Raw genomic sequence first — 115343 nt, 5'->3', positions numbered from 1 at the left:
CTGTTACGCGATTGGTTCCGGCCAAACCGGCCCTCGTGCACAGCCGAGCCTGAAGACGGGCAGCTTGGAAGGGTCCACTCGACAATAGGTCTCGCAGCGCTGTTGGTCATACGTCTGCCGCAACAAGGAGAGTCGGCATACCGTCCGCCCTTTCCGAGGATGCCGTCGGCGAGGTGAACCTGATCCTTCTGCGCGGCGACATTCGAATTCATCCGTCCTCCGAGTTGTTCTTGTCCTCGTCCTCTAAGGAGAGGAGGATTGCTCACGCGACTAACCGACTGCGTTCAACGCAAAATCGTTGAATGGGCCCCTACAAGAAGGGGAGAGTTCGGCGAGCAGCCCGGGCACTTGCCGCAATGCGCAGAGCGGACAGGGCGAACTCCACACCAGGGTGTGAAATCTCGGAGGGGCAGCAAGGTAATAGACGCGTTGATCATATTGCGGCGAACCCTGTGGCAGTTCTTGCTTGGCGAGGTTGACGAGAATACGAAGTGGGTCAGGGGCAGTTGAGATAGCGGCCTTCCGCGCGGGCGAGTTCGTCGTATCTCAACAAATCAAAAAGCTCGTCGAGCGACGCGATGTTGGGTTCAATCCCAGAAATGCATTCTTCGGCAATAATGCGACTGCAAACATCCCGCATTGCCGCGATTGCAGCTCGCACGGAGTGGTTGGCCCAGATTACTGTGGAGATGCGGGCGTCACGGTACGCAGACACAGGTGTTCGATAGTATGTTGTTGGAACAATTACCAAAGGCAGGGAGTGCTGCCAGGCACTCGCGAAGGAAAGGATCTCATCCGCGGTGCTCTTGCGTGAGTGAATGAGGATCGCGTCGGCTCCCGCCGCCGCGTAAGCGCTCGCGCGTAGCAGGGCTTCATCCATTCCACGGCCGGCGATGAGCGCTTCGATCCTGGCTACGAGAACCAACTCGTCCGCAACAGTATCTTTCACGGCCCGCAGCCGGCCCGAGAATTCATCGATATCGGCCAAAGGATGCCGATCGCCAACAAAGGAGTTGATCTTCGGAAAACAGCTATCCTCCAGCGCAATCCCGGCAGCGCCACGCTGATGGAGCTTGCGTGCCAGCAGGCGCGCATTATTGAAATTCCCGAAGCCGCTATCGCCGTCAACGAGCACAGGCAATTCGGTCGAATCGACTATGCGCTCGACCACATCGACGAGCTGGCTCCAGGAAGCTTCGTTGGCATCGCGGTAGCCGAGAGAGCTGGCGATGGACAGGCCCGATGCCCAAAGTCCCTTGAAGCCTGCGCGCTTGGCAATTGCGCCGGACAGCGCATCATGAGCTTCCATCAGGAAGGAGAGATCACTCTTGGAACAGATTTCAGCACGAAGCTCTTGCGAGAGTGAATGGCCTGCGCTTCGCTCAGGGCGATTGGCGACAGCCGATTGTGGTTGATATTGCATGCCGACTCCTTGCAGGTGCGTTCACTTGTCGGGCGTACATTACGTCCTTAGTCCAGCTCTCGATGGCTAAGTCGTTTCAGGTCAATCGACAGGTGACATGCGCCTGTTAGCTTGATCAATAACCAGCGTTGGTAGTTGACCAGCGCGCATTGGACTATTTCCCTATACAATGAAGCGGGAATCCCAGCTCACCCAGCAATCGCAGGATGTTGATCGTTGGTTGGCGGAAAGTCTAAGAGCGCACACGTTTGATGATCAACGAATCTCACCAGCGCCGACTTGGTGTCGGCTCCCAGATCGGAAAATGGCGCAAACGCTTCATCGCCGATCGGATCAAGGGCTTTATGGTGAGATGCGCACCGGCGGGCCCCGCACGGTCGAGGACGTGGCGGCGGGTCGAGTTGATCACCAAGACACTCGCTTGCAAGCCCAACGCCGCAACCCATTGGAGCGTGCGTGACATCGCCAACAACTCCGACGCTACGCCACGCGTAAAGGGCTCGAGAGGCTGCGCACGCTGGAAGGGGTGCCTCTGCCGCGGATCACTGGTTGCAAGCTCCAGCTCATCTCAGATCGATTGCAAGGAGGAACCTATTCCCTAAGCTGCCATCTGCACTGGGAGAGCGGAATATCCGTGCACGAAGTTCGATGCGACTCGTTCCGGCTCGCCGACCACCTTGATGTCCAGGCGCCTGTCCAGCATCTCCTCCCAAAGGATCTTCAGCTGCAGTTCCGCAAGATGTCTTCCGACGCAGCGATGGATGCCAAATCCGAACGACAGATGTTGCCGTGGGTTCTTCCGATCGATGATGAAGCTGTCAGCCTGGTCGATGGCCTCATCGTCCCGGTTCCCGGAAATGTACCACATGACGACCTTGTCGCCGCGTCTGATGTGCTTGTTACTTATCACGATATCGACCGCAGCGGTGCGGCGCATGTGTGCAATTGGCGTCTGGTAGCGTATAATCTCGGAGACGGCGCTCGACACCAGCATAGGATTCTCGCGCAGCTTCCGTAGCTCGGACGGATTCTGGTTCATGAACAATACGCTTCCACTCATCGAATTGCGCGTGGTGTCATTCCCGCCCACGATCAGCAGGATGAGGTTGCCCAGGAACTCGCGTGGCTCCATATTCCGGGTCGCCGGCGAGTGCGCCATCATCGAAATCAAGTCGGCGCGGGGCTCGGCATTTTTGCGCTCGTTCCAAAGTCTTGTGAAATAGTCCAGGCACCCGGACAGGACTGCCCGTCGCTTCTCCCAGGTGTCGATCTCGTGGCCAGTTCGCGGAGTCGTGGCGGCGACGTCAGACCAATAGGTCAGCAGCCGCCGATCCTCAAAAGGAAAATCAAACAGCGTCGCCAACATTTGCGTCGTCAACTCGATCGAGACCTTATCGACCCAATCGAAGGTTTCATTGCGCGGCAAGCCATCCAGAATGGCCTTGACCCGCCGGCGGATCAAGCCCTCGAGCTTGGCCAGATTCTCCGGTGCCACGATCGGGCTGATCGTGTTGCGCTGCTCGCCATGTTTCGGAGGGCTCATCTTGATGAAACTCGGAGTCCAATACTCCTCCGGCAAATCGACGATCGTGACGCCTTGCTCTGACGAGAACACTCCGTGAGTCATGTCTACTGCAACGATGTCGTGGTATTTTGTTATGGACCAATAGGGACCGTACGGGCTATCCCTACAGTAGTGGATGGGATCTTCCTTTCGTAACCGCTCGAAGTAGGGCCAAATGCTGTCATCTTGAAAGCGCTTGACGTCGCTGACATCCAGATCGCTCGGAAGAACATCATATGCCCCCTCGCGCGCGTGACTTGACAATATTGTATTCATGAACGCCCTCCGGCCTTAACCTCTCATCTTGCTTTCGTTCGCCTGGGCGAACGCCAACGGTGGCTCTGAGAGCTTCCCACGATTTTTGAATGGACCGATCCGTCATTTCCCCGCCCGCTGCCGCGCTTTAGGTCGCGAGCGAGTCATCAGTTGAATGGTCGAACAATATCGCAAGCCGGAGCGCAGCTCCCCTATCATGATTGGGAGGCGCGTGAGCTTGCGTTCACTGCTATAATCATTCCTCGCACAACCGCTCAGCTGGTTGCAACGTCATCGCGAGCTATCGCTGAATTCTGGTGACGGCTTGGCCGGTCAGGAGGCGACGGCAGTGGGTTGACTGACCTCGATCCCGTCGCTGAATGTCAGACCGAGAACAAGCTTTGGCAAGTGATTGTGGCCATCGAGACGACGTAAGCTTTTCTGCGCGACCGCTCGATCTGCTGGCGTTCTTAGCCGGGCTCGCTCGGTGCCTGATCGGTATCGAGGCGTGCGCGACTGCGCACCATTTGGCGCGCAAATTGATCGCGCTCGGCCACCAGGTCCGGCTGTTGCCGCTACGTCAAGGCCCCACCTTAGGCGCGGGAAGAACGACGCGGCCGATGCAGAAGCAATCTGCCAGGCGGTGACGCGACCGAGCATGCTCTTCGTGCCGGTGAAGAGCGAAGAGCAGCACCTACTCCCTCTTCGCAGTGGACTTCCACTACCTACTTCTTGCCGGTTTCCCGGCGCACCAACTGTAGTGCTCAAGCTGAGTGTGGCACAGCGGCTTCCGTGTCACAAACGCGTCCTAGAAATGAAATTACCGGGACTGCTTATGCACCCTTGCCGAGGAGCGAAATGATCTCATCGAGCGTCGTTATGACAGCGACCGAGTCTTCTTTTGACAACGAGGCGTCACGGCAAAACCAGACTGCGCGGCATCCCGCGCCGCGTGCGCCCAGAACATCCGAGCGAAAGCTATCACCTACCATGATGACCCCGTCTGGCGCCTCACGCAAAAGGTCTAAACAGGCTTCAAAAGCGGCTTGGCTGGGCTTGCGATAACCGCAATCGCCGCAGAACATGACAAGATCGCAGTTACGGCTGACATGAGTGTGCCGACCTACCTCGGCTCGCCACAACCTGTGGCTCGTTCCCCAAGGCGTATTAGACAAGATCGCCGTCCGGTAGCCCATTCGGCGAACTGTAGCAATGACTGTCTCCGCTTCTGGCATGAGCTGGCCACTAGCAAAGATTCGTTTGCAGAGGCGCAGCTCGAGTAGCGCTGCATCCGCGTCATCCATGTCGGGTGCCAGCACGCATCTCAAGCGGTCGGCGAAAGAAACCACACGACAATCCTCGCGCTCCCTGTTCAGCGCCTGCAACGTTGCGCTAGCGATGGATCTCGGCGCTGTGACAGTGGCCAAATCTGTAAAGCTGGACGGATCGGTGAGGAAATCATGCAAGAACTCAACCTGTTCGGCCTCGGTCCGCAATGGATAGTCGCAAAGGGTGTTACCCCAGTTAAAGATGACGGCGTTAGGATTGTTCATCTTCATGGAAGCGCTTTCAGCCGATCTAGAAACGCTCGCCACTGGCGGAGAATAGTTTCTGGATCTTTGCCCTTACGCCAAAGGTCCTTGTCTAAATCATTTGACGCGTGCTTGGCTCGCATGCAGTCTGGTGAAACCTCGCCAAATATCGCATCGCCTTCGGCGGTGATAAAAAAGCAAATATCGAGGAGTTCAATTTCGCACGATGCCAAGACTCTCGCCAGCGCCTTGAAGGCTCGCAAAGCCAAATGCCTGGCAGCATCCGTATCGATGAAGCGGTCCGCGAGCCAATTCGGCATGCATTCGTCCCGATGTGGTAGTGGGTTGCGCCAATCGAAGCGCACATAGGGTTCGTGTCGCTGATCGGGTCGGAGGTATCCGCCATGACGCGTTGGGAAAGTCTCCAACCCGAGGTAAATATGTTTTGGTGTCCCGACATAGGCGGCCTTCACGATGACCTCGATAGGCGGAGCCGCAACTCGCCGACTGATGTAATAGTCTTCACCAACGTGAACGATCGCGGAAGGCACGCCCTCAGTCTCTAGCATCCGCCAAAGCCGCTCGCTGATGCGCAGGCGTAACCAGTCGGTGCCCTCAACTGTGGCAGTGCGATTCGCGGAGTACGAAAACAACGTGGGCTTTAAACGCACGATGACGCTTTGATCGTCGATAACGCGGATCACCTTCGATTCGCCCTCTGTCAGCAAAGGCAAATCTTCGAACTTGGAGCGCCAGCGGTCCGGATATGGAAACGCGGCTCGTTCAATAGGCTGCATTGGATTTCCACCTGTTCACTATGTTTCTGCGTACAGGGACACTGTCCTGTCGTACGCAAGGGTCTTCGTGTTCGTACACCCGAGGGCATCACGACGAAGGCTGTGAGCGACCGCACCGCAACCGTCCAGACGTCCCGTTGCACACCACCTCGTTCCGATTACAAGCGGGGTGGCCCAACGTCGGGTATTGTCAGGCGCTGGATCCGCCCCGCATCACCGATTGCTCAGTGATGTCCCTCCAACACGCAAATGGCGTGCCGAACTGAAACTGGCGCTTCTGCAAGCCCTTGATACAAGCATCTTCAAGAGCCTTGAAGCGTGCGTCGCGTCACATTGCTCGAACTGTCTCAAAACCGACAATCGACACTGAATGATATCCGACAATGTCAGTTGGATTGTACTGTACCCCGATCGCGGGCCCACGTACTTGGTTGGAGGGCTGCTCCGTTTGATAGGCGGAGCCCATGATGACGACGAAGACCAGACGCAAGATCGACGCGGAGCTTAAGGCAAAGATCGCGCTGGAAGCCGTGCGGGGGCAGGCGACGTTATGTGTGTGGCGCATAGTTAGGTCGCGTGCAAGGTGCCCAATCGCGCCAAGCCCTGCTCAATTAGCGATGTGGAGAGATAGCTAAAACACAGGCGTACATGATCGCCACTTCGTGGGCCATAATTGCGACCATTTATGAGGTGAACGGCGTGCTCGCGACGCGCAGCCTCAATGAAAGTCTCTACCTCGACGCCAGCGGCGAACCGGACCCAAAACGAAAAACCACCGCTTGGTACGACATACTCTGGCTCGCAAAAGCGGCTAGACTGCAAGAGCGTATGCAGGATATTCCGCTTGGCACGATAATGCTGGCGCAGGCGCGCAATGTGCGTATCAATGGCGCCCGATTGCAACAACGCTAGAACGATATTACTGACGATGGGGCTTACGCCGCCGTCGCATTTTAGCCGTGCAAGCCTGTTGATGATGTCCGACTCTGCAAGCACCCAGCCTACCCGTAACCCTGGTCCGGCCACCTTGGAGACGCTATGGATGTTGATCACGTTGCCGCCTGGTGCCAGCCAATCAACCGTGCCGTTATAGGGCAGCTCCGCATACACAAGATCCTGCACCAACGCCACGCCATAGTGGTCGAGCAGCGCTGCGACCCGGGCCATGTGGGTGCGCGAGATCTGGCGCCCTGTCGGGTTATGAAATGCTGGCGTCGTATAGAAAAGCTTCACGCGGGTATGACTATGCAACTTTGCTTCAAGTTCATTCAGATCGACACCTTCTGCGCACATACCGAGCTGGAGGACGTTCGCACCCACGATCGAAAACGTTCGCAATGCGCCCAAATAGCACGGGTCCTCGGTCAGGACGATATCGCCTGGGTCGATCCAAGCGTCGGCAATCAATTGCAAAGCCTGTGAAGCGCCACCCGTCAGGATAACTTGGTCATGGCGCACACCGTAGCGCCCTGCGAGCCCTGTACGGAGCTCGGGTAAACCCAGCGCATCCGTATACTGCGGCAGATCGGCGGGTGCGACCCCGGTATCCCGGTTAAATGCATCCGGCCAGGCCAGCTCTGTAAACATCACCGGATCGGGCAGGCCGTAACCGAAATTGATGGCGTGCTTCGCACCTGAGTAAGAGAACGGGGCAAAGCCCTGAGCGAGAGCGCTACGGTTGGAGGCCCGCGAAGTCATGGTTTTGTCTCTCAAACAGATTGCCTCACCTGTTCTGTGCGAAAACGCGTGTTGCACGCTGCAATGAAGCTCGCAGATACCGCCGCACTGAAATACGGGAAGTCCACGCTCGCGCCCGGTAGGGCTGCTGCTGCAGGTGTCTCGAGAGACGGCTGCCAGGCTGCGCCGAATAAATGCTGACCGTAGCGTATCGCTAGCTCAGGTACCACGGGATAAAGCAGACTCAGGAACAATGAGATCTTCGCGGCATTCCACATACCATTATCCTCGCGCGCAAAGTCGGCCACCTCCAGGTACATATCAATGATATCAAGCGCATCCCAGAAACGCAGCGACTCGATCGCATCGGCATAACCCTGAACTAGGCTGCTGAGAGCAGGGCAGAGGTGCTTGCTGTCCACTGTGTGTGCGTTGTTGGCTGAGTGGCGTAACGCATCCTCCCAAACCCGAAGGCGTGACGCTGCCATGATCAGGCTGTCAACATCAAAGTCATTCTTATTGCTGTCGAATGGCTTGGCCACTCGCGCCAGTGCGTAGCGGAGTACACTGGCGTCCACCTCTCGCGTCACTTCATCGGCCCAAAGGGCATGGTCACGACTGGTCGAGAACTTTTCGCCCTCGAGCTTGTAGAAATCCTGGACGGAATGATTCTTGGGAATTGGGTAGCCGCGCGCGAGCAGGGTGCCTGTCACACCTACCGTGTAGTAAAAACGGTTATCTTGGCCCATAAAAAACAAAAGCTGGGTGTTCGGATCGTGCAATGCCGAGTGGGCGTCCAGATTGTCACGGTCGCATAGCTCACGAATTCCAGTTTCGAAACTCCACAGGCCCTCAAACCATGTGAGTAGGGTTTGGCCAATCACATGTTCAGGCTGTGTCAGCTTGACACCATGACTGAAGTGGCGCGACATCGGCAAGCCATGTACCGCGCCGGCTAACCAAGTGCGCGCCTTGTCGCGGATAACCCCGGACCAGGCGCTTTGTCCAATGGCTTTGTCCAGCACCGGAGCCAGCCGGGGCATATCAAACACGGCCTGCTTGATCGGCCTTAGCCCAAGTGTGCTGCCGCAAATGGTGTGCCGCGCGTCGCGGAGGGTGTCGTGCTGGACAGCTAGGCCACAGTTTTCGCACAAATTACTGTCGGTCGTCGCATCGCATGCCGGACAGGTGCCAATTGCAAGCGAGTCGGCCACGAATTCGTCGCAGTGTTCGCAATAGAGCTGGAGACCGTCGCGCACACCGACATAGCCGACCTTCTGCAACTCGCGGAAAATCGCCAGCGCATTCTCTTTGTGGGTTTCGCTAGATGTACGCACAAACGCATCAGGCGTGATTTGCACCGCGCGCAAGCACTGCAGGATCTCGTGAATGTGCTTCTGTGCGACGTCGCTAACCGGTTGGCCGAGTTTTCGTGCTTTCACCAGCGTGTACGTGCCGTGCTCATCCGCACCCGTAATATAGTATGCGCGATGGCCAGCCATACGCTGAAAGCGCGTGAACATATCGGCGAGTAAGTATACGCCGCCGACGTGACCGAGATGCAGCTTGCCGTTGGGGCAAGGGGGAGCGGGACAGACAAAATAGGTGCGCATGTCAATCCCACCAAATAGATAGAAATTTGAGAGAACTGTCCTGACTGACGTTGCGGATAGTGTGCTGCTGGTGTGGTCGCATGTAGCACAACGTCGTCTCGCTCACCGGCGTCATCTGGCCGTCAGCTTCGAACTCTCCATGCCCGGACATCACGACCCACAGTTCGTGCTCGTGGTGCCCGTGCGGATCGACCGCACCGCCGGGTGCGACCTCCACCACCGAGGCGCCGAACCCGGGGCCGAGACTATCCGGCAGATGCTCCAATAGACGGCAGACCAGCACGCCATATTCCGTTCGCATCAATGAATGATCGATCTGCTTGGTGTGCACGACAGTCCTTCCTTCTGAATTGGCACTCAATCGCGATAGAATATGCCGTTAGGGGCGTTCAGGTTTTCCGGATCCGATAGCTTGCCTTCTGGTGGGTTGTAGGCGCGCTTCATGCGCATATACTCGGCACGCGTTGGACCTCCAGTAGATGCGCGCTGGAACACCAGATAGAGCGCGCGGCGGGGACGATTGCTCTTATTTGGCAGTGAATAGTGAGGGGCGTAGTCGTCGAACATAAACACATCCCCGGCTTTCCATGACACCGGTTCCCATGTGAAGGTCTCGGCGACGTCTGGATTGATCACGCCGCCGGCATCCATTGGAAACACTCCCTCCTTATGGCGACCTGGCGTGAAGAAAAGACCGCCGTTGTCAGGCTCCGAATCGTCGATGGCAATGGCTGCCACTGCATGCACCATGCGTTCCGGTATCTTGTGTGGGATATGATAAATGTCCTGGTGCGGGCGGTAGCCGCCGCTATCAGGATACTTGAAGATCAGCAGCTCCTTTAGCATCCGCGTGTCCTCATCGAGTAGCGTCTCGACAGTCGTACGAATGCGGCCGTCGGCCAACAGCGCCTCGCGCAGAGCGCCATGGTAATCCAAGAAGTTCTCCACCTTTGAGATAATCTTGCGATTGCCGGCTGTCTTCTCGAACCACATCATCCATTTGTCGGCGCTTACATCCCAGCGCGCGACCTCGTCCACGAAACTGGAAATCCCGTCGCGAGCGGCTGGATCGAAGAAGCCTTCGAGCCGGAGATATCCGTCCTGTTGCCATTTCACTTTTTGCGACTCGGTCAGCATAGGCGAGCTCCTTTCCAAAAATTACAGGTCACCAGTTGTAGCCTTCACTTGAAGCGCAGCTACCAGCAGCGCATTCAAGGCCGTCGCGCCCAATAGCGTCAGCAACATCACGTCGGGACCAAATCCGCGGATCAACTGCCCGCCGGCCAACGGAAAGCCGAACAATCCGAGGAAATATGCCAGCGTGAAGATTTGTGAGGTGACTGGCACGGACACCCCGTGGTCGCCAGCAAGATTGACGGCCATTCCGTTGAGGGTGGAGTAGGTGAGCCCATAGCCTGTTGCGAAAAGTGCCGTGGCCACGATATAGAGTGGGTTGCTGCCGGGATTGATAATAAATAGGACCAGTGATGCACCCGTAGCTGCGATGAGCATGAGCGCAAGTCGATGTACGGGCAGGCGGCCCATCACGTGGGCGAGAGAGAAGCGTAGCGCTACGCTGGTCGCAGTAAATATCAAAAAGAACAAATCGGAATTCAGGTGACGGGATGCGGCATAGGCGCTCTGATACGTCGACAGTCCCGAGAAAGTGCAGGCGGCAATCGCAATCATAGCGATGGGGGCAGCTGTGGATTTTCGAATGAGCGCTACGGTCGCAGTTACCGTGATTTCGATATGCGGCATCGGCACTGCGGGCAGGCCCAACATGGCACGTCGCGCGACCTCTACGCAGATGGTCGCGATGACGCATGCTATCGCGAACAGTACATAGACATTGGCCAGAGAGCCGGTGACGTTTGCCAAGAAGTGACCGAGTGGAGGGGCTAGACCGAGCCCGGCCATTTGTGAGCCGGACAAAATGGTCAAATATTGGATACGTGCGGCGGGCCGTAGATGGCGAATGATCTGCAAGGGCGACAAGATGAAGGACACCGACCATCCCGCGCCCATCAGCATACTGCCAGCATAAGCTGCTCGCTCATCGAGGACTGCGCCGGCAAGGAGCAGCATGGCTAGCGCCATGGTGATCGAGGCGGCGGCCACCGTCGGCATAATACCGATGCGCTGCGCGACCCAGCCTGCCGAGCAGCAGCACACGATCGTCACAACCATGGCGCTGGAGATCAGAAAGCCTGCGGTTTCACTGCTCTTACCAAGCGCCTGCATGTAGTCCGGCAATAGGAAGCTGGTGCCGTAAGCCGCTGCAATAACAATCGACGCGACCAGAAATGGTGCAAAGGCGCGGTGGTGTAGCCTGACAGATAGCTCGTCCGCAGCTATTGCGGACGCATCAACACGACGGCCGTGTACGGGGGAGAGCGACGCTTGGCTCATGTGATTGCGGCCATGTGTTGCGTGGATGGCCTCGCATCCCGGCCGCCTGGTTCTGGCATGTCTGATGTGTCATAACCGTCCAGGATCTGCCGATCTGGCGTATCCAGATAGAACGGTTGTCCGAGCAGGCTATTGATGATGAGGCTGCTCCTGTATGCGACCAGCGATAAATTGACGCTCTGCAGCCCATGCTGCAGGCGGCTTTGGTTCTGCAAATATACCGGTCCTGGCATGTGCTGGTCGAACCGGACCGCATAGTCCGGGCCGACGACAGGCAGGCTATCCTCCATACGCGCGCCCCGGAGGAGCGTTTGCAAGAAGGGCGGGGTGCGCGGCTGGAAGCCTGTGGCGAGCACAATGCGATCAACCAGGATGCTGTGATTTTGCTGCGCTGCGATTCCATTCAGATCGACTTGCCAACGTTTGTTGTGGGACGTGATGTCCTTTAGGACCACGCTGGACAGCAAACGAAAACTGTCATCCAGCGTGCCCGCCACGCCGCGTTCGTACAACATGTCATAGAGGCGATTGCACAACTCGACGGAAATGCCATCGCTTGTCAGCTTCTCATGCTCCACGATGGCACGACGTTGCTGGAGCGGGAGAGCGTGAAAACGCCGGCTGTACCCCGGCATGTAAGCCTCGTTTACGAAACTGTTGTCGTCCATTGCGAACAGGTTTGTCCGCGACGTCACCCACGTAATCCGGGCCGCTACGGGACGACCAAGCATGTGCTCAACAATCTCAGCGCCGCTCTGACCACCTCCTACCACGAGCACATGCTCGCCGACGTAAGGTGGATCCCGCTCGAGATAGTCGGCCGCATGATAGACGGCGTTGCCGATCAAGGGCCTAGCACACACGGGAATCTTCGGCTCTACGCCAACTCCTATCACCACAGCGCGCGCGAGGTATGTGGTTGTGCTCGTATTGACGCGGTAGCCATCCCTGAAGGGCGCAACGTCGACTACCTCTTCGCCAAAGCGGAGCGTCTTGAGCCGTCGTGCGACCCACTGGTAATAGTCGGTAAATTCCCGCCGCGAGGTTGAGGCGGCGCGTCTGTTGACGAAGCTGTAGAGCCGCCCGTGTAGTGCCAGGTAGTTGAGGAAAGAATAGGGGCTGGTAGGGTCTACCAGGGTCACGCAATCCTTAAGTGGCGACACTTGTAGCCGGCTGTTCGGCAGCGCCAGTCCCGGATGCCAACAAAATCCCTCGCGTTTCTCTAAAAAGAGCGCGCGTAGCGGGGTAGGTTCGATCAGTGCCGCCAGGCTGAGGTTGAACGGGCCGATCCCGATGCCAATGACATCAAGCAAATCCACAGAGGCCTCTTTTCACGCTCGCGTAAAATCTATCCGGAGGGCGAAGGACATCGCCTACTCGAATTGGCAGCCTACAACCTGACGTCACGTGCGATACAAGCGCCTTCAGATGATTCAGCTGGATAGGGACTTCAGCTGTATCGGCGCCGTGAAAGGCCAACCGAATTCGAGCGTGCAGGAGATTTTACGATGCATGGCGCGGTGCTGTGGCTGCTGATCTCCTTGGTCCGAAGAAGCGCAATTTCGAGACTCGCCTGACGGCGCGGCTTTCGTGCCTCACTCCACCAGCAGACGCACAGACAACGATCAGCTTTCTTAACCTGTCCGCGGCAGAGGCGTTTCGCCAATTTCATCGGGGTGCGGCGCCTTTGCCTGCCGTCTCACGTGCTCGCAACCGATCCATATCGGCAGGGCAACGGAGGCCGAAGATAGAATGCTTAACCCAACTTCAGTTCACCTAGGGCGCGTGATCCCGCTTGAATTGCTTTCAGGATAAAATGCTCGACCTTACCCAGCGCCGTTCGAGGCATGACCCTTATGATGATGGACATCTGGAGCAGGGCTGCTCGCCCCGTGCGCGGCCTTCGCTGTCACCGTCACATTCGAAGTACGCCGTAATGCGGCGAGGTGATTGGGCTGTTGAGCGAGGCACTCAGAACGATTGCTAGCGCGTTTCTGGTATCGATCGGATCAAGAATGCCGTCATCCCACAACTCGGATGTCGCATAATACGCGCTCGACCGCTCGCGATATTCTTCCAGAATCGGCTGGCGAATGGCTGCCAATTCCTCCGTGGAGAGGTGCCCATCGTGACGGGCCAGCTGTCTTGCCTTGACATGCGTGAGCACGCCCGCTGCCTGCTCGGCGCCCATCGCCGAAATCTGAGACTGCGGCCAGGTGAACACAAAACGCGGATCGAAAGCCCGCCCGGCCATAGCGTAGGTTCCAGCTCCGTGGGAGGCGTTACAGACGATTGTGAATTTTGGCACCGACGCCCCGGAGACGGCCATGATCAGCTTGGCGCCGTCCTTGGTTATGCCACGCCGTTCGTAGTCGCGGCCGACCATAAAGCCGGTCGTATTCTGCAAAAAGAGCAGAGGCGTTCGAGACTTGTCGCATAATTGGATGAAGTGAGCGCCTTTCAGTGCGCTTTCGCTCAACAGCACACCGTTGTTGGCAAGAATACCAACCTGATAACCATGCAGACGCGCGAAGCCACACACAAGAGTCTCGCCATAACGTGCCTTATATTCGTGGAACCGGCTGCCATCAACCAGACGGGCGATGATCTCCCGCATGTCGAATTGGGTCCGAGGATCCCTCGGAAGAATACCGTACAGCTCGGATGCACTATAGGCGGGCGGCTCCGGAGCGACCCGGTTGATCGGGGCTTTTACAGGATCACTGAAGCGAGCGACGATGTCTCGGGCAATTGCAATCGCATGCAGCTCCGAATTTGCAAGATAGTCGCTCGTCCCCGATACGCTGGTATGCACGTGAGCGCCGCCGAGTTCTTCGGCGGAGATCTCTGCACCGGTGGCAGCTTTGACGACCGGAGGACCGCCCAGAAAGATCGCTCCCGTGCCCTCAACAATGATGTTGTAGTCGCTAAGCGCCGGGACGTATGCGCCGCCGGCGCTGCAATGGCCCATGGCTATACCGACCTGCGGTACTCCCATCTTCGAAAGGATGGACTGATTGCGCAAGATTCGACCCGCGTGATAGCGATCAGCAAAGAACTCCGCCTGTAAGGGCAAGAACCCGCCGGCACAGTCGCACAAATGAACGACCGGCAGGCAATTCTCGATCGCGATGTCCAAGGCCCGCACAATCTTCTTGACCGATAGCGGATACCACGCCCCGCCCTTGACGCTAGCGTCATCTGCGTGGATGACGACCTCTCGACCCGCGACAATGCCGATCCCAACGACCTGAGCGGCGCCGGGCACCTCACCATCATAGGCTTTGTTAGCCGCCAGCGTCGAAAGCTCGAGGAACGGGGTTTCTGGGTCAAGCAGCGCCTCGATCCGATCACGCACAAACAGCTTGTTTTGCCGCTTGAGACGCTCAAGATCCCGCACCGGACGCGCGAAGCGGGCGGCATGCTGGCGCTCCTCCAATTCTTTTGCAAGTCGCCTGTTATGAACTTCGTTGAGCCGATAGTCTTCCGAATTGACATCCACCAGAGACGAGAGCTGCTGCATTTCAGGGCCGCTCCTCTAGGAGCGTAACCAGTACAGCATCCTGCTCAAAGCTCTCGCCCTCCTTGAAGTGAATACGCCCGACAATGCCATCTTGTGGAGAACGTATGACGGTCTCCAACTTCATGCTCTCGATCGTCATCAGGGCCGTCCCGGCAAAAACGGCCTGACCAGGCGAAACCCGGGCGCCGATGACGACGCCCGGCATTGGCGCGCGAGCGACGGCTTGGCTTACCTCCTGCTTCGACGTAGCAAGCGTTCGCAATGGGTCGCGGTAATGCAAACTGCGCGTTTCGCCACTCATGTGCACGTGAATGGTTTCGCCATCAATGGCGAACCTGACGGGCTGGCTTTCACCCGCAATAATGACAACACCGCAGCCGTCACCGCGATGGGAGAACGCGACCGGGGCAATCACCCTGTCATGCAAGCAGAGACGGTAGTCCTCTCGGCATCGTGACAGCCATAGCTGATATTCGACGCCATCGACCTCAAAAGAGTGATTCACGTTAGTTTCTCCAGCTGCCCAGCGCCGCGTGAAGGTCGGACACGGCATCTGCCGATTCGCGGACCGGTCCGGTCAGGAGGGCGCCTGCTACCAGGAAGGCCGACAAGTCGGCCTGGGGGTCGCTTGCGACGATATGCGGATGTTCCTCAAGATAACCCGTGTGAATGTGTCCATGCAAAAATCCGTCGTCCGCAAGGATTCGGGCAAGGAGGCTTGCGTTGGTTGCGCAACCGAGAAGCACCAAGTCCCGCATCGCCCGATGCGCCTTTTGCGCAGTCTCGATACGGGAGGGGGAATGCACGATGATCTTGGCGAGCAACGGGTCGAATGCTGTCGTGACCTTCTGACCTCGCGAAAGGCCGCTGTCGATGCGTATACCGTCGCCGTCGGGGTAGTCGAGCACAAGCACCTTACCTGTTGTTGGCGCATATCCGCGCTCCGGCGCTTCGGCACACAACCTGGCTTCGATCGCATGTCCGCTCGGCACAATGTCGGACTGTGCCAATCTGATTGGGCGGCCCGCGGCGATGTGGATCTGTTCGGCAACAAGATCGATGCCGGTGATCATCTCGGTCACGGGATGCTCAACTTGCAAACGTGTGTTCATTTCCAGAAAATGGAACTCTCCTCCGCCAAGGATGAATTCGACTGTGCCTGCACTGTGATAGTTGGCTGCACGCGCGATGCCGACGGCGGTATCGCAGATCCGTTGACGCAACTCCGACGACAGCCCCGGCGCGGGCGCCTCTTCGATGACCTTCTGGAACCGACGCTGGATCGAACACTCCCGCTCGAACAGATGAGTAACGTTTCCGAAGGTGTCGCCCAGCACCTGGACTTCGATATGACGCGGGCTTTCGATATATCGTTCGACGTAAAGCCGCCCATCTGCGAAGTAGCGCTGCGCCTCGCTGCGCGCCTGCGCAATTGCGTCCTCCAGGACGCCGATGTCGCGCACAATCTGCATGCCCTTGCCGCCGCCGGCCGCGGAAGGCTTTACGACCAAAGGAGGGCCCATGGCTCGGGCTCTGCGCACAAAGGTCGTTGGATCATCTTCCTCGATGGCGCAAGGAGCGACTGGAAACCCGTGCCGCTCTACGAAGTTCCGAGCCCGGATTTTGTCGCCCATCAGTTCGATGCTTTCGGGGGCAGGTCCGATGAACGTGATGCCCGCGCTTGTAACGGCCCTGGCGAACTCCGCGTTCTCTGATAGAAATCCATAGCCTGGGTGCAGTGCACCAGCGTTCGCTTTTCGGGCGGCGGCGATAATCTGCGGGATGTCGAGATAGGCAGAAATCGGCGTGCGTCCGTCGATCGCGATGGCTGCATCGGCCATGGAGACCGCAAGCGTGCCGGCATCAATGTCGTGGTAGACGATCGCAGAACGAAGCCCCAGCTTGCGAAGGGTCTTGATGATACGAACGGCGATCTCCCCCCTATTGGCGATCAGAACCGTGTCAAAAGGCAGTTCGTGCATGTCCGTACCTCCCGCTGCATGGTGCCGACGACAGACGTTGGGCTTGGGCGCGACGATCGTCCCGTCAGCCCCGCGTCACATGTCACAACCGTTGATCGGAACGGTCTAAGGCGGCCCCACGCACACGTGTCGTCGCGGCACGAATACAATCAGGCGAAACCAGCTGTCCCGCATACCTCATCTCGGGCCGCCATTTCCTGTGGCAGCATCCCGAACTGAGATGATTTGGCGACATGGTACGCTCAAGCGGTGGATATTGGCTTTGAGACAGGCCGCGACGGCGTCCTCATCAGGTATGTGGGCGCCGCAGAGGCGAAAAGCATCCGGTGTGCACGCCTGTCGCGCCTCCGCTGGGACCGGCCGATCTCGCGCACCTGCACTTCCGCAGCACAGAGCTGTCGTCATCGCAACGCCAAAAAGAGCGATTGTATAGTGACGCGCTGTGGGGCGCGACGACCCGTTGGTTCGCTGCTTGTGGTTCACTTCTATCCTCTCGGTGTGGTCTACGATATTGTTCATGCTGTTGGAAACGACACCAGCGCGTAAGAGACGCCGACGTCGCTCTCAGCTGCACGAGCGGTTGGCGTGCTTCAGATGTTGCGTCCTCGCATCGGAAATCGTCCGATGGGCGAGCTTGCGTTCAAGCCCCGCCGCGATGCGCGAATGCCGCGCTCCGATTTCAGGTGCCCGGTTCACCCGAGCGGCCGTCGGACCTGCGGTCCGCGCGTGGTGACCCCTTGGCCGTGTGGGAAGTGCACGGGCATCAGAACAGGGTGTCGCGATGCAGGTTCGAGAGTCTGTGAGGTTCACTATTCTCATCATGCGCCAGGAAGTGACCGACGATCGGACGTGGTCCGACGCCTTACCCGTATGATGATACAAACTCACGTTACGTGCGATTCAAGCCCCTTGAGAGCCGCTCGCGAGAATAGGTCGAGACCGTCACGCTGCCAGAAGGGGCTGTGCCGAACAAAGTACCTGCCCAATGCTCGAGGCGGTCCGCATTTGCCGTTGCCGCGAGCTCATGGGATATGCAGAGCGAGAGCGCCCTTGCAGGCGCCGGGCGAATGAAGGCGTCTTGGGGCGCGCCATACGCCTCAATGGCAAAATGCTGCCTGGGAATCACAGCGAGGCCTGGACAGGGTGCAGGCCAATCTCCTCGCGCTGCTCGATGCGCGCCTATCGCCTTGACCCGGTACCGCCGTGCATGGCGGAAACGCTTGCCGCGCAGTCAAGCCTCATCATGCTCCACCTCGAAAGGACGGGAGCATGATCCACTTCGGTGTGCCGTTCCGGGGCGCACGCGCGGCTATCTTCGAAAACGCGAACCTCTCACGGCTCGAGTGCGATCTGCAAGCCCTCGTCGCCTCCAACGTGAACGTAACGCGGCCCGATTGGCCGGCCTCGACCGCTGGCGACGGTGACAATGTCTTCCAGGGGAGCGGCGCGTGCATCCGCCTCAGGGCGGGACAAGATCAGATCGGCGTGGAACAGACCTTCCGATTCCAGTCCGGTCGCATCGATGCCAAGAGCCGCCAACGTGGCCAAAGTCCTTTCAAACTCTTCAGCATCGCGAAATCGACGTTGAATAAATGTCGCGCCAGCAAGACGTTCCGTCACAAGACCACGCTTCGCGAACGTCGTAGCCAAGGAATCGAAAGGAAACATCCGCAGCACGAAAGAGATGATCCATGGACGTTTCTCTGTCGCATCGAGAATTTTGCTGAATGTCTTCTCGGTGACGTAGCCGATGCAGCCCGTTGACATGATGACATCGATGGAGCGGAGAATACGCGCGCTCTCGGTCGAAAGCGGTTCCTTTTCAAGGTCGGCGACAATACCTTGCTCAAGGAGACCAACGCCCGTTGCATAACTGACGGCCGGTGCTGATACATCGAGACCGATAAACCGCGCAAGTCCAACGTCAGGCCAAGCCGAATAGAAATTGCGATCGAGACGCACCAGTGTCTCGGAACTGATCGCCCTCATCTCGCGCCGGGCATAGCGGTGACGCAAGCCGCCGAAGGTCAGTGGAAACCGATGCACCGCCGCGTTGATGCCATATGAACAGCCGACATCAAGCACGATCGGCTTAACGCTGGTTGTCGAGGCTTTCGCTGCCAGAATCTGACGCACGACCGGCTCAGCCACATCCGGGATCATGTAATCCAGGTCTCCCAGGACGGAGAAATACGCTCTTGGATCATCCGAAGCATAGATGTCATCGAAGACAGCTTTATCCTGATTGATACGCGAAAAATCTGTTCGCAACCCCACGTCTCCACATTTCAATTTGCACGTAAGCCCGAGGCTCTTGCCTCGACCGGTACTCTCTTATTGCAGATGTTGGCCGATCTATGAACCTCACGGTGCTTTGCGTTCTGCCTAACCCCAATTCCTTGAAAGATGAGCCAGTCATTCTCCCTCCGTGAGGCCTGCAGCTCGTCGCATTGATGCTGACCCTGCACATTGAGGCGGGGTGAAGACGTAGAGCGACGGCCAATCCGTAGCGACAAGCTGCGCAGAAGGACGCTGTCCAAGATGCTGGGGCGGGGTCGAGGCGGGCTGCGAGCATCTTCTCGACATAACGCCCACTGCAATAGTCGTTCCACTAGGCGTCGCCCTCCGCTTAGGTCTCTCTATATGCCGAGGAGCCGGATGCGCTAACAGCTCAAGCTCATGACGGTGTCATGGACCAATCGGACCGTAGACACGATCTCTACAATAGTCGCCGCGATCTTCCCTTCGCAACCGCTCGAAGTAAGGTCATTGCTGCCATTTTGTAGTGGCTTGACCTCGCTCGCATCCAGACCGCTCAGCAGGACATCAGATGCCCCCGCGCGCACGTGACCTGCCAGCAGTGTATTCATGATCGCCCTCCGGTCTTTACCTCTCATCTTGCTTCCGCTCGCCTGGGCGAAGTCCCACGGCGGCTCCGAGAGCGTCTCGCCATTCTTCGAACCGACCCGTCATTCTCCACCCGCTGCGGCGGTTTCGGTTATGAGAAGTTTTATCGGTCCAAATGGAAGAATATGGGAAGCCGGATCGCAGCTCCCTACCATAATTGGGAGGAGCGTGAGCTCGGTTCACTTCTATAATCCCTCCTCGCGCAAGCACTCAGCTTGTTGCAGCTTCATCGCGAGAGATCGGACAAATCTCGCGTCCGCGCTGCACAGAACAGCGTGCTCATGATGACGCTCTACCTTCGACAGGTTCAAAATGAAGTCTGGGCGATGTCAGGCCCAGACTGGAGGCGACTTCGAGACAAGCATGTCCGAGATCACGCGTCGTAATGTGTTAGCCCTTGGAGTTTCAGCGTGGCTTCCGGTGATGTCCGGAGGCCCGGCGCGATTCGCCGGGCCGGACCGAATCCCGGTTCTTGACCGAAAGTGGAATATCTATTTGAGCGAAGGAGAGACGGACCCTCGAAGCCTCCCAGCTATTGGGGCGCTGAGAGCGATGATGGTGTTTGTAGACTTCGCTGATGCACCCGGCGATGTCAGCGGCACGGAACGGATAGGAGATCATCTCACCGGACACGGTAAGGCCGAGAAATGGTTTAGGGACCAATCGTACGGGCGCCTCACCTTCGAGATTGCCAGAATTCCTGGCTGGCGGCGCATGCCGAAGCCCTCGACCAGCTACACCGGCACCCACAAACGTTTCACATTCCAGCAGCAGAAGGACTATATCTCAGACGCCGCAGCACTTTTCCCAGAACTCGATGTCCGAACCCACCCCCTGTTGCTTGTCGTTAGCGCGAAGACCGACGGGATTGCTATTTCACCAACATTTATCGCCATGCCGATCGATGCAGCTATGACTCCAACGGGGCCGGTTCGTTGGGGCGTGACCTTCGGCAAGGACAGCTATACCAACAACCACATGAACCTGTGTCATGAGGTGTGCCACACCCTCGGGTTGCCTGATCTCTATAACTTCGAGCCACCGCGATTTACGACCGGCTCCTGGGACATCATGGGCGATATCTTTCGGGGGACTTCGCTGATCGGCTGGCATCGCCACAAACTTGGCTGGCTTGCAGACGAGCGCAAGGCGTACCTGGCGCACGGTGAGTGTGAGACCGTCCTCACACCATTGCCAGGCAGCACAGGAACCTCGATGATTGTGGTACCAGCCGACGGTGCGTTGAATCCATCGAAAGTGTACGCGATCGAACTTGCACAGCCGATCCGAGGCCACGATGGCACAACCACCGGCGACGGTGTCCTTGTCTATAGCGTTGATGCCGTCATCCCGACTGGACAGAGCCCGGTCGGAATCGTGCCGGCCAAAACGACGGCGAACTTCAACTACGGGGAATTGTTCGAAGCGCCGTTCTCCGCAGGATCAATCCTCGATGACCCGACGTTGCCGTTCAGTCTTTCGATCAAAGCCAAACGCGAGGACCGCTACGTTGTCGGCGTGAAGGTGCGCTAGCCGGAGTTTTCGCAATGCTATTTCTAAGCGACGACGAGCTGCGCCCGCATGACTGTTGCCCATGAAATGTTGGCGCCTCGGGAGAGCTTTTGGCGACAGCGCCTTGAGCGGTTCAAGTCATTGCAGCTTCCCTTTGTGTCGTTTTCGCCAGAAGTGTCGCCCCGATGGCAGTCGAGCGCTTGGCTGTCTCCTGATGCTTTGGTCGAATTGCTGCCGATCGATCGCACGGAGTGCGTACTAGCTGCTTTCCTGATCTATCTTGCCCGCATCACAGGTGAATCTGAGCTTCAACTCGGCTGGGAGCCCGCACCCAAGCGGCCGCAAGTGGGCCTGAAGGCGGGTGAGGCGCTGGTCGCCTCCGTCGTACCAATGGAGGTGGCCATTGATCTTGCTCATGACTTTGCGCAGGTGCACAGGGTCGTAGCGGCCGAATGCGCCGTTCTGAGAGCGCACGATAGTTTTGCCTTGGACCTGATCGCGCGCTGCCCGGCCTTGCGGGAGATTGGGACGCTACGGTCCTGCCGACCCTGGCCGATTGGCATCACCATCAGGGACATCGGCTCTTCCGCTGCTGATGATCTGGCTTTGCGCGCCAGTTCGGACGCGGCTCCATGTGGTGATTTGCTGACGTTGGAAATCCGTGTGCTCGATGGAAGCTTTCGATGGCACTTTGATGCAAGTCGGCTGCCATCCACGCAAATCGAGCGGATGACGACGCATTTGAACAATCTCTTGCACGCCGTGATGGCCGATACAGGGCAGCCGCTGGGACGGCTTGCGCTGTTGTCAGGTGAAGAGCGCACCTACCTCTTGGAGGAACTGAACCGAACAGCTGAGCCATATCCGTCGCATAAGTGCATCCATGAGCTGTTCCAGACCGAGGTCCGGAAAGTGCCGCATGCGGTAGCGGTGGTCGATGCGGAGACAGACTTAAGTTATGGCGAGCTCAACAGCCGGGCGAACCGGCTGGCGCATCATCTCATTGGGCTTGGACTCAAGCCAGGGGATCGCGTCGCGACCGTGTTGGATCGCTCCATCGCCCTTGTCGTGGCGCAGCTGGCCATTCTGAAGGCAGGCGCGGTCTATGTACCGATCGATCGGGGGCTTCCATCCGCGCGACAGAGCTGGATGATGATTGACTGTGCTGTGCGCCTGGTGCTCACGGCAACCGACAGTGACGGCGAGGTCGAGGCTGCCATTCCCGTTCAGGCCATTGAACCAATCATCGCTGGAGAGGGATGTGATGCCGATCCAGGCTTGACATTGGCCGCCGAGGCCACCGCCTACGTGATGTACACGTCGGGGTCGACTGGCGTTCCCAAGGCGGTTGCTGTTCCTCATCGTGCCGTCAACCGGCTTGTGGTCAACAATGGATATGCGGAGTTTAGCTGGAGCGATCGGGTAGCGTGGGTGGGCAATCCCGCCTTTAGTATCAGTACGCTGGAAGTCTGGGCGCCACTGCTCCACGGTGGGCGCCTGATTGTTGTTCCACACACTGCCGTTCTGCAGCCGGATATCCTGTGCGGGCTGGTTCAGCAGAACAGCGTCACCGTGCTGCATTTGACAGCCGGACTGTTCAACCGGAGCGCCGATCATTTGGCGCCGGTGCTGGCGAGTTTGCGATTGCTATTGGTTGGCGGCGGTGCAGTCGATGTGGCGGTGGTCGCACGGGTGTTGCGCCAGTGTAGGCCGCAACGTCTGTTGCACTGCTATGGCGCAACCGAGACATCGACCTTTGCGACGGTCTGCGAGATCACCGCGATCGACGAGACAGCCGGTCGGCTGCCGATCGGCCGGCCGATCGCCAACACGCGGATCTACCTGCTGGACGCTGATGGCGCGCCCGTTCCGTTCGGGGCGGTGGGGGAGATCCATATCGGCGGCGCCGGCGTTCCCCGCGGCTATCTGAACCGGCCCGAGTTGACCGCGGAGCGGTTCGTGGCCGATCCGTTCAGCGGCGAGGCCGGCGACCGGTTGTACAAGACCGGCGATCTCGCCCGCTATTTGCCGGACGGCAATCTGGAGTTCCTGGGCCGCAACGACGATCAGGTCAAGATCCGCGGCTTCCGGATCGAGCCGGGCGAGATCGCGGCGCGGCTTGCCGAGCACCCGCTGGCGCGCGAGGCGGTGGTGCTGGCGCAACAGGATGGTCGTGGCGAGCCGCGACTGGTTGGCTATGTCGTTGCGCCAGAGCATGCGGCCGAAGACGATCTGGCCGCCACGTTGCGCAGGCACCTCACCGCGCGGCTGCCGGACTACATGGTGCCGTCTGCGCTCGTGCGGGTCGCGGCGCTGCCGCTGACGCCGAACGGCAATCTGGACCGCAACGCGCTGCCGGCTTCGGACGATGATGCCTTTGCGCGGGCCAGCTACGCCGCCCCGTAGGGCGAGATCGAGATCGCGCTCGCGCAGATTTGGGCCGAGCTGCTCGGCGTCGAGCGGGTCGGACGCCACGACCAGTTCTTCGAGCTCGGCGGCCACTCGCTGCTGGCGGTGCAGCTGATGGCGCGTCTGCGGCAGCTGCTGATCGCGCTGGCGCAGGACGAGTCTGCAGGATCGACTGGCGCGGCTTGAGGCCTATCGAACAAGGCTGGTCGCCTGAACCGACCGGTTCGGAGTAGCCTGTGTCTGACTTTCGCGCATCTGAAATGCGTGATCGTCCTTGAAAACTGGCTCGATTTGACGACTTTCGCGCATCTGAAGTGCGGGGAAAGTCTGTGACGATCCTCCTGGTCGGTGAGGCCATTGACAGGCGACGCGCCCATGCCCAGGCGTCGGCAGGCGAGCTAATTCAGCTCGTCCGCGGGGTCTTATGCCCAAGCCAATGCCGATGTCGACACGGCGGTCTTGGCCCACGCCGTGCGCATCTCACATTATCTCTACCCGGCCGCTTATCTCTCGTCCGCCTCGGCCGCACTCCTGCAGCCAACCTCTGACGGTCGGCTTTTCCTCAGCGGACGTCGCAATCAGCGCACCCGGATTCGCACTCTCGAAATCGTCCAGAACCAGGCGCCGGCACATCCGTCGACAGCGCCTGCGATCGTAGGCGACGATCAGGACGAGATCAGGATCGAGGTGTCGTCGCCGCGCCAGCGGTTCCTGGAGGCTTTCCGCCTCCGAAGCGAGCACGCCAGCGCAATTACCGACGAGCTTCGCGCGGACATGCGGCTGGTCGAGGAGTTTGGATCACCACAAGCGGCGGCGGACGCTCTCTGGGCTTTGGCTCGCGAGAACGGACGGTATCGCGAGGGCGAGGGCGCCGAGCGCTACCTGACGACACGCCCGGCGCTCGGCAAGGCCGCTGCGAACAAGGCGGCGCTTGAGCGGATCGTGGCCTGGCATGGCGAGCCCCTCGGCCGCCTGACGCATGACGGCTTCGAATGGCGCTGGAAGGCTGCGGCAAATACGGCGCCGCCGCTCGTCCGCCAGACGGCGCCCGGCAGGCTGCCAGCCTTTGTGGAGTCCCTCTTGCCGGAAGGCTGGCTCGCCCAGGTTCTTCACGAGCGCGATAATCGCGACGCCATTCGGCGCGGCAAGCGGTTCACATCGAACATCGCGGTCGTTGCCACCAAGAAGGAGCTCGCCGCTCCGCCGCTCGACGTCCTGCAGGCGCCGCTCGCGAAGTTTGCCAAGCGCGGGCAATTCATAGGACGCTATGTCGGCCTGTCGAAGGGTGAGCTGGAGCAGAGCTTCGAGGAGATTCTCGCGCAACTGTTTGAGCGCGCGAAAACTCCTCGTCTGTCCGGCGTGCAGATCAAGGCGCCGATGTGCCTTACGTCCGACGGCGCGCTGATCGCGGCGATAGACGCGCCCTTCACTCACATCCTCAAGCCCGCCGGGACGGCCGGCTTCGAGGCGCTGCCAATCGTCGAATGGATATGCCTGGAGCTCGGTCGCGCAGCGGGGTTCGTCGTTCCCGACGCGGCGCTCGTCGGCATGCCCGACCGCATGGCGCCCGCACTCGTCGTCGAGCGGTTCGACATCAGGCGAGATAAGACTGACAAGCGCCGCCTTGCGCTCGAGGACTTTTGCTCGGTGCTCGACTTGCCCGCGTCGGCCAAGTACGACGGCACCATCGAGGGCGTGGCGCGCGGGCTTCGACCGCTGTCCACCGATCCCGCCGACGATCTCGATATTCTATTCCGGCGCGCACTGTTCGCGTGGTTGGTAGCCGACGGGGACATGCACCTCAAAAACCTGGCGCTGCTGAGGGTCGCCGCGCCCGGCGCGCGGCAATTTGAAAGTGTCCGGTTCGCGCCGCTCTATGATGCCGTCACCACGCGGGTCTTTCCCGGCCTCGCCAGCGATCGCATCGCGCTAAAGCTGAGCGGGAAGCACGAACGGCTCACGCCGCGTGATTTTCTGACGCTCGCCCGCACGATCGAGCTTTCCATCGCGCGTGCGGAAGAGGCTATGGCGAGCGTCACGGCGGCGACGCGCAAAGCCACGGGCGCCATCTCGCTGCCAGTAATGGCGCGGGACGGCGAAGGCGCCAAGTCCATAGAGGAGCGCGTCAAGGCGATCATCGCCGAGCGATGCGGCGCGTTCGCATGAGCTCGGGCGTAGTCTGCAGAACCGGCGGCACCGCACAATATCGCACACGGAACACGCCGCGTCAGATGCTTGGCAAGGAGCACCGCCTCAGCCATGCCAGCGCCATCAGACCGTTCCCGTTGGCGGTCACCTGAACATACTCAACCGATGCGACACGCAAGCTTAACGTCGTGGCGCAACACCTGGCCTGCACGAGAAGGCGCGCACTCGTTGTTGGAGGCAAATGAACAGCTGAAAAAAAGAGCCCCGGCCTGGGGCCGGGGCTCTCGATCCGCCGCTCTAACGCGATGGAGTCAGTATTTGAGAACGACCGGGCCCCAGAACTTGTAGTTCAGCCGCGCGGTCAGCAGGTCGAAATCCTGCCCGATGCGCTCGCTACCGACCGCACCCGCGGAGTTGCTGAAGTTCACGTTAGCGTCGTGCCGGAAGATATGGTCGTACTCGAGGCCGACCGACCAATTCGGCGCGAAGCCGAGTTCGATGCCCGCCCCGACCACGCCGCCCCAGCGGGTATTGTCGGCGCTCGCCAGCGGCGCGCCGGCGAGAGTGTTGATCTGATAGCTATTGCCGGTCACCGCGGCACCGCCCTTGGCGTAAAGCAACACGTTGTTGATGGCGTAGCCGACCTGGCCTGTAAGCAGGCCGAACGACCCGGTCTTCGTCTGATTGATGTCGGCCGGGAAGGCGGCGCTGACATTGGAGCCGCTGAAATCGGCCCAGTTGCCTTGGCCTTCGACACCGAAAACCACCTGGCCCGTCTGCCAGCGATAGCCGAACTGGCCTCCAACGGTTCCGCCGCTCGCGTCGTGAGAGCCCTCGGGCGTGACGCCTCCAAAATCCCAGGAGCTATGGGTCGAACCCCAGCCGCCATTGGCACCAAGATAGAAACCGCTCCAGTCATAGATTGCGGCCGCGACCGGTGCTGGCGGCGGTGCCTTGGTGTAGATGGGCTGCTGAGCGAGATCGGCGGCGAATGCGGGCGCTGCCCCGATAAACGCGACGATGCTCGCAGTCACAAGCAACAACTTCTTCATTTCGAATACGCTCCTTCACATGTCCCCTGCGCCACGCGCGTCTTAACAGTGCTGTCGCGAATTGCTGTAGCTGTCGCGCAACATTCTCGCTTCCAGAAGCGCCTGAATCTAACGCCGCGTCAGGTTGCGCGCTCATCAATCATGATCAAACCGACAAACACGCAGTAGGTCCATCGTGTATCGAACCCAAGGATGTACGCGTCAACTCCGGCATGAAGTCGTGGCGTCGTTGCACTCGAACCAGAGCGATCACGACAGGCGCGCACACTGAAGCAGCGACGATCGTAGAGAATCGAGCGAGCGCAATCATGTCGTTCCATTTCTCTGATCGTCACCCGGAAACCGGACGCAGCCACTATCTGGTCCCTCATGACGGATCACGTCACGGTCCGTGAGTGGGCTGAACGTTTAAACGATCAAGACTGCACTGGCATCAAACGCGGCACGCGCGCTGCTCGTCGACATCGTTCACAACATCATCGGGAAAAAGCCAGTTCGAACATAGTCGCCCGATGGTGGCGGGTTCTCAACACGATGTGTTTCGTTCGCGACAAAGCGCGCGACGTCCACGTCGCCGCGCAGTCACGATGAGCCGTTGCGATCGAGGGCCCAGCAGGTTTGGCCCGCCTCTTGCTTCGATGGCGCTTAAAGGACTTGGCTCGACTTAGTAGGAGCGGTGAATGCCGTCCGGTTGGCGGATCTTACGAGGGAGCGTGCTTTGATACTGCGCCGTCCTGATGTGCAACCAATCTTGATGAGGCGCACGCAACGCAGGTGGTTCTGGTGCGAAGGAGCGAGCCGATTTCATTTAGAGCGAGGAGGCGACCTACGAAAACGACTCGCATCGATTAGGCCCATCCGAATCGCCCCTGGTGCGCTTCCCCCCGGCCAGGCCGAACACAATCTCAAAAGAAAGAAGCAATGAAGTACCTGGAGGACAGCAAGGACCTGGACGTCGAGACCCGGCTTTCTCGTCTCGGCCGTGCGCCCGCCGAACATTCCGGGATGGTCAACATGCCCGTCTACCGGGGCTCCACAATTGTTTCGGAAACCCTGGAGGACTACGAATCGCGCAGGCAAAGCGATCCGACGGCGAACTACGGCCGCTTTGGCTCACCTTTGTCCCGCGCACTCGAGCTTGCCGTTTGCGAACTGGAGGGCGGCTATCGCTCGCTCCTGTTTCCGTCGGGGCTCTCTGCCTGCACGCATTCGCTTCTTGGCGTTCTGCGCGCAGGCGACCACGTTCTGATCAGCGACGGCGTCTATACACCTCTCAGGACATTTGCAGACGAGGTTCTCTCAAGACTTCAGATCACGGTGCAATACTTCTCTCCAACGCAGCCTGCAGAGCTTGCGGCGAAAATCACCCAGAAGACCCGGGCCATCTATCTGGAATCACCTTCGTCCCTCACGTTCGAGGAGCAAAATGTCCCTGCGCTTACTGCCATCGCCCGTCGCTCCGATGCGCTAGTGGTCATGGATAACACATGGGCAACGCCCCTGTATTTCAAGCCGTTTGCGCACGGCGTCGACATCTCGATCCAAGCGGCGACCAAATATATCGTCGGCCATTCAGACGCGCTGCTTGGTGTCGCGACCGCCAACGAATCGGCATGGTCGGCGTTGCGATCAAGTGCCCATGATTTCGGGGAGATCGCTGGGCCGGACGACATCTATTTGGCCCTGAGGGGACTGCGTACCCTGGCCGTCCGCATGAAGCGTCATTGGGACAATGGCCTCAAGCTGGCCCAAAGCCTTCAGTCGCATCCAGCCGTCGACAACATCTTGCACCCGGCGTGTCCAGGCGATCCTGGCCATGCGCTTTGGAAACGAGACTTTTCGGGGGCGAGCGGCCTCTTTGGCGTTGCGCTGAAACCGATGTCGCAGCTGGAGCTTTCGACTTTCTTCAATAGGTTGCGGCTTTTTGGTATCGGCTGGTCCTGGGGCGGATATGAAAGCCTGGTGATGCATGTCGACCCATTGAAGCGCGTGGAACCATCGCTTGCACTCGCTGGACCGCTGATTCGGGTTCACGCGGGCTTGGAGGACGCAAGCGACCTGATCGCGGATATGTATCAAGCGCTCGACGCGGCTTGGGAGATAACGAGCAGTCGCCTTGATCCGGACAATGATGATGCGCCTGTCGCTGAGCTCTCCAAACGAGCTTAAGCGCAGTCAACTCGAAGCCGAACCTTGGCTTGGCCAAGAGAAGTCGGCAGTGAACGCGTAGTAAAGGGAACGCCATCGGCGCTTGTCGATGAAGAGCGAGAGACCCGCTCGTCATCGAGATGCTCTGGCCTACGATTCCTGGTCAGAAGTTCGCTCGCGGGATGGTGTCGGAACAGCTCCGATACCCCGTCAAGCGGGATCGCCGCCAAACCTGGGAGGAGCGTTATGACAACCATTGCAGCTGCGCCAACCGCGCGGGCGTCTCGGTCATGGTATAAGGTCCTCTACGTCCAGGTGTTGTTGGCAATCCTACTCGGCATCATCGTCGGCTGGGGCTGGCCGTCGCTTGCCACCTCTGACTGGATGAGGGCGCTCGGCGATGGCTTCATCAAGCTCATCAAGATGGTGATCGCGCCGATCATCTTCTGCACCGTGGTCTCCGGCATCGCCCATATCCAGGATGCGAAGAAGGTCGGCAGGGTAGGAATCAAGGCGCTGGTCTATTTCGAGATCGTCTCCACCCTCGCACTCGTGATTGGTCTCGTCATGGGCAATCTGTTCCAGATTGGCCGCGGCCTTGCCGCCAAGCCCGATGCGGCCGCAGTCGCCAATTATGTCGAGCAGGCAAAGGCGACCAAGTTCGTTGGCTTTGTGCTTAGCATCATTCCAGACAGCGTAGTCGGCGCGCTCGCGCGCGGTGACATCCTGCAGGTGCTGCTGTTTGCGATTCTGCTCGGCTTTTCACTGATGGCGCTCGGAGAGCGCGGCGAGAGGCTGCGCAGCACGATCGACGACGCCGCGCAGGCCGTGTTCGGCGTGATCGCCATCATTATGAAGGCCGCGCCGATCGGAGCGTTCGCCGCCATGGCATTTACAATCGGCAAGTTCGGACCCTCGGCGCTGGCCAATCTGATCGGATTGATCGCGCTGTTCTACGCGACCGCCGCGCTATTCGTGATCGTGGTTCTCGGGCTGATCGCGCGGTTCGTTGGCTTCTCCATCTTCAAGTTCATCGCCTATCTCAAAGACGAACTCTTGATTGTGCTCGGCACATCGTCCTCGGAGAGTGCGCTGCCACAGTTGATGGAGAAGCTCGAGCGGCTGGGCTGCTCGAAGCCCGTAGTCGGCCTGGTGGTGCCGACCGGCTATTCCTTCAATCTCGACGGCACCAACATCTATATGACGCTCGCGACGTTGTTCATCGCGCGCGCCCTCGGGCTCGACCTCGCTTTCGACCAGCAACTCACGATTCTGATCGTGGCGATGCTGACCTCAAAAGGGGCGAGCGGCGTCACCGGAGCTGGCTTCATCACGCTGGCAGCGACCCTGTCCGCGGTCAACCCGGCTCTGGTGCCAGGAATGGCGATCGTGTTCTCGATCGACAAGTTCATGAGCGAGGTGCGCGCACTCACCAATATCATAGGCAATGGCGTTGCCGTTGTGTTCGTGTCCTGGTGGGAAGGCGAGCTCGACCGGATCACGCTGCATGCACGCCTTGGCCGCCAGATCGATCTGCCCGATGTGGCAACGGCGATCGTGACGGCTGACGCTGTTCCTGCCTCGGAGGACACGCGCAATTTAGAGATTGCGCGCGCAAGAGGAGGAAAGTGGACTGAACGCGCGAGTTGCAAACGCGGACGAACGCATTCGTCGTGATGCTGTTTCAGCGCGACCAACGCCTGGTGGAGTAGGCGAAGATCGAGGTCGTGGGTGGTTCCGCGCTTTGACGAAATGCGAACGAGCATAGAAGGCGAGCTGTTGAAACGGCGGAATGATGACTCAGGATTGGTCGAGCAACTCGGATTGGATCGTCCTCGCGGTGTAGAGGGAAGCATCTAGCGGCAAATTACCAAATGCGAGCTGACAAAGCAGGTAATTTGCGCCTGCTTCCTCCAGCTGATGGAGCAGAACGTTTCGAACCGAGCTCGGCGTTCCGACGACGCACAATTCGCTCTCGATTGCCGCATCGAATGTCAGCGGAAGGGGTTGTGGCGTCGGGATGTCATTGCGCTCGTAAAGGAATTTGAAGCTCCGCAGCCATTGCTCGTAAGCGGATCTGGCGAGCGAATAAGCGTCCGCCTCAGATCGCCCAATCACGATCATGCGCAGCAATCCAACAAATGGCCCACGATCAGAGGCGCTGGGGCTGCGCTCTCGATGGGTGTGGTAGGCATCGGTAATTTGGCGGACGCCGGCGGCGGGCCCAACGCAGGCGAGGTTTGCGCCATTGCCCGCGGCCCAGACGGCCGTCTCGGGCCGATTGGTAGTCACCCATATCGGGGGAGATGGACGCTGGTGAGTCGTTAACGTCAGAGGAACCTCACTCAACTGGAAATGTCGGCCTTGGTAGGACAGAACTCCACCCTGCATGGCCTTCTGGAGAATGTTGTTGGCTTCCTCATATCGGCTTGGCGCCGCATCCTCGCAAATTCCAAAGTAGCCTAACTCGACCGGCAGAGCGCCCCGTCCGAGACCCAGCTCGAGCCTACCGCCGCTCAATTGATCGAGCATGCAGATCTCTTCAAAAGCGCGGAGCGGATGATAGAGGTTAAGTAGCATCACCAATGGGCCGAGACGGAGGTGCCGCGTACGTTGCGCGAGACTCGACAGGAAAAGACTCGGCGAAGGGCCTCTTCCATGGGGCGTGCAATGGTGCTCTGCCACGTGATACGCATAGAATCCGAGGCGGTCGTATGCCTCCGCCAACATGAGCCGATCTTCGTATTGATGGCCAATATCGCGGCCGTCGTCGTCCAGGTGATCGAAAATGCCGCAGGTGAGTTTTGACGAAGGCTGTTGTGTCATTAGAATAAATCCTTGCTGAGGGGGAAGGCCTGCTCGTTTTCAGGGCGGGACTTAAGGGCCGTATTTGTTTTGGCCGCATCTCGCGAGCGTCTGGTCTGAGCTTTGATAGGTGCCGTGGGGTCGGGCGACGAGATGGTTGTTCCGTTCCGCCTCCGTGACGCTGGGGTAAGCGCTCGATGCGCGGCCACTTGGTCGTCAGCTCTAATGGGTCAATGCATGGCTTGAGCGGCTATCATCGTTTTCTCGTTCCATCAGTGGGATAACGAAATGCGTGGGCATCGACGCGCGGTTGGCTATCCACCTCGCTTCAGGCATTCTGAGATCGCGGCAACTGCAGCTCTAATGCCAATGCTGATGCGGATGCAGTGGTCAAGGCCGTCATCCGGAAAAACGGCAACGAGTAACGGTGGCTTGGTGTACCAAATGACGACTTAGGGATGGCCCAGCACCTCGGATTGGATGGTTCTTGCGGCGTATAGGGATGCATCTAGTGGTAAATTCCCAAATGCGAGCTGGCAAAGCAGGTAATTTGCGCCTGCCTCCTCCAGCTGATTGAGCAGAAGGCGTCGGACGGGCGTTGGTGTTCCGACGACGCACAATTCGCTCTCGATTGCCGCATCGAATGTCAGCGGAAAGGCCTGCGGCGTCGGGATATCATTGAGCTCGTAAAGGAATTTGAAGCTCCGCAGCCATTGCTCGTAGGCGGATCTAGCCAGCGAATAAGCGTCCGTCTCGGATCGCCCAATCACGACCATACGCAGTAATCCAACAAGTGGCCCACGATCAGGGGCGCTGGGGCTGCGCTCTCGATGTGTGCGGTAAGCATCGGAAATTTTGCGAACACCGGCGGAGGGACCCACGCAGGCGAGGTTCGCGCCATTGCCGGCGGCCCAAATCGCCGTGTCGAGCCGATTGGTGGTCACCCATATCGGGGGAGACGGACGCTGGTGAGTCGTTAATGTCAGAGGAACCTCGTTCAACTGGAAATGTCGGCCTTGGTACGACAAGGCTGCGCCCGTCATGGCCTTTAGGAAAATGTCATTGGCTTCCTCGTACCGGCTTGGCGCCGCGTCCTCGCAGATCCCGAAACAGCTTAACTCGACTGGAAAGCCACCCCGTCCGAGACCCAACTCGAGCCTGCCGCCGCTTAATTGATCAAGCATGCAGATCTCCTCAAAAGCGCGGAGCGGATGATAGAAGTTGAGCAGCATGACAAATGCGCCGAGACGAAGGTGCCGCGTACGCTGGGCGACACTCGACAGGAAAAGACCCGGCGAAGGACCTCTTCCATGCGGCGTGCAATGCTCTGCCACGTGATACGCATAGAAGCCGAGGCGATCGCATGCCTCCGCCAAGATAAGGCGATCTTCGTATTGACGACCAATATCGCGGCCGTCGTCGTCTAGGTGATCGAAAATGCCGCAGGTGAGTTTTGACGAAGGCTGTTGTGTCATTTGCATAGATCCTTGTCGGGGCGGAATGCCTGCTCGTTCCCCAGGAAGGCTTAAGGGCGCCGCATTTATTATGGCCACATCTCACGACCGTCGGGTCTGAACTTCGATGGGTGCCCGTGCGTCGAGCGCACGAGATCGTTGTCTCGCTTCAGCCCTGCAACACGCGCAGGGGCAAGCACTCAACGCGCGGTCACTTAGCCGTCACCTGCATGGGTCCTCGCCTGGCTCGAGCCGCTATCATCGGCTTCCTGTTTCATCAGCAGTATAACGAAGAGAGTGGACATCGACGCGCGGTTGGCTATCCACCTCGCTTCAGGCGTTCTGAGATCGCGGCAACGGCAGCTAAAAACGAGTCCATTTGTTCTTTTGTGCCAATGCTGATGCGGATGCAGTGGTCGAGGCCGTCATCTGGAAAAACGGCAACGAGTACTCCTTCCCTCTCCAGTGCGGCGTGCCACCACCTGCCGTCCTGTCCGTTCGGGACACGCGCCAGCAAGAAATTGGTATGAGAGGGCGCGACGCGGAACCCGAACTGACGCAGTGCGGCCGCAACTCGTTCTCTCTCGTGCCTGATATGTCTATGGTTCTTTTCGTAGGCCGCGCGATGCGAAAGGATGCTGACGCCGACCGCATGCGCTATGACATTCATGTTGAACACATTCTGGATGTTCCGCAGTCGTCCAATAAGCTCTGGATGGCCAAGGCCAAAGCCGACGCGAATGCCGGCGGCCGCATAGCTCTTTGAAAGCGTTCTGAGGAGCAGGAGATTGGGGTGGCGGCGGACGAGCCGTAGACCGTTATCAGGTGCGAAGTCGACATAGGCTTCGTCCAACACGACCAGGCGGTCAGATTGTGCCACGAGGCGTTCGATGTCGGCGATGGGGGCGAACGTTCCAGTCGGATTGTTGGGATTGGCTAACAAGATGAACTTGGCGTCCTTTGCCGGACCGAAGAGCAGCTGATCAATCGGGATCGAATGCGAGTCGCTCCACAAAACTTCGAGAAATTTGGCGCTCTGCAACACAGCTAGCTTACGATTGAACGAAAACCCGGGAGACATCATTGCGACGCTGTCGCCCGGCCCAAGAAAGGCCCTGTAGATCAGGCCGAGAAGCTCCGACGATCCGTTGCCGGCGATCACATGGTCCTTTGAGAGACCGTAGGCATTGGCGGCAGCCTCCCTCAAGCCGATGTTATCGTCTTCCGGATACAGATACTGACGCTCGAGTGCCGAGATCGCACTTCGCCATACCATTGTTGGTAGTGGAAATGGGTTCTCATTGGTGTTTAGTTTCACGTAACGCGCATCTGGCGCCCGCTGGCCGGGCGACGGGGCTTCTAGGTCCTTAGCCGGCTGCGCCAGAGAAGAGAGCACACTTTGCAGTTTTGCATCGACCATATTCTTGTCCCTCTTGATGGCAGACGGCAGTCGCCATTAGGAGTGTGCTTGACGGTCTAGCGAGAATTCCGTTTCGCACACCTGACGTGGCCTCGCCTGGCTCGTTGGCGGTGCACGAGCCAAAAAGCGGCGGTTAAAATGCAGCGCATTGCAAGAACGATCTGGTTGTTGGTTCGCGACGTTGCGATCGCTGTCAATCTCAGCCGCGACTGCGTGCAGCGCGAGCCTGGTCGCTAAGCCAGCCCGTGCAGGCCCAGCACGATCGAGCCGCAAGCCTCGGTTTGAAAGTCGGTACATTGGCAGCGTCATGCGATGCTCCCGGGCGAGGCACTGACCTACGCCGGTTTTTCTGAAGGCCGTGGCGACCTGTTTGCCGAACCTACAATTTGACGCTACGTGCGATTCAAGTCCTGTCGACGTGCTCGTCGCACGAAGTCGCGCAAACTTGTGGCTGAACGCTCGTCGGGCCTAGCTCGGGCTTTGAGAGCGCGTGCAGCGAATCAAGGGCGGCCCGGGAGGTATCACGGGGCAAGATCGGCCGCCGGGGCGAGCGCTGGACGGCTCTCGGGCAATCGCCTGTTGGAATTCTGCCCTTTGTCAGAAAGCAAACACAGACGATGTCCTGAGCCCGCGCCGCTTCACGAGACGACATTTGGCTGCGAAGTCTTACGTTGTTGATCGCAGTGGCCCAGATCCTGCAACGCGCCCAAAGATCGCGTTATGAGAATAAGGTGTGTGTTTGTGCCTCGATCTTGGCGAAGAACGTGGGAAATTCGGTCGGCCGGAGCCGACGACTGGCGCCCATCGGCCTCACGCTCTTCGAAGGTAACATCCTGAGCGAGGACGCAAGACGCTGGTTCCGGCTGCGGCCTCGCGCAATCCCGAGCTCCTCGCTGGAGCGCCGTCTCGGGCAGCCGGCTGGCCGATGGCTCGCTGCACTCATCCGCCGCTTCAACGTGAGCGATTCAGGTGCGACCCTGCAACCAGTGTCAAGATCGAGGTCAATCGCAGCAGATATCGGCAGCCATTATTCGGCGCCCTAGACGTCGATGAACGGCTCGCGAGCGCAATCGCATGCATCGATCGACAGTGGCGGCATTCCTGCGACGGCGCCGGACGTCACCAAGCTCGCCGTTGACGAGTTCAGTCAAGACTGCGCTCGGCCTATTCCACTTGAATCGGGGACCCGATGTGAACCGCGTGGTTGTGTTCGTCAGCTAAGAGCCACGCCGACATCGATACTGTGATCGCCGGCGTTTGCGCGTTCGCCTGCCTTTGCAAGCAGCGATTAGCCCCTCGCAAAGCGAGGCTCCCGATTCTTACGAGCGAAATCGCACGCACCAACACACCGCGTCAGATTCCGGGCAATTGCGATTGCATGCGAGAGCAGCGTTTTGTCGCACGTGAGGAATGAGCATCCCTGCAAAACATCGGCGACTCCTCGCGTGGGACTGCACCAGAAGAGACCGCTAGCATCGCATTCCAATGTTTGGCCGGGAAAAAATCCCATTCTGACCGGGAAAAAGATGACGCATGCGCCAAGTTGTTATTCAAAGGTTGCCGACGGCTCGCGGTCGGCTACAGATGGAGTCGGAAAATCGTTGATGCAGGTCCATGGAACTCGTGCCGTGCACTGTGAACACAGGACGACCTCATAACAAGGACGTTAGGACCACGATGCGTTTATAGCAGTGCCATGAAAGAGCGCTATGTCTAGCTGGCGACCTGAATTGCGCACGAGCATCAGGCGCAGCATCAAACTCGCAAAATCCAAACAAGATGGTAGGGAGGATGCTGAAAATAACGGAGACGTCGTCATGTTGAACATCGCTTCCGCACACGAAAGGCCTGACTCAGTGTCGGAGACGAGCCAAACTGTTCCCATTGTGACGCTGCACGAAAGCGCCGTTGTCGGGATCTTCGAAATCTCGAAGATACTCGCCGCCCCCTGCCGGCTCGAGCTCACGTTGGCCAACGTCGTGGATATTCTGCATTCGTTTGTTCAGATGCGGCACGGCATCGTCTCGCTTTTCGACCATGATGGCCAGCCAGACATTACGGTCGGCGTCGGCTGGACCGAAGGCAGCGACGAGCGGTACCGGACGCGGCTCCCACCGAAAGCGATTGATCAGATCGTGGCGACGGACATGCCGCTCGTGGCCGAGGACATCGCAGTCCATTCGGCGTTCACGACGGCCGACCTCGAGGTGCTCGGTGCCACCGATAACGCACGGGTGTCGTTCATCGGCGTTCCCATTCGGATCGACGCGAAAGCAGTTGGCGCGCTGACCATCGACCGTGTTCTGGACGACAGCTCAAGCATACGGCTCGAATACGACGTCAGACTTCTCACCATGATCGCCAATCTGGTCGGGCAGACCGTGAAGCTGCATCGGCTCTTTGCGACAGACCGCGAGCGACTGATGGCGGAAAAGGATCGATTGCAAAAGCAATTGGCCGAAATCCAGCAACCCGCTCGCGAGCGCAAGAAGGTCAATGTGGAAGGCATCATTGGCGATAGTCCGGCGCTGCGCGCGCTGCTCGACAAGATCGCGGTGGTTGCCAAATCGAATAGCACGGTTCTGCTGCGCGGCGAATCCGGTACCGGGAAGGAGCTGGTGGCCAAGGCTATTCACGCCCTCTCGGCGCGTTCCAAGCGGCCGTTCATCAAGCTCAACTGTGCGGCGCTCCCCGAGACCGTTCTGGAGTCCGAATTGTTCGGCCATGAGAAAGGTGCTTTTACCGGCGCCTTCAGTTCGCGCAAGGGGCGCTTTGAGCTGGCCGACAAGGGTACGCTGTTTCTGGACGAGATCGGAGAGATCTCGCCCTCGTTTCAGGCAAAGCTGCTGCGCGTCCTGCAGGAGCAGGAATTCGAGCGTGTCGGCAGCAATCAGACCATGAAAGTCGACGTTCGCGTCATTGCAGCTACGAACAGAAACCTGGAGGAAGCGGTCGCAAATAACGGGTTCCGCGCTGACCTCTATTACCGTGTGAGCGTGGTTCCCTTGCTGCTGCCGCCCCTGCGCGAAAGGCGCAGCGACATTCCGCTGCTCGCCGCCGAGTTTCTCAGGAATTTCAACAGCGAAAACGGCCGCACGTTGACATTCGATCAAGGTGCGACGGACATTTTGATGAATTGCGGGTTTCCGGGTAACGTCCGTGAACTCGAAAATTGCGTGCAGCGGACAGCGACCCTCGCCCCAGGACCTTCGATCTGCAGAGACGACTTCGCCTGCTGCCACGGCCAGTGCCTTTCGGCGATGCTGTGGAAGGGGGGATCTGAAGACGTGGCGCCGCATGCGCGCCCGACTTGCGCAGGGGCCCCGAAGCCGAACAGCGCCGGCGTTGAAGCTGGTCGATCGGCCGCCGGCGCTGTCCCGCCTGTCCGGGACGCGCAGGCTGGGCTGGGGCCGGCCGGCGCCGCACTCGTAAGTACCGGACAGATGACCGATCCCGAGCGCGTCATCGCGGCCATGGAGCGATCGGGTTGGGTTCAGGCAAAGGCGGCGCGCCTGCTTGGCGTTACTCCCCGCCAGATTGGCTACGCGCTGAGGAAATACGGCATCGAGATCAAGCGTTTCTGAGCGGTGTGGGGTCGGTGCGACCATAGCGCTGTCGCGATGACGACGTATGTCCGAAATGCGTCTGCACGTGTTGGAGCACGTCAGGCTCTCAGAACTTGTTGTTTACATCGACTCATGCCTTAAACCGCAAATGGTACGACATTTGCTGTGCTTTCTCCGGATTTCGAAAGTCTCTGGAGAAGCACATGCACAATGTCGTCTGCATCAAGCAGGTCCCTGATTCCGCACAGATCCGCGTGCACCCTGTGACCAACACGATCATGCGTCAGGGTGTGCCCACCATCATCAATCCTTACGATTTGTTCGCGCTCGAAGCTGCGCTCGATCTGCGCGACAAGTTTGGTGGTGAGATCACCGTCCTTACAATGGGCCCACCCTCGGCCGAGGACACTCTTCGGAAAGCCCTCACCTTTGGCGCCGATCGCGCGGTGCTGCTGACCGACCGTTGCTTCGCGGGTGCGGACACCCTGGCAACCACCTACGCACTCGCGACCGCCATCCGCAAGATCGGCAAGGATTATGGCCAGCCTGACCTCATATTCACGGGCAAGCAGACGATCGATGGCGACACCGCGCAGGTCGGGCCTGGTATCGCAAGGCGGCTTGCTGTGCAACAGCTAACCTATGTTGCCAAGATCATGACCATCGATCTCACCGCGCGCACAATCGAAGCGGAGCGGCGCTGCGAGGGCGGCACCCAGGTGCTGCGCGCAAGCCTGCCGTCGCTCATCACCATGATGGAGGCCACCAACCAGATTCGCCGTGGCGCAATGGCAGATGCATTGCGCGCCGCTCGAGCGCCGATTGTAAAATGGAACGCCCAGGAGGCTGGCGTCGAGGATGTTTCAAAATGCGGTCTCAGGGGCTCGCCAACCGTTGTTAAACGCGTCTTCGCGCCCTCGGCGCGCGCAGAGAAGGCAGCCATCGTGGATGCTGCCGAGCAGCCGGCGCAAGCCTTGATCGACACCATTTTCAAGCAGAAGCCCAAGCTTGAAGCTGAGCTTGCCGCTCTGGCCCGAGGCTCATGACCCGGGGAGAGGTTCGGGCGATCGGCAAGGACGAGCAGCGGCCGTCGACGAGCTTACGCCGGGGCAGAGTGGGTGGGTGGACACAGCGTTAAGCCGAAAGTTGCAGGCTACGAGTGGCGATGATCCTGCGATTCCACTGCGCCGTCGAGCATTTGGACGTGTGGAGTGCAAGCGGACATGGCTTCTCCTTCGTGATCTCTTATGCGAGCCGCGCAGGCCACGGCTTTCACGGACGTCCCGGCTATGTGGCGTCATGGCGCCCGCTTCATCGAAGTCGTAGCGCAATCAAGATCGCTGGCTCGCCCTTCACAACGTTCGCCGATGCCGAGCAAGCCTGCAACTCGATGCTGAAGCATCTAACAGCGTGAAGCTCAGAGCCGATGCGCTGCACCGGACGGGAGCGGCAACGGCATATGGTGATTGGTCCCCACCAGGTCGGTGAGAAGACGTTTCGCACATTTGCGGCCGAGACGTTCCTTTTCTGGCGTTGCCTCTCGGTTTCCAGATCGAGGCGCTTGGCCGCGGACTCCAGCCCCACTAGGGCGGCGTCATTTCTCTGGCAGCCGATTGGGTCGCAGAATGAGTGGCCGTATTGTCGTATCAGTCCGTCGGGTCGAAGACGTCCATGTCTGGGGGCGAACGTGACGACGTATCCCTTCCGCACGAGCGGCGCAAAGCCCATGATCTCTCTCGGGCAACCTCGCGCAGCGTCGTATCCGGCATGCTGATTGCTTGAGATTAGAAGACCCATTTCAACAATTGCGGTCCTCGCAGCGACCAGCCCAGGAGTTCATCTCAAATGTATCGATTTGTGCAAATTGAAAAGCGTGCGCCTGCGCCGCTGCCTAGCGGGTCTTTGAAGTGCGCTCAATCGCAGGTTATGCCCCAAATGCCTTTTCTCCAGGCGGCCATGCCTCAGTTGTTTCGGCCGACGGATCAGATGGGGTGGGCGGATCACGCGATCGGACTGCAGATCAGTCCTCGACGGAAACAGGGCAAAGTGTCAGGCAGGGAGTTTTGATGAGTTCAACGCAGGCAATTCGTAAACGCCTTCTCGAGGCTGGCGTGTCGTTTGCGCCAAACGCCAACATCGCAGGACACCTGCTGCCTGGTGACATTGAGGTGATACAGGCGGAGGTCGAGCGGCACATGCAGGGCGTATTGGATGCCCTGGTCATCGATAGCAGCCGCGACCACAATACGCAGGGGACCGCGAAGCGAATTGCCAAAATGTACGTGCGCGAGGTGTTTTCCGGCCGCTTTGAGGCCGCGCCCGAGGTCACGGAGTTTCAGAACGACAGCGGTCTGAATGAGGTCTACTCGCTTGGCCCTATCGCAGTGCGTTCGGCGTGCGCCCACCACCTTGTCCCCGTCACCGGCCGCATGTGGGTCGGTGTTCTGCCTGGTGACAAGCTGATCGGTATCAGCAAGTTTGTACGCCTCGCCAACTGGATCTTGTCGCGACCCCACCTGCAAGAGGAAGCGACCGTAATGCTGGCGGACGAGCTCGAGGGCCGTCTCAAGCCGAAGGGATTGGCCGTCGTCCTCAAGGCACAGCATCAGTGCATGGTCTGGCGCGGTGTTCGCGAAACCGGAACCATCATGACGACCAGCATCATGCGCGGAGCCTTCCGCGACAGCAAGTCAATGCGTAGCGAATTTGTGGCGCAGATCAAGGACTAGGCGTGACATACCTATCAACGAAGACATACGGCCATGAGGTCGGCCTATCTGCCACATTCCGCCAGTGGCGCGCAAAGTCGCATTGTCGCCTGCTGCACGGTTACTCGCTGTCGTTTCGTTTCGAGTTCGAAGCCAACACCCTGGACGACAAGAATTGGGTCGTCGATTTTGGCGGCCTCAAAGAGCTGAGGGCGATCCTCGAAGGTACGTTCGACCACAAGACGGTCGTGGCCGCGGACGACCCCGAGCTTGAATGGTTCCGCGAAGCCGCACGGCGCGGCTTAGCGGTCATCGTTGTGCTGCCGGCAGTTGGCTGTGAAAAATTTGCCGAACAGGTCTACCGCGTCGGCAGCAACTGGTTGCTGGAAAAGGACTTTCTCCGCGTTGCCGGCTGGTGTCAGTCGAGGTGAAGGAGCACGGCGCGAACAGCGCCATCTATCGGGAGGCAGGCCGTGCTGCCGATTAACGAAATATTTGAAACCATCCAGGGGGAAGCCTGCATGGCAGGCACGCCGTCCGTGTTTGTACGGTTGCAGGCATGCCCGGTCAGGTGTCCGTGGTGCGACACCAAGCACACTTGGTTCGTCGATTCAGAGCGGCGGGTGTCGATAGCCGACATGATGATCAAGACCGAGGACACCAACACCTGGGCCATGATGTCGCCGGAGGACGTCCTGCTCGCTGTGCAGGCGTTCAGCACCCGGCATGTCGTGATTACGGGTGGCGAGCCCGCGCTGTACGACCTGCGGCCACTGACCACGCTGCTCGTCGGTTCCGGATTCTCGGTGCAATTGGAGACATCGGGTACCCAAGCCATTCAGGCGCATCCCTACACATGGGTGACCGTTAGTCCGAAAGTTGGCATGCCGGGTCGGCGATCCGTTCTGGGTGAGGCTTTGCTGCGTGCCAATGAGATCAAACACCCGGTGGGCAAGCCTGCCGACATCCAAAACCTGCTGAGCCTGCCTATCGAGTACGCGCTCAAGCCAGAGATATGGCTACAACCATTGAGCCAAAGCCGAAAAGCGACGGAGCTGTGCATCCGAGAGGCGACTGTACGCAACTGGCGCGTCAGCATCCAAATGCAGAAGTATATCGGCGTGCGGTGAAGCCCGCTAAGGCAACTGTCACAAAGTCCACGTTTGCTACCGCGGAAATGGTTGTGAATTCGGACAACTTCACCGAAAACCGGGGTCCTCGGGCAAACCGAGCAGAAGCCGGGCAACGCAAGCCGCTTATTGGCTCCTCACAGGAGCCTTGAAGAATCCTTCCTTTGCCAGGCGAAGATGTCTGTCCAGTGTCGTGTGCAGCGACGCGCGAAGCTCAAGCGGGATCGAGTCGTCTGTATCGATCAGTTCCCGAATCTTCAGAAACATGCGGTCGATTGAGGTGAGCGTTGTCGTCGTTCGCCCCGGTATCATCGGTTCTTCCTTAGCAACAGCCGCCGACATCAAGCGAATAGCCAGATATTCTGGCGGCTCAATAATCTCGGCGGTGGCAAGCCAAGCCAGCTTTCGCCGCAACCGCAAGCCTACAATCTTACGCAGCGTAAGGTTCAAGCCCTTTCGATGGCCGAGTGGAGCTTTTTTCACTCTCAAAACAACGAAATGTGCCTCGTCGCAATAACCGCCATTGAGGAAACAAGCAGCTCCATCGTCATGGCTAACGGTCGAGACCACGTCTGCGGGCACTTTCACACGCCCCGTCAAGGTCCGATGGGCCGGGCTTCAGTTTTGCGACCGATCATCGAGGCTTGACAGACATCAACCCGTCGCGGACGCCGTTGTGCCCGATATCGGACATCCTCAATGTTCCAACCGTTTAGAACCTTGGATGAGACGCCGATCGTGTCTGATTCCGCGGGCACGGAATGAGGTAGGGTCGAGGGAAATCGCGTCAGGAGCGGCTGATTGTCAGGCCGGCATTCTCTAGCGCCTGGAGAATCTTGCTCGCAAGGGCCCGCGCGTCAGCCTGCCCCTCACCGACCAAGTCAGCCGCCAGCGTCCGGGCAATCACATCGTGCGCATCCTCTCGTTTGAGCGCCTCGAGCTCGGCATATTCGCCGCAGATCATACAGGCGATCACCGGCCGACCGCTCCAGGGATCGTGCGTTGCAACTTCATACCATTTGTCGGCCTCACATTTCGGGCAGCGCATAGGTGAACTCTCCTGATACGGTTCAGCGTGCTCGATCCGCTTGATCTGCCCTTTCGCTCCAAACCACGCATCTCGTCTGCTGCTGCCAACAGCCCATCGCGGCTGAGAAGCCGATCTTCTCGAAATGAGTCGGGAATACGATGCGGGGGCACAGCAATGGCGAATCCGTTCCGTCGGTCTGGCGAAGGACAATCCCCACGGCACCTGCAAATAGCGGTCCGTGAGAGCGTCCGATCGGCTCTGATGTTCATTCATCGTGATCATCCATATTGTCTCGGAGCGGCCAAAAGAGGCGTGATGTCCGCCGGCTCTGCTTACGAAGCTCCGCAGATCCAAGACGCGCGACCACGCTAGGCAAATATCCAAGGACAAGGAGAATGGATCAATCAAAACGGGCCTTGAGAGAGCGATCTCACCAGCGCGCAATGCGGTCTGATTGCAGGCGATATCGCCATAGCTGACGGCCGCCGACCAGAGCACGGACCACAGATCAGTTGCGGCGCCGGTCGGAGACCGACCGGTGGCGCGCTGAACGAAGTCACCCCGGGGTTCGATCATCTGCAGTGCGCCCGTGGCGCTAGCCGGGACATTTCCGATCTCCTCCGTGAGGCGCTTACTCGCCGCGCTGCGCGATAGTACGCCAATATCGCGGTTCGCCTGGCGACTGAACTCGAACCCAGCGATAGGGAGCACGCGACCACGATCGGATCTGCGGGGTCAGATTGTCCAGCACGAGGTCGCCGCTCTTAGTCCGTACCACCAGAACCAGATGATGTTTGCCCGAGGCGGTCACGACCTCGGCGAGCAACAGCGCTCGCGGCGGCCATCCACGCTGTAGAAGCTGGTGGCGCTTGCTGACGGCGTAATCGTTGCAGTCGCCGCGCTCCGGATCAATGATCCAGGCTTCCACCGGGGGACCGGGTTCACTGGCTTCCGGGATAATGGCGCTGTTCACCGTCCGGTTGGCTTCTTTCAAATCTGCCCACCGCGCCTCGGTCAGGTGGACCGGACCGCCTCGAAACAGGAGGCGGACGCGGCATTCATCCTGATAGCGCAGGCAGAACATGGTATATGCCATAGGAGGGAGCGCCGGACGGTCAAGCTTGAGGTGCGGAGACGCCGACACCGCGATCGCCGGCATACCCGACGATCTCTGATCGGCCGACCGAGCGGTCGTCATCGTTTGAGAGACCATTGTGGCGGCTGCGACTGCAGCCGGGATTAACGTCTTGCGCATGCTGTCGCTGACGGACGACCGATCGGACCCGAGGTCACGAGCACGAAACGACCGATCAACGGGGGCGGAGCTACGAGGCGCAGTGACCCGAGGAACGCCATCATCCAAAGGGTCTGTCGTCCGCAGCACGTCTGCGACGCCGCGGTCCGCCAGTCATGCGCAGGTCCACTCCGTACCGGCAGCCCGTGCGCCGTCCTCCCGAAACTGCAAGACATGTACAACCCCCTGTGACTGCGCGGGAAGAGATCGAGGGCGAGCAAAGGCCCGCCCGCCTGATCCGAAAACCTTACAATCTGACGCCACGTGCGATTCAAGCCCCCATGAACGTCGTGCGAGCGTGTTCGGGCTCACGCCGTTCCGCGGACAATTCGCTGCGCAGAAGTCGTCACCAGATCCTGGTCCGCAGGGCGGCCCACCCGCCGACGACTCTTCACTTGTCAGCGCGGAGAGTCCGTTCAGACAACCGGGACCCGCGCGTTTCGTCTCAAGCATTTCCGCCAACGATCTTCGTCAATAACGTCCGCGCTGACCGAAAATGGCGCCGCTTCCCATATTGAAGATATTGTGACCTACGCCCGAGAAGTTCCTACGTATCAGCACGGATGTTGGACGCCGCTTCACCTGGTCTAGCGGTTGCATATCCACTTCCATGAAGCGCAAAGGCCCATCGAGCGGTCCAACACACTGGCGGCAGCGAGCTCAAGCGACGCTCGCCAAGGCGGAATCGTTCGATTGTCCAAAGTCAAAGGCCAAGCTGCTTAAAATCGCCGAGGAATATCAAAAGCTGGAACGGTGGGCCGACGAGCGGGAAAGACTAAGAAGAGCTGCCGATGAGGAGCAATGACTATCTTCAATTCGGGTGGCCTTCCCGCAGCATTTGAAGTGACCTCGACCCATGCGCCCGCACCCCTAACACCCCGCGCCCATGCTCCGCACGTCGCCTTCGATCTCCGGAATTTGAAGGATGTCTCACCGACTCGAATTCGATGGATCTTTTAAGTGGATCTAGCAATGCGACGACAACGCGTGCTGTCGCCCAGCGGCATCGAACTAGACGTTCGGATAGGCTCGCATACCTGGAAGTGAGCCCGCGCGTCGCCCCCGCCCATTCATAGACGCGACGGATTATCGCGGCAGCCTTCAGGGTGGCACGTGTTTTGCTGAAGCCTTCTGAGGGGAAAGGCTCTCCAGTGCCTATGCCTCGCCGGCCCGACGCGCCTTCTTACCCGGCAAGGCGCGTCGGGCTTTTTCGTGCTGCTCAGCCGAGAGACGCACAATGAGCTGTATCAACCAGCATGCGACATCCCTGGCCGTGTGGAACATCGACGCACGTCGTATCGGGTTCGTAGAACTTCGGACGTTGTCGGGCAGGCGAGACATAGACCTTCATGCAGGAGTACCGACGACACCTCGCGGCACACATTCAATGACCGTCGCGAAGCCTCTCGGCCAATTTCCGCGGCACATCATTTGCAACAATCATCGTGGGCATGGACGTGGGCTCCCTCAGCGGCGCGTCGATGCCCCCAACCTCGCCAGGTTGGGCCCGACGCACCTCCAGCCTGCTCCGAGGGCGTCGGGCTTTTTTATGTTGAGACACTGCGATCGTTTTCGTCCTTGCTATCGACCGCCGGCATCGCTCTTGGGACCAGGGCGCGGCACGAGCCGAGCAGTGCTGCGGCTCAGGATCCATCTTCCAGTAGCGGGGCTGAATGTCCCAAGACGGTAATCGTGGTCGCCGAGCGACGATGAACGCCGACAAGCCCGAGGCGGGTGAGGGGGCCCATCCCGACGCCACAAAAGAGGCTCGTGCGCAACTGTCGTCGGAAGATTTGCGTCATTCTCCTGGTACTTGGCTAGTCCAAGAGTCGGCACAGGCTTACCGCTGCGGCAAGACTCGCCGCGATGAACGCCTCAGGACTGTCAGCGCAGTAAGCGATAAGCATGGCCCACAAGCTTACCGAAAACGCGATGGCCCACTTCACTTGTATCTGTCTTTGGCGCGGGCGAGGCTCGTCGAGCCGGGTCGTCGGCGCATTAAGCGCAGCACGCACCTGTGGCGGGTTGCAGTCGCCCATCGAAAAACCCCGGCAAGCCCGTAGATGCTCATCCAGACAAGCGCGGCGAAAATTGCCGCAAGCGACCAAAGTTGTGGCGTGCCCGACTTCAGGGGGAGATCACAACGCGCCGCTCGCAGCGCGTCCTGCGCGTTGATCAGGCGTCGTCTTGGTTCACGCCAGTGCATCATCAGCACTCATCTATCCCTAGTGAATCGAGGCGAGCGTCGCATCCGCGCGAAATCGGATGTCCCCATGGCCAGGCGAAACGGCCCGATGCTCCCAAATTGAAGATCGGAACGGTCAACGCACAGCCGACCTCATCGACAGCCGATTGGGACGTTAAGCCAAGCCAAGCCCTGGCCAATCTCCGGATTGGTCGAGGCAGGTATCGGTTCGATCGTGATTGCGACGACCGTCAAGTGCATCTCGGACAATTGCCAAGCCGCGATTCGTCCGCGTGTTGATCTGCGTGGGTTGACCAAGTGTCATCGAGAGATCCCGCGTTGGTGGGCTATGCGCAAGCGTTCGCTGCCGCATATTCCGCTCAGCAATTGGCGTGCCGCAGGAAGCGGTGCTGTAGGCGTTCGTTGACGCAAGAAAGCCTAGGGTTTGGCGTCGCCGCGGCAAATGGTGCCGCGCTTAGGGTCCGGTTTCCGACATCTTCGTCACGAACCGGACCTGAATGCTAAGCGGTGCGCAGGCGGTCTTTTCCGTTTGCGTCAACCAAACTCGTGTGAGGCAATATCGAAGTTGCTCGAATCCCGCGGTTTGGAGTCCGCGACATCTTGGATTGACGCGCTCGCAGCCCATGATTCGGTTCTTGCTCCACGCGTCCCAGCGGGCATATTCGAATCTGAAGCTGCCCAAGGTCTTTCGGAATGCGTCGCTGACCGCCACTTTCCCACAGACTGATCATTCGAGAGAGAGTGATGCAGCGACGAATGCGAGCGCGAGCTTGATTGACCTGACGAACTCAACGGCCACATAGATGACGTATTGGGATTGTTTCAGGCTGACTTATGTGCGGTAGCATTGGGTGAAGTCGATGAAGCACCGGCGAAAACTTCGTGTGCGCCGACTTCAGATGAGTTGAAAAGCCAAGGAGGACGCGTGAGAGCGCAGATCATAGATAGATTGGAGGCCGGCCGCGTACAGCATGGGCAGTTCGCCAGCGCGCCAGGGTCAGGTCCTTGTGGTCTCTTTTTTGTTCAAGGACCTTGCGGCTGTAAACTGCAGATCGCAGCATTGGTCCGTCCGGGATGGGAGCACGTCTCCGTCTCGACGCTGCGGCGTTGTCCGAACTGGGAAGAGATGTGCTTCGTCAAGGACCTGTTGTGGGATGAAGAGGAATGCGTCATGCAGCTGCACCCGCCATACTCGCAATATGTGAACAACAGCAGGTACTGCCTGCACCTCTGGAAGCCCATTCGTGAGAATATTCCAAGGCCACCGGCATCCTTCATAGGCGTCGTCGGCCTCGGACCGTCCGAGGCCGCGTCGCTGGTGGCACAAATGAGAGAACGATCGTGATCGGATGTGTGCGGTTGGCACCTGGCCCAATGCACCCGGACGCTGGACCTCGTCGGTCCACGTCTCCTATTTCAAGATGGAAAGGGCCCGTCGACTGCACGGGTCAGCGACTCATTGCTTGGCCTCAAAATGAGCGCGCCGGCATGAGGCTCAATTCGAGGTCTCGGAACAGGGTGTAATTCCGCCGAATCCATTGATGCAGCTCCGTGGTCGAATCCTTCTCGTGGCGCAAATACCCCGTAAAGGAAAACGTCAGGCGATCGATATAGGTCTTCAAAAATTGCGGCAGTGCGAAGATGCGCAGCACTGGAGCGCGGTCCATTGCTTCGGGTAACTCGCCGCGCAGCACGAACTGATTATGGACGGTGATCAGCGCTGGTGCCCGGATCTGGTGCCGCAACACCTCATAGCTCCGTGAGGAGACGCGATCGGCGCTCCCGACAAATAGGATGATTGGTGCAACCTGGTTGCGTACCGCCTCCCTCATGAACCCAATCTCGATGCACATTTTGAAGAACTCGTCGAATGCGTGGAAACCGAGATCAATCACCTTCGCGACCCCGTCGTCCAGGATGAGCCGGTCCATCAACTGCATTTTGCCCCAAGTGTCTGTCACATCTGCCGTCTCGGTAATTCTGGGCAGGTAATCGACCAGCGACGGCTCCCTCAAACTGATGTCGAAGGAGAGCACGGATCCGTTCTTGAGCAACAAGAACTCGCTCAAGAGCCGCGCGATCAGAGTCTTGCCGACCTGCAGGCCGGGAGAGCAGATGATGTAGACCGGCGTGGGCGGCATCTCCAGCGACGTCACACGACTTCGTATATTCCCCAAGGTGCATACCAAAAGGGCTACGTTTCACTGCTGCGGGGCCTTGATGTGGCGCCAGTCACATCGGTCAAATTGATGCGGTCATACTCGGACCAGACGTTGGCCAGCCAGTGCCGGACATAGCCCCGCAGCACAAAGGAGTAGTTCGCGATCTCATCGAGCGGTCCCTTGTTTGCGACGAAATTCACGAACGAAACGGAAGCGACCTCGACCTGCTCATAGGCCATCTCGTTGAGTTTCGGAATCGTCAGTTCGGTGGCGCCCTTGATGCGGCGAAAATACGAGTCGTAAGTCGACTGATCCCATTGAAAGAACTGGGTATCATTTATGAAATTTTTGACGAGGAAGTATTTCGCGCCGTTCATAAAATTGGAAGTTTCGGCGATCTCGTCCAGAGAGGCGATCGAAGGGCCAAGGATATGAAAGACGGCAAAGGTGATCTGACCAGACTTTACTGAATCCAGGAACCCGATGTCCCGCAACGAGTTCAGAGCGACCGATAGCAAACCTGCGCGGACGTCGATCACGGTGACCGATAGCCCGGCGTTCAGGGTGTCGAAGATCCTCATCTGGTCTGCCGTCGTCGTCATATCGACGATCTCAGTGATGTCGGAATGAAAGCGCTTCAGCGTACCTCGCGGTGACTCCGTGTCAAAGGCGCGGGTCTGCACCTTGTTCACGCTGAAATAGTCCAGAAGCGTCCGACATACGGTCGTCTTGCCGACCCCACCCTTGTCCGCGCCCACCACAATCACAACCGGCTTCGCCATCGAATTCCCTTTAAGACACGCGCTATGCCAACCGCGAGGCGCGATCGACAGTCTTTGCTTTGGACGTGAACATGGCAGAAAGAAGAGGTCGTCGAAGTTTTGCAAATTTATGCGAGCGAGGTCTGACGTGGCAGCGCTCTACGTCAGGTTTGCGGCCATCTAACAGCTCGGAGAATCCGGACTGCGGCCTTCGTCGTCGATCTGACGTGACGTCAGGTTTGAACTCGGAACGCCAGGCACATTCGGCGTCTATCGCGTATGGGCAACACAGAGCCAACGGTGCGGCGTCACATGCCGCCTGCTCGCTTGCAGGCGAGGGGACCACGCAGAGATATCTTGGGCAAAACGAGAGCGGTCGCGAAAGCTAGACAAACTGGATCGGCGGCAGGACCAGCTTGGCCGAAAGAGGCATCGTGCCTCGGTCGAATCAAGAGAGCGAGCTTTCGACTGAAGTGTTACCTTGATGGACGTGTCGACGGCTTTACAGTTGAGCGACATTGCGCAGCCAAGTGTGCAGCATGAGCGTCGACATAAGCCACCGCGGGGTTGTGAAATGAGCGCACATCATGCTAGGGCCGTCGCAAGGCTGGCGCCGCCGCAGGACGGTTCGCTGTTTTGTCGGTCATAACTTGGCCGTCAATTCGCGAGATGACGTTTGCGGGCGGGCCAACAGCTGAAAGAAGGAAGAGGGGTGAGTCAGGCTGAAATGGATGTCGTCGAGCACATGCTCGCCTCGCTAACTACATGCGCGCTTCAGACCCGGGTTGCCCCCAGTAACGAACAGGTTGCGCATCATTTCGAGCTCGCCTGCAAGAGAGTTGGACTCCTTGTTACGCCGGCGTCTGCCATTCGAATCTTCAAGCGCCTCGCGCACGAGGTTCAGAAGGCAGAGTCGATTCTGGAATTCGTCGGTCCTAATACCGGTGAGTTGCAATGAGCAACCAATAGAGTTGATGTGAGTTTGCGAGCGGAGTCACTGTCCGTGCACGCAAAAGCCCTCGGCGTACGTCGGATGTAAACGGCGCCGAGGGTGTTGCTCGCGGGTCGCGCATTTGGATTATGGCGCATTCCCGTTTGGCGCGAGGTAACGTTCCAGGATGACGCGATGCTGGTCCGCGCCACAATCCCCGTCGTCACACTTTCTGTATCTGGTGCAACGCAACCGGGCCTGTTGGCAGCAACCATTGCGACGTTTGGTCCGCCGCGTGACACACGATCGCGGCTTGATAAGCCCAATCGAGGAGTAGTGCCGCTTCAGATTGCCAGCGCGTCACGCCAAATTGTCGGAAACCGCGCAGGTCGGCGGCAGCTCGTTCCTTGTGCGATGAGCACCGGTCTATCATACAGATCTTGAAGGTAGCGGCCATTCAGCCGCGTGTGTCGTCCAGCATCCAGTCAAGGCGAGCTGGCCGGCGATCCGCAAGTCGACCAGCCAACGGCTGAGTATGCAGTGCCATCGAGTGGGAGCGCGATCGCTGATCGCAACGCAGAGCATTGGTGCCGGACCGGGATGTTCGATGGTTGTTGGCTGGAACTGAAACGGCGCCCGCTCTGGCGGTCGGCCACGCTCAGCAGCTCTCGACCATAGGCTTCGCCGCGCATGGGACTACAGGGGCGCCCCTTGTGCGCCTGCCTTGTGCCGCAGACAGGCTACGAATCTTGTTGTTGGCGGCAGCTTTGCTGACCTGCAAATGTCGCTTCTGTAGCAAAGCGCAGTGTCGCATTCGGACGAATGTCCGAGTTGCTTCGATCCTCCGACCCGCCGAACGACCGACGAGTGGCGCAACACACGGCTTTCAGACGTGAATGCATGACTGCCGGGAATTGGTACGACACTTGCTGTCCTAAGGGCCAGCTCGGAAGTTCCGGAGTCCCGCATGCACCGTTTCGTCCCGATGAGGCAAAGTTGCAACTGCGCGCGGGTCCGCGTGCGACGAGCTGAAACGCTTGGTCATTGGCGCTTGAGATGGCATGCGGTTCTTGTGCGAGGTTCTCGTCTTCGGCAACGGCCATCCCGTGCGGCTCGCCGAGGGCGTCTTCACCAGCATCGAACAAAGAGAGCGGATGCGCTTTGCTCTACCGTGGATCCGGGTTGCGGAAACGCAAATAGACATCCCGAGGCTCCGCCACCGCTATGGCGCCTGCGATTGCACAACCGCACTCTTTTAGAAGTCGGTCATCCTCAACTCAGCGAGGAGCTCGCCGGCAGTCCGATAGCGGCCGCTCTCACTGTTCATGATAGCCGGCCCTGCGCGCTGCGACGAGCCGAATCGCAGCTGTCCACACGACAGTTAAGACGTGGCGGCCTTAATCCGTCGACACGCGTCCGCGGCCTTCTGGACTCGTCGCTGCTTCGAGGCGCCTATCCCTTCCGAGCGCGTTTCGGGAGAGCTTACCCAGCTCTGGAACTGCGTGCCGCAGCGCTCGCATTGCAAAGACGCGAAGCCCAACGGTGAAGGCGAGTGAACGACGCCCGCCCTCACCAAGCTCTGCGCGCAATGACGCAGTACGACTTTTGGGCCGTGGGGCCTCGTGAGGCGCTACATGGATCTTTTCAATTTCATCGAATGCGCCAAGGCAACTCACTCTATCAAGGTCTTATTCGACCTTCTCGTAAGCTGTGCGAGCGAGAAAGGCTTCAGTGAAGTCGCTTATGGAGCCCTCACTTTCGCGGAGGCATGTGGTCTGCCTGAATATCTGCCCTCTGGGGTAACGGTAACCTTCCCGCCCGATTGGTGCGGCCGGTACGTTGAACGCAAGTACCGCGTCATCGATCCGGTGGTACGACGGGCACCAACGCTTTCGCGGCCTTTCCTGTGGGATCAACTTGCCAAAAAATGTCAATTGCAACCCAGCGAGCAGCGCGTGCTCGCAGAAGCCAAAGAGGCGGGTCTGAAGCACGGTATGAGCGTGCCGTTGTACGGACCATTGGGCCAAGTGGCTCTGGCATCCTTTGCATCCCCGTTCGACGATGCTGATCCGCAGTGCCAGATGAGTCATCTCAACGTCCTGGCCTGGCACTTCCACATTGCCCTTGCCGAGATCTCGCGCCCCTCCGCTAGCGCATCAAATTGCGAAGTTGCGCTGTCTGAGCGGGAAAAAGATTGCTTGCGATGGGTGGGAGAAGGCAAGTCCTCCTGGGAAATAGGCAAGATACTCGAGGTGAGCGAGAATACGGTCAACTTCCATCTCAAGAACGCGATACGAAAGCTCGGTACTTCAAACCGGACCCACGGAATTGCAAAGGCCATTCGTCAAAACCTCATTTGAATGCCCGGCCCGCCCCTACACCGACAGTATCATTCGGTAAGGGACGACCGTCCTGGCCGCGATGTGCAACCGACCAAGGTGGACCTCGCCTCGATCCGCGCCTAGCCCTGCCGAGCGATGCTCGTGGAGGGCCGCTTTCGCAGCTTCGCTACCGCCAAGCAGGGGAGCAGACGCCGAGCGTTCAAGCACGGGCTTAGGTCCGCACGGGCAGTGACGGATCGATCCTGATCGTGCCTGCGCAGACAAGGCTGGGCGGCGGCGCAAACTGCTGTCACTGCTGGGGTGGCGGCAAGGTCATTCCCGCGTTGGTCCAGCTACCAAATATCGGTCCTGACAGATCCTTCTGCAGACCGATCAGCACGCCAATGGGACCTGCGTAGCCGTGGCGATAAACCATGACGACAGACCGATCATCGCTGGAGGTAAACTGGAATCTCCCGGTAAAATGTCGACTTCGCAACACCGCAATGTTTGTGCTCCGACACAATGGGCAGCTGATTGGCGGAGGACCAGCGATATCGTGGTCGGAAATCGACGCAGTCGATTCGATGGATCGTTTGGAGTTGTTGTCGAGTTCCCCTCGCTCGGGAGCGCTGATCGTATCGGCGTCGGCCTTCACGTTGAGGTCATACATCCGATCGATCTCCGCGTCGCGCTGCTGACGCGTCTGCATCGTCGCACCATGCGCAGCTTGTGCTTGCCGTTGCTGCTCAGCGAGTTGGGCCAGGCGCAAGTTGTCGCCGTTATCCGCGGCTCGCTTAATGTCATCTGCCAGAAAGCCTTGACTGGCATGATAACGCCGATCCGCATCTTGGCGTTGCATCATCTCTTCCAGCAGCTCGGGGGCGAGATCGTTCATCTGCTCGACTTTGCTCTCGCTGACATATGTCTCGTTGCCTTGTGCATCAACATAGATGAGGCTGGAATAGACCGGTGCCGCTTCAATCGTCCACACGGGAGGATACGGTCCGTCAACGAACCCGAACACAGTGTCATTTAGGGTCCCGCCGCCGACGTAATAGTGAGCCGGTGTCTCCCGATACTCGAGTTCGTGTTGCGGTGCTATGCCGTTCGAGCCACGATGGTCGATGACGTCTTCGATGAACAGCACGCCAGGCGTACCCGGATGCGCGTCAATATATCTCTTGGCTTGTTCATAACGAAGAGTGCGACGCTGCGACGTTTGTGGCGCGGGTCCATATACGTCCGCCAGAAACGTGACGGTCGCGTCAATGGACCCAAGCTCCGCAGTATCAGTCGGAACTGGGGTTGGAGCCTCTGGCGTTTCAAATGGCTTCCTTGCAGACATTGCTTGGGGCGATCGATCATCAGCCTCACCTGGCGCGGCATGTTCCTCCACCGCGGCAAGCAGGTGGGAATGTTGAGCACTGGCTTGAGCTTGAGCGAGAACAAGCATGCTACAAGCTACAAATATCTTACGCATTGGAGAGCCTCCGTTTTGGTGTGGTGCAGCCCAGGTCAACAAGCGCAGAGAACCGCACCAGTTGACCAGCTGGCTCGACTAGTGAGAGTGCCGAGGAAGTCCTGTTACGGGGTGCGAAAGTCACGAGCGTGCGCTCGTCCCCTTGACATGTGCATCAGGGTATCGAGCGGCTGAATGAACCCATCGAACCTCGATGAGTTGCGATCAATTCACTCGGCCTGTTCGACGATATTGTCTTGCCAACGGTAGACAATGAAGCCGGGAGCCGAATTGTCGCCCTTGGCGTCGAACCGGACGGCACCGATCACCGTGTCAATTGGCTGCGAACGAAGCGCAGCTGCCACTTTCGATGAAGCAAAAGTGCCGGCGCGCTTTGCGGCCTTTGCCCATGCCTGCACAGCGGCATAGGCGTAAAGCGAATAGCCTTCCGAAGACCGGTTGGAGGCCTTGAGACGTGCCACGACGCTCGCCGCTTCAGCATTCCTGGTGGGATCCGGCATAAAGGTGAACAGTGTTCCGTTTCCGGCTTTGCCCGCGATCATCGAAAAATCGTGGGTCATCAGAGGATCATTGGCCATCACGGTCATACCTGCACCTGCTTCTGAGGCCTGGCGCACGATCAGGCCGATCTCATTGTAGTAGCCGCCGATGTAAGCAAGTTTGATTCCGTCCGCTTTCATCCTCGAAACCAGGGCCATGTAATCCTTCTCTCCGGCCACGTAACTTTGTCGCTTCACATCCGATATCCCAACCTCCCGAAGATGAGCCGCAACGACATCGGCGATGCCTTTGCCAGCGGTGCTCCTGTCGTCAAGGACGGCAATCTTGGTGTTGGGGAAATGCCGTCGGATATATTCGGCCGCCACGACACCCTGCTGGTCGTCGCGCCCACAGATACGAAACACGGATTTGATGCCACGCTCTGTGAGCGCGGGATTGGTGGATCCTGGCGATATCTGAATAAGTTGCGCCTCGTCGTAAACGTTGGAAGCCGGTATCGACGAGGAAGAACAAAAGTGGCCAACGACCAACTTGACCTGATCTGATGCAAGCCGATTGGCGACTACGACCGCCTGCTTGGGATCGCACGCGTCGTCGGCGACGCTCAACACGACCTTCGTTCCTGGAAGGAGGCCTGACGCATTCAAATCATCGACGGCGGCAGCAGCACCGTCCCGCATCTGCGCTCCAAGCGCAGCATTGCTTCCAGTCATGGGTCCTGCCACAGCAATATTGACGTCGGCCGCAGATGCAACGGACATCAAAGCAAGGAGTGCAATAGCTGCGAGAGAAATGGCGCCATGGATTGACATTACGAGAGTCCATGCGGGCTTGAGTTTGTGGCCGGTGTTGCCTTGAAAGATTTTTGCTGAGGCGTCGAGCAATGACAGCCGTCGGACTGGCGGCCCTTGCTGTGAGCTGTTCTCCGCCCGGTGCTCGCGCGCGTGCCGTGGTAAGCGAAAGATGGGCCGAAGGATGCCCCAAAGATCCCTTCTTCCGGCAGGCACTCGGGCAGGGTCAGACGAAAGCTGGCTCGAACCGCACTCGCGGTCGGCGCAAACGCGCTGATCAGACTCTGGTAGCGCCATAACGATCCTTCATTGCTTGTCGAACGCCGAGAACGCAGCTTGGAAAACCAGGCGTACGGGGCCAGGGCAACCCTCGCCCGTGAGAGCGTTCCGCGCGTTAATCCGGTATCAGCCAGATTCCATCGTACAATCTGACGTTACGTCCGATTCAAGCCTGTTCGAGAGACGCATCTCTCGAGGTCGCGAGCGGTTCTCGTGGAAGGAGCGACAGCAACTAGGTTGATGGGGAGGCACGAAAGGAAGAGGCCGAGCCGGAAACGCAGCAGTCGCGACGTGCGGCGGCCAATCATTTAAATGAAGGACGCATCTGAATCGGCGGCTGCGTCAGTGCCTGTCCTGCAATGCGGCCATTGCGAGATCAAGGTACTGCATCAGGCTGTGGTTCCAGCCGGCCAGATTGCGCGGCGTGCTCAGTCGCGCAAGAACTTTCAGCATGGTTGAGGCCGCCGGGTCAGTCCCTGCAATTTCTGTGATGAGCGCGCGCGCCTTCAGCGCCACGGCAGCGACCCGCTCGCTGCAAGGGTGCTCGCCACGATCGACACAATCGCGCAACTCATCTCGGATCTTTCGCCAGCGCTCTTCTCGATCAGAGCCGAGCGCGCACGTGCATCGTGGAGTCTGGGGGCGTGCTTCAGCGCGCGAAGCTGCATTCAGAGCAGCAGGCAGCTCATGCATGCTGACTTGCGTGTCAGAGTCCGTCGTCATGTTACGCAAACGATCCCGCAACTGGGTCGTGCGCGTAACCTGAAGTTCAATTTGCTCCAAATGCTTGCGCAGGAGGTCAGTAAGTGACGTCTTGCCTCCCATTGCCGTGCGAATATCATTCAGCGAAAAGCCGAGCTCGCGCAGCGCGCGAATTTGCGACACTCGTTGAATGCTTTCGCGTTCGTACATTCGATGACCGCCGTCCGTGCGTTCGGACGCGCTGAGCAGACCCGTGTGCTCGTAGTGATGCAGCGTGCGTACCGTTACCCCGGTAGCCTCCGCAAGTTCTCCAATGCGCCAGCGACGCCTTCGTGGTGTAGCTTTGATCATGATGTTCAATTGGCAAGCCTACAACCTGACGTCACGTGAGAATCAAGCTACTTGAATTAGCTGGTAGGGCAGTCGTCCATTCTGGCGCAAGCAGGCTGGCTCTGCTCCGATCGCCGCTCAACCGAGTGGGCAGATGGAAGGGCGTCGAGCAAGAGCATAAGGGACGCCAAGCCGGATTGGCTTGCTGCTGTACGCTCCAAAACAAGTTTGGCGATTGTGATCCGGTTTTCAGGCGTTCGCATAGATGCCGGCAATGACGCGATGGCTTTATCAAAGATCGCGCCGAGGACCGTGAGATCTTCCGGATCGTAGACGCCACTATACTGCAGCAATGTTCGGCTCCCTGTTCGTGATCGTTAGCTGGCCGAGGCGCTTGACTGCGCCGTTGGGCGAAAAGACGACAGAGCGGCGCCGTTCAGCGCGGAAGGCGCGATACGCACTCAAGTGACGCGGTTGTGCAACAGCGACGGACTTGCCTTGCCTGAAATCCAGGCAGCCGATGCCAGACGAATCTGAACAATCGAATGCTCTGCGGAATCCCCAGCTGACTGGTGCGCGAAACTGACGGCGAACTGTTCGGGTCAGCGCATCGCGGCGCCTGAACGATCACCGCGAGGGGCCGGCGGTGCGCGGTGATGGCAAGTGAGAAGACCGATGAGAGCGGGTGGTTTGGGGCCCGTCATTGAAGGAGAGCAGGCGCTCATTTGCGCGAGGGGTGAAGGACTTTCGAACTATCATTCCCGTGCCCATGAGGATACCGGAGCGGGATGACCGGCTGATATCTGCGCGGTGGTGAGTTCAGGGGGACACCGGCTGGCGCAGGCGCGAGGCGGCTTTCGCATGATCTGGAACGAGATCAACTTGAACGTCCGTGTAGCCCTTGGCGTGTTCGACATGTGAATCGGCCGCAAATTTCGCTTCGCCAGTCGCACCAACTGATTCGCAATTTCGTCGTCGATCGACATCGATCAGCACTGTCAGAGACCAATGACATGTTGGCTCCATTCCTAGAGACTATCGCAAGCGACACATTCCATGTCGATGAGAACGACGGGACTGCGCGGCTATCACCAAAGTGGGGCGTCGTCAAATTGTCGCGGCGACTGGGTGATGTTGACGCAACACACTTGGCGCCATCAGCAGCCCGAGTGTGTTGCGTCTGCGCAGTCCTTCGCTCTCGGCTCGGCGTCATGCGCCGGCTCGGATGGCGAGGCCAAACAGTTGACCGCGAAGATGCAACAAGAGAACGTTTGGCTCCTTCTGCCGCCGTTCACTAGCAGGTCGCTTTCAGTTCACATCTGAATTTTGCAATAGTGTTCCATTCACTTGGAGGGCGAATGCTCTACCAAGGCCTTTCGAGTTGCTGCAGCCGCGCGCACCGATGGCATGCGCGAAGCCTGCTCCAACAATATTGTCCGCATCCAGATGCTTGCCGGATCGGTATTGTGAAGGGCCGGCCATTGAACGGCCTCTGTGAAAGACGGAATTGGCAGCGGAAGATCGACGATCCGCAGGGGCGTCGTCTTTCCGAAATGCCTGGCCAGCAACGAGGGCATCGTGCCTATACGACCAGTGCCCAGGAGCATGGGTGGAATCATGCTGAAGCTCTGCACGACAACCTCGATGCGTCGCTTGAGACCGTGCTCAATCAAGAACCATTCCTCGATCGAAGGCCTTCGGGTACGCCCGAATTTGGCCGCTACGTGTCCCATCGACATGTATTTCTCGAACGTCAGCTTGCGTGAGAGCTGCTTGTTGCTCCGGCACCCCACGCATACGAGTTTTTCCTCGAACAGCGTCGCTCTTGGATGGGAGCGCGACATGTACATTTCCGGCAAGACAAGGAAGTCAATCTCACCGCGCTGGAGAAGCTCATCGGGGTCGTCGGCGAGGGGCAGAAAGTCGAACGCAACGCCAGGTGCCTCCCGTGCGACCCTCTCCACGATGGCCTGAAAAAACACGACCATGACGAAGTCAGAAACGCCGATCCTGAACCTGCGGTCCGATAGAGCTGGATTAAACGCGTCCCGCGAAATAATGGACAGCTGGATGTGCAGCAGGGCTTCGCGAATTGGGCCGGCGAGTCCTTCTGCGCGTGGTGTCGGGACGAGTTCTCGGCCCCTCATCGCGAATAGATCGTCGCGAAAGTAGGAACGCAACCGGCCAACCGCCGCGCTCATGGCCGGCTGGCTCAAGTTGATTCTGCGCGCTGCCGCCGTGAGATTGCGCTCCGTCATCAGAGCGTCGAGCGCGACGAGAAGGTTCAGATCAAGCCCTTTGAAACGCATGGTGGGAAGTATCCAGCCCGTGGATGTCTACCATAGAAACAATCGATTTTACCAATTTGATGCAGTGCGAGATACCAAAAACGTCGGATCGGAGTGAGGCGTACCACAATGATTATTAATCGTTGGACCAGCCCCGAGAGGGATTATCTAGCATCCTCTAAGTATCCACCGCGGCTCATCTCGAACGCGACCCCGCCGTTCCTCGGTCCGCGTACGGATGTCAAACGCGCTGGCGACGCGTCCAAACGGATCGCGGCTCGAAGGCGATCTGCCCAAAGCGCGGCTGAAATCTCCGCCCGGTCTCATGCGAATGGCGCCGCGCCTCGATGTCATCTTCATGTCATCTCCATCGTGAACGCGGCTTCTCCGAACGGTGAGTACTGGATCCAGGCGACGCGCGCCAACCTCTCCCGTTGGCGCATGAATGCGCCCGGCGAGAATGAGTGACTCGCGTGCACAAAGTACCAGATCAGATCTCGAACGTCGCAACGGGGACCACCATGAACATTGCCATATCCAACGATACAGGAGTGTTCTCCACGCACTCCAAAGTGCGGTGGAGGGTGTGCTGGGAAAACGAGTTGCAACTTGCTGAACACATCGAACTGTCCGAGTTCTTTCGTAAGACGTACGGGCCGACCGGTGAATTCAATGCAAAGCCGTTCGAAGGCGGACGAAGCTGGGCCGGCGCGAGGCCCGAGATTCGTGTCATCGGCTACGATGCGAACGGCATCGCAGCTCATATCGGCGCACTGCGCCGCTTCATCAAAGTCGGGGACGTCGACCTGCTCGTGGCTGAGCTAGGATTGTACGGTGTTCGTCCGGATCTGGAGGGGCTGGGGATCACCCACTCAATGCGGGTGATGTATCCGGTGCTGCAGCAGCTCGCGGTCCCGTTTGGCTTTGGTGCAGTACGGCAGGCGTTACAGAAGCATGTGACCAAGCTGGTCGGCCGTCAGGGTCTCGCGACGGTTTTGCCGGGAGTGAGCGTGCGTTCAACGCGGCCGGATATTCATCTCGACTTGCCGCCGACCCGTACCGACGACGACTTGGTGGTTCTGGTCTTCCCAATCGGACGTCCGATAAGCGAATGGCCGGTCGGGACCATGATCGATCGGAACGGGCCAGAGCTGTGACCTGCCCCGGCCGCTTGTCGGAAGCGCGAAGCGAGCACGTTAGCGCCACCGGAGATCGTAACGTTTACCTGACCTTTGACGACGGTCCGGATCCACGTTGGACGGCGTCGATCCTTGATGTTCTTGCCGAGCACGAGGCTCCGGCGACTTTCTTCGTCATCGGGACGTGCGCGGCAGCTCACCCGAAACTGATCCAACGAATAATCGCAGAAGGGCATGAAGTCGGAAACCACACGATGACACATCCCGATCTCTCCCGATGCGAACCAGCTGAGGTGCAACATGAGATTCAGTCGGCGAGCGACGTCATCAGGACGGTTTGTCCCGAGGCGTCACTCCGGCACATACGTGCGCCGTATGGCATCTGGACTGACCAGGTATTCGCGATGTCAACCAAAGCCGGACTGGTTCCCTTGCACTGGTCAGTAGACCCGAGAGACTGGTCTCGACCCGGGGTTCCGGCGATTGTTGACGCAGTGCTGGCGGCGGTCCGGCCCGGTGCTGTTGTGCTCTTGCACGACGGATGTCCTCCCGTCGAGCGCGAACAAGCCATCGATTGCGGTCGCGATCAGACCCTCGAGGCGCTTTCCCGGCTTATTCCGGCATTGGGCGAGCAAGGATTCGCCATCTGCTCACTTCCTCAGTCTCATTGAAAAAGAGCCGCCCCCCATGAATCTGCTTGCCACAACAAGCGTTGTCGCCGTGTCGTCCTATGCCCTGCTGTCCGCCATCTACAGGAGCATGCAGACGCTCAACGCGCTCCGAACACAGATCCCGTCCCCGACTGACGACGCTTCCGAGACCGGCCCGCTGCCGAGCGTCGATGTGATCGTGCCCTGCTTTAACGAGGACCCGCGCACGCTGTCGGCGTGCCTGGAGTCGATCGCAAGCCAAGACTACCAAGGGCAAGTGCGGGTGTACGTGGTAGATGACGGCTCGGAAAATCGTAGGTACCTGTGGCCTGTACAGGACGCCTACACAGATGATCCGCGGTTCAACTTCATGTGGCTGGGAAAGAATGTTGGCAAGCGCAAGGCGCAAATTGCAGCGCTGCGCCGCTCGTCCGGCGATTTGGTTCTCAACGTCGATTCAGATTCGACAATCGCCGTCGACGTGGTGACCAAGCTTGTCCGGAAGATGCAAAATCCAGCGGTTGGCGCTGTTATGGGGCAGCTCACAGCCAGCAATCGAAGCGGCACTTGGCTGACCAGGCTGATAGATATGGAGTACTGGCTGGCCTGTAATGAAGAGCGTTTGGCGGAAGCTCGCTTCGGAGCCGTCTTGTGTTGCTGTGGCCCGTGCGCCATGTATCGCCGATCGGCGCTCGATTTGGTCCTCCACGAGTACGAGACGCAGTATTTTCGAGGAAAGCCAAGCGACTTTGGCGAGGATCGCCATCTCACGATCCTGATGCTCGCGGCCGGATTTCGAACTGAGTACGTTCCTGATGCGATCGCAGCAACCGTCGTTCCGGATGGGCTGGTGCCATATCTGCGTCAACAATTGCGGTGGGCACGGAGTACCTTCCGGGATACAGCGCTTGCGCTACCCCTGCTGCCACGCCTCGACTTCTACATCACGCTGGACATTGTCGGGCAGAACCTCCTTCCGCTTCTGCTCGGCGTTTCAATACTGACCGCGCTTGCGCAAATCGCACTGACGAGCGAGTTGCCGTGGCCGACGGTACTGATCATCGCGTCAATGACCATGGTTCGCTGCAGCTTGGCAGCATTTCGTGCCCGACAGCTTCGCTTTCTCGCTTTCGCTCTACACAAACCGATCAGCATGTTCCTGTTACTTCCTGTGAAGGTATATGCGTTGTGCACATTGAGCAACAGTGACTGGTTGTCGCGCAAGTCCGCCAATATGCCAGATTCAGGTGAAGGTCAGGCCAGCACGCCGAGGCAGAGCGCCAGGTTAGATGCCACAGGCCATTCGGGGATTGCACCGTCGATGGGCGAAACGGCTACACGTGCACATGCGTTTGACGTTGACGGTACCTGACAGGCCTGAAGGCGACGCGTAATTGTGCGCGTCAAAGAGGTGAGAAGCTCGTGAGCCTAGACAAGAACTATCAGTTGTTAGAGCGAGAACTGGTCGCCGATGATCCGTGGCGTCTGGACGCGAATCCGTTCGAGCGGGAGCGATACACGCAAATGCTTCGGATGTCGCTCTCCCGCCAAAGCATCACAAGCGCGTTGGAGGTCGGGTGCGCTGCGGGCGCATTCACCGAGATGCTCGCGCCTCACTGCAAACGGCTCACGGTCGTCGACGTCGTGCCGCAGGCCATTAGCCGCGCACGTTTCCGGACGGAGAGATGGTCACACATCGGCTGGAAAGTCGCCGACCTCCAACACTTTTCACCACCAGAGCGGTTCGACCTTATTGTTGTAGCAGAAGTCCTCTATTACCTCAGCGACACGCTGGAGATGCGCACGGCGGTCGACAACTTGGTCGGAATGCTCGCGCCAGGCGGGCTTGTGGTGTTCGGATCGGCGCGCGACCACATCTGCCGACGCTGGGGACACGTGGCCGGTGCAGAGACCGTCATCGCCATGTTGAATGAAGCGTTGGTCGAGATCGAGCGTGTCCACTGCCAAGGTGAGTCGGATAGCGAAGATTGCTTGATCGCCAGCTTTCGGAGGCCGTCTGCATAAGCAACCCGCTTCGGAGGCTGACAAATGACTATGTCAGAGATTGCCGTATCGCAGACGGATCGCATTGCGGTTGTTGAAGGCGAGATCAGCGAGCTGGTCCGGCCGACAAATTGTAGCAGAAGGAATAGAAAAAATGCTTGGCGGCGTCGAAGCAGCGCCAATCTCAAGGCGAACAATCGCGATGGAGCCGGCGCCGGTCACGCCGGCTGACAGAGGGTCCGGGCGCGTATCGAACGTGGCTATCGATTTCACGGCCGTGAAAAAGTCCTATGGCGAGAAGGTGGTCGTCGACCAGCTGTCGTTCACGGTGGCATCGGGAGAGTGCTTCGGCTTGTTGGGACCGAACGGCGCGGGCAAGAGCACGATCGCGCGTTTGATTCTCGGGATGTCCACGCCCGAGGCTGGCAAGATAACGGTGCTCGGCGAGAAAGTGCCGGCACGCGCTCGATTGGCGCGCAAGCGCATCGGCGTCGTTCCGCAAGCTGACAATCTTGATCTCGAGTTCACCGTACGCGAAAACCTGCTGGTGTTCGGGCGCTATTTCGGGATGACAGCAAAGGATGTCGAGAAGATCACTCCGTCCCTTCTCGAGTTCGCCCGCCTTGAGAGCAAGGCAGACGCGCGGGTGACCGAACTGTCCGGTGGCATGAAGCGGCGTCTTACGCTGGCGCGGGCGCTGATCAACGATCCGGAGATCCTTATCTTGGATGAGCCGACCACCGGGCTCGATCCGCATGCGCGGCATTTGATTTGGGAGCGGCTGCGCGCGCTGCTGTCGCGCGGCAAGACGATTCTTCTGACGACGCACTTCATGGAGGAGGCGGAGCGATTGTGCGATCGCCTGTGCGTCCTCGAGGCAGGACGCAAGATCGCCGAAGGGCCGCCACACACATTGATCGACGAACAGATCGGTTGCCCAGTCATTGAGGTCTACGGTGGCGATCCGAACGAGCTCTGCGGACTCATCAAGCCGCTCGCTCAACGCACCGAAATCAGCGGCGAGACGCTCTTTTGCTATGCGCCAAATCCGGAGCAGGTGCTCGCGCGGCTGCGTGGGCGGACCGGTCTTCGTCTGCTTCAGCGGCCACCGAACCTCGAGGACGTCTTCTTACGGTTGACCGGTCGGGAGATGAGGGACTGAATGATGTGGGAGCAGTATGCGGCGGCTCTGCCCGCCAATGCGTGGAACTGGAGCGCCGTATGGCGCCGGAATTATATGGCTTGGCGCAAAGCGGCGCTGGCATCGCTTCTGGGAAACCTCGCTGAGCCCATGAGCGCCTTGTTCGGTCTCGGCTTCGGCCTGGGACTGATGATCGGCCAAGTCGATGGCATTTCATACGTCGCCTTTCTGGCGGCTGGGATGGTCGCGACAAGCGCGATGATTTCGGCGACCTTTGAAACCGTCTATGGGGCCTTCGCTCGGATGAACGCCCAGCGCACCTGGGACGCCATCCTTTGCACGGAGCTCACGCTTGGCGACGTCGTTCTCGGCGAATTGGCGTGGGCAGCGACAAAAGCCGTTCTGGCAGGAACGGGAATTACGATTGTAGCCGCCGCGCTGGGCTATGCGGCTTGGCCGTCCATCCCTTATGCGCTGCCAGCTATCGCGCTCACTGGTGTTGCCTTCGCCAGCCTCGCCATGGTGGTGATAGCGCTCGCGCCCAGTTACGACTACTTCGTGTTCTATCAGACCCTCTTTCTCACACCCATGATGTACTTGTGCGGCGCGATCTTTCCCGTTGCTCAACTGCCCATCGCGCTGCAGCGCGTAGCAGAGGCGTTGCCCTTAGCACATTCGATTGACCTCATTCGGCCGGCAATGCTGGACCGGGACGCCAGCAGCGTCGGCCTGCATGTGGGCGTACTTTGCATATACACTATTGCCGCGTTCGTCGTATCGGCTTTGCTGCTTCGCCGCCGGCTGATGCGTTGAACAAACCATGCCCAACAGAGGCTGAACTGTCTCGACCGAGTCAATCAAGAGCTGTCACAATGTCGAAAACGGAACGATCGCCTGAGCCATTCGTCATCCTCGCGATGCCGAGGAGCGGCACCCACTATCTGGAGGAATTGCTCAATGAACATCCGAACGTGGTGAGCAACGGGGAATTGCTCAATGAGTATGATCCAAATTGGCCCGACAAGGCGCGGCTCCTACGTAGCGATCGTGAGCTTCTGGAGTGCGCTTACTTGCGCTATCCAACGCCGAGCGACAAAATCGACGTGACTCATGTTGGCTGCAAGATCAACGAACCGCAGTTTCATGACCGTCCGGGGATGATGGCTGAGCTGGCCGGTTGGCCGCGCCTTAAGGTCATCGTGTGTCGTAGAAATCCGCTGGAATCGCTCCGCTCACTCGTGCAGGCGAGGCAAACCGGTGAATGGCTGAAATACAGCTCTGATAGCGACGACTCGCAACCGCCACTGGTCAGCCTAAGCGTCAGCACCTGCGAAACCTACTTCAAGACCACCGCTGAGTTCCACGATAGGATCAGGCAGTCCTTCGCGTCGACCAACATCCTCGAGCTGGAGTATGAGACGCTTCTTCGCGAGCCGCACCTGTGCTTGGAGTTGGTTTGGGAATTCCTCGGGGTTCGTATGCGGAACGTTTCCGGTCGCGTCAAACTTCAGCGCCAGGAAGCGCGGCCGCTCGACCAAACCGTAGAGGATTTTGATGAGTTGCGTCGCCAATTCAAAGAGGGACCTTACGCCAGGTACTTTGAGGCTGTTGACGCCTGAGGATGGCCTTCTATTCCTCGGCGCCCGCGTTCGAATGCCCCTTGGTGGATTGGGGCAAGAGCAGCGGTATGAACCGCTGGGGTTGCCAGCGAGCGGACGTCTTGAATTGGCAGGCACTATTGGATGGCCGGATGGGTGCCATCCCTCCTGTTGCTAATAGCTCCGCGAGGATCGGGACGAGCCGCGTGCGGCGGCATTCAACATCGGCAGGACCTTCACTCGCGCGTTCAGCCCAGATCTATGGAACGAAGTTTTGCGCAGCTGTGCGCGAAAAGAGTGAAGGTCATTTGCCGCGGTCCTCGCGTTGCCGCTGTCGGAAAGCCAACGGACTTGATGTCTGGAACTCGCCAAGCAGGTCGTAAACCACGGGGCCTGGCTTCGCAACACGCGTGAATCACTCTGTCGGTAGAGATGGCCCAAATCCTGCACCAAGAAGGTTGAGCGTAACATGATAGGAGGCGTGTTTGAGGGCCGATCTGCCGAACAAGGATGCGGTCGCCAGACGAATGTCGGTTGACAACGAGGGCAGTTCATTCAAATCGGACAAGGCACGCGGCCGGCGGAGAGACCGAAAGACGCTGCTGCTGACCGGAGCATCGCGTGGGATAGGTTACGCCACCGGAAAGCTGTTTTCGGAAGCAGGCTGGAGGATCATCTCCTGCGCGCGGCAACCGATCGATGCCCGGCGATGTCCTTGGGAGGCCGCATCCGACAATCATGTCCAGCTCGACCTCAGCGAGCATCGGTTGCTGCCGCGCGCTATCACCGAGGTTAAAGAGCGCCTCGCGGGCGCGCCGTTGCACGCCTTGGTCAACAACGCAGCGATGTCACCGAAGACGACGAGCGGCGCACGACTAACATCGTTGGCGACATCGATCGAGACCTGGATGGACGTATTCCATCTCAATTTGGTGGCTCCAATTCTGCTTGCGCAGGGGCTCTTTGGCGAATTGAAAGCCGCGTCTGGATCGATCGTCAACGTGACCTCAATTGCAGGCTCGCGGGTGCACCCCTTCGCCGGCAGTGCCTACGCGACTTCGAAAGCCGCTCTTGCGTGTCTCACGCGCGAGATGGCTCACGACTACGCGCCGCATGGAATTCGTGTGAATGCAATCGCCCCCGGCGAGATCAAGACGGATATTTTGTCACCGGATACGGAAGCACGGGTCGTACCGAACATTCCGCTGCGCCGGGTGGGGACCCCTGAAGAGGTCGCTAAGGTCATCTTCTTCCTGTGCTCGGATGACGCCAGCTATATCACCGGCGTCGAAGTGCCGATCAATGGTGGCCAACACCTCTGATCGGTTGAAGATGAACCGATCGGTGCACGACACAAGCTTGTCTCTCTGGCCGACACCTGCGACCGTCAATCGAAACTGCAATGAAGCGACACGTCAAGGAATTCAGGTCTGCAATCTGGCCAGGAGATCCGTTGCCCCGGACGAAGATGCAACACATTTGCTCGTGCGGTCGCGTTGCCGAAGAGCGCCGTTTGCGATCAGGAGTCGTCAACCCAAAGCTTGCCTGTTCAGATGGAAACTGGCTCCCGTCATTCAACGCAACACCTTGGACTAGCGAAAGACTTCGCTGCAAAGCATCATGGTACCAATGAGCACGATCAAAACCGTCTGTGTCTATTGCGGCTCCGGTCCCGGGACCAATTCCCACTTCATCGAAGGCGCCAAGGCATTCGGCAAGGCGCTCGCCGAGAACAACATCCGCCTGGTCTATGGCGGCGGTTCGCTTGGCCTGATGGGCTCGGTCGCCACCTCCGTGCTCGATCACGGCGGCATGGTAACCGGCATCATTCCCGAATTCCTGCGGAAGCGCGAGAATGCGCTGACCCGCGTGCAGGAAATGATCGTCACGCCCGACATGCATGAGCGCAAGCGGTTGATGTTCGAGCGCTCCGACGCCTTCGTGGCGCTGCCGGGCGGCGTCGGCACGCTGGAGGAGCTGGTCGAGCAACTGACCTGGAAGCAGCTCGGCCGTCACACCAAGCCGGTGCTGCTCGCCAATATCGCCAATTTCTGGGAGCCGCTGTTCTTGCTGCTGTCGCATATGCGCCAGATCGAGTTCATCCGCACCGGCTTGTCCGTCGATATCCTCAAGGCCGATCGCGTCGAGGACATCCTGCCGAAGCTGAAATCGGCGGCGGCCCAGATCGCCGAGGCGGAAAAGCAGCTCGCGCCGGACATCGTGCGGAAGCTCTAAGATTTTTCCGCCGGAAACGTCGCCGTTTCGATCCGGTTGCCATCGGATCGAAGGCGAAGGCTGCGTAGTAACGCATGCGGTCGTGCCGGCGGATGCCCGGCGCGCCGTCGGATGCGCCGCGGGTCGCAAGGGCTGCGGCATGAAACGCGTCGACCTCGGCCGTAATCTTCGCCCGCAGGCAGATATGCACGCCGCTCTCCGGTGCTCCGTACCGCATCGCCTCGCGCAGATTGATCCAGAACTCCGGATAGGCCTTGCGGAAGCCAATTGTGCAATGCCGTGTGACCAGGCGCGGGAGCCCGCGGGCAGCAGCGTGGCGTCGTAAAATCTTGCAGAGCGTTTGAGATCGCTGACGCCGACGGGGATGTGGTCGATCATTGCTAGTGCTCCCCCTCTCTCCTCCTCATCGTTGCGAGGAGCGAAGCGACGAAGCAATCCGGACTGTTACCGCGGAAAGACTTTTGGATTGCTTCGCTTCGCTCGGTGTTTGTGGTGCCGCCGGTACGTCCGCCGCCGCAGCCTACGCCAGCGCACCGACTTCACACGGTAGCAGGCCGCGTTCACCCAATGTCACTGTAGAGACTTGCCGCCACGGGCATCCGGCGAATTTTCTCGTAGTGCAAAATTGCGAGCCTAAGGTCCGGTGTTCTTTCAACGCATTTAGGAAACGAAATGTGCCGAGCAGGCTGAAAACGTGGTGGCTCTATGCAAAAAGCCCGCCGTTGAACTCTCCTGATTCTGACTATTGCACCTCAAGACTGATGGAACTCGGAAGCCAAATGCTCGCGTATCGCCAGCGGATTTTCGGCGGCGCCGTACTTCAGCCGCTCTGTGAGGACGCGCTGTCATTCGTCTTCCTGCCTAGCAGCTTTCCGGTCTTGCGATCTACGAAGTGCAGCTGGGAACAGGCGGGGCAAAACACGCCTTGAAACTGGTGTTCGGCCGCTTCGTCGTCGATTGGCCGATGCTGAACCACAACTCGTGTGATCGGGCAGAGGAAAGTGATGGTGCGCATATCTGCCCCATGCTGCTGGGCTCGGGTGAACAGGAAAACGGCCGGGCAGTGCGTGACCTCGCAACCAGCGCAGGTCCCGGCGTGCCACTCGGGATTAATCCAAACTACGACACCTGAACCGGGGCCGCCTTGTTCTCGCGCAAAACGCCAGCACCGATTTTTCAGATCGATGATCAATGCGTCGATGGCACGACTAATGTCTCGCGATCTTCTTCAATCGGAGTGAACCGAACTCCAAAGCTGCGGCTCTCGATGGTGCATGGCACAAACACGGATAGAGGTCGGTCAGGAGCGGCCTTCTGACGAAATGTGCTTCAGGAGCTGCAAGCGCTGCGCAAGCTTCCGAGAAAAGTCGGGTTGGACATCGCGTGCGCTCGCTGCCAGCTCCAGCGACAGGCTGCATGAACATGGTCGCCGCCCGCAGGCGCTAAATGAGTCCGGATGACGGTCATGCGGGAACTTGCGCCTTTGGCGTTAGAGAGCGCAAGCAGGCGCTGCTGCATGATCGTTCAGGAGAGTTGCGCTCTCGGCAGTTTCCGTATGCGGCCCGGGCCGACCAACCGCATCGACGCAGCTGGCGGCCTTGGTCGCGCCCATGGCGGGACGAGCTTGGCTCGATCGCGTCTAGCTGCGAATCGTACTGACAACGGCATTGCGACCAGCACGAGGCAGTCCTGGAACCAACGATTGCTTGTGAAACGCACATAGCGTTTTCGGCCCTGAAGAGGGCGTGTCGCTGAACTCGAAACCTGGCTGATATCTCGATCCATCGAGGATGCTTGCTCGTGCAAGTCGCTCGGGAGCGCCGGAGCCGGTGAGTGGCATGGCGCTCACGAGAACGTGGCGAAGAGCAAGAGAGCGCCCCAAAGCACCAAGCTGAGGAGAAGTGCCGCGAGCGGCCACCGAGTCCAAGTCCTCAGGGGTTGGGAGGCATCAGGAGATAAATAGCCATCGCCCTCGTTCAGGTGTAGTTTTGGTGTGCGCCAGTGCATCATTCATCTCCTATTTCGTGTGCTTCAATTGTCGACGAGGGGCCAATCTCGTCGACCAGAACGATCGCGCCCGCCACCGAGCGGTCACGATCTTGGTGTGGACAAGCTCCGATCATCAGCCGTCACATGCCGCCGGGAAGTCTCGTGCGGCGCAGCGCCTGGTTCCCGGGCTCGATTGTTGCCCAAGAGTGCCGCGATAAGTGTCTTCCTCGGCTCGTTCCCGCTCCTCAGCGGCCGAGGTCGCGCGCGGCCAGACGATCAGGCTTTTGCAGCACGAGGCAGGAAGTGAGCTCGGCTCATGTCGAGAAACTCGGAACATCACGGAACGGTCTCGTCATAGCTGAACTCCGCTGTCGACCTAGATGATGTTCTAGCTGGACATCCTGCGGCTCGTTGCCAGATCAATGTAGGATCGCTTTGACTGCTTCGCAGACCTCTGACAGCTTTGCATTGCAAGGAGACGCTCTACCTTGGTCCGATCCAGTTCCGTTCGTCGGAATCGCCCCGCGGACAACCTCGGCTTGCATCGCCGGCGCGCCATTTAAGGTCGAAGTAACGGTCGGTTCGGCGGTCCATGGTGGATCAGGTTCCTCTCTGTGAATCGTCTACAGCGCCAAGGCTGGTCAAGCCGGCGAGGGGTCATAGTCAGCGTAGCTGACCGCCAGCTGACGGACTTGAGGGTTTATGCGAGCGCGAGCCGCTTTAAGGGCACGCGTTTGCTCGCCGCGATGGCGGGCCTCCAGCACGCCAAGGCGATCTTGGCGACCAGTGGCCAGGATTGGGCCGGAGGCGAGACGACCGGCTTCGCACATTCCCAATCTGACATTTTTTCATAAGCGCTGATCGAGCGTACGAACCGCGGGTGCTGCACAACCGAAAACAGGACGCGCCGTGTCGGAGAGTATGGAAGCTCGTCGTAGGGATTCAACGCGGCGGCCGAAAAAGCTCAACTTGAGTGCTCCAGACTTTGCCCATCGCAGCTTGCCGCGTTGACGCATCACGGTCGGCGCGTACGCCGTCAGCGCCGGCGCGTCGCCCGCGAGCAGGGCGAATGCTTTCTGACGGTGCTGAATTTGCGCAGATAGTCAGAACGCCTTCGACTTGGAAAAGGTCGTTTGCGCCGCGGTCGAAACGCGAGGGCGGCCGGCGCTCGTCTGCTCGCCTTCAAACCCCAGCTTGAGCCGATCCAACTGAGCGCAAATGCACCGCCTCCTGAATGGTCTGATCCTGACACCGCTGCTGGCCGAAGAAGTGCGGATGACTGAATGTCACGCGGTTTGCATCGGCGCATTTCCTGCCCAAACGACCGTGCTCTATAGGTCAGCAAGGAAATGGCCGTTCCACACCACCCCTCTTGTCACTTCGGGGCTCCATATTTCACGCAAAAGTGCAAAAGTTACGGATTTCATGGAAAATTACGCCTTTTCATGCCAAGCTGTGCTCAACACCAAGTTCGCTACGGCCGCCTTCATCGCTATCTGATCCATTACGTTCTGGCGGAACGCGGCTTCAATCCGCCGGGCATGATGTTTCCGGTCTCCGGGGCCATTTTGGATAACATCAACGCTTATCAGCGGATTCTTGAAAGCTATTCTGTCCGCCTGCTTCCCTTCATCAAATGGAAGGCGACGGGCGAACGGAGTGTTCGCGTCCTCAACGAGACGGCAGATTTCTAACGCTTCTTCGATGCCACTGCCACTGCCACGCCTCACGCCGAATTTCTCTATGAATGGCGTGGCAAGGACAATCGATACAGATCTTCCGGTGGAGACGAGATATCTGGTATCTTAGGATACGTTCAGGCGTAGCGTGACGGAGATCGTCGACATGCGGGGCGGCACTGTCGATCTATTATTTCGCTTCTCCACCAGAACAAGGGTGTTCTGTCGATACGTGGCCGGGAAAAGGAATTTGCCAAACTGACCGACAACGAGGCCGCCGAGATCGAGGTGAGCTAGGAATTCGTTTCCTGAGTGACTGCATCCGAGTGCAGGCGCACACCGAGATGATTCAGCGCCGCGCGACCAGGTCCCAGTGCCACATCGCTCCTATCGCATGCGAGTCACACTTGACGGCGCTACTATGGCGCGCCCCCGAACATCGGGCCGCCATTGTGTCCGGAAAACCCTTCAGTATTTCAATTGTAGTTGACTGAATAGAAGGCAGCACTTTTGCAGATATCAGGGCGGAAGTGAATTCGCAAAGCGGTTTATAAATCGCACGAAGTGCGACGCGTCGCAACATTGCTAATTTGATCTTTCGTGCTAGAAGCCCCGCTCAACAACGAGTGGAGATTTCCAATGGCGAAGAAAGTGAAGAAGGTAGTCCGCCGCGAGTACACGAAGGCGGACGTCAAAGAACTTCGCGCGCACTCCAAGGCTAGGGTTCCGGTAGCGAAGATCGCGAAGTCTATGAAAAGGACGGAAGGTTCTCTCCGTCAAAAGGCAATCAAGCTCGGTATCTCTATAGGGCATCGCCGGTAAGAGAGAGGGGATCAGCTTTGTGCTTCTGTCCCGACGCCACCAGTATTCGCGGGCCCCGAGTTTCCTTCAGAGGTGACCTGTCCGCGCTAGCGTTACGAAGTTTGAAATAAAATGAGGCTCGCTCTGCGATCATCACTCGTCTGCGAGATCCAAGAGGGATTGGCTCTGATTGCTGCGCTGACTGCTGCATCGGCCAATTTCAAACATTGACCTGCATACCGAATAGGGCATGCGCCGTCCACCTGTGACGCGTGAGCGAATGCTGGAAACAAAGATCGTTGTGTTTTTGCTTCCGATAGGTTTTAAACCGGTCGACTTCATCACCTCAGTGAATGAAAGTAATTCGTGTAGTTTTGCCGTGCTCGAACAAGAGGAAAAGAGCCGGCGATACATCACGCACTGTATCGTTCGGCGCTACAAAGGAATTCATCGTGGCCAAGATGACCAAGAACCAGCTCATTGACGCAATTGCTCAAGGAACGCAAGTTTCCAAAGGTGACGTAAAGGCCGTCATCGAGCAGTTGGCGACCGTCGGCTACAAGGAGTTTAACGAGTCTGGCGAGTTCGTCATCCCCGGCTTCGTCAAGATGTCGGTCGTGAACAAGCCTGCTACTGAAGCCCGCAGCGGAGTTAATCCTTTCACGAAGGAGCCGATGGAATTCGCAGCCAAGCCAGCCAGCAAGTCGGTCAAGGCGTCGCCGCTCAAGGTTGCTAAAGACGCAGTCGCGACATCATGAGGTCGGCTGCCGTGGATCGCGCTACGTGGCGTTGGTGCGAGGACGGATGGCGGACCGAGGTTGCCACTGCCGGCGTAGGCATGCCGTAAGAAGCTCATCGGCCAACAGCTGGTTGTCAGCCGAACGAGTGCTGACCCGCCTGGCAGGGCGCCGCCAGTTGGGAAACGCAGTCCGGGACGACCGGTCACGACCAGACGTGCGGATCGTTGGCGAAGACGAAGCGGATCTCGCTCGTCTTGCCGCCAGTCGAGGCGCTGGCGAGGCATGGCCGTCGGCGGCAGAGGTCAAAATCGTCGCGATCGATAACGCAAAAGTAAAAAGCAAACCCTAATGGACGCCGCGGCGCGCGAATTGGTGCGATCCGAACGTTGCTTTCACCGAGCCCGAGGAAAGACGCCATTCATTCCGGCGATGCGACGATCGTGGCCTTTGCGCTTCCGGCCGTAGTACTGCGCCGAAACGAACTAAGCCGGACAATGGCCGCGGCCTTGGTGTGGCGGATGGCGCCTCGTAGCCGTTGTGACACTGCTGCCTACGACATGCCGATGATGATGGTTGTCATGACAGCGCTGTCGGCGTCGGATCGGCAGCTGCATCATCATTCGGGGTATTCGGCAGCAACCGGCAGCCGCCTGGATTCCGCGAACTCATACGGACGTTGATGATCGGCGCCGATCGGCTGGCGGTTCTTGACGTCTTGAGCCAACGGCCTGTCATCGGCAGCAATGCCGTGGGAAGGACTCGGCACTGCGCGGAACGGACGTGGTCTGCGCCCCAGTCGGTGAGTTGCTTCGGTATGGCTACTCGGACTATGCAGGTATCGTCGAGGGGCCGTTGCACCTTGCGATCGCGAGGCGTAGTTTGGGTTTCGCCAGTCCTATTTATACCAGCATAGCCCGCCCATTATTCCAGTTTATGGACATTCAGGTGGTCATTCTTGCTCGGATGCGCAGGGTTGTTGACGAGATCTGCGAGTATGTGTCCCGGTACGACACCGGCGGCCGGACCAATGTCGCCTCAAAAGTCCTGGGAGCAACCACCGGGGGAGAGACGTCGACCGACTGTGTACGGCAGGTTCGCCGCGAAGCGCTCTCGAAGGTGCCGACGATGTGGCGATAGTCACAAGAGGGTGCCGCGTGAACTTCCAGGTCACGGTTCTTAAGATCCTGGTGAGCTATCCGGATGGGTTTGCCGTGATGGCGGACTTGAAGCGCGACATGGCGATCTGGCGACCAGCGGTAGCGATTGGGCCGAACGCACGCGACGACTGGGTTCGCTTGTGCCTGACCTTGACATCTTTTCGCAAGCCTTGATTGAACGTATCAACGGCGGTTGGCGCATAACGGAAAAGGGACGCGCCGTCTTGGAGTTCATGGAAGCGCGCCCCAGGCGTCCGGAGCCCGCAAAAGGTCCGCCCGAGTGCTCCATCCCCGCTGCCCCGCTGCCGGTGCTCGCGCGCTCAGGTCGGCACGGGCGGCGGCAGCGCCGCCGCTCCGACCACGCGCGAAGAAGCGCAAACGCTTCCTGATCCGCTCGCACAAAAGGGACATTCGGCCGGACCGCAGGTTCACAGGATCAAGGCAGGCGTCAGCCCGCGCCGATAATCCGGTCTACTCGCATGGTCCCGTTGGTTTCGAGGGCGTGCTCTAGAGGCTTGATTGGACAACACTCCATCGCAGGGGGAGAAAAAGAGGACCACGATCAGGAAACTCGCGCTATTTGCACTACCGTTGAAGCGCGGCCGTGAAAATGCGCCCAGAAAAACGCAGCTGGTCTTCTCGGATTACACAACCGGGACAATCCACAAATCTGCTGGGTTAAAGACGAACGGCTCTCGTGTTTGCGCTAGATCAATTCAACCTGCCCGGGAACCGATACTGTTTTGCACATGCCAAAACCGCTCGCCGACTGAGCTGTTGCGGCTGCGTGGCTTGGGAGGTCCGGACACCTCCTCGCCACGCTCCTCGCGAAAGGGTGATCCAGTCAGAAACCAAAACTGCCGTCCTCAAATCTTCCTTGTTGATGAGACGAGCGCGCGCACGACCGCAGCAGCGCAAGTGGCCTCAACTGACGCATGGCTTGAGGCATGGCTTGCCCGCTTCCTGCAGGTCCTCAGACAACTTGGAAAGCGAGGCTCCGCCTAACGCAAACCGGTCTGAATTCCCAGAGAGACAGAAGCACGTTGTAGCGCAATACGCGCTGTTTGCGCCAAACCTTCGGCTCTAGGGTACATTGACCGGTGGCATGGATGCGGTTGGGCGCGGCACGAAACCAATCTGATGCTGGCTGCGCGCCGCCAGCATAATCACAAAGGTCACAAAGAGGATTAGCAGGCCGCGCATCTAAAAAAGGCTCCAATATCGGTAGCCGATATATGAATTCGTTGACGTGAGTGCCATAGCGGCGCTCCTGCGCGCGTAGGCCGTCGCCATCGACACGGCCGTACCGGCTAGGAGGCCGATATCATCGGCCTGGGGCTCTCGAACACCATGGGAAAAATCGACGCTCGCAAGCTTTCGAGCGCGCACTCTTCCTCCGACAGGCGTCTGCAGACGTACTGCCGGTCGTGTTCGGTGAGCTTGGTCTTCAGCAGTCTTCGGTGGCGCTGGATGGCGCTCAGATGTGTGCGCATGCGCGCCAAATTGTCGTCCATCATGGCCGTCTCCTTCCAATGCTCGTTGATGATGCTTTCGCTTGCCTGATCGGCCTGAGCTTCCGATCAATTCAAGAAGGTCAGTCGGCTCAAGCGAAGCAGCCGAGAGCGAGAGCGCTTGGTTTCGCGTTCGACAACTAGTTGAGATCCAATCCGTGCTCAGCCGGTCTGAAATGTGTCCCGGACCCATGCCGCTTGATCCAGTCCCGTTCAACCGCCAATGTCAGGCCCGTTTGGAAAACGCCGCCGGTGCGGCTGGCATCGCAGAGGAACTGGCCGTTGGTTGGGCTCGATGCCGCCGGCGATCGCTTGCGTGCCGCGGCTTCCGGATCGGCGAACGGGTGGCCTGCACCGAACTTCATCCAGCTTCGCCCGGACCTGAAAAGATCGATGCGGGCGGCGCGGTACGCGGAATCGGCAGCGGACGCTCCGTCGGGCGTGGCGCCCGCGCCAGATTTCCGCCCTTCACGTCGTAGCTGCCGGCCAGCTTCAGCAACCGCTGCCTGGTGAACGGATCGGCCCGCTCGGCGAGATGACGCGCCTGCTGCGCCAGTTTTCTGTAGAATTCACGCCCCATAACACACTCTTACTGGCCGCCCGGGATCCTTGGGCGTGGCGTCAAGCCGTCGCTCCGGAAGACTGCTGATCCAAATTACTCATGCCAGCCCTCTCAAATCTGAGATATTCCTTTATTTGCGCCGCAAGACCGCTAAATGCCCTGCAGTCACGATGGAAAAATGCGTTCTTTGGTTGCAACAGCAGGAATAGGGCGCGGCATCCGAAAGTCTTTTTGTTAGCCCATCGAAGCAGCGCGGCGCAGCAAGAGCTGCTTTCGTCGACACATGCCGGGCATTTTGTTTTTGAACCGATCGCATCTGCCGATGAGGTCTCAATCAGTTCGGAGAATATCGTGTTTCGTGGACGGTGACTTGGGCGAGCAGCAGGCTGAACTAGACCCGCCAAAGCTTCGAGGCAGTTGCGCGCTTGCAAAAAAATCGATGCGTCTCGGAGCGAGGATCGACTGGCCTGAACGCTCAAGGCGCTCTTTGAAGCGCAGCTGCCACGGACCGGCAATTGGTCTGCCCGGAAGAGGGAGAATTCCGCGGTACTTCGGCCAGATGCGTGCGCGCGGTCGCAGCTTCGCTGGATCCTATCGGAAAATTCAAATGTGGCCGGGACCTGCGTTGCCGGTGACCAATGCCGGGACATCATCCGCCTGGAAGGGACGATGAATAGCCGCCTTCGGAAGAGCGCCAAAAGATCTAATGACGCTTTCATCCAGCCGGAATCCATTGATCCGCGGCGCGGGCCTCGCGATGTTGCCCGCACACATGCGTCCAAGCATGGCTAGGCAGAGGTCTTGCATTTCTCGATTTACGCCTCCCAGCGCGCCAAAGACATGCCCACTCTCGGCCCTGATCGGGGTTTCAATGTTGTCGAAGTAGTTGCCCTCAATCAGGCCTTGAACAGATGGTCCGGCGTCCAGCGCGTGGAAGAAACCATTGCGCTGCAGCAGCTCGGTGTTGTGGAAGTAGTTGTTCACCAGGTGAATGACCGACCGTAGACCGTCAATGTGCGGAGCCCGTCCGGAGACCTCATGGAAGTAGTTGTTGGCAACCGTGATCGACTGAGGACTGCCAAGAAAAAGAAGGTTCCAGTAATGCGCTCCGTTGCAATAAGAGGAGTAGTTATCCCTGCCATCAAAATCGTTCCACGAGACCGTGATATTCGTCGTCTCCCCAAGGCCGCCGGCAATCATCTGGCGCCCGATGTTATGAAAACGGTTATGATCGATCCAGACCCGGTTCGCTCGCGCAATCGCAATCGCATCGCCCGCGAAGACAATGCCGGGATTGATGTCAACGATGGTCAGGTTGCGGACAATGACGTTCCTCACACCATTCAGTCGCAGTCCCTTGCCCCTGATTGTAGCGCTCGATCCGACGCCAATCACGGTCTTGTTTGATCCGACCTCCAAGGGATGTTTGCCCGCTTTATCGAAGCTTACTTCCATTTTGAGCTTGCTATCGCAGTGCGTGTCGAGCCCATCCAAGAGGAGAAGCGATTCACCCTTGTAGGGCGTCTGACAGGTGTTGCTGTATTGGCAACCCGGACCCTCGCCGCGCCCTTCCGCTCCTGTGAAGTCTATAGTCCCGACAATCTGGACAACGCGCGGACTATCGTCCTTGCAGATACCGGAGCTATACGAACGACACAATTGATAAGTCAGATCTTTGAGTGAGTTGACCTGAACAACTTCGCCTCCCAGGCCGCCCGTGGTTCCAGCACCAAATCCCTCTGCGCTGTCCCATCTCGGATTGCTCGCTGCGATAGCACCGGAGATCCCAACAATGCCGGCGAGTCCAGCGAGCATCCCCAATAACTGTTTCAGCTGGCACACCGCTTCCTCGTAGACATCGACTCTCCATCGGCAAATGAAAGAAACGTTGAAACGACCCATCGTCTGATCCAACGGCCAGCCACGCGGATCGAGTCTTTGTGGCATTGTTTGCATCCCGGCTCGACGGTGCCGATCCTGTGATCCATCTAACTGCACCAGCCTAGCATGTCACAAGAAAAATCTGGAACGTAGCGCACACGTTCCGTGGTCTGGCGGTGGATGGCCCATTCCCATAAGATTCAAGTCTGCCAATGATTGAGCGGCCCACCCGGTCCGCAGAGGTCTGCTGATCAATTGGATCGCTGCCAACGTCAGTCGCAACGAACTTCAACATCACCTGGATAAGCCGATCCAGTGAGTCTCGTGATGTGATCTACACAGGACGGATGACTACAGGAGAGAGCGGTCGAAGTCATCGCCTTCCGTATTTTGTCGTACCAGGGTTGTCGGATTCAAGACATTCGCTGCGTGGCACTCAAGAACGACAGACAAAGAAGCCCGCAAATCCGCACCAAACACACGGTCTTCTACAACTATTCACAGCGCGTTGGGAGCGGCACGCGAGTTGCTGAGGTGAGCAACGCGGCTGCTAGATCGCAGCGCGCGATTAAGTGTTCGTTTTAGGGAGCAAAGACAGTGGCGACTGGAAGCGTGAGATGGTTCAACCCGACTAAAGGCTACGGCTACATCGCGCCGGACGATGGCGGCCGTGACGTGTTTGTTCATATCTCTGCGGTGCAGATGGCTGGCTTGGTCCTACTCCCACAAGGAGACAAGATCAGCTATGAACCAAAGATCGGCCGCTCGGGGAAAATATCAGCCGAAAACCTGCGCCTCATCTAGCTTCTGCTTTGGCAAGCGGGGGCTGAGGTCAGGGGCCATATTGGCGTGCGCCTTGTGCTTTCATGACTTGGGTTCACTTTTCCAAAGTAAGTCTCTGGCGACGCTTATCCCATAGGGATATCGATCATCGTTTTCGAACGAAGGGCCGGCTCCCAGCCGGCGTCAATACAGTTGCCAGTTGGGAAGCTTCGCCAGCAGATATCGCTCGACGGCTTTGTTCTTTGTCCGGCCGCGCTTGAGGCGCAGGCGAAGCCGGGTCAGCATGTCGGGTTGGCGATGGCAATGTCGCGGGACTACCCGGAGCAGAGTGTACCAGCGTGGGCGCCGAGAATTACCAAGCATACATATCAATAACGCGGCGTCACTGACGTTGATGGCCGGGACAAGCCCGGCCATCAACGTGCGCCAATCAGTCTGACTTCGGCCCCGGAACGCCGGCAGGCAGCGCCGCGGCTTGCGGTGCGCGGCCGACAATGACGGTGAGCAGGCCCTGGCCCCACAGTCGCTTGGCGGCCGCCTTGGCGTCGTCCAGCGTGACCGCATCGACAATGGCGTTGCGCTTCTCGATATAATCGATCGGCAGCTGATCATGCTGATCTTGCAGCAGCGCATAGGCCAGCTTGGAGGAGGTGTCGAGCGCCAGCATCTGCGAGCCCTTGAGGTACGACTTGGCCTCGTCGAGCTCTTTCTGCGTCGGGCCCCCCTCGGCGATGCGGCGTACCTCCTTCTCGACGACGTCGATGGTGTCGCCGGCGCGGTCGGCGCGCGTGCCAGTATTACCGATGAACAGCGCCGAATGCTGCATCCATTGCAGCGAGTCGAACACCGAATAGGCGAGGCCCCGCTTCTCGCGCACCTCGCGATAGAGCCGCGAGGACATCCCGCCGCCGAGGATGTGACTGACGACATAAGCTGCCATGAAGTTCGGGTCGTTGCGCTTCACGCCGGGACCACCGAAGGTGATCACGGTCTGCGGCACGTCGAGCGGCACGAAGGCGCGCTGTGGCGGCTTTGCAGCTTCGACGTCGGGGACCGGCGCCAGATTGGCCTTGGCTGGCAGGGCGCCGAAGGTGTCGTCGAGCAACTTGCCGAGAGTGTCTGGATCGACGTCTCCGACGACCGTGACCTTCAGTGTGTCCTTGGCCAGCACGCGGCCGACATAATCCTTCATGTCGTCGATCGTGATGGCCGGCACGCTCTCCAGCGTGCCATTGGTCTGCCGTCCATAGGGATGATCGCCGAAGGTCATCTCCAGGAATTTGCGGCTCGCCAGCGACGTCGGATCCGTCGTCTCGTGGCGCAGGCCGGCGATCACCTGCGAGCGGACGCGCTCGACGTCGGCGGTGTCAAAACGCGGCGAGGTGAGCGCCGAGCGCAACAGGTCGAAGGCCTCGTCCTTGTTGTCGGGCAGCATGCGCAGGCTGCCACGGAAGGTGTCGCGGCTGGCGCTGAAGGAGAGCACGATGGCGCGGCGATCGAGCCGCTCATGGAACGTCTTGGAATCGAGATGGCCGGAGCCCTCGTCGAGGAGGTCGCCGACGAGATTGGCGACGCCGGGCTTGTCCCTGGGATCCTGCGCCGAGCCGCCGGCGAAGGAATATTCCATCGCGATCAGCGGCACGGTTGCGTCCTGGACGAACCAGGCCTCGATGCCGCCCGGCGAGATCAGGCGCTGAATCTTTGCGGCGGCCTCGGAGGGGAAGATCTGAGTCAAAGTGAGCGCTGCGCCGGCGGCCAACGACAGAACGATGCGTCGGGAGTGAAGGAAGGGATGGGTCACGAACGTTTCTCCTCGCGCCTGGTGGTAGTCTTTGCGCCAGTCTTGGCTGTGCTGGTGTCCTTGATCAGATAGCCGGTGACCGAGCGCTTCTTATCGAGCCATTTTTGCGCAGCTGCACGGACCTGTACGTCGGTGACGCCGCGAATTCGGTCCGGCCAGCTTCGGATGTCCTTGACGGAGAGCCCGGTGCTCAGCGCGCCGCCATACCAGCCCGCGAGCGCCGCCTGGTCGTCCTGGGCGTAGATCGCTCCTGCAATGAGCTGCGTCTTGACTCGCTCGAGGTCCTCGGCGCGGATCGGGTTCTGCGCGATGTCGGCGATGACGCCGTCGATCACCTGCTCGACCTCGGCAAAGCCGACGCCGGCTTTCGGCGAGGCCGAGACCGAGAACTGGGTCGGATCGAGCGAGATGCTGGAATAGCTGGCGCTGGCGGAGACCGCGAGCGGCTTGTCGGCGACGAGGGCGCGGTACAGATAGGAGTTGCTGCCGCCGCCCATCAGCTGCGCAAGCACGGCGATTGCCGCGCTCTCCCCGGGAGCGACCGTCGTCGCCGAGGGCACGAGGTAGAAGCGCTGCAGGACGGGCTGCTCGACGCGCGGGTCGGACAGCGTGACAGTGCGCGGGGCTTCCGGTTCAGGCTCCTGCGGGCGGACGCGCTGCGCCGGGATCGCGGGCTGAGCGGGGATGGGGCCGAAATTGCGTTCGACCAGCGAGCGGACTTCAGGGAGTTCGACGTCGCCGGCGATCACGACAATCGCGTTGTTCGGCGCATAGAAGCGGCGATAGAAGGCGAGCGCGTCCTCGCGACCGAGCTTCTCAATCTCCTGATGCCAGCCGATCACGGGCCGGCTATAGGGATGATTGAGATAGAGCGCGGTCGTGATCTGTTCGCTCAAACGCTCATTGGGACTGTTGGCGACGCGCATGTTGTATTCCTCGAGCACGACGTCGCGCTCGGGCAGTACGTTTTCGTCCTTGAGGATGAGGCCGTTCATACGGTCGGCCTCCAACTCCATCACCGTCGGCAGCTGCTTGCGCGGGACGCGCTGAAAGTAGCTGGTGTAATCAAGTGAGGTGAACGCGTTTTCGTTGCCGCCGACGCGAAACACGGTCTTGGAAAATTCGCCGATCGGGTGCTTTTCCGTGCCCTTGAACATCAGATGCTCGAGAAAGTGGGCAAGCCCCGATTTGCCGGGCGTCTCGTCGGCGGAGCCGACCTTGTACCAGATCATCTCCGTGACCACGGGCGTGCGATGGTCCGGGATCACCACGACCTGAAGCCCGTTGCTGAGCGTGAAGCTGGCGGGCGGCGCCGACGTGAGCGTCGTCTGGGCAAATGCGCTGCCGGTCGAAAGACTGCAACTGGAGAGCAGTGCAGCAAGAACGCAAGCCGCCGATCGGTATGAAGGTGTTGGGATTCGTGGCAACATCCGACCCCAAAGATCCCAGGAGAAAGCACGATAAAGCGCTCGGCATTTGGCTCTATTATTGCCATCGACATAGTTCGTCAGCTGCTGGATCGGCATGGCTGTTCAAAAGCTCCATTGCGGTTCGTCAGGAATGAGGATGAGTGATGAACAAATTTCATCTCTCGGTGGCTCTAGACTCTCCGATCATCCAATCGAGAGTCTTTGCGTGTCCGCAGGACTATGTCGGTCCAACGCGATGCCCATTCCCCAAAGCATTAGCCGTGCCAAAAAGAAAGCTTCGCAAATACAAAGATCAGCTCGCACAAGCGATGTTGCGTCTCCGACATGGTCGTACATCGGACAACGCCAATCTTCATTCCAACATGGTTCAGGGAAGTGAACGCCTTTCAGACCCACCACCGCCTTCAGAAATAGAGCACGAGACTGATGGTGCCGCTCGAATTCTGACGCAAGTCAACTGCCCTCACACGGCACCCACTCAGTGCACAGTACTGGAACGATAATGATTGCTCGTCACCGAAGCGGCCTGGTAAATCCGCATCGTGGTAAGCCGCGCAATCGGACCCTCGCGCTAGTGATCCGGTGTTGCATTCACGGATGCGTCGCCCCTCTAGCTCATGTGATGCGCTCACCTTTTGTTGTTTCGACTAGGCGGAGCTGCGCAGCATGACTCTTTGAGAGGCTGACGCGAAGATTGTTCTGGAGCAGCCGCGCGAGCCTGCACCGTAGAAGTCATTGACCAGCAACGGCGCGCTGTTGTCATATTTGATTACGAATATCGGTAGTTGACGGCGACGCAGAAGTCAGCGCCCATCACCCGTTTTGCCAATATCCATTTGCAGCGTATGACCTTGGGTCGCATCCTTGCGGCGTCTTGGCCGAAATCCCTCTGATGCATGCGTGGGAATGACTGTAAAAGCGCCAAGTACGAACTGCAGCTCGCCAGCGAACTGAAGGGCGCCGCGCCAACGTCAATGATGAAATCTGCGGAGCAGCGTTCACTTCGAAAAGAATGAACTTGAATCGCATGCTGCGTCAGGTTGTAGGCTTCGTGTCTCGACCGAACCACATCATGCAAACCTCGATCGCAAATCGAAAGCGAACGCCAATGCCAGCCCTGGGAGTGAACGGGTGTCTAAAGCAAGCTCGCCGACAAAGTCGCAAGCTGGAGCGCCAACGCTCTCCGCTCCCGATGATGATCCCTATCTTTGGCTGGAAGAGATAGAGGGCCGGCGCGCGCTAAACTTTGTCGAGCGGCAGAACGACAGGACGTTGCGAGCGTTTGGCGGCGCGACCTTCGAGCGGGATCGCGACGTGCTGGCGTCGATCTACGATCGGCCGGATAATATTCCCTATATCGCGCGGCGTGGTGGCTATCTCTACAATGTCTGGAAGGACGCCAGCAATCGACGAGGCCTCTGGCGACGGACCACGCTAGACGAATTTCGCAAGCCGAACCCGTCCTGGGAAATCTTGCTCGATGTCGACCAGCTCGCGGCAAAGGAAGGTGAGGACTGGCTTCTGAACGCGACGGTTTCACTGCCGGGAGATCATCCGCGAACCATTGTGAGCCTGTCGCGCGGCGGCAGCGATGCCGTCGTCTTGCGCGAATTCGACCTCAATGCGAAAAGCTTTGTGGCCGACGGCTTCACCCTGCCGGAAGCGAAGAGTAGCGCCACATGGGTCGATCCCGATACGCTGCTGTTGTCCAGCGCGCATGGCGACGGCATGGCAACCACATCGGGCTATCCGAGGACAGTGCGGTTGTGGCGCCGCGGCGAACCCGTGGATCGCGCGGCCGTGGTGTTCGAGACGACGCCCGATCGCATGTGGGCCTTTTGCGAAGTCGATCGGACTGGAAAAAGGCCACGCGTCTGGTTCTTCGATCAGCTGGACTTCTTCAATCTTGACGTCTGGCCCGGGACCGAAACCGGCGCGAGCGTGAAGCTCGATCTTCCCTCCGACATCTGGCTCCGGGCGCACCGGGACTGGTTAATCGTCAAATTGCGCTCGGCATGGAGGATTGCCGGCGTCACCCACGCGCCTGACACCGCGCTTGGCATATCGCTGTCGGCCTTTCTCGCCGGCGATCGCAACTTCACGGTCATTTTCGCGCCGCGCCCGCGCCGCGCGCTGCAGGGATTTTTCTGGGCCAGCGGCAAACTCGTGCTTTCGATCCTCGACGAGCTGCGCCCTTCATTCGAGACTTGGACGCCCTCGTCTGCGGGCTGGAGCCATGAGGAGCTGCGCGGCCTTCCCGGCATCGGCGTCGTCGACGTGTGGCCCCTCGATTGCGATCGGTCCGAAAGCAACGGCGACCTGCTTGCCTGTGTCCAGGATCCGCTCACGTCGCCTTCGCTGATGCTGATCGAACGGAGTGTCTCGAGCCCAATCGTGCTGAAGCAGGCGCCAAAGACGTTTAGCCCCGAGGGCCTTGTGGTTACGCAGCACGAGGCTATCTCGATCGATGGTGAGCGGATTCCATATGTGCAGACCGGTCCCGCCGCGGAGAGCGGCAACGCGCCGGTCCATATGAGCGGCTACGGCGGCTTCGGACTTTCCATGAGGCCGTACTACAATTCGGCCCTCGGCAAGCTCTGGTTGGAGCGTGGTGGCACGACCGTACAGGCGAACCTGCGCGGTGGGGGCGAGTTCGGCACACGTTGGCACGACGCCGGACGGCTTGCTGGCAAGAAACTGTCGCATGATGACTTCGCGGCCGTGGCCGCCGATCTGGTGCGTCGCGGCGTGACTGAGCCGAGGCGGATAGCCGCCGAAAGTGGGTCGAACGGCGGCATCCTCATAAGCAACATGCTCACGCGCTATCCGGCGCGGTTCGGCGCATTGTTTTGCACGATTCCTCTGATCGACATGCGTCGCTACACAAAGCTCCTTGCCGGTGCGAGCTGGATCGCGGAATTTGGTGATCCCGACAAGCCTGCGGAGTGGGAATGGCTCAAGACGTATTCCGCCTATCATGCGGCAAGACCGAGTCAAAACTATCCGCCGATCCTGATTGCCACCACGCGGCGCGACGATCGGGTTCATCCGGCGCACGCCCGCAAGATGGTCGCGAAACTGCAGGTGATGGGCTACGAGGCTTATTTGTACGAGGCAGCCGCGGGGGGCCACGGCTATGGCAGGGACAACAAGGAGCGTGCCAGCTTTCAGGTGCTTGGTTTTCGGTTCCTGAGGAGCAAGATCGGCTGGTTGGATGAAGAGGCCTGAGCGAGCTTCACCCTTAACCTACGGCAAGCGCTGATCGCGCGGGGCTGAAATCTTGGGCGCAGACGGGGAGAGGGGTGCCGTCACTGCTCCAGGCTCTGGCGAAGGTGAGAACGCCATGAGAGTGGTGGAGGTATTCTACAGCGATAGTCGAAATGAGCGCGGCAAGGACATGCTCCGCCGCTTAGGCCTCGATGACCGGGCCGAAGTGGATCGGCCGGGCCGGCCAAAAGCACGGCACGGCCCACGGAACGCCTTCGCGGCATTTTGGCTCAAGGCGTCGCGTCCTGCTTCGACAGCCGAAAAAGAGCGCGAAAGCGGACAGTCCGCATCATTGCTGCGCTTGCGCAGGCGTGCTCCTGATCGGCAAGTTCGGCCGCCAAACCTTCCCGAGATCGTCGGGCGCAACGCCGCCGCGGCCATCACTGCGGCACGTCACAGCTGGTCGCGCTCGACGAGGCTCGATGAGCGGCTTCGAGCAAGTCAACGAATGACTCCGACCGGAGAACAGGATCGATGAGATGGCGCAAGATGGTGTTTCGACCAAAGCTCGGCACCTTCTTTAGCTTCCCCCAAATTCGAGGGATGCCTGCAACCGTGGTCGAGGAAACAAACGATCCGTTCGTCGCAAATATAAGAAAGCTGGTTTTTCAACCACGACAAAAATGAGTGCGTCTTCGACTCGCGCCGTAGTTCATTCTCTGAGACTATTGGTGCCAACCGGTTCGTTCATAGTGGTGGGTTGATGAGATCGAATGATGTCTTCGACGAACTCCACAACTCCGATCCACCCGGCACGATGCGACATGCGTGCCGTTTTGTTGACCTAATTCACATCGTGTCCTCGTGCTGACACCGGCGATCGTGAAACACTTAAACGATTGTTTGGCGTCGCATTAAACACCCGCCGGCCCGCTCGCATGGACCAAAATGCTACCTGCGTCAATTGGCCGCCAGTTTGATCGAGCTCATCTAGCTCGCCAAGCAAAGCAGGATTCCACCGAACGACTCATAGGGGCGCCGCATCGGATGCGGAATGTGTTTGGTGACCCGGCCGTTGCGTTGGCCAAACAGCGCTCTAGCTTGAGGCCGGATTACAATCGAAAGCTCGCGTAGATCAGCGGGAAGGCAGGTTTCGATTATGTCTTGAGCCAGAACCATCAGCTAAGCGCCAAGTGAAAATCTAGCGACCTCTCAATGGTGTGAACGAAAGCGTCATTGGACTTTCAAAGTAACATCATATCTACTTTGAGTTGATGGCTGCGGCAGCTTCTGTCTCCGTTGCTGCCGCTGAACCACGTGGTGGAGGATGTGACATGGTGAAGACGAGTGAGGTGTCCGTCGATGATGCCGCAACGGTGACTCAGATGGTCAGTGCTCTGCTTGCCGAACTTGGGGCCGGTCACGTGCAGGCCGGAGTAGATACTCGACTGGTTGCCGACCTGCTGGCCATGAAAGAGCGCATCTCGGGGTTTCTTGCTTTTACGGAGGAACGCCCCGTCGGCCTCATCATGCTATCGGAAAGTGCCGCCGTCTTTGCGCGCGGAACCTACGGCATTATCACTGAGCTCTACGTGGTGCCTGACCAGCGATCATCTGGTGTTGCGATGGCGCTCATCGACGCAGCCGTTACCCTTGGGGCGACAAAAGGCTGGGGCCAACTTGAAGTCGGGGCGCCAAGGCAGCCGATGTGGAGTCGCAGTCCCAACTCAGCATTGTACCTGAAGCTCGGCTTCTCAGAGATTGGCCCGCGTCTCAAATTGCCATTGCACGGCTTAGCTGGTCCACGTGGGCAGGGTAGTCCTGCGGCCCCATCGGGGCTAGATCCTCGGCGGGGACGCACACCGCGGCGCCGTACCCCGAATTCATCCGATGCAAGAGTTGCATAAATTGTGCGTAGCACATTCGGTGGATTGTGGCGGCTATGTCGTGCCGCCAGGCGAGGTTGATCTCTCACGGGGAAAGGCGGACATGCTCATTGGCGTCTTACACGACCGGATCGAGCATATGCCTAGCTAAGCCCTTCGCGGCTTTTAATTGAAGCCTGCAAACGTGGAGGGCCCTCAGCCGAGCCATTCTTGCAGGCAAGAACTCCGACGGTGACTTCTATTTCTGACAACTCCATTTCGAATTGGACCGGCCTGCACGATCAATCGCCATCGGATCGATCCTTGCGCTGGCGAATGCGTATGATGTCCCTATGGCGGCAGGACGATGCAATACCCATCTCGCGAAGACAGCCCATACGCCGGTAAATTCCGGCAAAGGGAGTCCCGGGCCGCGATCAAAAGCCTCGGTGGCGATGATTGCCGAACGTTCGCATTCTATAGACACCTGTTCGACCTCCCCCACGATCAATTATGTTACCACCTTGCGGTTTTCTTCGGGCGTCCGAGTCTTCAAATGAAATGCACACACCCTGAAGACGAGATCAGGACGCGAGTTAACGGTTGCCCTGCGCACAAGCGGGCCCCACAACGTAAGTTATCCATTGTCGCGATAAAGTTAGGCTCGAGACCGGGTTTGGAGTCTGCGTCTTTCTATTCACGATGCAGCATTTGTGCGTGATACCGCGTCTTGCGCAAGAAAGCGTTGAACGATTGAGGAGCGCTGGAGTGAAACCCACGATCTCTTTCATGCAGCCGCCGATTCGCAGGCCAAAGCGCAAGCGGAAAGCTGCATTTGACTGTCCGCGAAAATACCGGCATCTCGCGACAACGGGCTGAACTCGACGGGCCCCCGTGCAAGCCACGACTGGATATCTAAATATCGGATAGCGAGGCATACAGCCCTGCTGTTGGTTCGCTCTCGAACAGCTCCGAGCCGTTTTGCGGCGAAGAAGCGCCGAAAGCGGACAGGCGCTCCCAATAACGCTCGTGCAAGGAGATCCCTGGAGTTCGACGAGAGCGATCTTGCCAAGATGGCAACTCCCTTTGGCACCGCTCACTCTTTGGATCGCAACTTCGGATCGTTCAGTTTCAAGGAAATATGGGTATCAGGGGCTCGCCGCGCCGGCTTGTTAATGCGCCTTATGGGATAAAACCATGCGCTCAGACAAAGTTGCGCAAGGCTGCACGCTCGGCTCCGGGTACTCTTGACCATTGCCCTTTATCGCGTCACGAGAAAAACCAACACGGATGAGAATGGCAGGCTCAGGGATGACGAATGTGATTGATCAAGTGAACAGCTTGGAACCACCCTCTGTCTTGCACAGGTCGTCAAGACGTTTTGCGTCGGTCTTCGCGCTCGTGGCGGTGTCCATCGGCCTGTGCGCCGGAGCAGCCTATTATTGGATCAGTGTCGAAGAGTTTTTCGAGAAGCCGTCGGCTCATGAAGTCGTCCCAACGACAGGCCTGTCACCTGAAGATAGGGAGGCACTTTTGGAGATTCGGTCCGAGCAGCAGAAGGCAAGTGATCAAATTGGAGAGATCAATCGTAACATCGGTGCGCAGCAGGACGATTTGAAACGCATGGCAGATCAGATCGAGGCGCTGACATCGAGAATTGAGTTGTTGCAGAAACCGGCCGTCGCTGCCCCCGTTCTTCTCGCGCCTTCTTCTCCCCCGCCTTCCCATCCCGTTTCGAGCCCGGCCAAGCGAGCCGTCCAACCCGCTAAGCCAGAAGGGCCGGTCTCGGTCGGGGGTAAGCCACTGATCTCCGAACCGAGCACGAACCAGCGTTGATGATCAGGCGACGCCTTTCGCGAAGGATGTTGTGTTTCGGCGAAACCAAGACTGGCTGCGGGACGTTCGTCGACGAATGGAGATCGAGGACGGCGTCATCCGATTCCATTTTTTCCGAGAAAAGGGGTGTCGCAGCCTCCACCGAATTCGGTATGAACAACCTGCTCGAAGTCGGCCGGGTAGACAACGAAGATCCCGCCTGGCTCAAGCACTGGCACCCAAAATAAGCCAATCAGGCTACCGCTGACGCGGATGCGTCTCAAGTCGGTGACTCGATAGATCGTGGATCACCACGTGCTGTGGTTGATTACGCCACGCATTCAAGTTCAGGCGAACTTATGCGATACGGGAGGCCTCCTGCACAAAAATGTTGCGCATCCAAATGCTCGCCGGATCAGCGTTGTGAAGAGCAGGCCACTGGACGGATTCGGTGAACGCAAAGTCCGGCAAAGGAGCTTGGATCGTTCGCAAGGGCATCGTGTTCTTGAAATGCTTGAACATCCTCGATGGCATTGTCGCTATGCGATCAGTTCCCAATATCAGGGGTGGGATCAGGCTAAAGCCCGGCACAGCGACTTCGACGCGAATCTTGAGATCATGCTCGAGCAAAAGCCATTCAGCGAACGAAGGTCTGATCGTCGGCCCAAACCTGGCCGTAACCTGTCCAATCGATAAGTATCGCTCCAATGTAAGCGGCTTAGCTAGCTGCTTGTTCTTGGGACAGCCGACGTACACGAATCTTTCGTCAAACAGCGGCATTTTGGGATGCGTGTGCGACATGAACAATTCCGGACAAACCAAGAAGTCAATCTCACTCCGCCGGAGAAGTTGATCGGGGTCCTCTTCGGGTGGCAGCAATTCGAAGGAGACGGCGGGCGCTTCCTGCGCGACGCGGTCCACGACCTTTCGAAGAAACACGGTCATCATGAAATCTGACAGGATGATCCTGAAGCGACGATTCGACTGCGCCGGCTTGAATCCGTCGGGGGAGATAATGGAGAGTTGGATGTGCGACAGAGCCTCCCGAACTGGGGCAGCAAGCGCTTCGGCTCGCGGCGTGGGCACAAGCTTGCGGCCCATCATCGTAAAGAGCTCATCGTGGAAATAAGTGCGCAACCGGGCCACGGCCGCGCTCATGGCCGGTTGACTCAGGTTGATTCGCCGCGCCGCCGCGGTGAGGTTCGGCTCCGTCATGAGAGCGTCGAACGCGACGAGAAGATTTAGATCAAGGCCGTTGAAACGCATGGTGCGAATTTATCCATCGTGTGGATGTGCTTCATCTAAACAATCGATTTTACCTGCTCACGGGAGTGCGGCAAAATTTTAGATGGAGTGTTAGAGTTAAGACATAGCAGTTCGATGACGAACTGCTGCATACAAAGGGTTGGAAAGGCTATACCAAGGTTTGCCGTGCGCGACCCGGCGAACGCCTGCCGCTTCTATATCAGCTACTTGCTTCCGTAGAATCGTGGGGCCCTCCGACTTCGCTTTGGGTTTGGCTCGAAACGCGAGCGGGCGACTGCAGCTATCAACTGTAGCTGCAAACCGGCGAAGGAATCGCGAACCATTCCAGAGTGGAGAATCGTGTTTGAAATCCACATGCAATGGCCGGCGGTTGCAAGGCATGTGAAAAACCGAAAGCCCTGTCTCATCGCGACCGCCGCAGACAGAGCGGTCACGCGCGGCCACTGCAAACCACATAAACGTCGGACAACTCGGCATGCTATGTGCTCTCCTTCGTCGGTTCAGCCGGTTACGTCCTCGGGGCGAGCGCCCACGAGCTTCTCATAGAGCGCTGGATCAGTCGCGCCCTCGGTATTGATCAGGAAGACACAGGCATTTGAGTCGAGCCCGATCTCCGAACGCAACGCTGGATCACCCGCCACCTTTGCCAATCCAGCGAGACCTACTGCGCCACATTCGCCGGCGACGATCGCCGGATCCCCGTCGACGGGATAGGCAAGCGCCTTCATCATCGTAACCGCCTCGTCGTCCTCGATGGTCATAAAGGCATCGGCAACGCGCGAGAGAATGCGCCAGGCAACAAGTGATGGCTCGTAGCATTCAAGCATCGCCATGACGGTTGGTCTGTCGTGCGGCACCTTCACGATCTGGCCGGCCTTGGCGCTCTCGAGAAGGCAGGCGGCTCGATCCGGCTCCACCACAGTGAAGAAGGGTCTGTCCTTTCCGAATACAAGCGCAAAATGAGCGGCAGTCGCCGCAGCGATGCCGCCGACACCGGCCTGGACAAACACGTGGGTTGGAGGCTTTGGCAGCGCACCAAGAGCCTCACGAAGCAATGCTGTATAGCCTTGCATAACGAGGTGAGGGATCCGTTCGTAACCTGGCCAAGATGTGTCGGAGACCACAATCCAGCCCCGTTCGCTGGCAATTTTAGATGCCAACGCAACGGAATCATCGTAGTTGCCCTGAACACGTTCGATACGAGCACCATACCGCGCGATCGCTTGGCAGCGCTCATCACTCACTCCAGCATGAACAAAGACAACGCAGTTTGCGCCCACGAGTTGAGCGCCTTGTGCAACGGATCGGCCGTGGTTGCCGTCCGTGGCGCACGTCAAGGTTATTCCAGCGGCGACTGTGGCGACTTCCGGTGAGCGCCACTCAGAAATGTCGACTGGACGGCCCCATCGTTGCGACGCGAGCCCAAGGACAAGCTGTATGACCGCATAGGCTCCCCCCAGTGCTTTGAAGCTGCCGAGACCCAGTCGTTGTCCTTCGTCCTTGACGTGGATGGATCCGACATCCAGACGACGGGCAAGGCCAGGAAGCGAAACCATCGGGGTAGGGGCGGTCCCCTGCCTATGCTGGAGGAAGCGCTCCACTGCCAGGCCAGCCTCGATGCCGAGAGCATCGGCATCTGAGGAATCGACCGGCAAGCGATAGTTACTGTGCGTATTGCGGACCAGCATGGCGTTGCGTTGTGTTGTGTTGACCAAATTCATCGGCATACATACGACAGGGCATTGGCGAGGCCGCAGAGTAGAGCGGTTCATTCCATTCCAGGCGCTTGATGTCAGGCTGCCTTCTCCGACCAATACCGATTACGCAACTCCTGCTTCATGAGCTTGCCCGTCTGTGAACGCGGGACTTCAGGCACAAAATCGATGCTGCGGGGCGCCTTGTAGCCGGCAACGCGATTCTTCACGAAGGCGATGATTTCTTCCGCCAAGTTCTCGCTGCCTTCCGTGCCAGGCAGCAATTGCACTATGGCTTTGACCTGTTCGCCCATATCAGGATCGGGGATTCCGATGACGGCTACGTCCGCGATAGCAGGATGAAGCACCAGAACGTTCTCAATCTCTTGAGGATAGATGTTGACCCCGCCTGAGATGATCATGAACGCCTTGCGATCGGTCAAGAAGAGGTAGCCGTTCGCATCGACGTGTCCGATGTCGCCGACAGTGGTCCAGCACGGATGCGCCGGATGTTGCGCGGCCCGCGTCTTTTCCGGCTCGTGATGGTAGACGAACGGCATCCTATCGCGTTCGAAATAAATCGTACCCGTCTGACCGGCTGGAAGTTCGCTGCCGTCCTCATCGCAGATGTGGATCTTCCCCAGCACGGCGCGACCTACGGAGCCGGGCTTCCGGAGCCACTCGTCGGGGCCGATCACGGTCATCCCGTTCATTTCGGTGGCGGAGTAGTACTCCCACAATATCGGCCCCCACCACTTCATCATCACTTGCTTGACTTCAACGGGACATGGTGCGGCAGCGTGAATCGCGATCTGCAAACTGCTCACGTCATATCGATTCCGAACTAAGTCGGGCAATTTGAGCATCCGCACGAACATGGTCGGCACCCACTGACTGTGGGTCACCTTGTAGTCTTGGATGGCAGCCAAAGCGGCTTCGGCATCGAATTTGTCCATAACGAGTGCGGTGCCACCCAGCGCCTGGACGGTCGCGCAGGTTCGTAGCGGCGCTGCATGATAGAGAGGCGCCGGGGACAGATAGATTGTCCTCTCATCAAAGCCAAAATTCGACGAAAACATCTGCACCATTATATCGCCAGGGTCGGAAACCTGTCGCTCCGGCAACGCATGTCTGACGCCTTTTGGCCTCCCGGTCGTGCCGGATGAGTACAGCATGTCTGCGCCGCGCGGTTGAGACGCCGGGATCGTGGCGCGAGCGGTTTCCAGTATCTGCTGGTACGGTTCGTAACCTGACAGATTTCCCTCAGAACAAACGCGGTGCCTTAGTTTTTCGTGGGCGTCGATTTTTGATGCCGTCTCGAATCCACCACGTCCGACGAACAACGCCGCCGCGCCGGAATTTTCGAGCATATAGTCGACTTCACTGGGGCTCAGCCGAGAATTGATCGGCAACAGATATAGGCCCGAGCGCTGAGTGGCCCAGTAGATATCGAAAATCCAAGGGCTGTTGTCAGAGAGTACGCCCACAACGTCGCCGGGCCGCAAGCCGGCGTCGAAGAGCCAATTTGCAGCCCGTCGAGACCGATCCTCCAATTCGGCGTATGTCACGATCTCACCGGTTGCCGTCATGATGAGGGCAGGGCAGTCCGGATTTGTTAGTGCGTGGGTGCCCGGATACATCAACACATCCCTGAATGTCGTCTTTCCTACAGAGAGGCGAAATTTGGATTTCGAACGGAATTGCCGCGACCGAGCACCCGAGGGCGCCCCCCTCCACTGGGGTACTGGCTGCATCGACGGGCCGGGCGAGCTCTGCAGCTCCCGGCCCTTGAACTGATGACGATTCGAGCCTAGTCAATAACTGACATTGATGTCATATTACTGGGTTCCGAGCTGGTGGTCAAGCGGCCGCGGTGCTATGGGTGGCAAATGCTGGAGACCGATTCTGCGTTGGAGCCGTTAGCCCCTGCCACCGCCAAGGGAGCGGCGATGCGTCAGCGCCTGCTGAACGCCTCGGCACGCGTATTCGCGCGCAAAGGATACGAGGCCACCCGGGTCCAGGACATCGTCAAGATCGCTCGAACGTCTTACGGCAACTTCTACCGGCACTTTCGAAATAAGGACGAGATTCTGCTCGCCGTTTTGCAGCCATTGCTCGACGAGATCTACGTCGCGAGCAAGCGAAGGTCGGGTCGCTCATTGCAGACAACCGAAGCCGAGTTCGTCGAGAATACCATCGCGTATCTCAAGATCTATGCCCGACATCGCAAGCTGTTGCGCGTCATGCGCGAGGCGGCAGCTCGCGGAGAGAAAGCAACATTCCTTTCTCTCTATGTCACCGAACGTAGCCGCTTCGTAAGGCGCACCGCGACTTGGCTGACTCGCCTTCAGGGATTGGGCGAACTAAGCCGTGAACTCGATCCTGAAATGGCTGCTGAAGTGCTCGGCGCCACGATGGAGCAGGTTGCCTATATGAAGTTTGACCTCGCGTCGGAAGATCCAAGCGACGCGGAGATTGCGCACATAGGGACACACTGCGCAAAGGTCTGGTATCGAGGCGTGTTTGGTACCGCCAAAGACGATCCCGCGGCTCCCAACTAGCATCCGTTCTGCCATTGATGCGAGCAAGCGTGTCGCAGCCAAACAGGCGCGACGCTGCTCGTTCATCAAATCTGCCCAGTGATCGCGACCAGCGTTCGAACGCTGACAATCATCAATAAAAAGCCAGGTGGACGGACTTGGCCCTGCGCTCCATGGAGCCGGCTTGACGAGGCAACCTAGCAGTAATATGACATCAATATCACTTTTGGGCGCCGGGACAGAAGCGCGGAAATTCAGCAGGGAGGAGCCGGTCATTTCGGCAGAAAATGTAATGAAGCCAGGTACTTCATTGTCCTTCCCTTTAGTGCTTAGCGCAGTCGCGCTCCCCGTCCTGGGCTCGTCTGGGCGAAAAATCGATAGGCGCGCGTCGTGATCCTGACTGAAACGCAAGCCGCTATTCGCGACGAAGTGCGCAAGTTCGCGCAGGCGCGCGTTGCGCCCTTCGCTCGCGACTACGAACAAGCCAAGGAATACCCCGCGCGGTTGTTTGAGGAGCTCGCGAGCCTTGGACTTATGGGAATGACAGCGCCCGAAGCGGCCGGAGGAGCCGGCGCCGACTACGTATCCTATGCACTCTCGCTTGTTGAAATCGCCGCGGCCGACGGTGCGCTATCTACCATTTTGAGCATTCAAAACAGTCTGGTCGTGTCAGGCTTACTCAAGGACGGCACGCCGGAGCAGCAAGCAAGATTTCTGCCCTCGCTCATCTCTGGACGAATGATTGGCGCATTCGCGCTGACCGAGGCGGAGGCAGGTTCGGATGCCTCCGCGTTGAGGACGCGCGCCGTTCGTGCAGGAGGCGGATATAAGCTAAACGGAGCGAAGCAGTTTATCTCGTCGGGCCGAACTGCCGGCCTTGCGATCGTGTTCGCCGTAACCGATCCTCCTGCAGGCAAGCGCGGGATCTCGGCTTTTCTGGTCCGCACCGACAGCCCTGGCTACAGCGTCGAGAGAATCGAACGCAAGCTGGGGCAGGCCGCATCCGACACCTGTGCCATTCGGTTCGACAACGTTTTCGTCGACGAGGCAATGCGGCTCGGTCCGGAAGGTGCCGGCTACTCCATCGCGCTCTCCAATCTTGAGGCCGGCCGCATCGGCATTGCGGCGCAATGCGTGGGAATGGCACGCGCCGCTCTCGACGCGGCGGTAAAGTACGCTGGCGAGCGAACGAGTTTCGGGTCGCCAATCATCGCGCATCAGGCCGTCGGGTTTCGTCTAGCGGATCTCGCCGCAAGACTGGAGGCCGCTCATCAGCTCGTGTTGCATGCCGCCGCGATGAAGGATGCAGCTCTTCCATGCCTCAAGGAAGCGTCTATGGCGAAGCTCGTCGCCTCCGAAACGGCCGAGGCGGTGGTTTCGGGTTCGCTGCAGACCTTCGGCGGCTACGGCTATCTGGAAGATTATTCCATCGCGAAGATCTATCGAGATGTGCGCGTCTGTCAGATCTACGAAGGCACATCGGATATCCAGCGAATGGTCATTGCGCGCGACCTCGCGAGGGCCGCGGCAGCGCGCGACTAACAACGAAGTGCACTGAGGAGCCTCCGTGTCAGATCCAGCCGTCATCGCAAGCTACGCAAGTACGCTCATTGGCGGCGGCGAAGCGATGGCTAGGCCATCGAAATTTGAACCTCGAGAAAACGGAAAAGGTGCATGCAGATAAAGGGAACAGCCGCAATCGTCACGGGCGGCGCTTCCGGTCTCGGAGGCGCCACGGCCGAGCGACTCGCGGCCGCGGGCGCCAACGTGACCATCTTGGATCTTAACGCCGCGTTGGGGGAGGCTCACGCTAAGACGATCGGCGGGCACTTCATCAAGGTCGACGTCACCGACGAGGACGGCCTCGAACAGGCGCTCGAGTCAGCAGAGCGCATGCACGGTAAGGGGCGCATCCTGGTCAACTGCGCCGGCCTCGGCCCGCCCGGTAAGGCGATCGGTCGAGACGGCAGGGCGCTTCCGCTGCGCGATTTCGCCAGGACCATCAACATCAATCTGATTGGCAGCTTCAACATGCTGTCGAAGTTTGCCGCCCGCCTTCATACGGCCGAGCCGGACGGTGAGGAACGGGGCATCATCATCAACACTGCCAGCGTTGCTGCGTTCGATGGCCAGATCGGCCAAGCCGCCTATTCAGCATCGAAGGGCGGAATTGTCGGCATGACGCTGCCTCTTGCGCGTGAGTTCGCGCGCTATGGCATTCGGGTGATGACGATTGCGCCAGGCATCTTTCTCACACCACTGCTGATGTCGCTTCCTGAAGAGGCGCAGACGTCGCTGGGCAAGCAGGTGCCCTTTCCGAGCCGGCTCGGTCATCCGTCCGAATTCGCTCAGATGGTCGAGTCCATCGTCACCAATCCAATGCTCAACGGCGAAACCATCCGCCTCGATGGCGCAATCCGAATGGCACCCAAATGAGCGGGGTTGGCGTGGAGCGTACTCAACAGATTGCCGATCGCGTTGAGCGCTTCGTACGGGATGTCGTGGTCCCGTTCGAGCGCGATCCTCGCCGTGATCATCATGACTGTCCCAAGGACGAATTGGTCATCGAGTTGCGAGAACTGGCGCGGGATGCGGGCGTATTGACGCCACACATCCTAGCCGATGGGTCGCATCTCTCGCAGGCGGAAACCGCAATCGTCCTGGCCAAGACAGGCCTATCGCCACTTGGCCCCCTCGCATGCAATACGGCGGCTCCCGACGAAGGCAATATGTACCTCCTGGGTAAAATTGGCTCGCCGGAGATCAAGGAGCGCTTTCTAAAACCGCTCATTGAGGGTCGCGCGCGGTCCGCCTTTTTCATGACCGAACCGGCCGAAGAGGGGGGAGCAGGGTCCGACCCATCGATGATGACCACGACCTGCCGTCCGGATGGCAACCAGTGGGTTGTGAACGGGCGCAAGGCGTTCATCACAGGTGCTCGCGGAGCCAAGGTCGGCATCGTGATGGCAAAGGCCGAGGAGGGCGCCTGCATGTTCCTGGTCGATTTGCCTGATCCAGCAATCACGATCGATCATGTGCCCAACACGATCGACAGTTCCATGCCGGGCGGTCATGCGGTCATAACCATCCGCAATTTGCGCATTCCGGCCGATCAAATGCTCGGGCTGCCGGGTGAGGGATTCAAATACGCGCAGATCCGCCTTTCGCCGGCCAGGTTGTCGCATTGCATGCGCTGGCTAGGCGCTTGCATCCGCGCCAACGAGATCGCGACCAGCTATGCCAACCGCCGGCAGGCGTTCGGCAAGACGCTCATCGACCACGAGGGAGTTGGCTTCATGCTTGCCGACAACCTGATCGACCTCAAACAAGCCGAGTTGATGATCTCCTGGTGTGCGAGCGTCTTGGACACGGGGTCGCTAGGAACAAACGAGAGCTCGATGGCGAAGGTCGCCGTAAGTGAGACGCTCATGCGGGTCGCGGATCGCTGCGTCCAGGTCATGGGCGGGACAGGTGTCACCAACGAAACCATCGTCGAACAGGTATTCCGCGAGGTCCGTGCATTTCGCATCTACGACGGTCCGACCGAGGTGCACAAATGGTCGCTGGCGAAGAAGATCAAGCGCGACTGGCAGAAGGCCAACCCGTGAGCGCCCTCGACGAAATTGCGAATTCTGGACTGACGGAGCCCGCCGAGGGGTACCGTCTGGACGAGTACGCCTTGTCACGATGGATGACGGCCAACGTTGAGGGGTTTCGAGGACCTCTCAACATCTCCAAATTCAAGGGTGGTCAGTCCAACCCGACCTACCGTCTTCAATCGGCAGACGGCCTGTATGTACTCCGGCGGAAACCGCCGGGCCCATTGGTATCCGGTGCGCACGCGGTTGACCGCGAGGCACGTGTGCAGCGCGCGTTGTCGCAAGTCGGGTTTCCCGTGGCGCGGATTTACGGCTACTGCGCCGACAAGTCGGTCATCGGAAGCGAATTCTATGTGATGCAGCTGGTCGAAGGGCGAATCTTCTGGGACGCCACCTTCCCGGAAGTCAACCGGGAAGAGCGCCCGTCCTATTTTTACGCCATGTGCGACGTCATCGCGCAACTGCATTCCATTGATCCGTCTTCGATCGGTTTGGGCGACTACGGAAAGCCGGGGAGCTACTTCGCGCGGCAGATCAGTCGCTGGTCACGTCAGTATCAGGAAGATCCTGAGGCCGGGCGCGACGCCAACATGGACCGCCTCGTCACGGAGCTCCCGGAACGAGTTCCCGAAGATGACGAGGTCGCCATCGTCCATGGCGACTTTCGTTGCGACAATCTCATCTTTCATCCCCGCGAGCCTCGGGTCATCGCTGTACTCGATTGGGAGCTTTCGACCCTCGGTCATCCGCTTGCGGACTTCGCCTACCACGCGATGATGTATCGCATGCCTCCCCACATCGTTGCCGGCCTTGCGGGAGCCGATCTGGCCGCGCTCAACATCCCGGGAGAGGCGGAGTACATCGACAGGTATTGCCGAGCGACCGGTCGCCAGGAGATTCCGGACTGGCACTTCTACATTGCCTTCAACTTCTTTCGGCTTGCGGCGATCATGCACGGCATAGCCGGCCGTGCGCTGCGGGGCACAGCCTCATCGACGCAGGCTATCGAGCGCGGCAAGACCTTTCCGGAGCTGGCGGCGCTGGCTGTTCGGACACTGGGGGAACTGTCATGAGCGGTCCAGTCGAATTCTCCTGCGCCGAAAAAATCGCGACGCTGACCTTGTCGCGCCCAGACCACCGCAACACGATTGACATTGATATGGCTCTCGCCCTCTTGCAGGCGGCCGAGCGCTGCGATGAGGACGACGACATTCGATGCGTCATACTGACCGGTCGCGGCAAGCTCTTTTGCGGAGGGGGTGACGTCGGTGCTTTCGCGGCAGCCGGCGCCGACGTATCGGCCTTCTTGCAAGATCTGGCGGGAACGCTTCACGCCGCGATCCTGCGTCTCATGCGCATGCGCAAGCCGCTGATCACGCTCGTGAACGGGCCCGCGGCCGGAGCCGGTATGAGCCTCGCAATGATCGGCGACTTCGCGTTGGCGGCCCGGTCAGCGCACTTTAGCGCTGCCTATACCACTTTGGGTCTGAGCCCGGACGGCGGAATGAGCTGGCTGCTGCCGAGGATGGTTGGCCTCAGGCGAGCTCAGGAGATCATCCTGTCAAATCGACGCGTATTGAGCGACGAGGCAGAGCGTATTGGCATCGTGACGCGGATCGTCGATGGCGAGCAGCTGCTCGCCGCGGGCGCCGAACTCGCAGAGAAGCTCGCAGGCGAGCCGGTGCCAGCACTCGGTGCCGCTCGGCGTCTCCTGTTCGAAAGCTTCGATAGCACGCTGGCGACGCAACTTGAGCGGGAGATGCGGAGCATTGCCGCGCTGGGCGGCTCGGAAGAATCACGTCGTCGTGTAGCGGCGTTCGTCGCTCGTCGAAATTCAAACGGATGAAAGGAATAGCGCCATGGCCGAGGCTTATATCGTCGAAGCGGTGCGGACGGCGGGTGGCAGGCGGAACGGCAAGCTGGCTGGCTGGCACCCCGCCAACATGGCTGCGGAAACACTCAACGCGATCGTCGATCGCTCTGGAATTGATGCGGCCGCTGTTGACGACGTGATCCTGGGTTGCGTGACGCAGGCCGGGGAGCAGGCGTTTGCCTTCGGACGGAATGCAGTGCTTGCCTCCAAGCTCCCGGAGTCCGTTCCGGCCGTGACCATCGATCGGCAATGTGGCAGCTCGCAGCAGGCGGTGCAGTTCGCCGCACAAGCGGTGATGTCAGGCACGCAGGATGTCGTAATAGCCGCCGGCGCGGAAAGCATGACGCGCGTGCCGATGTTCTCGAACATCTCGTTGCACCAGAAGGAGGGCCTCGGGACGGGTCCAATCAGCGACCGCATTCAAAAGCGGTTCGGTGTGGGGTCCTTCAGCCAGTTTGAGGGTGCCGAGATGATCGCAAAAAAATATGGGTTTGATCGGCTGACCTTGGACCGGTTCGCCCTCGAAAGTCACCGGCGCGCCGCAGACGCAACGAAATCCGGAGCCTTTAAGAACGAGATCGTGCCCCTGAAAATCGAAGGGGACGAGCACACCGTGGATGAAGGAATTCGGTTCGACGCCTCGCTTGAGTCGATCGGGTCGGTGAGGCTTCTCAAGGATGGGGGCGTCGTCAGCGCCGCCAATGCAAGCCAAATCTGCGACGGCGCCTCCGCGGCGATGGTCGTCAGCGAAAAGGCTCTGAAGGACCACAATCTGAAACCGATCGCCCGCATCGTTGGTCTCTCGGTGACCGCTGGCGATCCCGTCATCATGCTTGAGGAGCCGATCAACGCGACCCGCCGAGCTCTTGCGAAGGCCGGGCTGAACATCCGCGATATTGACCTCTACGAAGTCAACGAAGCCTTCGCGCCGGTGCCCCTCGCATGGCTTCAGGCACTTGAGGCCGACCCCACAAAACTGAATGTCAACGGCGGCGCGATTGCACTCGGTCATCCCCTCGGAGCCTCGGGTACCAAGCTCCTGTCAACCCTGGTCCATGCTCTCAGGGCTCGAGGCAAGCGATATGGCCTTCAGACGATGTGTGAGGGCGGAGGCATCGCCAACGTGACCATCATTGAAGCGTTGGGATGACCTTCCAGACACGGTGGCAGGTCGCGATCAAGAGCCAAGAGTAGAACGTCAAAGCAAAATAGAAGTGAAACCCCACAGGGAGAGATTACATGTTTGCAAGGATTTTAGGGGCGACTGCCCTGGCGACAGCGGCAATCGCGCTGGCCTCGGGTACGGCACTAGCCCAGAAGAAATACGATACGGGTGCGTCCGACACAGAGATCAAAGTCGGCAATCTCATGCCTTACAGTGGTCCGGGATCCGCCTACGGCGTCATCGGCCAAGTGCAGGCCGCATACTTCAAGATGATCAACGATAAGGGGGACATCAACGGACGCAAGATCAACTTCATCAGCTATGACGACGCGTACTCGCCTCCCAAGGCTGTCGAGCAGACGCGTAAGCTGGTGGAGGGCGATGAAGTGCTGCTCATGTTTGATCCGCTCGGCACGGCGAACAACACAGCCATCCAGAAATACCTGAATTCAAAAAAGATCCCGCAGCTCTTCGTCGCCTCCGGCGCTACCAAATTCAACGACCCCAAGAGCTTCCCCTGGACCACGGGTTGGCAACCGTCCTACCAGAGCGAGGCGCACGCTTATGCTAAGTATATCTTGAAGGAAAAGCCGAATGCCAAAGTCGCGGTCTTCTTCCAAAATGACGATCTTGGAAAGGATTACCTGAAGGGCCTCAAGGACAGGCTCGGTGCGAAGATCGTCGCCGAGGAAAGCTACGAAACTTCGGAGCCGACGATCGACAGTCACATCGTCAAGCTCAAGGCGACGGGCGCCGACACGCTGGTCAACATCAGCTCTCCCAAATTTGCGGCTCAGGCAATCAGAAAGATCGCTGAAGTCGACTGGAAGCCGCTACATATCCTCAGCAACGTTTCGGCGTCGGTCGGCAGCGTGATCAAGCCTGCCGGCTTCGAAAACGCGCAAGGCATCATTTCTGCCACCTACTTGAAGGATCCGGCGGATCCGCAGTGGGACAATGATCCCGGAATGAAGGAGTTTCAGAGCTTTCTCAGCAAATACTATCCAGAAGGCAACAAACGCGACATATTGCTGATCACCGGCTACGCACTTGCGGAGACGCTGGCGCAAACCTTGAAGCAATGCGGTGACGATCTCACGCGCGAAAACGTCATGAAGCAGGCTGCGAACCTGAAGGATTGGCGCACCGAGGCACTGTTGCCGGGGATCTACGTGAACACCTCGCCGACTGACTTTGCTCCGATCAGCCAACTTCAGCTGATGCGCTTTAGCGGCGAAAAGTGGAAGCTGTTCGGAGGCGTGATCAACGGGGATGCGGCGGACTAGATCGGTCGCAGAGAACCGCGGCGCATGCCTTCGACCCAGCAATTGAACTTTGACTGTGTCGAAAGGCATGTGTGGCGGGCTGCAATCGCCAGTGTTCGGACAAGAAGAGCTCCGGACGGCCTGCCAGCGGGCCATCCGATCGCACATCGCCGGAACTGTTTCGAATTCAAGCGGCAGCGAGCGCAATTGTTGCGTTCGTAGAAACGATGAGTAAGGCGAATGATCAACTATCGACCCTCCTGGCTTGAGTCCGACCTCGAGATGTATCGAGACACGGTGTCCCGCTTCATCGACAAGGAAATGGCGCCGCTGGACGAAGAGGCGCGAAAACGAGGCAATGTCGGGCACGAACTCTGGCTGAAAGCCGGGGCGCTGGGGCTTTTGTGTTCGGACATTCCGACCGAATATGGCGGCGGCGGAGGTGATTTTCGGAACGAAGCGGTTTTTTACGACGCTATGGCACGCCGCGGCTTGACGGGAATGAATCCGTCTGTCCACACGATTGTGGCCCACTATCTGCTGAATCACGGGACGGAGGAGCAGAAGCGGGAATATTTGCCGCGCTTGGCGCGTGGAGAGTTGGTTGGAGCCATCGCGATGACCGAGCCGGGGGCGGGCTCGGATCTTCAATCTATTCGTACCCGTGCGGAAAAGCGCGCCGATAGCTATGTGATCAACGGTTCCAAGACCTTCATCTCCAACGGCCTTCTTGCAGGTTTAGTGCTCGTGGTCGTGAAAACGAATCCGGCCGAGCGCGCGAGCGGAATGTCGATCATTTTGGTCGAGACCGCGAAAGCTCCCGGCTTTAGGGTCGGCCGCGTGCTCGATAAGATCGGCCTGAAGGCGCAGGATACCTGCGAGCTGTTCTTCGACGAGGTCGTGGTGCCGGCCACAAATCTGCTTGGTGGAGTGGAAGGGCGTGGTTTCTATCAATTGATGTCGGACCTGCCTTATGAGCGCACCATTATCGGCGTGATGGCGGTTGCGGCAATGGAGGGCGCTCTTAAGGCCACGCTTGCTTTCGTCCGGGAACGCTGGGCTTTCGGGATGCCGATCGCTGAATTCCAGAACACCAAATACAGGCTGGCCGAGCTGGCGACGATCACAAAGGTCACGCGCAGCTTCGTCGACCAGTGCGTCGAAGCATTGGTTTCTGGCACGCTCGATGCAGCCACGGCGTCGATGGCTAAACTCTGGGCGTCAGAGCAGCAGGGCAAGGTCATCGACGAGTGCTTGCAGCTGCATGGTGGCTCCGGCTTCATGAACGAGTATCTCATTGCACGCATGTACGCCGACGCACGCGTGCAGCGCATTTACGGCGGGACCAGCGAGATGATGAAGGAAGTAATCTCGAGAGCGCTCTAGAGTTTCAGAACGATCTGAAGTCTGTCCGTGACTCGACGACTGAACCCCGGTAGGCCGGTGCGTTCAAGAGGATGCCATGAAAGCAGTGTTGGTCGAAAATTACGATCGTATCGAAAATATCATCATCAAGGATGTGGCTAAGCCGGATTTGTCAACGGGAATGGTCCGCGTTCGAATCCAGGCAGCTGCCGTCGGCTTCGTGGACGGCCTGAAAGTGCAGGGCTTGTACCAGACCAAGGACCCTTTGCCGTTTACGCCCGGGTCTGAGTTTGCGGGCATCGTTGACGAGGCGGCTGCAGATGTTGGGGGCTTCGCACCCGGTACGCCCGTCATCGGGATGGTCAGAAATGGTGGCCTTGCCGAGTATATTTGCGCAAACGCCCAAGATCTTTTCGTTACGCCAAATGGCATAGAGCCGGAGGTCGGCGCCTCGTTCTTCGCCAATTACCTCACAGCGCTGTACGCGCTTAGCGCCCGGGCAAAGCTGCAGGGTGGCGAGACACTTTTGGTTCTGGGGGCCGCCGGCGGGGTAGGAATAGCGGCTGTTCAGGTTGGAAAATTGCTGGGGGCCCGCGTCATTGCGGCGGCTTCGACTGAGGAGAAGCGACAATTTGCGATTCAATTTGGGGCAGATGCGGGCCTCGATTACACGCGTGAAGGGTGGCGCGACGAACTTAAGGAACTCACCGGCGGTCGCGGGGCAGACGTGATCTACGATCCGGTCGGAGGAGATCTGAGCCTGCAGGCCTTCCGCTCGATCGCCTGGAATGGCCGGCACCTGGTGATCGGCTTTGCTTCCGGGGCTATTCCATCGCTGCGGTTCAATCTGCCTCTTCTGAAAGGCGGGGCGTTGTTGGGTGTCGACCTGGCGCAGATTGGTCGTCGTGAACCGGATGTGCGAGACCAAGTCATCGCCCAGCTATTCGGTTGGTTGAGCGGGAAGACACTTGTTCCCGTCGTAGGAAAGGTCTTTGCGTTCGAGGAATTCCACGAAGCGTTCAAAGCGATGACGACCCGTTCGGCCCTGGGAAAGATGGTCGTCAGGATCGGCTGACCATGCTCCTCGATTAGGTGTTCGGAGACATCCTCATGAAAGTATCAGACGCGCTGAACTCAAGGACCTCTGTGCGGGCATTCTTGGACTTCCCGGTCCCTATGGAGACCGTCAAAGAGATCCTGCTCACGGCCAGCCGCTCACCCTCCGGCGGAAATCTACAGCCGTGGCATGTCTGGGCGCTTGGCGGCCAAGAGCTCGCACGCTTCAAGGCGTTGATGGCTGAGCGGATCAAGATCAACCCGATGGGCGAACAGCCAGAATACAACATCTATCCGCCAGAACTGAAGGAGCCCTATAGAACTCGGCGATTCAAGAATGGCGAAGATCTCTATCGCACCATCGGGGTTCCGCGCGAAGACAGACCTGCACGTCTCAATCAGCTTGCAAAGAACTTTACGTTTTTTGGTGCGCCTGTCGGCCTGTTTTTCGCCATCGATCGCCAGATGGAGCCTGGGCAATGGGCCGATCTCGGCATGTACATGCAATCTATTATGTTGCTCGCTTTGGAGAAGGGATTGAGTACCTGCCCGCAAGAGGCGTGGGCGCTCTGGCACAAGACCATTGCGGAATTCATCGGGCTGCCTTCCCATCTGATGCTCTTTTGCGGCATGGCTCTCGGCTACATGGACCCGGAACATCCGATCAACCGTCTGCGCGCAGATCGCGCCGGCCCATCGGAATTCATGACGATCCGTGGATTTTGATTAGGCGGGCTCGACTACGACGGAAGTCGCCCGATATCGGAGCGTCCGTAAACTGATCAACGGCTTCGCCAGGAACATGCAATATCCATTTTTAGCAACCTTTTGATGTACTACGCCACATAAGAAGGCTCAGCACTCTGCATGAACATGGGAGGCTGGCCCGTGAGGGACATTGTGCAATCATCGCAATTAACAGGGCGAAGCCGCACAACACCTTGAACGAAGCTCGCCATACCGAACCTCAAAACCCCTTTAATTGATTCGCGGCCTTACCTAGCTCGCACGGAGGTCGGCGATCTCGAAACCGCGAAGTCGCTAATGACAACGTGACGTGAGCCGCATTTTGACAGCTATCCATGGTGTAGATGCGGCCCATCAACATAATCGATTTTACCAATCCTAGAAGATCCCGCATAAGAAAACGTCTTGGTTTGGAGAGAATCCTTCGGCCAATCAGAATGGTGCTCGATTTTTGCCTAGAGCCGAGGGAATATTTCGGTGCTTGCCGAGCATCAACTCAAGCGCATTTTCGGTCCGGTCAGGTGCTTGGGCGGTTACATCGGTCGGTAGGCTCTGCCACTGTCGACGAAAGCCGGCGGAATGTAACAGCGTCGTTCCTCCGAGACTGACTTCTGTCCGGTCACCCAAGGCGGCCGGGGTTCTTTTGTGTGCCATGCACGAGCGACAGCTTTGAGATGGAAAATTCTCTATCCAGCTATCCGCTTTACGAATCTCTTGAGAAGGAGGCAGGGCCATCATGCTTGGCTCTCAACCCAGCCAACGATGATGAAGTTCATGCCGACAGATAACTGGACTCCCCGCGGGTCGTCGATCTGCATTGAGTGTCATCGATCTTTAAGTGGCAACTTGCGTGATGTGTCCACGTGGCGGTCCTACCGCGACTACGATGTTGTCTTCCTTGCGGGGAGAAGAGTCTGCACATGCGATGGCTCTCTGTTCACCGCGCGCTCGCGCCTTACCGCCTCCTGCTGCCGCGACATGCTGGCATTCAATCGTGCTCGCCCAAACCGCGCTTCGGCTGGCGAAGCTTGTTCTGCCCCGCAGAATCCGAACGACCCAGATCCACAGCAATCCGAGCACCTTCAATCGAAGGTCTCAAGAAAAGCGTAGCTGTTCTGAAAGCATTATTCTTGAAATTGGGGGATGTTGACCCGCATGTGTGGGATTGTAGGCATTTTGGGACGCGAACCCGTTGCGGAGCGGCTGATCGAAGCGCTCACTCGGCTGGAATATCGCGGCTACGATTCAGCGGGAGTCGCAACGCTCGACGGCAATCATCTTGAGCGCCGGCGCGCCGAGGGCAAGCTGAAAAATCTTGAGGCCAGCCTACGTCGCAATCCGCTACCGGGTCACACTGGTATTGGTCATACCCGCTGGGCCACTCATGGCAAGCCCACAGAGTCCAACGCGCATCCGCATACGACGGACAATGTCGCGGTCGTCCATAACGGAATCATCGAGAATTTTCGTGAGTTGCGCGCCGAACTTGAGCAGAATGGCGCTAGATTTGTTTCCGACACTGACACCGAGGTGGTGGCGCATCTGGTCGAATCCTATCTGAAGATGCGCTACTCGCCCCAAAAAGCAGTGAAAGAATCCCTACCGCGACTGCGCGGTACGTTTGCCCTGGTATTCCTGTTCAAGGAGCACTGCGATCTCATGATCGCTGCCCGGAAGGGATCCCCGCTCGCGATCGGCTATGGCAATGACGAGGTGTATATCGGTTCGGATGCCATTGCGCTCGCGCCGTTCACCGACACCATCACTTACCTTGAAGATGGGGACTGGGCCGTGTTTACCCGCAAGATCGGCGTCATCTACGATTCCGAAGGCGCGGTCGCACACCGCGAGCCGCTGAAGTTGGGTGTGTCGTCGTTCCTGGCTGACAAGGCGAATTATCGACACTTTATGGCCAAGGAGATCCATGAGCAGCCGGAGGTGGTCGGACAGACGCTGGCGCGCTATATCGACACAGCCCGCGAACGTGTTGCGCTGCCGGTCAAGCTGCCTTTCGACGTCAGAGAGGTCCGGCGCATCACGATCACTGCTTGCGGCACAGCGAGCTATGCGGGCAGCGTCGCAAAATACTGGTTCGAGCGCTTTGCGCGCGTGCCGGTTGAAGTCGATGTCGCCTCCGAGTTCCGCTATCGCGAATCGACCGTGCGCAAAGGTGATCTCGCGATCTTTGTTTCGCAGTCGGGCGAGACCGCGGATACGCTTGCTGCACTCCGCTACGCCAAGGCGGAAGGCGCACACACACTTGCCGTCGTCAATGTACCAACATCGACCATGGCTCGCGAGAGCGAAACCGTGCTGCCGACGCTGGCCGGCCCGGAGATCGGCGTTGCCTCGACCAAAGCCTTTACCTGCCAACTGATAGTGCTAGCCGCACTTGGAGTCGCGGCCGCCAGGGCGCGCGGCGAACTGTCCGAGGATGAGGAGATCGAGTTGGTGCGTGGCTTGGTTGAAATTCCTCGCCTGATGTCGGTAGCGCTCAGCACCGAGCCGCAGATCGAGAGGCTTGCATGCGACATCGCCAAAGCGCGGGACGTACTCTACCTCGGTCGCGGCACGAGCTTCCCGATCGCGCTAGAGGGCGCATTGAAACTGAAGGAAATCTCCTACATCCATGCAGAGGGGTATGCTGCGGGCGAGCTCAAGCACGGGCCGATCGCGCTGATCGACGAGACCGTGCCAGTAGTGGTGATCGCACCGCGTGACCGCTTGTTCGAGAAAACGGTCTCGAACATGCAGGAGGTGGCAGCGCGCGGCGGGAACATTGTCCTCATGACCGATGCCAAGGGCGCTGAAGAGGCGACACTGGATACGTTCGCCACCATCGTGCTGCCCGACATGCCGGCCGCCTTCACGCCGATGGTCTACGCAATCCCCGTGCAGCTGCTCGCCTACCACACGGCCATCGTGATGGGCACTGATGTCGACCAGCCGCGGAATCTCGCCAAATCCGTGACCGTCGAATAGTGAGCCGGTCGGTCGCTTCTGGTCCTCAAACAGGCCTAGCCAATTATGTCTGAGCGTTCACGACTGGCCCGCGCCGCCATGGTCGGGGCTGTCAAAGGCGCCAGCGTCTCCCGCTCGCGGGTTAGAAGCTGCGACGATGTCGGACAGGTCCTCGACACGCGCATTCAGGAAGCCGTCCGCATGCAAGGTTCGCTGGTATCCCGTTTTGAAAGTCCGCCCAGAAAGTCGGCGCCCCGCCAAGTTACCATTTCGCTGACGTCGCGCCAGTTCGGTCCGCAGGCGACGGTCGACCAGGCGCAGGCCGCCTACGACCAGGCGCAGGCGGGCATCGCCAAGCTGTTAGGTGCCGTTCTCGGGCGATCTCCGCGTGCGCCAGACCGCGGTTGGCCAGTACCTCACCGCTGGCACCGCGATCGTCTCGCTGACCGGTCTCTCGCGGCTGTCGACCAATTTCACGGCGACCCGAAAGGATTCCGTCAACCTCGAGGTCGTCCAGGTGGTCCGGCTCAAGTTGGATGCCTGTCCGGGGCGCGTCTTCGACGGCAAGATCACCACGATCGAGCCGCAGATCGCCAGCGAGACCCGCACATCCGTGTGAAGGCGACGATCGCGAGCCGGGACAAGATCCTGAAGCCCGGCATGTTCGTGACCGCAACGGTCGTGCTGCCCGGCGACCAGGTTGAAGGATGTGCCGAAGGGCCTGGAGCCGCGCAACAAGGTCGTCGTCGTCGGCCAGCTCAAGCTGCATTCGGGGGTGGCCGTTGCGATTTCGTCCCATACGGCGCCGTCCATTCCAGCCCAGCCGGCGCGTTACCGATTAATGCGCTCGCGTGATCCGGCGTGAGGCCGGGTCAAACCACTCAAGCAAACGAATTCGAGATCGCAGCGATGACCTTTACCGATATCTTCATCAAGCGACCGGTTCTGTCGGTCGTCCTCAGTCTGCTGATCCTGCTGATTGGCCTGCGCGCAGCCATGGTACTGCCGATCCGGCAATATCCGAAGCTTTCCAACACGGTCATCAACATCACGACGGTCTACCCCGGCGCGTCTGCGGACCTGGTCCAGGGCTTCATCACGACGCCCATTGAGCAGGCGGTCGCTTCCGCCGAAGGCGTCGACTACATTACCTCGTCCTCGGTGCTCGGCACCTCGACGATCCAGGTCTACATCAAGCTTAACTTTGACCCGAACCAGGGGCTCACCGAGGTGCTCGCCAAAGTGAATTCCGTCAAATATCTGATCCCGAAGGAATCCAACGATCCGGTCGTCACTAAGACCACCGGCCAGACCACGGCCGTGATGTACATAGGCTTCTCTTCTGAGGAGCTCTCGGGCTCGGCAATTTCGGACTATCTGACGCGCGTCGTGCAGCCGGTGCTGTCGACCGTCGATGGCGTGGCGTCCGCCGATATCCTAGGCGGCCAGACCTTTGCGATGCGGTTGTGGCTTGACCCGGTGAAGATGGCCGGCCACAACGTGTCCCCGGCTGATGTCGCGGCCGCGATCACTGCCAACAACTTTCAGTCCGCGGCCGGGCAGACCAAGGGCTACCTCATCCTCTCAAACATCACGACGAACACAGGCCTGACCGACGTCAACGAGTTCAAGAAGTTGATCGTCAAGGCCAAGGACGGCGGCTTCGTGCGGATGGAGGACATCGCCACCGTCGAGCTTGCAGCCCAGAGCACGGATGCGAACGTTGCCTTTGACGGCGAGCATGCGATCTTCATCGGCGTGAACGCAACGCCGCAGGGCAATCCGCTAACCCTTGTGACCGGTGTGCGCGCGCTGTTCCCCGAGCTCGAGCGCAATCTGCCACCGTCGATGAAGATGAAGGTCGCCTACGACTCGACCAGGTTCATCCAGTCCTCGATCGACGAGGTCGAGAAGACGCTGGGCGAGGCCGTGGTCATCGTCATTATGGTGATCTTCCTGTTCCTGGGCTCGTTCCGCTCGGTGATCATCCCGGTCGTCACCATTCCCCTGTCGATGATCGGCGTCTGTACGCTGATGCTGGCGCTCGGCTTCAGCTTCAACCTGCTGACGCTGCTCGCCATGGTGCTCGCGATCGGCCTCGTGGTCGACGACGCCATCGTGGTGGTGGAGAACGTCCATCGCCATCTGGAGGAGGGTGAGACGCCGGTGCAGGCGGCGCTGCAGGGCGCGCGCGAGATCGTCGGTCCGGTCATCTCCATGACCATTACGCTCGCCGCGGTGTACGCTCCGATCGGCTTCCTCGGGGGCCTCACCGGCTCGCTGTTCCGTGAATTCGCCTTCACGCTGGCAGGTTCGGTGATCGTGTCGGGCGTCATCGCGCTGACGTTGTCGCCGATGATGTGCTCGGGGCTTCTGAAGAACACGGAAGAGGGCCGGTTTGCGAAGCTGGTGAACAGGTTGTTCGGCGCCGTCACGCGCTGGTATGGCCGCAGGCTCGACCGCTCGCTTGACTATAAGGCCATCACCGGGCTGGTCGCGGTGACGATCCTTGGGCTCGTCGGGTTCCTCTACATGCACACATCGAAGGAGCTGGCGCCGGAGGAAGACCAGGGCATCGTGTTCGCGGTGATTAAGGCGCCGAAATATGCCAACATCGACTATCTCGATTTCTATGGCGACAAGCTCGACAAGAAATTTCAAAGCTTCCCTGAGACCGATCTGCGCTTCGCGCTGAACGGCATCAACGGTCCCCAGAACGGTATCGCCGGCATGCTGCTGAAGCCGTGGGATGAACGGAAGCGCTCTTCGATCCAGTTGATTCCGCTGGTTCAGGCCGAGCTCAGCAAGATCGAGGGCGTCCAGGCGTTCGCCTTCAACCTGCCGCCGCTGCCCGGTGGACCCGGCGGCCTGCCGGTGCAGATGGTGATCAATTCGACCGCGGGCTTCCAGGCCGTCTATGAGCAGATGGAGAAGCTGAAGGGCGCCGCGCGCAAGAGCGGCATGTTCATCGTCTCCGATAGCGATCTCGCCTTCAACCAGCCGACCGTGAAGGTGAACGTCGACCGCGCCAAGGCCCAGGATCTCGGCATCAACATGCAGAACATCGGCAGCGCGCTCGCGATCCTGGGCGGCGGCAATTACATCAACCGCTTCAATCTCGAAGGCCGCTCCTACCAGGTGATCCCGCAGGTACCACGCGCTCAGCGGCTCTCGCCGGAAGCGCTCGGCAATTACTACGTGGCGACCAGCACCGGCCAGCAAGTGCCCCTGTCGACGGTGGTGTCGGTCGAAACGTTGACCGCTCCGAATTCATTGACCCACTACAACCAGCTCAACTCGGCGACCTTCTCGGCCGTACCGATGCCCGGCGTGACTGTCGGCCAGGCCGTCGACTTCCTTGAAGGCGAAGCCAAGAAGCTGCCGCAGGGCTTCAGCCACGACTACCTTGCCGACTCCCGGCAGTACGTGCAGGAAGGCAATCAGCTCGCCGTCACCTTCAGCTTCGCGCTGATCATCATCTTCCTGGTGCTGGCGGCACAGTTCGAGAGCCTGCGCGACCCGTTGGTCATCATGATCTCGGTGCCGATGGCGGTCGTCGGCGCGTTGATCCCGCTGTTCTTCGGCGCAGCGACCATGAACATCTACACGCAGGTGGGCCTGCTCACCCTGGTCGGCCTGATCACCAAGCACGGCATCCTCATGGTGGAGTTCGCCAACGAGCTCCAGCTCAACGAACGGCTTGACCGCCGCTCGGCGATCGAGATGGCGGCTCGCATCCGGCTGCGGCCGATCCTGATGACGACGGCCGCGATGGTCACCGGCCTGATCCCGCTTCTAACCGCGACGGGCGCCGGGGCTGCCAGCCGCTTCTCGATCGGGCTCGTGGTTGTCGCTGGCATGTCGATCGGCACGCTGTTCACCCTGTTCGTGCTACCGGCGGTCTATGTGGTGCTCGCGACCGACCACCGTGCCCCAAGCCAGATCCGTGCGGAACAAGCGGCTCGAAGAGCTGAGTCTCGGCTCGAAGGCGGTGCGGCTGACCTGAGGGCGCTCGATTGAAGATCCAAAACGGCAATGGCCATTGCCAAGGCGCATCCGCGCCGAAGCAAGTGCGAGTTGTGCGGAGATGAGGGTGCTGCCATCGGGCAGGCGTTCCGCCGTGAGTCCGTGCAATCTTTAATGATGGTCGATATTGACGGCCAACAAATGAGGATATGTCGGGAAGCCTCGCGACCAAGGTTTGATGCTAGGGGCTGGCCCAAGATGTTTTCGATTGAGGCAGCGAGCTCGATGCCTCACCCAAGGAATCGACCATCTGCTTCAACCGGTTGGCTTGATTGACACGCCTCTCCGGAAGCTGCGAACGTCCGACCGTTCGGGCTGAAAGGCCTCAACTAGAACTGGCACGGCGCTCGCAGGATTGCTGTCGCCACATACGAAAACATCAACGGCCGCGTAGGACCTCTCAGGCCAAGTATGTAAGGTCATGTGCGATTCAGCCAACAACGCTATTGCCGAGACGCCGTTGCCCGGACAAAACTTATGAACATGAAGGTGGAGTAATGTCGCACTCGCCGCATGGATGGCTTTTCGGATGGCGTCTTCCGCAAGGTCCGGATCGTCGAGGTTTTTCGCTCCCCATAGCTCGATGAGCATATGCGTCGCACCGGTTGATAGAGCCGGTGGTAATTGCTCCTCGTTATCAATAATCATTAAGCAATCTCCGGTGAATTGTCGGCTCAATAAGATGAGCTATTCGGAATTTAGGTGACGAGGTGATCCAGGCGGCGTGTTTTGCCGGTACGTGCATGACCTCAATACCGCCGTTGAATCCGACAACTGCGATGCCCTTCAGCAACTGATTTGTGCCTTTGAGCCGACGCCGAGTCCTTGACGTGGCGATCAGCAGCTCGAGCACCCTCGGCCTGACGGTGATTGGCGACAAGATGTCCTTCGTCCGCCTTTGAGCGCTTGACGACTGCCCCCCAGCGGCTGTGAAAATGACGCTGGTCTCGTGGAAACGGTAACATGTGTCTGTATTGGCTCTTGCACAATCGATGTTACCGCTTGAGCGCCATAGGAATCCGCAGCCCGGCGAGGGCCAAGTCCCGCTTTCATGAGGAGAGCACCAAACCATAGTCCAGACGCCCGTTGGTTCCGGGTGCCATGCAGACTCGCGCATGTCGACTACAAGATCCGGTAGGTGCCAACGCCAATGTGGGGCCCTAGGGTCCGGCCGCGTTCCCCTGACGATCATCGAGGTAACAGTAGTGAACGCAAAGGACGGGAAGCTAAGAAACGGACAAACCGGCACACTATGACCGGCCGACACCGGGGGCTACGCACTGCATACCCTCAATCAGGATCGTCGGTGTTCTGATTAAGGGCCCCAGAAGGCGATGAATGGGGGACGCGTATGCCTAGCCGAGATCTATCCAAAAAAAATCAGTTTGTGGAATGTCAACCGATCGAGGCGATCACGGCGATCGATCGCCTTGCAAGATCGGATCCGGAGAGAATTGCGCTGAGAAGCGGCGCAGACGAACTCACCTACGAGGCGCTGCGGCTAAGATCGGATGCCCTCGCAAGGAGGCTACGAGAGCATGGCGCTCGCGGCGCGGTCGTCGGATATTCGGGTGAGCGCGGCTTCGACTGGGCGACGGCGGTCGTCGCAATTTTGAAGGCCGGATCAACGTACCTACCGCTCGATCCATCGTTACCGGCTTCACGCACATCGTTCATAATTGAGCAGAGCCGCTGTGCTCTGATTATTGGCCCCGACCAGCAGCATTCGCTCAGCCTGTTCCAGTCGAGCAGCAAAGGCACCACCCAATTCATGCCGATAGAGGCGGCGCGGCGTGAGGGCCGGCCTTCGTCTTTCGCGCCATCATCGAGCGCGGATGGACTCGCCTACATTCTATTTACGTCTGGTTCGACGGGCCAGCCTAAGGGCGCAATGATTGCGAATGCAGCCTTAAACAATCATTTGGCGGCAAAAATTAATGCCCTAGCCCTCACTCGTACGGATTGCATCGCGCAGACGGCATCGCATTGCTTTGACATCTCGCTGTGGCAACTTCTGGCAGGGCTTTGCGTCGGAGGCAGTATCGCGATCCTTGATGATGCAACACTGAAATCGCCAGTATCTCTTCTTAAAGCAGTTCAAGGGCACGGCGTGACGGTTGCTCAATTCGTCCCGTCAATGCTTGCAGTATTTGTTCAATATCTGCAACCCCTTGCGGCGGCTGAGAGAGCTCTGGACAGTTTGCGCATTATTTCTACGGTTGGAGAACCCCTGACACCCGGACTGGCGCGCGCATGGCTTGCCTTATATCCGGAGGTCCCCATTCTCAATCACTACGGGCCGACCGAGTGCGCCGACGGCGTTACGCACAATCTGGTTTCACTACCGCCCGCGGTGGCTGACACTTATGTGCCGATCGGCAAGCCGATTGCGAACCTTGAGGTCTATGTCACCGATGGATCTCGTCTGTGCGACACGGGAGAGGTCGGCGAAATCTGTGTGAGCGGCGTAGGTGTCGCTGCTGGTTACGTCAACGACGATGTTCGCACCAAGGATGCCTTTGGGCCAAACCCGTTCTCCAGCAAACCGGGGTACCGGCGCCTATACAGGACAGGTGATCTCGGGCGCGTCCGTTCCGATGGTCTCTTGGAATGCCTCGGTCGACGGGACCGTCAGGTCAAAATCCGTGGGCACAGAATTGAGCTGGGAGAAATCGAGGCACG

The 115343-nt window shown here is 59.0% G+C and carries 86 protein-coding genes and 4 pseudogenes (1 of these 90 cut by a window edge); 49 read left to right on the top strand and 41 right to left on the bottom strand.

Going from position 1 to position 115343, the window contains the following annotated elements; translation table 11 throughout:
* Positions 1-496: 496 nt before the first annotated feature.
* Both aepX and ACFDR6_RS30375 read right to left on the bottom strand, forming a co-directional pair.
* On the bottom strand, positions 497-1423 hold the full coding sequence (gene aepX, locus ACFDR6_RS30380; protein ID WP_375860591.1) for a phosphoenolpyruvate mutase: 927 nt from the start codon (positions 1421-1423) through the stop codon (positions 497-499).
* A 598-nt stretch (positions 1424-2021) separates the two neighbouring features.
* Complete coding sequence (locus ACFDR6_RS30375) at positions 2022-3263, bottom strand: cytochrome P450 (RefSeq protein WP_375860590.1); 1242 nt, start codon at positions 3261-3263, stop codon at positions 2022-2024.
* A gap of 440 nt (positions 3264-3703) precedes the next feature.
* On the opposite strand from ACFDR6_RS30375, the pseudogene ACFDR6_RS30370 reads away from it, so the two are divergent.
* Positions 3704-3933, top strand: a pseudogene (locus ACFDR6_RS30370) (IS110 family transposase); the annotation flags it as partial.
* A 142-nt stretch (positions 3934-4075) separates the two neighbouring features.
* Here ACFDR6_RS30370 and ACFDR6_RS30365 read toward each other — a convergent pair.
* From ACFDR6_RS30365 to ACFDR6_RS30305, 13 genes are all read right to left on the bottom strand, one after another.
* Positions 4076-4801: an HAD family hydrolase gene (locus tag ACFDR6_RS30365; protein WP_375860589.1), complete on the bottom strand. Its 726-nt coding sequence runs from the start codon at positions 4799-4801 to the stop codon at positions 4076-4078.
* Positions 4798-5571, bottom strand: a complete 774-nt coding sequence (locus tag ACFDR6_RS30360; protein ID WP_375860587.1) for a phosphoribosylaminoimidazolesuccinocarboxamide synthase — start codon at positions 5569-5571, stop codon at positions 4798-4800. The genes ACFDR6_RS30365 and ACFDR6_RS30360 overlap by 4 nt, the downstream gene beginning before the upstream one ends.
* Positions 5572-6138: 567 nt before the next feature.
* Positions 6139-7269 carry an aminotransferase-like domain-containing protein gene (locus tag ACFDR6_RS30355; RefSeq protein WP_375860586.1) on the bottom strand — a complete coding sequence of 377 codons (1131 nt, stop codon included), beginning with the start codon at positions 7267-7269 and terminating at the stop codon, positions 6139-6141.
* A gap of 11 nt (positions 7270-7280) precedes the next feature.
* Positions 7281-8861, bottom strand: a complete 1581-nt coding sequence (locus tag ACFDR6_RS30350) for a class I tRNA ligase family protein (protein ID WP_375860584.1) — start codon at positions 8859-8861, stop codon at positions 7281-7283.
* A 1-nt stretch (position 8862) separates the two neighbouring features.
* Complete coding sequence (locus tag ACFDR6_RS30345; protein WP_375860582.1) at positions 8863-9192, bottom strand: cupin domain-containing protein; 330 nt, start codon at positions 9190-9192, stop codon at positions 8863-8865.
* A gap of 26 nt (positions 9193-9218) precedes the next feature.
* A complete protein-coding gene (locus ACFDR6_RS30340; RefSeq protein WP_375860581.1) occupies positions 9219-9998 on the bottom strand; it encodes a phytanoyl-CoA dioxygenase family protein in 780 nt (259 codons plus the stop codon).
* A gap of 21 nt (positions 9999-10019) precedes the next feature.
* Positions 10020-11273, bottom strand: coding sequence for an MFS transporter (locus ACFDR6_RS30335; protein WP_375860580.1), 1254 nt, complete (start codon positions 11271-11273; stop codon positions 10020-10022).
* Positions 11270-12592: a lysine N(6)-hydroxylase/L-ornithine N(5)-oxygenase family protein gene (locus ACFDR6_RS30330; RefSeq protein WP_375860579.1), complete on the bottom strand. Its 1323-nt coding sequence runs from the start codon at positions 12590-12592 to the stop codon at positions 11270-11272. Before ACFDR6_RS30330 ends, ACFDR6_RS30335 begins: the two co-directional genes overlap by 4 nt.
* A gap of 596 nt (positions 12593-13188) precedes the next feature.
* Positions 13189-14796, bottom strand: coding sequence for an acyl-CoA carboxylase subunit beta (locus tag ACFDR6_RS30325; RefSeq protein ID WP_375860578.1), 1608 nt, complete (start codon positions 14794-14796; stop codon positions 13189-13191).
* Between the two features lies 1 nt (position 14797).
* Positions 14798-15301, bottom strand: coding sequence for an acyl-CoA carboxylase biotin carboxyl carrier protein subunit (locus tag ACFDR6_RS30320; protein WP_375860577.1), 504 nt, complete (start codon positions 15299-15301; stop codon positions 14798-14800).
* A gap of 1 nt (position 15302) precedes the next feature.
* Positions 15303-16778, bottom strand: a complete 1476-nt coding sequence (locus ACFDR6_RS30315; protein ID WP_375860575.1) for an acetyl-CoA carboxylase biotin carboxylase subunit — start codon at positions 16776-16778, stop codon at positions 15303-15305.
* 1332 nt (positions 16779-18110) lie between these two features.
* A complete protein-coding gene (locus ACFDR6_RS30310; RefSeq protein ID WP_375860574.1) occupies positions 18111-19049 on the bottom strand; it encodes a class I SAM-dependent methyltransferase in 939 nt (312 codons plus the stop codon).
* Between the two features lie 392 nt (positions 19050-19441).
* Positions 19442-19648, bottom strand: coding sequence for a hypothetical protein (locus tag ACFDR6_RS30305; protein ID WP_375860573.1), 207 nt, complete (start codon positions 19646-19648; stop codon positions 19442-19444).
* Positions 19649-20048: 400 nt separating this feature from the next.
* Here ACFDR6_RS30305 and ACFDR6_RS30300 point away from each other — a divergent pair, with 400 nt between their 5' ends.
* The 4 genes from ACFDR6_RS30300 (at position 20049) to ACFDR6_RS30285 (ending at position 25772) form a co-directional block, all read left to right on the top strand.
* Positions 20049-21218, top strand: a complete 1170-nt coding sequence (locus ACFDR6_RS30300) for a metallopeptidase domain-containing protein (RefSeq protein WP_375860571.1) — start codon at positions 20049-20051, stop codon at positions 21216-21218.
* A gap of 48 nt (positions 21219-21266) precedes the next feature.
* A complete protein-coding gene (locus ACFDR6_RS30295; protein ID WP_375860570.1) occupies positions 21267-23603 on the top strand; it encodes a non-ribosomal peptide synthetase in 2337 nt (778 codons plus the stop codon).
* A gap of 6 nt (positions 23604-23609) precedes the next feature.
* Positions 23610-23792: a phosphopantetheine-binding protein gene (locus tag ACFDR6_RS30290; RefSeq protein WP_375860650.1), complete on the top strand. Its 183-nt coding sequence runs from the start codon at positions 23610-23612 to the stop codon at positions 23790-23792.
* 273 nt (positions 23793-24065) lie between these two features.
* On the top strand, positions 24066-25772 hold the full coding sequence (locus tag ACFDR6_RS30285) for a type II toxin-antitoxin system HipA family toxin (RefSeq protein ID WP_375860568.1): 1707 nt from the start codon (positions 24066-24068) through the stop codon (positions 25770-25772).
* A 293-nt stretch (positions 25773-26065) separates the two neighbouring features.
* Here the strand turns inward: ACFDR6_RS30285 and ACFDR6_RS30280 are convergent, their stop codons facing one another.
* Positions 26066-26806, bottom strand: a complete 741-nt coding sequence (locus ACFDR6_RS30280) for an outer membrane protein (RefSeq protein WP_375860567.1) — start codon at positions 26804-26806, stop codon at positions 26066-26068.
* Between the two features lie 921 nt (positions 26807-27727).
* Here ACFDR6_RS30280 and metC point away from each other — a divergent pair.
* Together metC and dctA are read left to right on the top strand one after the other, a co-directional pair.
* Positions 27728-28975, top strand: a complete 1248-nt coding sequence (metC, locus tag ACFDR6_RS30275) for a cystathionine beta-lyase (RefSeq protein WP_375860566.1) — start codon at positions 27728-27730, stop codon at positions 28973-28975.
* Between the two features lie 225 nt (positions 28976-29200).
* Positions 29201-30631, top strand: a complete 1431-nt coding sequence (gene dctA / locus ACFDR6_RS30270; RefSeq protein WP_375860565.1) for a C4-dicarboxylate transporter DctA — start codon at positions 29201-29203, stop codon at positions 30629-30631.
* A gap of 123 nt (positions 30632-30754) precedes the next feature.
* On the opposite strand, the gene ACFDR6_RS30265 is transcribed toward dctA, so the two are convergent.
* The 3 genes from ACFDR6_RS30265 to hisC form a co-directional block, all read right to left on the bottom strand.
* Positions 30755-31780 (bottom strand): LLM class flavin-dependent oxidoreductase, encoded by a 1026-nt coding sequence (locus ACFDR6_RS30265; RefSeq protein WP_375860564.1) that lies wholly within the window; start codon positions 31778-31780, stop codon positions 30755-30757.
* A 431-nt stretch (positions 31781-32211) separates the two neighbouring features.
* The gene (locus ACFDR6_RS30260; protein WP_375860562.1) at positions 32212-33234 is read right to left on the bottom strand and encodes an LLM class flavin-dependent oxidoreductase; all 1023 of its coding nucleotides are present in this window, start codon (positions 33232-33234) and stop codon (positions 32212-32214) included.
* 298 nt (positions 33235-33532) lie between these two features.
* Complete coding sequence (hisC, locus tag ACFDR6_RS30255) at positions 33533-34633, bottom strand: histidinol-phosphate transaminase (RefSeq protein WP_375860561.1); 1101 nt, start codon at positions 34631-34633, stop codon at positions 33533-33535.
* Positions 34634-36450: 1817 nt separating this feature from the next.
* Here hisC and nifA point away from each other — a divergent pair.
* The 6 genes from nifA to queE all read left to right on the top strand — a co-directional run bounded on the left by nifA (position 36451) and on the right by queE (position 42037).
* Positions 36451-38217 carry a nif-specific transcriptional activator NifA gene (gene nifA, locus ACFDR6_RS30250; RefSeq protein WP_375860560.1) on the top strand — a complete coding sequence of 589 codons (1767 nt, stop codon included), beginning with the start codon at positions 36451-36453 and terminating at the stop codon, positions 38215-38217.
* 185 nt (positions 38218-38402) lie between these two features.
* Positions 38403-39245 carry an electron transfer flavoprotein subunit beta/FixA family protein gene (locus tag ACFDR6_RS30245; protein ID WP_027544396.1) on the top strand — a complete coding sequence of 281 codons (843 nt, stop codon included), beginning with the start codon at positions 38403-38405 and terminating at the stop codon, positions 39243-39245.
* 119 nt (positions 39246-39364) lie between these two features.
* Complete coding sequence (locus ACFDR6_RS30240; protein ID WP_375860559.1) at positions 39365-39613, top strand: hypothetical protein; 249 nt, start codon at positions 39365-39367, stop codon at positions 39611-39613.
* A 652-nt stretch (positions 39614-40265) separates the two neighbouring features.
* Complete coding sequence (gene folE / locus ACFDR6_RS30235) at positions 40266-40928, top strand: GTP cyclohydrolase I (protein ID WP_375860557.1); 663 nt, start codon at positions 40266-40268, stop codon at positions 40926-40928.
* Positions 40929-40930: 2 nt separating this feature from the next.
* A complete protein-coding gene (locus tag ACFDR6_RS30230) occupies positions 40931-41338 on the top strand; it encodes a 6-pyruvoyl trahydropterin synthase family protein (RefSeq protein WP_375860556.1) in 408 nt (135 codons plus the stop codon).
* A gap of 42 nt (positions 41339-41380) precedes the next feature.
* The gene (queE, locus tag ACFDR6_RS30225; protein ID WP_375860555.1) at positions 41381-42037 is read left to right on the top strand and encodes a 7-carboxy-7-deazaguanine synthase QueE; all 657 of its coding nucleotides are present in this window, start codon (positions 41381-41383) and stop codon (positions 42035-42037) included.
* A gap of 126 nt (positions 42038-42163) precedes the next feature.
* Here the strand turns inward: queE and ACFDR6_RS30220 are convergent, their stop codons facing one another.
* The 3 genes from ACFDR6_RS30220 to ACFDR6_RS30210 all read right to left on the bottom strand — a co-directional run bounded on the left by ACFDR6_RS30220 (position 42164) and on the right by ACFDR6_RS30210 (position 44226).
* A complete protein-coding gene (locus ACFDR6_RS30220; protein WP_375860554.1) occupies positions 42164-42619 on the bottom strand; it encodes a hypothetical protein in 456 nt (151 codons plus the stop codon).
* 205 nt (positions 42620-42824) lie between these two features.
* Positions 42825-43643, bottom strand: a complete 819-nt coding sequence (locus ACFDR6_RS30215) for a hypothetical protein (RefSeq protein ID WP_375860552.1) — start codon at positions 43641-43643, stop codon at positions 42825-42827.
* A gap of 55 nt (positions 43644-43698) precedes the next feature.
* Positions 43699-44226: a transglutaminase-like cysteine peptidase gene (locus ACFDR6_RS30210; protein ID WP_375860551.1), complete on the bottom strand. Its 528-nt coding sequence runs from the start codon at positions 44224-44226 to the stop codon at positions 43699-43701.
* A 745-nt stretch (positions 44227-44971) separates the two neighbouring features.
* Here ACFDR6_RS30210 and ACFDR6_RS30205 point away from each other — a divergent pair.
* Positions 44972-45166 carry a hypothetical protein gene (locus tag ACFDR6_RS30205; protein WP_375860549.1) on the top strand — a complete coding sequence of 65 codons (195 nt, stop codon included), beginning with the start codon at positions 44972-44974 and terminating at the stop codon, positions 45164-45166.
* 1137 nt (positions 45167-46303) lie between these two features.
* Here ACFDR6_RS30205 and ACFDR6_RS30200 read toward each other — a convergent pair.
* Positions 46304-46576 (bottom strand): hypothetical protein, encoded by a 273-nt coding sequence (locus tag ACFDR6_RS30200; protein ID WP_375860547.1) that lies wholly within the window; start codon positions 46574-46576, stop codon positions 46304-46306.
* A gap of 916 nt (positions 46577-47492) precedes the next feature.
* Here ACFDR6_RS30200 and ACFDR6_RS36375 point away from each other — a divergent pair.
* Positions 47493-47912, top strand: coding sequence for a DUF7694 domain-containing protein (locus tag ACFDR6_RS36375; RefSeq protein ID WP_434056904.1), 420 nt, complete (start codon positions 47493-47495; stop codon positions 47910-47912).
* A 124-nt stretch (positions 47913-48036) separates the two neighbouring features.
* On the opposite strand, the gene ACFDR6_RS30195 is transcribed toward ACFDR6_RS36375, so the two are convergent.
* Entirely contained in the window at positions 48037-48708 is a 672-nt protein-coding gene (locus ACFDR6_RS30195; protein WP_375860649.1) for a hypothetical protein, read from the bottom strand.
* Positions 48709-48761: 53 nt separating this feature from the next.
* On the bottom strand, positions 48762-49511 hold the full coding sequence (locus tag ACFDR6_RS30190) for a P-loop NTPase family protein (protein WP_027544405.1): 750 nt from the start codon (positions 49509-49511) through the stop codon (positions 48762-48764).
* Positions 49512-52055: 2544 nt separating this feature from the next.
* Here ACFDR6_RS30190 and ACFDR6_RS30185 point away from each other — a divergent pair.
* Positions 52056-52781: an autoinducer binding domain-containing protein gene (locus ACFDR6_RS30185; protein WP_375860546.1), complete on the top strand. Its 726-nt coding sequence runs from the start codon at positions 52056-52058 to the stop codon at positions 52779-52781.
* A gap of 271 nt (positions 52782-53052) precedes the next feature.
* On the opposite strand, the gene ACFDR6_RS30180 is transcribed toward ACFDR6_RS30185, so the two are convergent.
* From ACFDR6_RS30180 to ACFDR6_RS30160, 5 genes are all read right to left on the bottom strand, one after another.
* On the bottom strand, positions 53053-54198 hold the full coding sequence (locus ACFDR6_RS30180; RefSeq protein WP_375860544.1) for a hypothetical protein: 1146 nt from the start codon (positions 54196-54198) through the stop codon (positions 53053-53055).
* 236 nt (positions 54199-54434) lie between these two features.
* Positions 54435-55610 carry a branched-chain amino acid ABC transporter substrate-binding protein gene (locus tag ACFDR6_RS30175; protein ID WP_375860542.1) on the bottom strand — a complete coding sequence of 392 codons (1176 nt, stop codon included), beginning with the start codon at positions 55608-55610 and terminating at the stop codon, positions 54435-54437.
* A 528-nt stretch (positions 55611-56138) separates the two neighbouring features.
* Positions 56139-56849 (bottom strand): MerR family transcriptional regulator, encoded by a 711-nt coding sequence (locus ACFDR6_RS30170; RefSeq protein ID WP_375860648.1) that lies wholly within the window; start codon positions 56847-56849, stop codon positions 56139-56141.
* 798 nt (positions 56850-57647) lie between these two features.
* Complete coding sequence (locus tag ACFDR6_RS30165; protein WP_375860540.1) at positions 57648-57824, bottom strand: hypothetical protein; 177 nt, start codon at positions 57822-57824, stop codon at positions 57648-57650.
* Between the two features lie 347 nt (positions 57825-58171).
* Positions 58172-59137, bottom strand: coding sequence for a LysR family transcriptional regulator (locus ACFDR6_RS30160; RefSeq protein WP_375860539.1), 966 nt, complete (start codon positions 59135-59137; stop codon positions 58172-58174).
* A gap of 500 nt (positions 59138-59637) precedes the next feature.
* On the opposite strand from ACFDR6_RS30160, the gene ACFDR6_RS30155 reads away from it, so the two are divergent.
* From ACFDR6_RS30155 to ACFDR6_RS30115, 9 genes are all read left to right on the top strand, one after another.
* Positions 59638-60273: a NodA family N-acyltransferase gene (locus ACFDR6_RS30155; RefSeq protein ID WP_375860537.1), complete on the top strand. Its 636-nt coding sequence runs from the start codon at positions 59638-59640 to the stop codon at positions 60271-60273.
* Entirely contained in the window at positions 60228-60926 is a 699-nt protein-coding gene (gene nodB / locus ACFDR6_RS30150; RefSeq protein WP_375860535.1) for a chitooligosaccharide deacetylase NodB, read from the top strand. The genes ACFDR6_RS30155 and nodB overlap by 46 nt, the downstream gene beginning before the upstream one ends.
* A gap of 16 nt (positions 60927-60942) precedes the next feature.
* Positions 60943-62277, top strand: a complete 1335-nt coding sequence (nodC, locus tag ACFDR6_RS30145; RefSeq protein ID WP_375860533.1) for a chitooligosaccharide synthase NodC — start codon at positions 60943-60945, stop codon at positions 62275-62277.
* Positions 62278-62327: 50 nt separating this feature from the next.
* Positions 62328-62930, top strand: a complete 603-nt coding sequence (gene nodS, locus ACFDR6_RS30140; RefSeq protein ID WP_375860531.1) for a nodulation methyltransferase NodS — start codon at positions 62328-62330, stop codon at positions 62928-62930.
* A gap of 181 nt (positions 62931-63111) precedes the next feature.
* The gene (nodI, locus tag ACFDR6_RS30135; protein ID WP_049823365.1) at positions 63112-64071 is read left to right on the top strand and encodes a nodulation factor ABC transporter ATP-binding protein NodI; all 960 of its coding nucleotides are present in this window, start codon (positions 63112-63114) and stop codon (positions 64069-64071) included.
* Between the two features lie 3 nt (positions 64072-64074).
* Positions 64075-64863 carry an ABC transporter permease gene (locus tag ACFDR6_RS30130; protein WP_375860647.1) on the top strand — a complete coding sequence of 263 codons (789 nt, stop codon included), beginning with the start codon at positions 64075-64077 and terminating at the stop codon, positions 64861-64863.
* A 59-nt stretch (positions 64864-64922) separates the two neighbouring features.
* Positions 64923-65669 carry a sulfotransferase gene (locus ACFDR6_RS30125; RefSeq protein ID WP_375860530.1) on the top strand — a complete coding sequence of 249 codons (747 nt, stop codon included), beginning with the start codon at positions 64923-64925 and terminating at the stop codon, positions 65667-65669.
* Between the two features lie 506 nt (positions 65670-66175).
* Complete coding sequence (locus tag ACFDR6_RS30120; RefSeq protein WP_084302125.1) at positions 66176-66970, top strand: SDR family NAD(P)-dependent oxidoreductase; 795 nt, start codon at positions 66176-66178, stop codon at positions 66968-66970.
* 307 nt (positions 66971-67277) lie between these two features.
* The gene (locus ACFDR6_RS30115; protein ID WP_375860529.1) at positions 67278-67883 is read left to right on the top strand and encodes an LOG family protein; all 606 of its coding nucleotides are present in this window, start codon (positions 67278-67280) and stop codon (positions 67881-67883) included.
* On the opposite strand, the pseudogene ACFDR6_RS30110 reads toward ACFDR6_RS30115, so the two are convergent.
* Positions 67880-68261 (bottom strand): annotated as a pseudogene (locus tag ACFDR6_RS30110) (VOC family protein). The gene ACFDR6_RS30115 and the pseudogene ACFDR6_RS30110 sit on opposite strands and share 4 nt — an antisense overlap.
* 547 nt (positions 68262-68808) lie before the next feature.
* On the opposite strand from ACFDR6_RS30110, the gene ACFDR6_RS30105 reads away from it, so the two are divergent.
* From ACFDR6_RS30105 to ACFDR6_RS30090, 4 genes and pseudogenes are all read left to right on the top strand, one after another.
* Positions 68809-69015: a hypothetical protein gene (locus ACFDR6_RS30105; RefSeq protein WP_375860528.1), complete on the top strand. Its 207-nt coding sequence runs from the start codon at positions 68809-68811 to the stop codon at positions 69013-69015.
* A gap of 2206 nt (positions 69016-71221) precedes the next feature.
* Positions 71222-71566, top strand: a complete 345-nt coding sequence (locus tag ACFDR6_RS30100) for a hypothetical protein (RefSeq protein WP_375860527.1) — start codon at positions 71222-71224, stop codon at positions 71564-71566.
* A 1238-nt stretch (positions 71567-72804) separates the two neighbouring features.
* Positions 72805-73110 (top strand): HU family DNA-binding protein, encoded by a 306-nt coding sequence (locus ACFDR6_RS30095; protein WP_375860526.1) that lies wholly within the window; start codon positions 72805-72807, stop codon positions 73108-73110.
* A 1136-nt stretch (positions 73111-74246) separates the two neighbouring features.
* Positions 74247-74638, top strand: a pseudogene (locus ACFDR6_RS30090) (hypothetical protein).
* 921 nt (positions 74639-75559) lie between these two features.
* Here the strand turns inward: ACFDR6_RS30090 and ACFDR6_RS30085 are convergent.
* The 4 genes from ACFDR6_RS30085 to ACFDR6_RS30070 form a co-directional block, all read right to left on the bottom strand.
* On the bottom strand, positions 75560-75766 hold the full coding sequence (locus ACFDR6_RS30085; RefSeq protein ID WP_027544430.1) for a hypothetical protein: 207 nt from the start codon (positions 75764-75766) through the stop codon (positions 75560-75562).
* A 134-nt stretch (positions 75767-75900) separates the two neighbouring features.
* On the bottom strand, positions 75901-76125 hold the full coding sequence (locus ACFDR6_RS30080; RefSeq protein WP_375860525.1) for a hypothetical protein: 225 nt from the start codon (positions 76123-76125) through the stop codon (positions 75901-75903).
* Complete coding sequence (locus ACFDR6_RS30075) at positions 76122-76340, bottom strand: hypothetical protein (RefSeq protein ID WP_375860524.1); 219 nt, start codon at positions 76338-76340, stop codon at positions 76122-76124. Before ACFDR6_RS30075 ends, ACFDR6_RS30080 begins: the two co-directional genes overlap by 4 nt.
* 585 nt (positions 76341-76925) lie before the next feature.
* On the bottom strand, positions 76926-78224 hold the full coding sequence (locus ACFDR6_RS30070; RefSeq protein ID WP_375860523.1) for a pectate lyase family protein: 1299 nt from the start codon (positions 78222-78224) through the stop codon (positions 76926-76928).
* 576 nt (positions 78225-78800) lie between these two features.
* Here ACFDR6_RS30070 and ACFDR6_RS30065 point away from each other — a divergent pair.
* Positions 78801-79007, top strand: a complete 207-nt coding sequence (locus ACFDR6_RS30065; protein ID WP_375860522.1) for a cold-shock protein — start codon at positions 78801-78803, stop codon at positions 79005-79007.
* Positions 79008-79416: 409 nt separating this feature from the next.
* On the opposite strand, the gene ACFDR6_RS30060 is transcribed toward ACFDR6_RS30065, so the two are convergent.
* Entirely contained in the window at positions 79417-80787 is a 1371-nt protein-coding gene (locus ACFDR6_RS30060) for a M16 family metallopeptidase (protein WP_375860521.1), read from the bottom strand.
* Positions 80784-82217 carry a M16 family metallopeptidase gene (locus ACFDR6_RS30055; protein WP_375860646.1) on the bottom strand — a complete coding sequence of 478 codons (1434 nt, stop codon included), beginning with the start codon at positions 82215-82217 and terminating at the stop codon, positions 80784-80786. Before ACFDR6_RS30055 ends, ACFDR6_RS30060 begins: the two co-directional genes overlap by 4 nt.
* A 1131-nt stretch (positions 82218-83348) precedes the next feature.
* Between ACFDR6_RS30055 and ACFDR6_RS30050 the strand changes: the two genes are divergently transcribed.
* The 4 genes from ACFDR6_RS30050 to ACFDR6_RS30035 all read left to right on the top strand — a co-directional run bounded on the left by ACFDR6_RS30050 (position 83349) and on the right by ACFDR6_RS30035 (position 89125).
* Positions 83349-85445, top strand: coding sequence for a prolyl oligopeptidase family serine peptidase (locus tag ACFDR6_RS30050; RefSeq protein ID WP_375860520.1), 2097 nt, complete (start codon positions 83349-83351; stop codon positions 85443-85445).
* A gap of 115 nt (positions 85446-85560) precedes the next feature.
* Positions 85561-85962: a hypothetical protein gene (locus ACFDR6_RS30045; RefSeq protein WP_375860519.1), complete on the top strand. Its 402-nt coding sequence runs from the start codon at positions 85561-85563 to the stop codon at positions 85960-85962.
* Positions 85963-86758: 796 nt separating this feature from the next.
* Positions 86759-87331 carry a GNAT family N-acetyltransferase gene (locus ACFDR6_RS30040; RefSeq protein WP_375860518.1) on the top strand — a complete coding sequence of 191 codons (573 nt, stop codon included), beginning with the start codon at positions 86759-86761 and terminating at the stop codon, positions 87329-87331.
* 1269 nt (positions 87332-88600) lie between these two features.
* On the top strand, positions 88601-89125 hold the full coding sequence (locus ACFDR6_RS30035) for a hypothetical protein (RefSeq protein WP_375860516.1): 525 nt from the start codon (positions 88601-88603) through the stop codon (positions 89123-89125).
* Positions 89126-89461: 336 nt separating this feature from the next.
* Here ACFDR6_RS30035 and ACFDR6_RS30030 read toward each other — a convergent pair whose 3' ends face one another.
* From ACFDR6_RS30030 to ACFDR6_RS30020, 3 genes are all read right to left on the bottom strand, one after another.
* Positions 89462-90370 (bottom strand): LysR family transcriptional regulator, encoded by a 909-nt coding sequence (locus ACFDR6_RS30030; protein WP_375860515.1) that lies wholly within the window; start codon positions 90368-90370, stop codon positions 89462-89464.
* Positions 90371-90870: 500 nt separating this feature from the next.
* Positions 90871-92058, bottom strand: coding sequence for a diaminopropionate ammonia-lyase (locus tag ACFDR6_RS30025; protein WP_375860645.1), 1188 nt, complete (start codon positions 92056-92058; stop codon positions 90871-90873).
* 104 nt (positions 92059-92162) lie between these two features.
* A complete protein-coding gene (locus ACFDR6_RS30020) occupies positions 92163-93704 on the bottom strand; it encodes an acyl-CoA synthetase (protein WP_375860514.1) in 1542 nt (513 codons plus the stop codon).
* A 249-nt stretch (positions 93705-93953) separates the two neighbouring features.
* On the opposite strand from ACFDR6_RS30020, the gene ACFDR6_RS30015 reads away from it, so the two are divergent.
* The 14 genes and pseudogenes from ACFDR6_RS30015 to ACFDR6_RS29950 all read left to right on the top strand — a co-directional run bounded on the left by ACFDR6_RS30015 (position 93954) and on the right by ACFDR6_RS29950 (position 112655).
* A complete protein-coding gene (locus ACFDR6_RS30015; protein WP_375860513.1) occupies positions 93954-94625 on the top strand; it encodes a TetR/AcrR family transcriptional regulator in 672 nt (223 codons plus the stop codon).
* A gap of 369 nt (positions 94626-94994) precedes the next feature.
* The gene (locus ACFDR6_RS30010; RefSeq protein ID WP_375860512.1) at positions 94995-96146 is read left to right on the top strand and encodes an acyl-CoA dehydrogenase family protein; all 1152 of its coding nucleotides are present in this window, start codon (positions 94995-94997) and stop codon (positions 96144-96146) included.
* Positions 96147-96278: 132 nt separating this feature from the next.
* A complete protein-coding gene (locus ACFDR6_RS30005) occupies positions 96279-97040 on the top strand; it encodes a 3-hydroxyacyl-CoA dehydrogenase (protein WP_027544439.1) in 762 nt (253 codons plus the stop codon).
* Positions 97037-98212 (top strand): acyl-CoA dehydrogenase family protein, encoded by a 1176-nt coding sequence (locus tag ACFDR6_RS30000; RefSeq protein ID WP_375860511.1) that lies wholly within the window; start codon positions 97037-97039, stop codon positions 98210-98212. The genes ACFDR6_RS30005 and ACFDR6_RS30000 overlap by 4 nt, the downstream gene beginning before the upstream one ends.
* Positions 98213-98295: 83 nt before the next feature.
* Positions 98296-99276 (top strand): phosphotransferase family protein, encoded by a 981-nt coding sequence (locus ACFDR6_RS29995; protein WP_375860644.1) that lies wholly within the window; start codon positions 98296-98298, stop codon positions 99274-99276.
* Positions 99273-100049, top strand: coding sequence for an enoyl-CoA hydratase/isomerase family protein (locus tag ACFDR6_RS29990; protein WP_375860510.1), 777 nt, complete (start codon positions 99273-99275; stop codon positions 100047-100049). Before ACFDR6_RS29995 ends, ACFDR6_RS29990 begins: the two co-directional genes overlap by 4 nt.
* A gap of 13 nt (positions 100050-100062) precedes the next feature.
* On the top strand, positions 100063-101226 hold the full coding sequence (locus ACFDR6_RS29985) for an acetyl-CoA C-acetyltransferase (RefSeq protein WP_375860509.1): 1164 nt from the start codon (positions 100063-100065) through the stop codon (positions 101224-101226).
* An 89-nt stretch (positions 101227-101315) separates the two neighbouring features.
* Positions 101316-102527 (top strand): ABC transporter substrate-binding protein, encoded by a 1212-nt coding sequence (locus ACFDR6_RS29980; protein WP_375860508.1) that lies wholly within the window; start codon positions 101316-101318, stop codon positions 102525-102527.
* 219 nt (positions 102528-102746) lie between these two features.
* Positions 102747-103892: an acyl-CoA dehydrogenase family protein gene (locus ACFDR6_RS29975; RefSeq protein ID WP_375860507.1), complete on the top strand. Its 1146-nt coding sequence runs from the start codon at positions 102747-102749 to the stop codon at positions 103890-103892.
* Positions 103893-103968: 76 nt separating this feature from the next.
* A complete protein-coding gene (locus ACFDR6_RS29970; RefSeq protein ID WP_375860506.1) occupies positions 103969-104946 on the top strand; it encodes an NADPH:quinone oxidoreductase family protein in 978 nt (325 codons plus the stop codon).
* 35 nt (positions 104947-104981) lie between these two features.
* Complete coding sequence (locus ACFDR6_RS29965) at positions 104982-105653, top strand: nitroreductase (RefSeq protein WP_375860505.1); 672 nt, start codon at positions 104982-104984, stop codon at positions 105651-105653.
* Between the two features lie 1176 nt (positions 105654-106829).
* The gene (gene glmS, locus ACFDR6_RS29960; RefSeq protein WP_375860643.1) at positions 106830-108656 is read left to right on the top strand and encodes a glutamine--fructose-6-phosphate transaminase (isomerizing); all 1827 of its coding nucleotides are present in this window, start codon (positions 106830-106832) and stop codon (positions 108654-108656) included.
* A 78-nt stretch (positions 108657-108734) separates the two neighbouring features.
* Positions 108735-109500 (top strand): annotated as a pseudogene (locus ACFDR6_RS29955) (efflux RND transporter periplasmic adaptor subunit); the annotation flags it as partial.
* Positions 109501-109544: 44 nt separating this feature from the next.
* A complete protein-coding gene (locus ACFDR6_RS29950; protein ID WP_375860504.1) occupies positions 109545-112655 on the top strand; it encodes a multidrug efflux RND transporter permease subunit in 3111 nt (1036 codons plus the stop codon).
* Between the two features lie 261 nt (positions 112656-112916).
* Here ACFDR6_RS29950 and speD read toward each other — a convergent pair whose 3' ends face one another.
* The gene (gene speD, locus ACFDR6_RS29945) at positions 112917-113309 is read right to left on the bottom strand and encodes an adenosylmethionine decarboxylase (RefSeq protein WP_375860502.1); all 393 of its coding nucleotides are present in this window, start codon (positions 113307-113309) and stop codon (positions 112917-112919) included.
* A gap of 703 nt (positions 113310-114012) precedes the next feature.
* Between speD and ACFDR6_RS29940 the strand changes: the two genes are divergently transcribed.
* Positions 114013-115343, top strand: the start of a protein-coding gene (locus ACFDR6_RS29940; protein WP_375860501.1) for a non-ribosomal peptide synthetase. The gene runs 5137 nt beyond the window's last position; the window shows 1331 of its 6468 coding nt (coding positions 1-1331); the start codon lies at positions 114013-114015; the stop codon falls past the right edge of the window.

The sequence above is a fragment of the Bradyrhizobium tunisiense genome, from assembly GCF_042263385.1.
GTDB lineage: Bacteria > Pseudomonadota > Alphaproteobacteria > Rhizobiales > Xanthobacteraceae > Bradyrhizobium > Bradyrhizobium tunisiense.
The sequence above is the reverse complement of the archived record's forward strand: the minus strand, read 5'-3'. Positions and strand labels throughout refer to the sequence as shown.

What these genes read in the sequence shown, in the direction of transcription:
- ACFDR6_RS30075 (WP_375860524.1), bottom strand. Translation starts at nt 76,340, where the DNA reads ATGGGGCGTGAATTCTACAGAAAACTGGCGCAGCAGGCGCGTCATCTC.
- ACFDR6_RS30215 (WP_375860552.1), bottom strand. Translation starts at nt 43,643, where the DNA reads ATGATCGAACCCCGGGGTGACTTCGTTCAGCGCGCCACCGGTCGGTCT.
- ACFDR6_RS30155 (WP_375860537.1), top strand. Translation starts at nt 59,638, where the DNA reads ATGAACATTGCCATATCCAACGATACAGGAGTGTTCTCCACGCACTCC.
- speD (WP_375860502.1), bottom strand. Translation starts at nt 113,309, where the DNA reads ATGATTATTGATAACGAGGAGCAATTACCACCGGCTCTATCAACCGGT.
- ACFDR6_RS30280 (WP_375860567.1), bottom strand. Translation starts at nt 26,806, where the DNA reads ATGAAGAAGTTGTTGCTTGTGACTGCGAGCATCGTCGCGTTTATCGGG.
- ACFDR6_RS30030 (WP_375860515.1), bottom strand. Translation starts at nt 90,370, where the DNA reads ATGCGTTTCAACGGCCTTGATCTAAATCTTCTCGTCGCGTTCGACGCT.
- ACFDR6_RS30325 (WP_375860578.1), bottom strand. Translation starts at nt 14,796, where the DNA reads ATGCAGCAGCTCTCGTCTCTGGTGGATGTCAATTCGGAAGACTATCGG.
- ACFDR6_RS30045 (WP_375860519.1), top strand. Translation starts at nt 85,561, where the DNA reads ATGAGAGTGGTGGAGGTATTCTACAGCGATAGTCGAAATGAGCGCGGC.
- ACFDR6_RS30080 (WP_375860525.1), bottom strand. Translation starts at nt 76,125, where the DNA reads ATGAAGTTCGGTGCAGGCCACCCGTTCGCCGATCCGGAAGCCGCGGCA.
- ACFDR6_RS30190 (WP_027544405.1), bottom strand. Translation starts at nt 49,511, where the DNA reads ATGGCGAAGCCGGTTGTGATTGTGGTGGGCGCGGACAAGGGTGGGGTC.
- ACFDR6_RS30170 (WP_375860648.1), bottom strand. Translation starts at nt 56,849, where the DNA reads ATGATCAAAGCTACACCACGAAGGCGTCGCTGGCGCATTGGAGAACTT.
- ACFDR6_RS30300 (WP_375860571.1), top strand. Translation starts at nt 20,049, where the DNA reads ATGTCCGAGATCACGCGTCGTAATGTGTTAGCCCTTGGAGTTTCAGCG.
- dctA (WP_375860565.1), top strand. Translation starts at nt 29,201, where the DNA reads ATGACAACCATTGCAGCTGCGCCAACCGCGCGGGCGTCTCGGTCATGG.
- aepX (WP_375860591.1), bottom strand. Translation starts at nt 1,423, where the DNA reads ATGCAATATCAACCACAATCGGCTGTCGCCAATCGCCCTGAGCGAAGC.
- folE (WP_375860557.1), top strand. Translation starts at nt 40,266, where the DNA reads ATGAGTTCAACGCAGGCAATTCGTAAACGCCTTCTCGAGGCTGGCGTG.
- ACFDR6_RS29975 (WP_375860507.1), top strand. Translation starts at nt 102,747, where the DNA reads ATGATCAACTATCGACCCTCCTGGCTTGAGTCCGACCTCGAGATGTAT.
- ACFDR6_RS29990 (WP_375860510.1), top strand. Translation starts at nt 99,273, where the DNA reads ATGAGCGGTCCAGTCGAATTCTCCTGCGCCGAAAAAATCGCGACGCTG.
- ACFDR6_RS29995 (WP_375860644.1), top strand. Translation starts at nt 98,296, where the DNA reads ATGACGGCCAACGTTGAGGGGTTTCGAGGACCTCTCAACATCTCCAAA.
- ACFDR6_RS30025 (WP_375860645.1), bottom strand. Translation starts at nt 92,058, where the DNA reads ATGCTGGTCCGCAATACGCACAGTAACTATCGCTTGCCGGTCGATTCC.
- ACFDR6_RS30160 (WP_375860539.1), bottom strand. Translation starts at nt 59,137, where the DNA reads ATGCGTTTCAAAGGGCTTGATCTGAACCTTCTCGTCGCGCTCGACGCT.
- ACFDR6_RS30260 (WP_375860562.1), bottom strand. Translation starts at nt 33,234, where the DNA reads ATGACACAACAGCCTTCGTCAAAACTCACCTGCGGCATTTTCGATCAC.
- ACFDR6_RS30125 (WP_375860530.1), top strand. Translation starts at nt 64,923, where the DNA reads ATGTCGAAAACGGAACGATCGCCTGAGCCATTCGTCATCCTCGCGATG.
- ACFDR6_RS30360 (WP_375860587.1), bottom strand. Translation starts at nt 5,571, where the DNA reads ATGCAGCCTATTGAACGAGCCGCGTTTCCATATCCGGACCGCTGGCGC.
- ACFDR6_RS30035 (WP_375860516.1), top strand. Translation starts at nt 88,601, where the DNA reads ATGACGAATGTGATTGATCAAGTGAACAGCTTGGAACCACCCTCTGTC.
- ACFDR6_RS30085 (WP_027544430.1), bottom strand. Translation starts at nt 75,766, where the DNA reads ATGATGGACGACAATTTGGCGCGCATGCGCACACATCTGAGCGCCATC.
- ACFDR6_RS29985 (WP_375860509.1), top strand. Translation starts at nt 100,063, where the DNA reads ATGGCCGAGGCTTATATCGTCGAAGCGGTGCGGACGGCGGGTGGCAGG.
- glmS (WP_375860643.1), top strand. Translation starts at nt 106,830, where the DNA reads ATGTGTGGGATTGTAGGCATTTTGGGACGCGAACCCGTTGCGGAGCGG.
- nifA (WP_375860560.1), top strand. Translation starts at nt 36,451, where the DNA reads ATGTTGAACATCGCTTCCGCACACGAAAGGCCTGACTCAGTGTCGGAG.
- ACFDR6_RS30295 (WP_375860570.1), top strand. Translation starts at nt 21,267, where the DNA reads ATGACTGTTGCCCATGAAATGTTGGCGCCTCGGGAGAGCTTTTGGCGA.
- ACFDR6_RS30015 (WP_375860513.1), top strand. Translation starts at nt 93,954, where the DNA reads ATGCTGGAGACCGATTCTGCGTTGGAGCCGTTAGCCCCTGCCACCGCC.
- ACFDR6_RS30040 (WP_375860518.1), top strand. Translation starts at nt 86,759, where the DNA reads ATGGTGAAGACGAGTGAGGTGTCCGTCGATGATGCCGCAACGGTGACT.
- ACFDR6_RS30350 (WP_375860584.1), bottom strand. Translation starts at nt 8,861, where the DNA reads ATGCGCACCTATTTTGTCTGTCCCGCTCCCCCTTGCCCCAACGGCAAG.
- ACFDR6_RS30115 (WP_375860529.1), top strand. Translation starts at nt 67,278, where the DNA reads ATGAGCACGATCAAAACCGTCTGTGTCTATTGCGGCTCCGGTCCCGGG.
- ACFDR6_RS30355 (WP_375860586.1), bottom strand. Translation starts at nt 7,269, where the DNA reads ATGACTTCGCGGGCCTCCAACCGTAGCGCTCTCGCTCAGGGCTTTGCC.
- ACFDR6_RS30265 (WP_375860564.1), bottom strand. Translation starts at nt 31,780, where the DNA reads ATGACACAACAGCCTTCGTCAAAACTCACCTGCGGCATTTTCGATCAC.
- ACFDR6_RS30130 (WP_375860647.1), top strand. Translation starts at nt 64,075, where the DNA reads ATGTGGGAGCAGTATGCGGCGGCTCTGCCCGCCAATGCGTGGAACTGG.
- ACFDR6_RS30020 (WP_375860514.1), bottom strand. Translation starts at nt 93,704, where the DNA reads ATGTATCCGGGCACCCACGCACTAACAAATCCGGACTGCCCTGCCCTC.
- ACFDR6_RS30185 (WP_375860546.1), top strand. Translation starts at nt 52,056, where the DNA reads ATGGATCTTTTCAATTTCATCGAATGCGCCAAGGCAACTCACTCTATC.
- ACFDR6_RS30070 (WP_375860523.1), bottom strand. Translation starts at nt 78,224, where the DNA reads ATGGGTCGTTTCAACGTTTCTTTCATTTGCCGATGGAGAGTCGATGTC.
- ACFDR6_RS30365 (WP_375860589.1), bottom strand. Translation starts at nt 4,801, where the DNA reads ATGAAGATGAACAATCCTAACGCCGTCATCTTTAACTGGGGTAACACC.
- ACFDR6_RS30195 (WP_375860649.1), bottom strand. Translation starts at nt 48,708, where the DNA reads ATGCCGCCCACGCCGGTCTACATCATCTGCTCTCCCGGCCTGCAGGTC.
- nodI (WP_049823365.1), top strand. Translation starts at nt 63,112, where the DNA reads ATGGAGCCGGCGCCGGTCACGCCGGCTGACAGAGGGTCCGGGCGCGTA.
- ACFDR6_RS29970 (WP_375860506.1), top strand. Translation starts at nt 103,969, where the DNA reads ATGAAAGCAGTGTTGGTCGAAAATTACGATCGTATCGAAAATATCATC.
- ACFDR6_RS29950 (WP_375860504.1), top strand. Translation starts at nt 109,545, where the DNA reads ATGACCTTTACCGATATCTTCATCAAGCGACCGGTTCTGTCGGTCGTC.
- ACFDR6_RS30005 (WP_027544439.1), top strand. Translation starts at nt 96,279, where the DNA reads ATGCAGATAAAGGGAACAGCCGCAATCGTCACGGGCGGCGCTTCCGGT.
- nodB (WP_375860535.1), top strand. Translation starts at nt 60,228, where the DNA reads ATGGCCGGTCGGGACCATGATCGATCGGAACGGGCCAGAGCTGTGACC.
- ACFDR6_RS30340 (WP_375860581.1), bottom strand. Translation starts at nt 9,998, where the DNA reads ATGCTGACCGAGTCGCAAAAAGTGAAATGGCAACAGGACGGATATCTC.
- ACFDR6_RS30055 (WP_375860646.1), bottom strand. Translation starts at nt 82,217, where the DNA reads ATGTTGCCACGAATCCCAACACCTTCATACCGATCGGCGGCTTGCGTT.
- metC (WP_375860566.1), top strand. Translation starts at nt 27,728, where the DNA reads ATGAAGTACCTGGAGGACAGCAAGGACCTGGACGTCGAGACCCGGCTT.
- ACFDR6_RS30205 (WP_375860549.1), top strand. Translation starts at nt 44,972, where the DNA reads ATGAAGCGCAAAGGCCCATCGAGCGGTCCAACACACTGGCGGCAGCGA.
- ACFDR6_RS30000 (WP_375860511.1), top strand. Translation starts at nt 97,037, where the DNA reads ATGAGCGGGGTTGGCGTGGAGCGTACTCAACAGATTGCCGATCGCGTT.
- ACFDR6_RS29980 (WP_375860508.1), top strand. Translation starts at nt 101,316, where the DNA reads ATGTTTGCAAGGATTTTAGGGGCGACTGCCCTGGCGACAGCGGCAATC.
- nodC (WP_375860533.1), top strand. Translation starts at nt 60,943, where the DNA reads ATGAATCTGCTTGCCACAACAAGCGTTGTCGCCGTGTCGTCCTATGCC.
- ACFDR6_RS30180 (WP_375860544.1), bottom strand. Translation starts at nt 54,198, where the DNA reads ATGCTTGTTCTCGCTCAAGCTCAAGCCAGTGCTCAACATTCCCACCTG.
- ACFDR6_RS30210 (WP_375860551.1), bottom strand. Translation starts at nt 44,226, where the DNA reads ATGCCGGCGATCGCGGTGTCGGCGTCTCCGCACCTCAAGCTTGACCGT.
- ACFDR6_RS30335 (WP_375860580.1), bottom strand. Translation starts at nt 11,273, where the DNA reads ATGAGCCAAGCGTCGCTCTCCCCCGTACACGGCCGTCGTGTTGATGCG.
- ACFDR6_RS30305 (WP_375860573.1), bottom strand. Translation starts at nt 19,648, where the DNA reads ATGAATACACTGCTGGCAGGTCACGTGCGCGCGGGGGCATCTGATGTC.
- ACFDR6_RS30245 (WP_027544396.1), top strand. Translation starts at nt 38,403, where the DNA reads ATGCACAATGTCGTCTGCATCAAGCAGGTCCCTGATTCCGCACAGATC.
- ACFDR6_RS30315 (WP_375860575.1), bottom strand. Translation starts at nt 16,778, where the DNA reads ATGCACGAACTGCCTTTTGACACGGTTCTGATCGCCAATAGGGGGGAG.
- ACFDR6_RS30375 (WP_375860590.1), bottom strand. Translation starts at nt 3,263, where the DNA reads ATGAATACAATATTGTCAAGTCACGCGCGCGAGGGGGCATATGATGTT.
- hisC (WP_375860561.1), bottom strand. Translation starts at nt 34,633, where the DNA reads ATGGTCGATGCAAAACTGCAAAGTGTGCTCTCTTCTCTGGCGCAGCCG.
- ACFDR6_RS30240 (WP_375860559.1), top strand. Translation starts at nt 39,365, where the DNA reads ATGATCCTGCGATTCCACTGCGCCGTCGAGCATTTGGACGTGTGGAGT.
- ACFDR6_RS30120 (WP_084302125.1), top strand. Translation starts at nt 66,176, where the DNA reads ATGTCGGTTGACAACGAGGGCAGTTCATTCAAATCGGACAAGGCACGC.
- ACFDR6_RS29965 (WP_375860505.1), top strand. Translation starts at nt 104,982, where the DNA reads ATGAAAGTATCAGACGCGCTGAACTCAAGGACCTCTGTGCGGGCATTC.
- ACFDR6_RS30100 (WP_375860527.1), top strand. Translation starts at nt 71,222, where the DNA reads ATGGCCGTTCCACACCACCCCTCTTGTCACTTCGGGGCTCCATATTTC.